Annotated in this window: 105 protein-coding genes and 1 tRNA gene (2 of these 106 running past the window's edge); 69 read left to right on the forward strand and 37 right to left on the reverse strand. The window is 69.0% G+C overall.

What is annotated here, in order from left to right; translation table 11 throughout:
• From AR539_RS02850 to AR539_RS02890, 9 genes are all read left to right on the forward strand, one after another.
• Positions 1 to 1,286, forward strand: partial view of a TrkH family potassium uptake protein gene (locus AR539_RS02850; RefSeq protein ID WP_082699166.1) — the 3' portion only. 106 nt of this gene lie to the left of the window's left edge; the window shows 1,286 of its 1,392 coding nt (coding positions 107-1,392); its start codon lies beyond the left edge, outside the window; the stop codon is at positions 1,284 to 1,286.
• Positions 1,279 to 1,974, forward strand: coding sequence for a potassium channel family protein (locus AR539_RS02855; RefSeq protein WP_197410537.1), 696 nt, complete (start codon positions 1,279 to 1,281; stop codon positions 1,972 to 1,974). Before AR539_RS02850 ends, AR539_RS02855 begins: the two co-directional genes overlap by 8 nt.
• Before the next feature lie 78 nt (positions 1,975 to 2,052).
• Positions 2,053 to 3,402, forward strand: a complete 1,350-nt coding sequence (gene nhaA / locus AR539_RS02860) for a Na+/H+ antiporter NhaA (RefSeq protein ID WP_066432381.1) — start codon at positions 2,053 to 2,055, stop codon at positions 3,400 to 3,402.
• Positions 3,403 to 3,512: 110 nt separating this feature from the next.
• Positions 3,513 to 4,901: an MBL fold metallo-hydrolase gene (locus AR539_RS02865; protein WP_066433069.1), complete on the forward strand. Its 1,389-nt coding sequence runs from the start codon at positions 3,513 to 3,515 to the stop codon at positions 4,899 to 4,901.
• Positions 4,902 to 4,958: 57 nt separating this feature from the next.
• A complete protein-coding gene (locus tag AR539_RS02870) occupies positions 4,959 to 5,882 on the forward strand; it encodes a carbohydrate kinase family protein (RefSeq protein ID WP_066433070.1) in 924 nt (307 codons plus the stop codon).
• Between the two features lie 8 nt (positions 5,883 to 5,890).
• Positions 5,891 to 6,409, forward strand: coding sequence for a YbhB/YbcL family Raf kinase inhibitor-like protein (locus AR539_RS02875; RefSeq protein ID WP_066432383.1), 519 nt, complete (start codon positions 5,891 to 5,893; stop codon positions 6,407 to 6,409).
• Between the two features lie 140 nt (positions 6,410 to 6,549).
• A complete protein-coding gene (locus AR539_RS02880) occupies positions 6,550 to 7,368 on the forward strand; it encodes an HAD family hydrolase (RefSeq protein WP_066432384.1) in 819 nt (272 codons plus the stop codon).
• A gap of 115 nt (positions 7,369 to 7,483) precedes the next feature.
• Complete coding sequence (locus AR539_RS02885; protein WP_066432385.1) at positions 7,484 to 7,732, forward strand: hypothetical protein; 249 nt, start codon at positions 7,484 to 7,486, stop codon at positions 7,730 to 7,732.
• 55 nt (positions 7,733 to 7,787) lie between these two features.
• The gene (locus AR539_RS02890) at positions 7,788 to 8,618 is read left to right on the forward strand and encodes a glycerophosphodiester phosphodiesterase (protein WP_066432387.1); all 831 of its coding nucleotides are present in this window, start codon (positions 7,788 to 7,790) and stop codon (positions 8,616 to 8,618) included.
• 52 nt (positions 8,619 to 8,670) lie between these two features.
• Here the strand turns inward: AR539_RS02890 and AR539_RS02895 are convergent, their stop codons facing one another.
• Positions 8,671 to 9,591, reverse strand: coding sequence for an NAD(P)H-hydrate dehydratase (locus tag AR539_RS02895; RefSeq protein ID WP_197410538.1), 921 nt, complete (start codon positions 9,589 to 9,591; stop codon positions 8,671 to 8,673).
• Entirely contained in the window at positions 9,575 to 10,306 is a 732-nt protein-coding gene (locus AR539_RS02900) for a histidine phosphatase family protein (RefSeq protein ID WP_066433073.1), read from the reverse strand. The genes AR539_RS02895 and AR539_RS02900 overlap by 17 nt, the downstream gene beginning before the upstream one ends.
• A gap of 125 nt (positions 10,307 to 10,431) precedes the next feature.
• On the opposite strand from AR539_RS02900, the gene AR539_RS02905 reads away from it, so the two are divergent.
• Positions 10,432 to 11,556 carry a glycerate kinase gene (locus tag AR539_RS02905; protein ID WP_066432391.1) on the forward strand — a complete coding sequence of 375 codons (1,125 nt, stop codon included), beginning with the start codon at positions 10,432 to 10,434 and terminating at the stop codon, positions 11,554 to 11,556.
• A 4-nt stretch (positions 11,557 to 11,560) separates the two neighbouring features.
• Here the strand turns inward: AR539_RS02905 and AR539_RS02910 are convergent, their stop codons facing one another.
• Both AR539_RS02910 and AR539_RS02915 read right to left on the reverse strand, forming a co-directional pair.
• Positions 11,561 to 12,259, reverse strand: coding sequence for a DUF6766 family protein (locus AR539_RS02910; protein ID WP_066432392.1), 699 nt, complete (start codon positions 12,257 to 12,259; stop codon positions 11,561 to 11,563).
• A 1-nt stretch (position 12,260) separates the two neighbouring features.
• On the reverse strand, positions 12,261 to 12,776 hold the full coding sequence (locus tag AR539_RS02915) for a DUF6328 family protein (RefSeq protein ID WP_066433074.1): 516 nt from the start codon (positions 12,774 to 12,776) through the stop codon (positions 12,261 to 12,263).
• A gap of 230 nt (positions 12,777 to 13,006) precedes the next feature.
• Here AR539_RS02915 and AR539_RS02920 point away from each other — a divergent pair, with 230 nt between their 5' ends.
• A complete protein-coding gene (locus AR539_RS02920) occupies positions 13,007 to 13,906 on the forward strand; it encodes an SDR family oxidoreductase (protein WP_066432394.1) in 900 nt (299 codons plus the stop codon).
• Between the two features lie 70 nt (positions 13,907 to 13,976).
• Complete coding sequence (locus AR539_RS02925; protein WP_066432397.1) at positions 13,977 to 14,495, forward strand: hypothetical protein; 519 nt, start codon at positions 13,977 to 13,979, stop codon at positions 14,493 to 14,495.
• A 135-nt stretch (positions 14,496 to 14,630) separates the two neighbouring features.
• On the opposite strand, the gene AR539_RS02930 is transcribed toward AR539_RS02925, so the two are convergent.
• Positions 14,631 to 15,968, reverse strand: a complete 1,338-nt coding sequence (locus tag AR539_RS02930; RefSeq protein WP_066432399.1) for a uracil-xanthine permease family protein — start codon at positions 15,966 to 15,968, stop codon at positions 14,631 to 14,633.
• 233 nt (positions 15,969 to 16,201) lie between these two features.
• Here AR539_RS02930 and AR539_RS02935 point away from each other — a divergent pair, with 233 nt between their 5' ends.
• Both AR539_RS02935 and AR539_RS02940 read left to right on the forward strand, forming a co-directional pair.
• On the forward strand, positions 16,202 to 16,807 hold the full coding sequence (locus AR539_RS02935) for a malonic semialdehyde reductase (RefSeq protein WP_066432401.1): 606 nt from the start codon (positions 16,202 to 16,204) through the stop codon (positions 16,805 to 16,807).
• A gap of 307 nt (positions 16,808 to 17,114) precedes the next feature.
• Entirely contained in the window at positions 17,115 to 18,278 is a 1,164-nt protein-coding gene (locus AR539_RS02940) for a GGDEF domain-containing protein (protein ID WP_066432402.1), read from the forward strand.
• Between the two features lie 7 nt (positions 18,279 to 18,285).
• Here AR539_RS02940 and pgm read toward each other — a convergent pair whose 3' ends face one another.
• Positions 18,286 to 19,947, reverse strand: a complete 1,662-nt coding sequence (gene pgm / locus AR539_RS02945) for a phosphoglucomutase (alpha-D-glucose-1,6-bisphosphate-dependent) (protein WP_066433076.1) — start codon at positions 19,945 to 19,947, stop codon at positions 18,286 to 18,288.
• A 125-nt stretch (positions 19,948 to 20,072) separates the two neighbouring features.
• On the opposite strand from pgm, the gene AR539_RS02950 reads away from it, so the two are divergent.
• Positions 20,073 to 20,696 carry a DUF4190 domain-containing protein gene (locus AR539_RS02950; protein WP_066432403.1) on the forward strand — a complete coding sequence of 208 codons (624 nt, stop codon included), beginning with the start codon at positions 20,073 to 20,075 and terminating at the stop codon, positions 20,694 to 20,696.
• On the opposite strand, the gene AR539_RS02955 is transcribed toward AR539_RS02950, so the two are convergent.
• The 4 genes from AR539_RS02955 to AR539_RS02970 all read right to left on the reverse strand — a co-directional run bounded on the left by AR539_RS02955 (position 20,693) and on the right by AR539_RS02970 (position 25,875).
• Positions 20,693 to 21,559, reverse strand: a complete 867-nt coding sequence (locus AR539_RS02955) for a phosphotransferase (protein ID WP_157360908.1) — start codon at positions 21,557 to 21,559, stop codon at positions 20,693 to 20,695. The genes AR539_RS02950 and AR539_RS02955 overlap by 4 nt on opposite strands.
• A 4-nt stretch (positions 21,560 to 21,563) precedes the next feature.
• On the reverse strand, positions 21,564 to 23,033 hold the full coding sequence (locus AR539_RS02960; protein WP_066432404.1) for a peptide MFS transporter: 1,470 nt from the start codon (positions 23,031 to 23,033) through the stop codon (positions 21,564 to 21,566).
• Positions 23,034 to 23,210: 177 nt separating this feature from the next.
• Positions 23,211 to 24,323: an alcohol dehydrogenase catalytic domain-containing protein gene (locus tag AR539_RS02965; RefSeq protein WP_066432407.1), complete on the reverse strand. Its 1,113-nt coding sequence runs from the start codon at positions 24,321 to 24,323 to the stop codon at positions 23,211 to 23,213.
• Positions 24,324 to 24,438: 115 nt separating this feature from the next.
• The gene (locus AR539_RS02970; protein ID WP_066432409.1) at positions 24,439 to 25,875 is read right to left on the reverse strand and encodes an amidase; all 1,437 of its coding nucleotides are present in this window, start codon (positions 25,873 to 25,875) and stop codon (positions 24,439 to 24,441) included.
• A gap of 360 nt (positions 25,876 to 26,235) precedes the next feature.
• Here AR539_RS02970 and AR539_RS02975 point away from each other — a divergent pair, with 360 nt between their 5' ends.
• From AR539_RS02975 to AR539_RS02985, 3 genes are all read left to right on the forward strand, one after another.
• Positions 26,236 to 26,562 carry a rhodanese-like domain-containing protein gene (locus AR539_RS02975; protein WP_066432410.1) on the forward strand — a complete coding sequence of 109 codons (327 nt, stop codon included), beginning with the start codon at positions 26,236 to 26,238 and terminating at the stop codon, positions 26,560 to 26,562.
• Between the two features lie 18 nt (positions 26,563 to 26,580).
• Positions 26,581 to 27,561: a prephenate dehydratase gene (gene pheA / locus AR539_RS02980; RefSeq protein ID WP_066432414.1), complete on the forward strand. Its 981-nt coding sequence runs from the start codon at positions 26,581 to 26,583 to the stop codon at positions 27,559 to 27,561.
• Between the two features lie 92 nt (positions 27,562 to 27,653).
• Positions 27,654 to 27,914 carry a hypothetical protein gene (locus AR539_RS02985; protein WP_066432416.1) on the forward strand — a complete coding sequence of 87 codons (261 nt, stop codon included), beginning with the start codon at positions 27,654 to 27,656 and terminating at the stop codon, positions 27,912 to 27,914.
• Here AR539_RS02985 and AR539_RS02990 read toward each other — a convergent pair.
• Positions 27,911 to 28,975, reverse strand: a complete 1,065-nt coding sequence (locus AR539_RS02990; RefSeq protein WP_066432418.1) for a diacylglycerol/lipid kinase family protein — start codon at positions 28,973 to 28,975, stop codon at positions 27,911 to 27,913. The genes AR539_RS02985 and AR539_RS02990 overlap by 4 nt on opposite strands.
• Before the next feature lie 89 nt (positions 28,976 to 29,064).
• Here AR539_RS02990 and serS point away from each other — a divergent pair, with 89 nt between their 5' ends.
• Together serS and AR539_RS03000 are read left to right on the forward strand one after the other, a co-directional pair.
• On the forward strand, positions 29,065 to 30,345 hold the full coding sequence (gene serS / locus AR539_RS02995; RefSeq protein WP_066432420.1) for a serine--tRNA ligase: 1,281 nt from the start codon (positions 29,065 to 29,067) through the stop codon (positions 30,343 to 30,345).
• Positions 30,346 to 30,442: 97 nt separating this feature from the next.
• Positions 30,443 to 31,345 (forward strand): HAD family hydrolase, encoded by a 903-nt coding sequence (locus AR539_RS03000; protein ID WP_066432422.1) that lies wholly within the window; start codon positions 30,443 to 30,445, stop codon positions 31,343 to 31,345.
• A 31-nt stretch (positions 31,346 to 31,376) separates the two neighbouring features.
• Here the strand turns inward: AR539_RS03000 and AR539_RS03005 are convergent, their stop codons facing one another.
• Positions 31,377 to 31,976 carry a MarR family transcriptional regulator gene (locus AR539_RS03005; RefSeq protein WP_066432424.1) on the reverse strand — a complete coding sequence of 200 codons (600 nt, stop codon included), beginning with the start codon at positions 31,974 to 31,976 and terminating at the stop codon, positions 31,377 to 31,379.
• A gap of 228 nt (positions 31,977 to 32,204) precedes the next feature.
• Between AR539_RS03005 and AR539_RS03010 the strand changes: the two genes are divergently transcribed.
• On the forward strand, positions 32,205 to 34,649 hold the full coding sequence (locus AR539_RS03010; protein WP_066432426.1) for a phosphoketolase family protein: 2,445 nt from the start codon (positions 32,205 to 32,207) through the stop codon (positions 34,647 to 34,649).
• Between the two features lie 17 nt (positions 34,650 to 34,666).
• Here the strand turns inward: AR539_RS03010 and AR539_RS03015 are convergent, their stop codons facing one another.
• The 3 genes from AR539_RS03015 to AR539_RS03025 form a co-directional block, all read right to left on the reverse strand.
• A complete protein-coding gene (locus AR539_RS03015) occupies positions 34,667 to 35,419 on the reverse strand; it encodes a DUF429 domain-containing protein (protein ID WP_066432428.1) in 753 nt (250 codons plus the stop codon).
• 3 nt (positions 35,420 to 35,422) lie between these two features.
• Positions 35,423 to 36,748, reverse strand: a complete 1,326-nt coding sequence (locus AR539_RS03020; protein WP_066432433.1) for a carboxylesterase family protein — start codon at positions 36,746 to 36,748, stop codon at positions 35,423 to 35,425.
• A 189-nt stretch (positions 36,749 to 36,937) separates the two neighbouring features.
• On the reverse strand, positions 36,938 to 37,426 hold the full coding sequence (locus AR539_RS03025) for an inorganic diphosphatase (protein ID WP_066432436.1): 489 nt from the start codon (positions 37,424 to 37,426) through the stop codon (positions 36,938 to 36,940).
• A gap of 153 nt (positions 37,427 to 37,579) precedes the next feature.
• Here AR539_RS03025 and dacB point away from each other — a divergent pair, with 153 nt between their 5' ends.
• The 15 genes from dacB to AR539_RS03100 all read left to right on the forward strand — a co-directional run bounded on the left by dacB (position 37,580) and on the right by AR539_RS03100 (position 53,063).
• On the forward strand, positions 37,580 to 39,109 hold the full coding sequence (gene dacB, locus AR539_RS03030; protein ID WP_066432438.1) for a D-alanyl-D-alanine carboxypeptidase/D-alanyl-D-alanine endopeptidase: 1,530 nt from the start codon (positions 37,580 to 37,582) through the stop codon (positions 39,107 to 39,109).
• A gap of 99 nt (positions 39,110 to 39,208) precedes the next feature.
• Positions 39,209 to 40,327, forward strand: a complete 1,119-nt coding sequence (locus tag AR539_RS03035; RefSeq protein ID WP_066432440.1) for a zinc-dependent metalloprotease — start codon at positions 39,209 to 39,211, stop codon at positions 40,325 to 40,327.
• Positions 40,328 to 40,419: 92 nt separating this feature from the next.
• A complete protein-coding gene (tilS, locus tag AR539_RS03040) occupies positions 40,420 to 41,457 on the forward strand; it encodes a tRNA lysidine(34) synthetase TilS (protein WP_197410558.1) in 1,038 nt (345 codons plus the stop codon).
• Between the two features lie 29 nt (positions 41,458 to 41,486).
• On the forward strand, positions 41,487 to 42,038 hold the full coding sequence (hpt, locus tag AR539_RS03045) for a hypoxanthine phosphoribosyltransferase (protein WP_066432441.1): 552 nt from the start codon (positions 41,487 to 41,489) through the stop codon (positions 42,036 to 42,038).
• Between the two features lie 241 nt (positions 42,039 to 42,279).
• The gene (gene ftsH, locus AR539_RS03050) at positions 42,280 to 44,346 is read left to right on the forward strand and encodes an ATP-dependent zinc metalloprotease FtsH (RefSeq protein ID WP_066432442.1); all 2,067 of its coding nucleotides are present in this window, start codon (positions 42,280 to 42,282) and stop codon (positions 44,344 to 44,346) included.
• A 57-nt stretch (positions 44,347 to 44,403) separates the two neighbouring features.
• The gene (gene folE / locus AR539_RS03055; RefSeq protein ID WP_066433082.1) at positions 44,404 to 45,000 is read left to right on the forward strand and encodes a GTP cyclohydrolase I FolE; all 597 of its coding nucleotides are present in this window, start codon (positions 44,404 to 44,406) and stop codon (positions 44,998 to 45,000) included.
• 11 nt (positions 45,001 to 45,011) lie between these two features.
• Positions 45,012 to 45,935: a dihydropteroate synthase gene (folP, locus tag AR539_RS03060; RefSeq protein WP_066432443.1), complete on the forward strand. Its 924-nt coding sequence runs from the start codon at positions 45,012 to 45,014 to the stop codon at positions 45,933 to 45,935.
• Between the two features lie 13 nt (positions 45,936 to 45,948).
• Complete coding sequence (gene folB, locus AR539_RS03065; RefSeq protein ID WP_066432445.1) at positions 45,949 to 46,317, forward strand: dihydroneopterin aldolase; 369 nt, start codon at positions 45,949 to 45,951, stop codon at positions 46,315 to 46,317.
• On the forward strand, positions 46,314 to 46,841 hold the full coding sequence (gene folK / locus AR539_RS03070) for a 2-amino-4-hydroxy-6-hydroxymethyldihydropteridine diphosphokinase (RefSeq protein WP_066432448.1): 528 nt from the start codon (positions 46,314 to 46,316) through the stop codon (positions 46,839 to 46,841). The genes folB and folK overlap by 4 nt, the downstream gene beginning before the upstream one ends.
• Positions 46,841 to 47,362, forward strand: coding sequence for a DUF3180 domain-containing protein (locus AR539_RS03075; RefSeq protein WP_066432451.1), 522 nt, complete (start codon positions 46,841 to 46,843; stop codon positions 47,360 to 47,362). Before folK ends, AR539_RS03075 begins: the two co-directional genes overlap by 1 nt.
• Entirely contained in the window at positions 47,343 to 47,855 is a 513-nt protein-coding gene (locus AR539_RS03080) for a PH domain-containing protein (protein WP_066432454.1), read from the forward strand. The genes AR539_RS03075 and AR539_RS03080 overlap by 20 nt, the downstream gene beginning before the upstream one ends.
• 37 nt (positions 47,856 to 47,892) lie before the next feature.
• The gene (locus tag AR539_RS03085) at positions 47,893 to 49,569 is read left to right on the forward strand and encodes a PH domain-containing protein (protein ID WP_066432456.1); all 1,677 of its coding nucleotides are present in this window, start codon (positions 47,893 to 47,895) and stop codon (positions 49,567 to 49,569) included.
• Positions 49,562 to 50,470, forward strand: coding sequence for a Rossmann-like and DUF2520 domain-containing protein (locus AR539_RS03090; protein ID WP_066432458.1), 909 nt, complete (start codon positions 49,562 to 49,564; stop codon positions 50,468 to 50,470). The genes AR539_RS03085 and AR539_RS03090 overlap by 8 nt, the downstream gene beginning before the upstream one ends.
• A 14-nt stretch (positions 50,471 to 50,484) precedes the next feature.
• On the forward strand, positions 50,485 to 51,384 hold the full coding sequence (panC, locus tag AR539_RS03095; RefSeq protein ID WP_066432460.1) for a pantoate--beta-alanine ligase: 900 nt from the start codon (positions 50,485 to 50,487) through the stop codon (positions 51,382 to 51,384).
• A 191-nt stretch (positions 51,385 to 51,575) separates the two neighbouring features.
• Positions 51,576 to 53,063 carry an MDR family MFS transporter gene (locus AR539_RS03100; RefSeq protein ID WP_066432461.1) on the forward strand — a complete coding sequence of 496 codons (1,488 nt, stop codon included), beginning with the start codon at positions 51,576 to 51,578 and terminating at the stop codon, positions 53,061 to 53,063.
• Positions 53,064 to 53,164: 101 nt separating this feature from the next.
• Here AR539_RS03100 and AR539_RS03105 read toward each other — a convergent pair whose 3' ends face one another.
• The 3 genes from AR539_RS03105 to AR539_RS03115 all read right to left on the reverse strand — a co-directional run bounded on the left by AR539_RS03105 (position 53,165) and on the right by AR539_RS03115 (position 55,528).
• Entirely contained in the window at positions 53,165 to 53,998 is an 834-nt protein-coding gene (locus AR539_RS03105) for an alpha/beta fold hydrolase (protein WP_066432462.1), read from the reverse strand.
• A gap of 61 nt (positions 53,999 to 54,059) precedes the next feature.
• Entirely contained in the window at positions 54,060 to 54,686 is a 627-nt protein-coding gene (locus tag AR539_RS03110) for a thymidine kinase (protein WP_066432466.1), read from the reverse strand.
• A gap of 47 nt (positions 54,687 to 54,733) precedes the next feature.
• The gene (locus tag AR539_RS03115) at positions 54,734 to 55,528 is read right to left on the reverse strand and encodes an alpha/beta fold hydrolase (protein WP_231728468.1); all 795 of its coding nucleotides are present in this window, start codon (positions 55,526 to 55,528) and stop codon (positions 54,734 to 54,736) included.
• Positions 55,529 to 55,789: 261 nt separating this feature from the next.
• Between AR539_RS03115 and lysS the strand changes: the two genes are divergently transcribed.
• The 9 genes from lysS to dhaM all read left to right on the forward strand — a co-directional run bounded on the left by lysS (position 55,790) and on the right by dhaM (position 66,532).
• On the forward strand, positions 55,790 to 57,322 hold the full coding sequence (lysS, locus tag AR539_RS03120; protein ID WP_066433085.1) for a lysine--tRNA ligase: 1,533 nt from the start codon (positions 55,790 to 55,792) through the stop codon (positions 57,320 to 57,322).
• 2 nt (positions 57,323 to 57,324) lie between these two features.
• Positions 57,325 to 57,513: a hypothetical protein gene (locus tag AR539_RS03125; RefSeq protein ID WP_066432467.1), complete on the forward strand. Its 189-nt coding sequence runs from the start codon at positions 57,325 to 57,327 to the stop codon at positions 57,511 to 57,513.
• Between the two features lie 138 nt (positions 57,514 to 57,651).
• Complete coding sequence (locus AR539_RS03130; RefSeq protein ID WP_066432468.1) at positions 57,652 to 57,978, forward strand: histone-like nucleoid-structuring protein Lsr2; 327 nt, start codon at positions 57,652 to 57,654, stop codon at positions 57,976 to 57,978.
• Positions 57,979 to 58,282: 304 nt separating this feature from the next.
• Entirely contained in the window at positions 58,283 to 60,775 is a 2,493-nt protein-coding gene (locus AR539_RS03135; protein WP_066432469.1) for an ATP-dependent Clp protease ATP-binding subunit, read from the forward strand.
• Between the two features lie 138 nt (positions 60,776 to 60,913).
• On the forward strand, positions 60,914 to 63,073 hold the full coding sequence (locus tag AR539_RS03140; RefSeq protein ID WP_197410539.1) for a S9 family peptidase: 2,160 nt from the start codon (positions 60,914 to 60,916) through the stop codon (positions 63,071 to 63,073).
• Positions 63,074 to 63,233: 160 nt separating this feature from the next.
• Complete coding sequence (locus AR539_RS03145) at positions 63,234 to 63,743, forward strand: amino-acid N-acetyltransferase (protein WP_066432473.1); 510 nt, start codon at positions 63,234 to 63,236, stop codon at positions 63,741 to 63,743.
• 487 nt (positions 63,744 to 64,230) lie between these two features.
• The gene (dhaK, locus tag AR539_RS03150; protein WP_066432475.1) at positions 64,231 to 65,232 is read left to right on the forward strand and encodes a dihydroxyacetone kinase subunit DhaK; all 1,002 of its coding nucleotides are present in this window, start codon (positions 64,231 to 64,233) and stop codon (positions 65,230 to 65,232) included.
• 2 nt (positions 65,233 to 65,234) lie between these two features.
• The gene (gene dhaL, locus AR539_RS03155; protein ID WP_066432477.1) at positions 65,235 to 65,861 is read left to right on the forward strand and encodes a dihydroxyacetone kinase subunit DhaL; all 627 of its coding nucleotides are present in this window, start codon (positions 65,235 to 65,237) and stop codon (positions 65,859 to 65,861) included.
• Positions 65,858 to 66,532, forward strand: coding sequence for a dihydroxyacetone kinase phosphoryl donor subunit DhaM (gene dhaM, locus AR539_RS03160; protein WP_066432479.1), 675 nt, complete (start codon positions 65,858 to 65,860; stop codon positions 66,530 to 66,532). The genes dhaL and dhaM overlap by 4 nt, the downstream gene beginning before the upstream one ends.
• Before the next feature lie 27 nt (positions 66,533 to 66,559).
• Here the strand turns inward: dhaM and AR539_RS03165 are convergent, their stop codons facing one another.
• On the reverse strand, positions 66,560 to 67,396 hold the full coding sequence (locus tag AR539_RS03165; RefSeq protein ID WP_331457463.1) for an A/G-specific adenine glycosylase: 837 nt from the start codon (positions 67,394 to 67,396) through the stop codon (positions 66,560 to 66,562).
• A gap of 258 nt (positions 67,397 to 67,654) precedes the next feature.
• Here AR539_RS03165 and AR539_RS03170 point away from each other — a divergent pair, with 258 nt between their 5' ends.
• Positions 67,655 to 68,428, forward strand: coding sequence for a hypothetical protein (locus AR539_RS03170; protein WP_331457464.1), 774 nt, complete (start codon positions 67,655 to 67,657; stop codon positions 68,426 to 68,428).
• Positions 68,429 to 68,450: 22 nt separating this feature from the next.
• Here the strand turns inward: AR539_RS03170 and disA are convergent, their stop codons facing one another.
• Positions 68,451 to 69,527: a DNA integrity scanning diadenylate cyclase DisA gene (gene disA / locus AR539_RS03175; protein ID WP_066432483.1), complete on the reverse strand. Its 1,077-nt coding sequence runs from the start codon at positions 69,525 to 69,527 to the stop codon at positions 68,451 to 68,453.
• A 466-nt stretch (positions 69,528 to 69,993) separates the two neighbouring features.
• Complete coding sequence (locus AR539_RS03180) at positions 69,994 to 70,917, reverse strand: IS110 family transposase (protein WP_066432484.1); 924 nt, start codon at positions 70,915 to 70,917, stop codon at positions 69,994 to 69,996.
• A 424-nt stretch (positions 70,918 to 71,341) separates the two neighbouring features.
• Between AR539_RS03180 and AR539_RS03185 the strand changes: the two genes are divergently transcribed.
• Positions 71,342 to 72,331 (forward strand): IS481 family transposase, encoded by a 990-nt coding sequence (locus AR539_RS03185; RefSeq protein WP_066432485.1) that lies wholly within the window; start codon positions 71,342 to 71,344, stop codon positions 72,329 to 72,331.
• Between the two features lie 492 nt (positions 72,332 to 72,823).
• Here AR539_RS03185 and AR539_RS03190 read toward each other — a convergent pair whose 3' ends face one another.
• Positions 72,824 to 74,521 carry an HNH endonuclease signature motif containing protein gene (locus AR539_RS03190; protein ID WP_082699167.1) on the reverse strand — a complete coding sequence of 566 codons (1,698 nt, stop codon included), beginning with the start codon at positions 74,519 to 74,521 and terminating at the stop codon, positions 72,824 to 72,826.
• A 281-nt stretch (positions 74,522 to 74,802) separates the two neighbouring features.
• Here AR539_RS03190 and AR539_RS03195 point away from each other — a divergent pair, with 281 nt between their 5' ends.
• Both AR539_RS03195 and AR539_RS19790 read left to right on the forward strand, forming a co-directional pair.
• Entirely contained in the window at positions 74,803 to 76,416 is a 1,614-nt protein-coding gene (locus AR539_RS03195; protein WP_066432487.1) for a peptide chain release factor 3, read from the forward strand.
• A gap of 193 nt (positions 76,417 to 76,609) precedes the next feature.
• The gene (locus AR539_RS19790; protein WP_066432488.1) at positions 76,610 to 77,965 is read left to right on the forward strand and encodes a protein kinase domain-containing protein; all 1,356 of its coding nucleotides are present in this window, start codon (positions 76,610 to 76,612) and stop codon (positions 77,963 to 77,965) included.
• 51 nt (positions 77,966 to 78,016) lie between these two features.
• On the opposite strand, the gene AR539_RS03205 is transcribed toward AR539_RS19790, so the two are convergent.
• Positions 78,017 to 79,219, reverse strand: a complete 1,203-nt coding sequence (locus tag AR539_RS03205) for a PucR family transcriptional regulator (RefSeq protein WP_066432490.1) — start codon at positions 79,217 to 79,219, stop codon at positions 78,017 to 78,019.
• Positions 79,220 to 79,318: 99 nt separating this feature from the next.
• Between AR539_RS03205 and AR539_RS03210 the strand changes: the two genes are divergently transcribed.
• On the forward strand, positions 79,319 to 80,380 hold the full coding sequence (locus tag AR539_RS03210) for a ferredoxin reductase (RefSeq protein ID WP_066432493.1): 1,062 nt from the start codon (positions 79,319 to 79,321) through the stop codon (positions 80,378 to 80,380).
• 13 nt (positions 80,381 to 80,393) lie between these two features.
• On the forward strand, positions 80,394 to 81,575 hold the full coding sequence (locus AR539_RS03215; RefSeq protein WP_066432494.1) for a fatty acid desaturase family protein: 1,182 nt from the start codon (positions 80,394 to 80,396) through the stop codon (positions 81,573 to 81,575).
• A gap of 79 nt (positions 81,576 to 81,654) precedes the next feature.
• Here the strand turns inward: AR539_RS03215 and AR539_RS03220 are convergent, their stop codons facing one another.
• The 5 genes from AR539_RS03220 to AR539_RS03240 form a co-directional block, all read right to left on the reverse strand.
• Positions 81,655 to 82,290: a class I SAM-dependent methyltransferase gene (locus AR539_RS03220; protein WP_066432495.1), complete on the reverse strand. Its 636-nt coding sequence runs from the start codon at positions 82,288 to 82,290 to the stop codon at positions 81,655 to 81,657.
• Positions 82,291 to 82,305: 15 nt separating this feature from the next.
• Positions 82,306 to 84,372, reverse strand: coding sequence for a copper-translocating P-type ATPase (locus tag AR539_RS03225; protein ID WP_066432496.1), 2,067 nt, complete (start codon positions 84,370 to 84,372; stop codon positions 82,306 to 82,308).
• Positions 84,373 to 84,460: 88 nt separating this feature from the next.
• A complete protein-coding gene (locus AR539_RS03230; protein WP_066432500.1) occupies positions 84,461 to 85,954 on the reverse strand; it encodes a multicopper oxidase family protein in 1,494 nt (497 codons plus the stop codon).
• On the reverse strand, positions 85,954 to 86,262 hold the full coding sequence (locus AR539_RS03235) for a hypothetical protein (RefSeq protein WP_066432501.1): 309 nt from the start codon (positions 86,260 to 86,262) through the stop codon (positions 85,954 to 85,956). Before AR539_RS03235 ends, AR539_RS03230 begins: the two co-directional genes overlap by 1 nt.
• A 124-nt stretch (positions 86,263 to 86,386) precedes the next feature.
• Positions 86,387 to 86,926 (reverse strand): TspO/MBR family protein, encoded by a 540-nt coding sequence (locus tag AR539_RS03240; protein ID WP_331457466.1) that lies wholly within the window; start codon positions 86,924 to 86,926, stop codon positions 86,387 to 86,389.
• A 162-nt stretch (positions 86,927 to 87,088) separates the two neighbouring features.
• Here AR539_RS03240 and AR539_RS03245 point away from each other — a divergent pair, with 162 nt between their 5' ends.
• The gene (locus AR539_RS03245; RefSeq protein ID WP_157360909.1) at positions 87,089 to 87,763 is read left to right on the forward strand and encodes a DedA family protein; all 675 of its coding nucleotides are present in this window, start codon (positions 87,089 to 87,091) and stop codon (positions 87,761 to 87,763) included.
• On the opposite strand, the gene radA is transcribed toward AR539_RS03245, so the two are convergent.
• Together radA and AR539_RS03255 are read right to left on the reverse strand one after the other, a co-directional pair.
• Positions 87,756 to 89,129 carry a DNA repair protein RadA gene (radA, locus tag AR539_RS03250; RefSeq protein ID WP_066432504.1) on the reverse strand — a complete coding sequence of 458 codons (1,374 nt, stop codon included), beginning with the start codon at positions 89,127 to 89,129 and terminating at the stop codon, positions 87,756 to 87,758. The two genes, AR539_RS03245 and radA, sit on opposite strands and share 8 nt — an antisense overlap.
• Positions 89,130 to 89,184: 55 nt before the next feature.
• Positions 89,185 to 90,312, reverse strand: a complete 1,128-nt coding sequence (locus AR539_RS03255) for an FUSC family protein (RefSeq protein WP_066432506.1) — start codon at positions 90,310 to 90,312, stop codon at positions 89,185 to 89,187.
• Between the two features lie 251 nt (positions 90,313 to 90,563).
• On the opposite strand from AR539_RS03255, the gene pstS reads away from it, so the two are divergent.
• From pstS to pstB, 4 genes are all read left to right on the forward strand, one after another.
• Positions 90,564 to 91,679 carry a phosphate ABC transporter substrate-binding protein PstS gene (gene pstS / locus AR539_RS03260; protein WP_066432508.1) on the forward strand — a complete coding sequence of 372 codons (1,116 nt, stop codon included), beginning with the start codon at positions 90,564 to 90,566 and terminating at the stop codon, positions 91,677 to 91,679.
• Positions 91,680 to 91,828: 149 nt separating this feature from the next.
• A complete protein-coding gene (gene pstC / locus AR539_RS03265; RefSeq protein WP_066432510.1) occupies positions 91,829 to 92,761 on the forward strand; it encodes a phosphate ABC transporter permease subunit PstC in 933 nt (310 codons plus the stop codon).
• Positions 92,762 to 93,871, forward strand: coding sequence for a phosphate ABC transporter permease PstA (gene pstA, locus AR539_RS03270; protein ID WP_066432511.1), 1,110 nt, complete (start codon positions 92,762 to 92,764; stop codon positions 93,869 to 93,871).
• A gap of 51 nt (positions 93,872 to 93,922) precedes the next feature.
• Positions 93,923 to 94,702 carry a phosphate ABC transporter ATP-binding protein PstB gene (gene pstB / locus AR539_RS03275; protein ID WP_066432512.1) on the forward strand — a complete coding sequence of 260 codons (780 nt, stop codon included), beginning with the start codon at positions 93,923 to 93,925 and terminating at the stop codon, positions 94,700 to 94,702.
• A gap of 38 nt (positions 94,703 to 94,740) precedes the next feature.
• Here the strand turns inward: pstB and AR539_RS03280 are convergent, their stop codons facing one another.
• Together AR539_RS03280 and AR539_RS03285 are read right to left on the reverse strand one after the other, a co-directional pair.
• Positions 94,741 to 95,757, reverse strand: coding sequence for an inorganic phosphate transporter (locus AR539_RS03280; RefSeq protein WP_066432514.1), 1,017 nt, complete (start codon positions 95,755 to 95,757; stop codon positions 94,741 to 94,743).
• A 1-nt stretch (position 95,758) separates the two neighbouring features.
• On the reverse strand, positions 95,759 to 96,376 hold the full coding sequence (locus AR539_RS03285; RefSeq protein WP_066432516.1) for a DUF47 domain-containing protein: 618 nt from the start codon (positions 96,374 to 96,376) through the stop codon (positions 95,759 to 95,761).
• Positions 96,377 to 96,566: 190 nt separating this feature from the next.
• Between AR539_RS03285 and arsA the strand changes: the two genes are divergently transcribed.
• On the forward strand, positions 96,567 to 98,330 hold the full coding sequence (arsA, locus tag AR539_RS03290) for an arsenical pump-driving ATPase (protein ID WP_066432518.1): 1,764 nt from the start codon (positions 96,567 to 96,569) through the stop codon (positions 98,328 to 98,330).
• Positions 98,331 to 98,348: 18 nt separating this feature from the next.
• On the opposite strand, the gene AR539_RS03295 is transcribed toward arsA, so the two are convergent.
• Positions 98,349 to 98,699 carry an ArsR/SmtB family transcription factor gene (locus AR539_RS03295; protein ID WP_066432519.1) on the reverse strand — a complete coding sequence of 117 codons (351 nt, stop codon included), beginning with the start codon at positions 98,697 to 98,699 and terminating at the stop codon, positions 98,349 to 98,351.
• Between the two features lie 96 nt (positions 98,700 to 98,795).
• Between AR539_RS03295 and arsB the strand changes: the two genes are divergently transcribed.
• The 7 genes from arsB (at position 98,796) to AR539_RS19630 (ending at position 104,570) form a co-directional block, all read left to right on the forward strand.
• Positions 98,796 to 99,893 carry an ACR3 family arsenite efflux transporter gene (gene arsB, locus AR539_RS03300; RefSeq protein WP_066432521.1) on the forward strand — a complete coding sequence of 366 codons (1,098 nt, stop codon included), beginning with the start codon at positions 98,796 to 98,798 and terminating at the stop codon, positions 99,891 to 99,893.
• Positions 99,894 to 99,917: 24 nt separating this feature from the next.
• Entirely contained in the window at positions 99,918 to 100,340 is a 423-nt protein-coding gene (locus tag AR539_RS03305; protein ID WP_066432522.1) for an arsenate reductase ArsC, read from the forward strand.
• Positions 100,341 to 100,359: 19 nt separating this feature from the next.
• Positions 100,360 to 101,337 (forward strand): thioredoxin-disulfide reductase, encoded by a 978-nt coding sequence (gene trxB, locus AR539_RS03310; protein ID WP_066432523.1) that lies wholly within the window; start codon positions 100,360 to 100,362, stop codon positions 101,335 to 101,337.
• Positions 101,338 to 101,424: 87 nt separating this feature from the next.
• Positions 101,425 to 102,810: an FAD-dependent oxidoreductase gene (locus AR539_RS03315; RefSeq protein WP_066432525.1), complete on the forward strand. Its 1,386-nt coding sequence runs from the start codon at positions 101,425 to 101,427 to the stop codon at positions 102,808 to 102,810.
• A 122-nt stretch (positions 102,811 to 102,932) separates the two neighbouring features.
• Positions 102,933 to 103,355 carry an arsenate-mycothiol transferase ArsC gene (locus AR539_RS03320; protein ID WP_066432527.1) on the forward strand — a complete coding sequence of 141 codons (423 nt, stop codon included), beginning with the start codon at positions 102,933 to 102,935 and terminating at the stop codon, positions 103,353 to 103,355.
• Between the two features lie 2 nt (positions 103,356 to 103,357).
• A complete protein-coding gene (locus AR539_RS19625; protein ID WP_231728469.1) occupies positions 103,358 to 103,975 on the forward strand; it encodes an MFS transporter in 618 nt (205 codons plus the stop codon).
• Complete coding sequence (locus AR539_RS19630) at positions 103,887 to 104,570, forward strand: MFS transporter (RefSeq protein ID WP_231728470.1); 684 nt, start codon at positions 103,887 to 103,889, stop codon at positions 104,568 to 104,570. Before AR539_RS19625 ends, AR539_RS19630 begins: the two co-directional genes overlap by 89 nt.
• A 245-nt stretch (positions 104,571 to 104,815) precedes the next feature.
• Here the strand turns inward: AR539_RS19630 and AR539_RS03330 are convergent, their stop codons facing one another.
• On the reverse strand, positions 104,816 to 105,472 hold the full coding sequence (locus AR539_RS03330; RefSeq protein WP_066432529.1) for a hypothetical protein: 657 nt from the start codon (positions 105,470 to 105,472) through the stop codon (positions 104,816 to 104,818).
• Positions 105,473 to 105,686: 214 nt separating this feature from the next.
• Here AR539_RS03330 and AR539_RS03335 point away from each other — a divergent pair.
• The 4 genes from AR539_RS03335 (at position 105,687) to AR539_RS03350 (ending at position 107,624) form a co-directional block, all read left to right on the forward strand.
• A tRNA-Lys gene (locus tag AR539_RS03335) sits at positions 105,687 to 105,759 on the forward strand.
• 126 nt (positions 105,760 to 105,885) lie between these two features.
• Entirely contained in the window at positions 105,886 to 106,389 is a 504-nt protein-coding gene (locus AR539_RS03340) for a MarR family winged helix-turn-helix transcriptional regulator (protein WP_066432531.1), read from the forward strand.
• 73 nt (positions 106,390 to 106,462) lie between these two features.
• Positions 106,463 to 106,720, forward strand: coding sequence for a hypothetical protein (locus AR539_RS03345; RefSeq protein ID WP_157360910.1), 258 nt, complete (start codon positions 106,463 to 106,465; stop codon positions 106,718 to 106,720).
• A gap of 4 nt (positions 106,721 to 106,724) precedes the next feature.
• Complete coding sequence (locus AR539_RS03350) at positions 106,725 to 107,624, forward strand: serine/threonine-protein kinase (RefSeq protein WP_231728471.1); 900 nt, start codon at positions 106,725 to 106,727, stop codon at positions 107,622 to 107,624.
• A gap of 16 nt (positions 107,625 to 107,640) precedes the next feature.
• On the opposite strand, the gene AR539_RS03355 is transcribed toward AR539_RS03350, so the two are convergent.
• On the reverse strand, positions 107,641 to 108,825 hold the full coding sequence (locus tag AR539_RS03355; protein WP_066432533.1) for a GGDEF domain-containing protein: 1,185 nt from the start codon (positions 108,823 to 108,825) through the stop codon (positions 107,641 to 107,643).
• 174 nt (positions 108,826 to 108,999) lie between these two features.
• Here AR539_RS03355 and AR539_RS03360 point away from each other — a divergent pair, with 174 nt between their 5' ends.
• Positions 109,000 to 110,019, forward strand: coding sequence for a PHP domain-containing protein (locus AR539_RS03360; protein WP_066432534.1), 1,020 nt, complete (start codon positions 109,000 to 109,002; stop codon positions 110,017 to 110,019).
• Between the two features lie 112 nt (positions 110,020 to 110,131).
• Here the strand turns inward: AR539_RS03360 and AR539_RS03365 are convergent, their stop codons facing one another.
• Positions 110,132 to 113,092 carry an alpha-amylase family glycosyl hydrolase gene (locus AR539_RS03365; protein WP_082699191.1) on the reverse strand — a complete coding sequence of 987 codons (2,961 nt, stop codon included), beginning with the start codon at positions 113,090 to 113,092 and terminating at the stop codon, positions 110,132 to 110,134.
• Between the two features lie 381 nt (positions 113,093 to 113,473).
• Positions 113,474 to 114,427, reverse strand: the 3' portion of a protein-coding gene (locus AR539_RS03370) for a lactonase family protein (RefSeq protein ID WP_197410540.1). It continues 120 nt past the right edge of the window; only the last 954 of its 1,074 coding nucleotides appear in the window; its start codon lies off the right edge, out of view; it ends in the stop codon at positions 113,474 to 113,476.

Below are 114,427 nucleotides of genomic sequence, written 5' to 3' on the forward strand. Positions count from 1 at the left end.
TTGCTGCCGCCGTCGCGGCCGGCACCGGGCTGCTGCTGCTCCCCGTGGCGAAAGCCGGCGGGGGCGGGGCCAGCCTGCTGGAGGCGCTCTTCACCGCCACGTCCGCCGTCTGCGTGACGGGCCTGATCACCGTGGACACCCCTGTGTTCTGGAGCGGCTTCGGCCAGGTGGTCATCCTGGTCCTCATCCAGATCGGCGGCTTCGGCGTGATGTCCTTCGGCACGCTGCTGGGGGTCCTGACCGCGCGCCGGCTGGGCCTGAAATCCCGGATCTCCGCCGCCGCCGAGACCAAAAGCAGCGGCTTCGGCGACGTCCGCCGCGTGCTGGTCGGTGTCCTGCGAATCAGCGCGGCCGTGGAAGCGTCCCTGGCGCTGATCCTCACCATCCGCTTCATGGCCGGCTACGGCTATCCGCTGGGAGAGGCGGTGTGGCACGGGGTGTTCCACTCCATCTCGTCCTTCAACAACGCCGGCTTCGCCCTCTATTCGGACAACCTCATGGGCTTCGTCGGGGATCCGTGGATCTGCCTGCCGATTGCTGCCGCCGTGATCATCGGCGGGCTCGGGTTCCCGGTCCTGTTCGAACTGGGGCGGCAGTACCGCCGCCCCATCCACTGGAGCATGAACACGAAGCTTGTCCTCGTCGGCTCGGGCGCCCTCCTGGCCGGCGGCACCGTGTTCCTCACCGCCGTCGAATGGACCAACAAGGCCACCCTGGGCGGACTCCACCCGGCCGAGCGGCTGCTCGCCGGGTTCTTCCAGTCCGTCATCACCCGCACCGCGGGCTTCAACAGCATCGACATCGCCCAGATGCACCCGGTGTCGTGGCTCGGCATGGACATCCTGATGTTCATCGGCGGCGGCCCGGCCGGCACCGCCGGCGGCCTGAAAATCACCACCTTCGCCGTGCTGTTCTTCATCCTCAGCACCGAACTGCAGGGCGGAACGGCCGTGAACGTCTTCGGCAAGCGGCTTTCCCGCGCAGTCCACCGCCAGGCCATCACCGTAGTGCTCCTGGCGATCGCCCTGGTCATCGGATCCACGATGTTCCTGATGCTCATCACCGACTTCGGGCAGGAACGGATCCTGTTCGAAGTCATCTCGGCCTTCGCCACGGTGGGACTCTCCACCGGGATTACGGCCGGCATGCCCCCGGCGGGACAGCTGGTGCTGATCATGCTGATGTTCGTGGGGAGGCTGGGCCCGGTCACGCTGGGCGCGGCCCTGGCCCTGCGTGAACGACCCCTGCTTTACGAATACCCCAAGGAAAGGCCCCTCATTGGCTAGGAACATCTTCTCGTCCCACTCCGCCGGCGCCGGTGACAAGGCGTCCTCCGTGGTGGTCATCGGGCTGGGCCGCTTCGGGGGCTCACTGGCCCTGGAGCTGGAGGCGCAGGGCACAGAGGTGCTCGGCATCGACGCCAGCGAGGACATCGTCCAGTCATACAACGGGCGCCTCACCCACGTGGTGCGGGCCGACTCCACCAAGGAAGAGGCGCTGCGCCAGCTCTCGGTGCACGAGTTCGACCGGGCCGTGGTGGGGATCGGCTCGGACATCGAAGCCAGCATCCTGACCACATCCCGGATTCTGAAATTCCAGCGGCCCCAGATCTGGGCGAAGGCCATCAGCGAACCGCACGCGGAGATCCTGGGCCAGCTCGGCGTCGAGCACGTCATCCGGCCCGAACACGACATGGGCAGGCGCGTGGCGCACCTGGTCCTGGGCTCGATCCTCGACTACGTGGAGTTCGAGGACGACTTCGTGATGGTCCGCACCAGCCCGCCCGCCGCCGCCCGCGACCGGCCGCTCGGCGTGCTGGGGCTCCGGGACAAGTTCGGCATCACCATCGTGGCCGTCAAACGGCCCGGCGGCGTCTGGGGCCACACGACGGCCCAGACGGTGCTCTACGACGACGACCAGATCATCGTCCAGGGCAGCAAAACCAAGGCCGAGCGGTTCAGCACCATGGCATAACCCACTAGACTGGAGGGCAGGTGCGCCGGGAAGTCTGGTCGGCATGGATCTGTCGACCCAACTTTTAGGAATTCCCGTATGAGCACCACACCACCCCCCGCCAAGCCCCGGCTGACCATCTTCGGCCGCGGGAGCTACGCCGAGTCCCTGCGGATCGGCGAGATCCTCCGCAAAGAAACCGTGGGCGGCGCGCTCCTGGTGGCCGCCGCCGTGATCGCCCTGATCTGGGCCAACTCCCCGGCCTCCGAGAGCTACTTCGCGCTGCGCGACTTCAAGTTCGGCTACGAACCCTGGCACCTCGAACTGAGCCTGGGCGCCTGGGCTGCCGACGGGCTGCTGGCAATCTTCTTCTTCCTGGTGGGCCTTGAACTCAAACGCGAATTCGTCGCCGGAGACCTGCGGCAGCTGAACAAGTCCATTGTCCCGGTCGCCGCGGCCGCGGGCGGCGTCCTCGTCCCGGCCGTGATCTACACGATCGTCAACCTCACCAGCCCGGAGACCCTGCGCGGCTGGGCGATCCCCACCGCCACCGACATCGCCTTCGCCGTGGCCGTGCTGGCCATCATCGGCTCGCACCTGCCCAGCGCCCTGCGGATCTTCCTGCTCACCCTGGCCGTGGTGGACGACCTGATCGCCATCACCATCATCGCCGTCTTCTACACCAGCGACCTCCAGGTGGTCCCGCTGCTGCTGGCCCTGATTCCGCTGGCCCTCTACGCCTTCCTGGCGCACCGGTACCGCCGCTTCTTCGGGATGAAGGCGGCAGCCGCCTGGTTCATCCTGCTCCCCATCGGCGCGGTCACGTGGGCACTGGTCCACGCCTCCGGCATCCACGCCACGGTGGCAGGCGTGCTCCTCGGCTTCGCCGTCCCGGTGCTGCGCTCCCAGGCCAGCGGCGGCCCCGAGGCCGGCCCGGGCCTCGCGGAAATCTTCGAGCACCGGTTCCGCCCCATCTCCGCCGGCATCGCCGTCCCGATCTTTGCGTTCTTCTCTGCCGGCGTGGCGGTAGGCGGCTGGGACGGTCTGGTCTCGGCCCTGACCGACCCCGTGGCCGTGGGCATCATCCTGGCGCTGGTCCTCGGCAAGCCGATCGGCATCATGGGCACCACCTGGCTGCTCACCAAGCTCTCCAAGGCCCGGCTGGACACCAGCTTCAAGTGGATCGACGTCTTTGGCGTGTCCCTGCTGGCCGGCATCGGCTTCACCGTCTCGCTCCTGGTGGCCGAGCTGAGCTTCGGCCTCGGCAGCCCCCACGACGACCATGCCAAGGTGGGCATCCTGACGGCCTCCGTGCTGGCGGCCCTGCTGGCGACGGTGGTGCTGAAGACCAGGAACCGGCAGTACCGGAAGGTTGAGGAAGCGGAGGCCGTCGACGCCGACATGGACGGGATCCCGGACGTCTACCAGCAGGACGGCCCCGCCCGGTAGCAGCACCCCTTGCGCTCATACCCCAGGGGGTTTGATCATGGAGAGTGCGCGGCCGGACGGCCCCGCCGCGAGCCATGCCCAGCCCACCTCGGACCAGCCAGGAGCGCATGATGGACGTCGTTGTCATTGAGACCACCCAACTCGGGGACCGGAGTTACCTGGTCCATGACGGCTCCGTGGCGCTGGTCATCGACCCGCAGCGGGACACCGACCGGGTGGACGCGGCGGCCCGCGAGGCCGGGGTGAGAATCACGCATGTGGCCGAGACCCACATCCACAACGACTACCTCACCGGCGGGCTCGAGCTCGCGCGGACGCACGGCGCCAGCTACCTGGTGAACGCGGCGGACCCGGTGAAGTTCGAGCGGCAGCCGATCAGGGACGGGGAAACCGTCCGCGTCGGTGCGCTGACGGTCAAAGCCGTCGCCACCCCCGGGCACACCCACACCCACCTGTCCTTCATCGTGGACGACGGAGGGCAGCAGGCCGTGTTCTCCGGTGGAAGCCTGCTCTACGGCTCGGTGGGCCGCACGGACCTCGTCGGCGCGGGGGACACACTTGGCCTGACCCATGACCAGTACTCCTCGGTGCGCCGGCTCGCCGGGGAGGCCGAGCCTGGTGCCGCCCTGTTCCCGACCCACGGGTTCGGTTCCTTCTGCTCCTCCGGCCCGGCCAGCGGTGCCGGGTCCTCGACCATCGGGGAACAGCTGGCCAGCAACCACGCCCTGACGGACCCGGACGAGGACCACTTCGTCCGGGAGCTGATCGCCAACCTCACGGCGTACCCTTCCTACTACGCGCACATGGGTGTCACCAACACGGCCGGCCCCGGCCCGGCGGACCTTGCCGTGCCGGAATCGCTCGACGCCGACGAACTCGCCCGCCGGCTTGAAGCGGGCGAGTGGGTGGTGGACCTGCGCCGCCGTGTGGCCTTCGCCAGCAGCCATCTCCGGGGCAGCGCCAGCTTCGAATACGGCACCAACTTCAGCACCTACCTGGGCTGGATCCTGCCCTGGGGCGAGCAACTGACCCTAGTGGGATCCCGCGACGACGTCGAACGCGCCATCCGGGATCTGTCCCGGATCGGCATCGATGCCCCGGACGCCGCCCTCGGCACGGACCCGCACTCCCTGGCGCCCCGTGCCGCCCTCGCCTCCTATCCCCGGGTGGGCTGGGACGGGGTCCTGGCCGGCCGGGATCCGCAGGACACCGTCGTGGACGTGCGGCGCGCCGATGAGTACGCCGCCTCAAGAGTGGCCGGCGCCGTCAACGTGCCCGTCCACGAACTGCTCCAGCGCCTGGCCGATCTCCCCGCCGGGAAACTGTGGGTGCACTGCACCACCGGCTACCGGGCCGGCATCGCGGCGAGCCTGCTGCAGCGCGCAGGACGCGACGTGGTCCACATCGACGCGAAATTCGACGACGCCGGTGCCGCAGGCATCCCGGTGGACAGAATTCCGGTGGACAGCACCCCGGCCCCGGCGGCGCCGGACGCCTGAACGTCCGCGGACCGAAACACTGCGGCACCTGCCCTGGTTCTCTGGCAGAGTATGAGCATGCTCACAGTTATTGGCGAAGGCCTGGTTGATGTGGTCCAGCGATCCTCCGGCATCCAGGCCCACGTCGGCGGAAGCCCCCTCAACGTTGCCGTGGGACTGGCCCGCCTGGACCATCCGGTGCAGTTCATCGGCCGGTACGGCCGCGACGCCTACGGCGACTCGGTGGCCGCCCACCTGAAGTCCAGTTCCGTGCTGCTCCCGCTGGCGCCGGACAGTCTCCCGACGTCCGTCGCCACCGCCCTGATCGACGACGACGGCGCCGCCAGCTACACGTTCGAGCTCGCCTGGGAGCTTCCCGGCCTCGCGGACCGGCTGCCGTTCATGCTGCAGGCGACCACGCTGCTGCACACCGGCTCCATTGCCACCATGCTGGCTCCCGGGGCCGCCGAGGTGCTCTCCGCCGTCGAGCATGCCCATCCTTCGGCAACCATCAGCTTCGACCCCAACTGCCGGCCCAGCATCATCTCCGACGTGGACTACGCCCGGCAGCAGACGGAGAAGTTCGTGGCGCTGGCGGACGTGGTGAAGGCCTCGGACGAGGACCTCGAGTGGCTGTACCCCGGTGAGGACCCGCTGGATTCGGCCCGGCGCTGGCTGACCCTCGGCGGTTCGGAAGGCCCCGCCATGGTGGTGGTCACCCGCGGCGCCGAAGGGCCCTGGGGCGTCAATGCCGCCGGCGAGGCGCACGTCCCGGCGCCGTCCGTGAAGGTAGCGGACACCGTGGGCGCGGGGGATTCCTTCATGGCGGCCCTGCTGTCCGGCATCGTGGACCTGGGCCTTGACGGCGCGCAGAACCGCAAGGACCTGAGGGAACTCTCCGCCGAAAGCCTCCGGGAACTCCTGGACCGCGCCGCACGGGCCGCCGCCGTCACCGTGTCCCGGGCCGGCGCCAACCCGCCAACCCGGGCGGAACTGAACTGAAAGGCGCCATGGCACATCACCAGCAAGACCCTGCCCCGTCCTTCCACGTCAGCAGTGCGTCATTCCTGGACGGACAGACCCTCCCGCCGGCCCAGCGCGGCGCCTCCACCGGCGCCGGCGCCAAGGACGAGTCGCCGCAGCTGAGCTGGAGCGGCGCACCGGCCGGTACGCAGGGCTACGCCGTCACCATGTTCGACCCCGACGCCCCGGGCCGCGGCGGCTTCTGGCACTGGGCCGTGCTGGACCTCCCCGCGGCCACCACCTCCCTGCCCGCCGGGGCAGGCTCGCGCCAGGGCGGGCACCTTCCGCCCGGGGCGTTCCAGCTGAAGAACGACGGCGGCAGCACCGGATACATGGGGGCCGCCCCGCCCAGGGGCCACGGGCCGCACCGGTACATCGTCACGGTCCACGCCCTCGACGTCGCGCACTCCGGGCTCGGCGCCGGCACCCACCCCTCAGCGCTGGAGTCGAAACTCGGCCCGCACACGCTGGCCCGGGCAACCCTGACCGGACTCTACGAGCGCTGACCCCGCGCTGACCCCAGCCCGCCGAATCCGCCGGAAGCCTGCGGGGTCGACGTAACGTTCCGGCGTCCAGGCACGTTTCCGTCGAGTTCGACGCCGGACCCCGGCCAATCCGGCGCCCCGCCGCCCCGTAGACTTGCGGTATGCGGCTGGTAGCAAGTGACATTGACGGAACGATCCTCGGCCACGACGGAGAAATCAGTGACCGGACCGTCCGGGCGTTCCACGCGTGCCGGGAGGCCGGCGTCGAACTGGTCTTCGTCACGGGGCGCCCGCCGCGCTGGCTCCACCCGCTGCAGGACCGGCTGGGACACGCCGGAACCGTGATCTGCTCCAACGGCGCGGTGGTCTGGGATCTCGAGGTGGACCGCCTGGTGTCGGCCCGCGGCCTGGAGCTCGACGCCGTGTTCGAAACGCGCCGCATCATCCAGCGGCTGCGGCCCTCCGCCGTCTTTGCCGCCGAGACCCTGGGCGGCTTCCACCTCGAACCGGGATTCCTTAACTCCGGCAGCAGCGCGCTGCTCGCAGAGGTCACCCCCGCGCCGCTGCACAACACCCTGACCGACGAAGACACCGTGGTGAAGCTGATGGCCATTGTCCGCGAGGGCACGGCCGACGAGTTCCTGGCCGAGGTGACCCCGGCGGTGGCCCATCTGGCCGCGGCGACGCATTCGGCGCCGAACATGGCCCTGCTGGAACTGTCCCTGCCGGGTGTGAACAAGGCCGTGACCCTCGCCGAGTACGCGGCGTCCCTCGGCATCGGCGCCGCGGACGTGGTGGCCTTTGGGGACATGCCCAACGACATCGAGATGCTGCGCTGGGCCGGCGACGGCTACGCGATGGCCAGCGGGCATCCCGAAGCCATCCTCGCCGCCGGGCAGCAGGCGCCGCACTTCGACGAGGACGGCGTCGCCCAAATCCTCGAGGCGAAGCTTGCAGCCCTGGGCGTCCGGCTGCGCTGAGCCGGTCCCTCCGGCCCCGCGGTCACCGGACTCCCAGCTTCCGGTCAACTGGCGTTCACCTTGGCGACTTACGGTGGAATCTCACGACGGATCAGCTCAGTGACGGTGGGACATCATGGCCAGGTACCGCATGAAGAACATAGACGATATGCCCCTGCGCCCGGCGGCGCCCGACGCGCACTGGAAGAGCCTCCAGCAGGGTGACCGGGTCAGCGTCCGCCTGGCACCCGGCTACGAAACCGACGGGCGGGTGGACGCCGTGACGGCGGACCACACCGCCGTGTGGGTGGACCTCGACGGCGGCCGCGGCCGCACGCTGCTGCACTGCAGCGACGGCGTGGAGATCCGCCCGCAAACGAACTGAGCTGGCCCGCAGGCGGGGGCCGTACAGCCCCGCAGGGCTCCGCTAGGCTTCAGGAGTGAGCACCCCGCACCCGTTCTTCGCCTCCGGCCCCGCCGCCGGGAACGGCCCGGACCTGCCCGTGGCCATGGCCCACCGCGGCTTCTCCCGGGACGGCCTGGAGAACTCCATGGCGGCGTTCCGCGCCGCCGTCGAGCTGGGGTTCCGGCACCTGGAGACGGACGTGCATACCACCGCCGACGGCGTCCTGCTGCTGTTCCACGACGAAACCCTGGACCGGGTGACGGACGGCAGCGGCAGGATCTCGGACCTCCCGGCGGAGGTCGTGGCCCGGGCACGGATCGGCGGCGCGGAACCCATCCCGCTGTTCGAGGAGTTGGCCACGGCGTTCCCGGACGTCCGGCTCAACCTCGACGTCAAGGACTGGAACTCGGTGGATACCCTGGCGGCGGCGATCGAACGCTACGGCCTCCATGATCGGGTGCTGATTGCCAGCTTCTCCGACCGCCGGCGGCGTGCCGTCCTCCGGCAGCTGAGCCGCCCCGCCGCGGCGTCGGCCGGAATCGTGTCCAACGCCCTCTTCGTCCTGCTGGGCCCCGTGCTTCCCGCACCCCTGCTGGGCCTGGCCGTGGGGCGGGCGCTGCGTGGCGTGCACGCCCTGCAGGTCCCGGTCAGCTACGGCGCCGTGACGGTGGTGACCCCCGGCTTCGTCCGGCGCGCACACCGGCACGGGCTCCAGGTGCACGTCTGGACCATCAACGAGCCTGCGGAGATACACCGGTTGCTGGACCTCGGGGTGGACGGGATCGTCACCGACCGCGCGGACCTGTTGAAGGAAGTTCTCGAGGCGCGCGGCGACTGGCGCGGCGGACCGGCGCGCAGCGGCTGAGCGGCCCCGGCTGACCGGGCAGAGGCCCGGCAGAGACCCGGCGCAGGCCCGGTCAGGAACCGAGTTCCATCATCAGCGGAGGCAGTTCCTCCGTGAGTTCGCGGGCCAGGTAGCCCAGGCTGCCCAGCCGGCTCGCCAGCCGGTCCCCGGCGCTCGCATGCAGATGCGTGCCCCAGCAGGCCGCCTGCGCATCCGTGGTTCCCCGCGCCCGCAGCCCGGCGATGGTCCCGGAGAGCACATCGCCCGAGCCGGAGGTGCCCAGCCCGCCGTGCCCGGTGGTGATCTCCCACAGCGACGCGCCGGAACCGGCGCCCCCGGCCGGCTGCGCGATCACCCCCTGGCAGGTCACCACGGCGCCGTACTTCTCCGCCAGTTCGGGAATGTCCCGGTCCAGCCGATCTGCGTCGCGCCCCAGCAGGATGCCTGCCTCGGTGACGTTCGGGGTCAGGATCAGCCGGCCCCGCCAGGGGTCCAGCTCGCCGGCCAAGTCGGGCAGGCTGCCCAGGGCGAACGCGTCGAGGATCACGGCCGGCCCCTTGGTCCCCGACGTCGCGAGCAGTCCGCGGAGCAACGCGGTGGCCTGGTCCTTGTCATCCAGGCCCGGCCCGATCAGCACGGCGTCAGCCGAGCCGGCCGCGGAGGCGGCGGCCTCGGCGGCGGCCGTCCCCTCCACGGAGCCGGTCGAGGTTTCCGGCAAGGCCAGCACGCCTGCCTCGGGCAACGCAACCGCCAGGTGCACGGCGGCCGATTCCGCGACGGCGAGGGTGAGCCGCCCGGCGCCGGAGCGCAGCGCGGCCACCCCGGCCAGCAGCGCGGCGCCCGGCGTCATCCGCGCCCCGCCGACCACCAGCACGGAACCGCGGTCGTCTTTGCCGGAGCCGCCGCCGGGCAGCGGCCACGCCCGCAGCAAGGTGGGGGTCACTGGCTCAGGGGCCGGGCCGGTCCCGGCGCCCGCGTCACGTCGGGTGGACATTGGCATCCCCTGCATGTTCGGTCACGGGAACCCCTTCGCTCATCAGGTGATCGGCCATGTTGAAGCTCTCCAGCGTCCACGGTCCGGTGCCGTCCGGCCGGACGAAGCGGCTCACGGAGGCGTTGAGGATGGCGGTTGAGGCGGCGATGTCCAGCAGCTCGGGCTCCGTCAGCCCCTCCAGAATGTAGCGGATCAGCAGGATGACGGCGTCGTGGCAGACCAGGAGCACCCGCTGCCCGGGGTGCAGGCGGTCCAGGTCTGCGATCAGGGACCGCAGCCGGAGGACGACGTCGGCCCATGATTCGCCGCCGGGCGGCCGGTAGTAGAACTTGCCCAGCCAGCGCCGCCGCTCCGCTTCCTGCGGCAGCCTGGCCTCCACACCGGCCGAGGTGAGCATGTCCAGGATGCCGAGCTCGCGGTCGCGCAGCCGCTCGTCGAGCGTCACCGGGGTGTTCCAGCCTCCGGTGTGGACGGCCAGCTCCGCGGTCTGCCGCGCCCGCAGGTACGGGGAGGACCAGACGGCGGCCCGCCCGTCCTCCGGGAACCCGGCGAACAGCCGGCCCAGCGCCAGCGCCTGCTCGCGGCCGGTGTCCGAGAGTTCGACGTCGGCGTCGCGGGCCGGGACGCTGATGACGTGCGCGCCGGACTGGTGCGCCAGCGTGGCGGCCACGTTGCCCTGGCTCTCGCCGTGCCGGACCAGCAGGAGTTCGGCCATGCCGGGCTGGCCGGGCTGGCGAGGCACATGCCCGCGGATTTTTCCGTTTTCGTTCACTGATGCCCCCTGGGTGCAGGTCGCTTTGTGTGGCTGCCACGATACTCCCGGACTGGCAGGATAGGGGGATGCGCATCCTGATCGCCCCGGACAAGTTCAAAGGCTCCCTCACCGCCGCCGAGGCGGCCGCCGCCATCGCTGAGGGCGCCCTGCGCGTCTACCCGGACGCCGAGGCCATCCAGTTTCCCGTGGCCGACGGCGGCGAGGGAACCCTGGAGGCGGCCGTCGCGGCCGGGTATGAGGAACGGCTGAACGCCGTCGTGGGACCCATCCTGGCGCCGGTGGGCGCGGCCTGGGCCATCCGGAAGGACGCGTTCGGCGGGGCCACCGCCGTCATCGAAACCGCGCAGGCCTCCGGGCTGGCGCACATGGAACCCACCCCGGCCAACGCCCTGCGCGCCCACAGTTACGGCTGCGGCCAGCTGATCGCCGCCGCCCTCGACGCCGGCGCCACGGAAATCGTGCTGGGCCTGGGCGGCTCGGCCATGAGCGACGGCGGCAGCGGCGCCCTGCGCGCGCTGGGCCTCAAGCCGCTGGACGCCGCCGGAAACGTGGTGCCGCTCGGCGGCGGGTCGCTCGCGGACGTCGTACGCGTCGACGCCGGCGGCCTCGACCCGCGGCTGGGCGCGGTTACGTTCCGGATCGCCGTGGACGTGCAGAACCCGCTGGTGGGGCCCGACGGTGCCGCCCACGTGTTTGGCCCGCAGAAGGGTGCCGACGGGGATGCCGTGGAACTGCTCGACGCCGGGCTCCGCAACTGGGCCTCGATACTGCGCGAATCCACCGGCCGGGACGTCAACATCCCGGGCGCCGGCCAGGCCGGCGGCTTCCCGGCGTCGTTCCTGGCGTTCAGCAACGCCGCACTGGAAGGCGGCTTCGAGCTGGTGGCCGGACTCACCGGACTGGCGGACAAGCTGGCGCAGGCTGATCTGGTGATCACCGGTGAGGGCTCGCTGGATTCGCAGTCGCTGACCGGCAAAGCGCCGATTGCGCTCGCCGACGCCGCCATGCGCCTCGGCATTCCGGTCCTGGTGGTGGCGGGACGGATCCTGGTCACCCCGGAGGACCTCGCCAAGCACGGTGTGGTGGCCGCCGCCCAGCTGCTCGACGTGGCCGGAAGCCCGGACGACGCCGTCGCCAACGCCGCGAAGTACCTCACCTGGGCCACCAGGTCGGTGCTCGAGGGCGCCTGAGCGCTCAGGCGCCCGTCTCGTAGTGCGGCTCCGCGACCGGCTTGGACTCCGGGGAGCCGCGCTCGCGCAGGTACACCGACGCGCCCACCAGCACGGCGACCGCCAGGAACTCGCTCTGCCAGTTCTGGAAGGACTCGAACCAGAAGCGGCTGGTGGCCAGGTACTCGAGGACGGTTACGGGTGCCTCCCCGTGGCTCTGCTGCTCACTGCTGTACTCGTCCGCCCCGCCCACGGCGTGGAGGGTGAAGGACGCCAGGAACAGCAGGAAGAACATAACAGACAGGGAATGTTCATACAGCTTCAGGACCCAGCCGCCGCGCCGCACGGGCCACGGGGTGGCCGCTTTCACCTTCGCGTTCCGGGGGTCCTCATCCTGCGGGGCCGCCCGGTCCACCGGTTTGGACTCGGACGATCCTTTCTGGAACAGGAAGACCGTCAGGATGACGTACATGCCCATCTGCAGGAACTCGGACTCCCAGTTCTCAAACGTGGCCTCCAGGAATGCGCCGGTGCCGAGGTAGCCCAGCGGCGTCACGGCCGGTTCGCCGTGGGCCAGCTGGTCGGCGCTGTAGTCCGCCGCCCCGCTGAGGATCATGCCGCCGAAGAACACCACAAACAGTCCGATGTTGGCCAGCAGCAGGCCGTGGTCCTTCACCCAGCTCCGCCCGGCCCGTGTGTTCCCGGTGCCGCGCCGGTCCGTCATCTCAGGCCCCTTCCGCGTGCCGGCGGAGGCGGCTGGGTACGTAGACCAGCAGGACCAGCAGCACCGCCATCAGCGCCGCTCCGGCCACCAGCCCGGCCGTCCGGCCCGCGGTGACATCAAAAACCAGCGCCGAGGTGCCCACGCTGAGCAGCCCGACGCCGGCAAGGGCCACCTTGGCGATCCGGTCGGCGCTGGACACCAGGGCCGCCCGGAGGTGCAGCCGGAACAGACGCCGGTGCACGCTCACGGGGAGCAGGATCAGGGCGGTGGTGAGGGCCGCCAGCGCCACGTTGGCCAGGTACAGGGTGGTCTGGTAATCGTCCAGCGTCTCAAACCTGGACTGGAAGGGCAGCGTCAGGAGGAAACCCGCCAGGATCTGCACCCCGGTCTGCAGCACCCGGAGCTCCTGCAGCAGTTCCATCCAGTTGCGGTCGAGTTTCTCGATGGCGGACTCATTGCGCCCGCCCGGCCCGGAACCTTGCGTGCTGCCCGCGGGGGACTGGTTCGGATTGGACACCGGCTCTGGCTCGGACACTTCGCCTCCACATCGCTGAGGATCTGCCTGCGGCGGCAGTTAACTCTCAACCTAGGCTTGAGCATTACGGAATTCAAGCCGGTACTAAGCGTGCTGATCATTTTGCGGGTAGGGTGGAAAATGTTTACTTCGCGGGCAGCGTCGCAGCTGCGGGCCATTGCCCGCTTCCGGCGCCGCCGCCCTTGGAAACCGACACGTTGGGTAGGTGGACTATGAGCGATTCAGACAAACAGCAGGACCAGCCGCGCGACCCCCGGAGCGGTTACTACTCCGGGTCGTTCCCGGAGCAGGTGCAGGAACAGCCGGGCCTCACCGCGCCCATGGACCCCCAGCCGGACCATGGCGAGGAGAGCTACGAAGGCAGCGGTGCGCTGACCGGTAAGGCCGCGCTGATCACCGGCGGGGACTCCGGAATCGGTAAAGCGGTGGCCATCGCGTTCGCCCGCGAGGGGGCCGACGTCGCCATCTCCTATCTGCCGGAAGAGGAAGCCGACGCCCAGGACACCGCCGCGTGGATCCGGAAAGCCGGACGCAGGGCGCTGCTGATCGCCGGGGACGGGCGCAACGAGGACTTCGCGACCAGGATCGTGGACGACGCGCTCGCCGAATTCGGCCGTCTCGACGTCGTGGTGCTGAACGCGGCGTACCAGAAGAACCGCGACAGCTTTGAGTCGCTTCCCACCGAGGAGTTCGACCGGGTCTTCCAGACCAACCTGTACTCGCTGATCTGGACCGCCCGGGCGGCGGTGCCGCACCTGAAGGCGGGTGCGTCGATCATCACGACGGCGTCGATCCAGGCGTTCAACCCCTCGCCGCAGCTGATCGATTACGCCATGACCAAGGCTGCGCAGGTCGCCTTCACCAAGGCCCTGGCCCAGCAGCTCGGCCCCAAGGGAATCCGCGTCAACGCCGTGGCCCCGGGACCCATCTGGACGCCGCTGATCCCGGCGACCGAGTGGCCGGACAAGCTGCCGTCGTTCGGCCAGGACACCCCGCTGCAGCGGGCCGGACAGCCGGCGGAACTCGCGCCGGCGTACGTGCTCCTGGCCTCCGACCACGGCTCCTACATCTCCGGCGCCGTCCTGCCGGTCACCGGCGGCAAAGGCCTCTGACGCCAGTTCCGCCGTATCCGGCAGACCGAGAAAACCACGCAGTTCACGTTTCCACCACGGGAGGAACAGCATGACCGAGGAAAAGCAGCAGGAACCGATCGAGGAAGTCGGCGGCTACGGAACGCCGACGGCGGAGCAGGAGCTCCCCGGGGCAGACACCAAAAAGTTCGCCCAGCCCCGCGAGGAAGAAGCGTTTGACGCCGCGGGCCTCAGCCAGGACAGCCCGGACGGCGAGACCTACCCCGCCGGCGTCCCGGACCTGAGCCAGTTCGGCGCCGAAGACCAGGACAGTGCAGGAGAACCCGGGGCAGGACGCTTCGGAGGAACGGAGGAACAGATGAGTTCGGAAAACGCGAGCACCACACCCGGCTACGACGCGGATGCCACGGAGAATTCCGAGGCGGCCGTGCCGTCCGCGGACGCGGAGATGGATGCGGCCAATACCGAAGAGCCCGACGCCGGACGGCCGTTCTCCTCGGAGCCCGGCCAGGATGCGGCCGGCCTCCCGGACGGATCCGGAACTGACCTGCCCGAATCGAAGTCGGCCAAGGACGACGGCGACGACGAGGAAACCTTCGACGCCGGCTAAAACTGCCCGCTGAAGCCTTAACCCGCGTAAGCGGCGCAGCAAAGGCCGGGGCCCGTTCACCATGAGGTGTCCGGGCCCCGGCCTTCGTCTGTTGCCGGCGGGGGCGGATATGGCCTGCCCGCCCCTGGGTGCAGCCTAGGGTCGCTTCTTCCCCGGACGTTTCACGGCGGCGGTGGCTGCGGCCACAACGCCTTCCGTTTCCGGCTCGGCCACCGTGCCGCGGACCTTCGCGATCGCCGTCATGCCGTGGTAGATCACCAGGGCCGCGGCAGAGCCGAGGGCGATGCCGGTGAACACCAGTTCGCCGATGGTCCAGGTGTAGTCGGCGATGCCCACGATCAGGGCGACGGCCGCCGTGGTCAGGTTGATCGGGTTGGAGAAGTTCACCTTGTTCTGCACCCAGATCTTGACGCCCAGGACACCGATCATGCCGTAGAGCATGGTGGCCGCGCCGCCCAGCACGCCGGCGGGGACGGTGGCGATGAGTTCACCGAACTTGGGCGAGAAGCTCAGCGCGACGGCGAAAACACCGGCAACCCAGTAGGCCGCCGTCGAATAGACCTTGGTGGCGGCCATGACGCCGATGTTCTCCGCGTAGGTGGTGGTGCCGGAGCCGCCGCCCATGCCGGCCAGCACGGTGGCCGCGCCGTCGGCCATCAGCGCCCGTCCGGAGACGCCGTCGAGGTTCTGGCCGGTCATGGCGGACACAGACTTCACGTGGCCGATGTTCTCCGCCACGAGGACCAGGACCACGGGCACAAACAGGCCGACGACGCCGATGTGGAATTCGGGAGTCTGAAAGAACGGCAGCCCCACCCAGGCCGCCGCGTCCATCTTGGCGAAGTCCACCTCGCCGCGGATCATCGCCACGAGGTAGCCCACCACCACGCCCACCAGGATGCTCAGCCGGCCCAGGATGCCGCGGAAGAAGACGCTGACCACAATGATGGTGGCCAAGGTGATGAGCGCCGTGATCGGGGCTGCGTCGAAGTTGTTCTTGGCTGCCGGGGCGAGGTTGAGGCCGATCAGGCCCACAATGGCTCCCGTGACGATCGGCGGCATCAGCCGGTTGATCCAGCCGGCGCCGAACTTCTGCACCACGGCGCCGATGACCGCGAGCCCGACGCCGGCCAGCACCACGCCGCCGAGCGCACCGGCGACGCCGTACTGCTGCTGCGAGGCCATGATCGGGGCGATGAAGGCGAAGCTGGACCCGAGGTAGCTCGGCACCTGGCCCTTGGTGATGACCAGGAACAGCAGGGTGCCGATGCCCGAGAAGAACAGGGTGGTGGCCGGCGGCATGCCCGTGATGATCGGGACCAGGAAGGTGGCGCCGAACATGGCGACAACGTGCTGCATCCCGACGCCGATGGTCAGCGGCCAGGCAAGGCGCTCATCCGGCTTCACGACCTCACCGGGGCGGATGGACTTGCCGTTGCCGTGGATCTTCCATTTGGTGCCGAGCATGCTCATTGCAGCGAGCCTTTCAAGAATGTGTGGCGGGACCGGGAAGGAATCTTCCGGGTGCAACTTTACCGCGCCGGTGTTTCCGGCATGCTTCGCCGGAGGCGGCTGCCGCGCCCGCCGGGGCCACTGTGCGGGACGTCACGGGGCGATCCGGGAAGCACTGGCGTGTAGTTGAAGTTGCAACTATAGACAGCAACCAGAGGCCGCCGCCCGGCGGGCACCCAGCGAAAGAGGCACTTGTGACCATCGCCCATGACGAAGCAGTAATCGACGCCGCCGCAGTGGACGCCATCTTTGCCGAGGCCCGCACTGCCAACACCTTCACCGGCGAAGTCACCGACGAGCAGGCCCGGGCCATCTACGAACTCACCAAGTTCGGCCCCACCGCCTTCAACTCCCAGCCCCTGCGCGTCACCTACGTCCGGTCCGAGGAAGCCCGCGCCACGCTGGTGGGAGCCCTCGCCAACGGCAACCGCGCCAAGACCGAATCCGCGCCGCTGGTCGCCATCCTCAGCTACGACACGTCCTGGCAGGACCAGTGGGACACCTTCCTGCCCGGCTACAACGCGCCCAAGGCCATGTACGACGCCGCCCCGGAGCTCGCCGCCGCCACCGGCAACAACAACGCCCACCTGCAGGCCGGCTACTTCATCCTCGCCGTCCGGTCCCTCGGCTTCTCCGCCGGGCCCATGACGGGAGCGGACTTCTCCGCGATCGACAACGCGTTCTTCCCCGACGGCGGCCAGAAGAGCTTCCTGGTGGTCAACATCGGCCGGCCCGCAGCCGACGCGTGGGGCGCGGCTAAGCCGAAGTTCGCCTACGAGGATGTCGTCCGCACGGTCTGACGTACCAGGTGCCTCCGGCACTGGGATGACGCGGAGGTGCCTCCGGCACCATGGGGGACAGGCCGGAGGCACTCGGGACGCAATTCTGCGGTTGAGCGCTAGGCCGCATCCGGGGCCGGTTCCAGTTTAGTCCGCCTTGCCCCCGGAACACAGGGGCGCAGGGCCCTTTCGCGGCGCCGGCGCGGCCCGCCCGCGTCATGTCCGAGACCGAGGTCACACTTGGCCGCCGCGGGGTGCCATACTAGGGTCACCTGCGGCGCGAAGTCGGCGCAAATCGGGCTATTGCGAGCGGACCGGGGGGCCCTACATGATGCTTGACACCGCGACCTTGCGCGTCGCCTTGGCGGTGGTCGACCTGACGCTGCTGCTTTTGTTCTACTTCATCACCTTCCGCCGGACGCGTTCGGCCTACAGCGGCTGGTGGTGCCTGGCCCTGCTGCTGTTCCTCGCCGGCAATGCCGCCTACCTGCTGGACGGCACACCCCACCAGATCTGGTCCAACCCGCTCGGGAACGTGCTCCTGGTGGCGGGAGCCGCCGGCATCTGGGCGGGAGCCCGGTCGTTGCGGACCACGGTGCCCAGGCTTTGGTACCTCGCCGCCGGGCCCGCCGTCACGGGCGTGGCCTCGATGCTGGACCAGCCGGCCACCAATGTCTGGTCGGGCGGGCCCGCTTATCTGGGATTCATGTGCCTGCTGATCGGCCTCGGCTGCCGCGAGCTGTTCCTGCTGGACCGGCAATTTTCGCGCGTGCACCTCACCCTGGCCGTGGGCTCCGGCGTCCTGGCCGCCTTCTATCTGGGCCGCTTCGCCGCGTTTGTCCTGGACGGCCCGGACGGCGCCGTGTTCCAAACCCTCTTCGGATCCGTACCCATGACCATCTGTTCGGCGGTGATCATGGTGGTGGCGTCCTTTACCATGGCGGAGCTGAGCTATGAACAACAGACCCAGGACCTGCGCGCCCGCGCCACTGTGGACGGGCTCACCGGGCTCCTGAACCGGACCGCGTTCCTGGACCTCGCCGAGAATGAACTGCGCCGCCTCAACCGGGCCAGGACTTCGGCGTCGCTCATCCTGGCCGACCTGGACCACTTCAAGGGCATTAACGACGAGTACGGTCACTCGGCCGGGGACACCGCGTTGCAGGCCTTCGCGGACGCCTGCACGTCCACGGTCCGCTCCACCGACCTCGTGGGGCGCTACGGCGGAGAGGAGTTCATCATGCTCCTGCCGGGCGTCACGCCGGAACGGGCCGGGGAAATCGCCGCGGACATCAGCGCCAGGCTGCAGGCCTCGACGTCGGCCGTGATCCCGCGGCTCCCCACCTCCAGCTACGGGATCGCGAACACCGCGCCGGGCCGCGTGGACCTTGACGCGCTGATTGCCGCCGCGGACGCTGCCCTCTACCGGGCCAAGACCCTGGGCCGGAACCGGTCCGTGCTCGCCGGGAGCGTCGAGGCGGGACCGGCCTGAGCGGGCCCTAGGAGATGACGCCGTCCACCAGCGCCTTCGCCTCGGCCTGGACCTGCTTGAGGTGCTCTGCCCCCTTGAAGGACTCGGCGTAGATCTTGTAGACGTCTTCCGTGCCGGATGGCCTGGCCGCGAACCACGCGTTCTCGGTGACCACCTTGAGGCCGCCGATGGCAGCCCCGTTGCCCGGCGCTTCCGTCAGTTTGGCCGTGATGGTCTCACCCGCGAGCTCGGTGGCGGTGACGTCGGAGGACGAGAGCTTCCCCAGGGCAGCCTTCTGCTCCCGGGTGGCCGCCGCGTCGATCCGCGCGTACACCGGGTCGCCGAACTGGTCCGTGAGGCCCTTGTACAGCTGCGACGGCGACTTGCCGGTGACCGCCGTGATCTCGGATGCCAGCAGGGCCAGGAGGATGCCGTCCTTGTCGGTGGTCCAGACGCTGCCGTCCTTCTTATTGAAGGAGGCGCCGGCGGATTCCTCGCCGCCAAAGGCGCCTTCGCCGGAGAGCAGCCCCGGAACGAACCACTTGAAGCCCACCGGCACCTCGACCAGTTTCCGGCCCAGGCTTTCGGCGACGCGGTCGATGATCGAGGAGGACACCAGAGTCTTCCCGATCACGGACTGCGGGTTCCACCCGGTGCGGTGGCGGTAGAGGTAGTCGATCGCGACGGCGAGGTAGTGGTTCGGGTTCATCAGCCCGCCGTCCGGGGTCACAATGCCGTGCCGGTCCGCGTCGGCGTCGTTGCCGGTCGCGATGTCGAAGGGGGTGGACCCGTCCGGCCCCACAGCCATCCGCTGGATCAGCGAGGCCATTGCCGACGGCGAGGAGCAGTCCATGCGGATCTTCTCGTCCCAGTCCAGTGTCATAAACGCCCACTGCGGATCGACCGTGGGGTTGACCACCGTGAGGTTCAGGTGGTGGCGTTCGGCGATTTCGCCCCAGTAGTCCACCGACGCCCCGCCCATCGGGTCGGCGCCGATCCGGACCCCGGCCTCGCGGATGGCGTTGAGGTCCAGGACGGAGGGCAAATCGTCCACGTAGCTGCTCAGGAAGTCGAACTTGCCGGTGGTGTCGGCGCCGAGGGCGTCGGCAATGGGGATCCGTTTGACCCCGCGCAGCCCGTTCTCAAGGAGTTCGTTGGCACGGTTCGCGATCCAGCCGGTGGCGTCCGAGTCGGCGGGCCCGCCGTGCGGCGGGTTGTACTTGAAGCCGCCGTCGCCGGGCGGGTTGTGGCTCGGCGTCACCACGATGCCGTCCGCCTGCGGTGCCCCGGCGGGGGAGTTGTTGTTGTGCGTCAGGATCGCGTGGCTCAGTGACGGGGTGGGGGTGTAGCCGTGGCGGGCGTCGATCAGCACGTTGATGCCGTTGGCGGCGAGCACTTCCAGGGCCGAGTTCTGGGCCGGTTCGCTGAGGGCATGGGTGTCTTTGGCGAGGTACAGGGGACCCGTGATGCCCTGGCCTGCCCGGTACTCCACGATCGCCTGGGTGATGGCGAGGATGTGGGGTTCGTTGAAGGAGGCTTTCAGGCTGGAACCCCGGTGCCCGGACGTGCCGAAGACAACCCGCTGCCCGGGGTCGCCCAGATCAGGGGAAACGTCGTAGTACGCATCCAGAAGCGCAGTGAGGTCAACAAGGTCTTGGGGTTGGGCAACAGTGCCCGCGCGGCTAGCCATGGCACCAGCATGCCAGACGGGCGCGGAACCGGACATGATTACGCTCCCTGTGACGTAAGAAATGTCCTCCTCGGCGAACCGCCGCGGAGGTAGGCTGGAGCCAGCGACTTCACGAGGGGAAAACCATGACTGACCAGCCGAAACCGGATAAAGACGAGGCCCCGGAGGGCTACCGGCCGCCGTCGTACAGCCCGTCGCCGGAATCGGACGTTCCGCCGACGTCGCGGTTCGATCAGCCGGGCTACGGGCAGCAGCAGCCCTACGGGGCCCAGGGCCAGCCGGAGAGCCAGTACGGCCAGGGCGCCGCAGGCTACAGCCAGCCCACCGAACCGTTCGGCACGCCCTCGCAATATGGCCAGCAACAGTACGGGCAGCAGCCCTATAGTCAGCAGCCGTACGGCCAGCAGCCGTACGGTGCGCCCGCGCAGTATGGCCAGTCCAGCGGGCCGTTCAACACCTACGGGCAGCCGTCGTATTACGGGGTTCCGCCGGAGCCCAAAGGCCTGAGCATCGCCAGCATGTGCTGCGGCATCGCCGCGTTCGTGGGTCTGGGGTTCTTCCTGCTGCCGCAGCTGGCCGCGGTCATCTTGGGCCACATGGCCCTGAAGCGCGAGCCGGCGGGCCGGGGCATGGCCATTGCCGGACTGGTGATGGGCTACGCGGGGATTGCGCTGGCCATCCTGGTGTTCGTGCTCATCGCGGTGGGCCTGGCCGTCGGCAGCTCCACCTACCGGATGTACGGGGCCTAGGGCCTTCCTTCGGCCGTGAGCGCGGCCACGATCGCCCCGGCGTTGGCCGCCAGCCAGTCGCCGCGGCGGCGGATCATGCCGCCCACGCCGTCGTCCCACATCCGCGCCCAGCCGCCGCCAAGGGCCCGGGCGTTGTGCTGCATCCGCTCGTAGCTCACCGCCGCCGCCTCGACCCCGAAGACCGGCAGCCGCCGTCGTTCGTCCTCATCCCAGCCGTAGGCGTCGGCGAAGATTCGGAGCCGCCGGAACGGGTCCGCCCCCTCCCAGCCGGCCCAGGCGTCGGCCGGGTCCCGGAGCGGCACCCAGTGCATCGCAGTGTTGAAGGAATCCTTGAACGCCGTGGTGGGCCCGGCCAGGTCGAAGTCCACCAGCCCGGCGGCACGGCCGTCCCGGACCACCACGTTCTGCGGTGTCACGTCCAGGTGGCAGACGAGCCCTGCGGCATCCGCCGCTTTCTGCCGGCCCGGCCGGGGCGGGAACGGGTGGGCGGCCGGCACGAAGCCGGCCGACGCCGTGTGCAGGCGGCGGAGCAGCTGCGCCACGGAGACCAGCAGCTCCTCCGACTGTGCCCACGCTTCCGGGACGGGACCTGCGCACCGTCCGGGCAGGAAGGTCAGGACATCCCGCCCCTCCGGGTCCCTGCCCAGGAACCGCGGGGCGGCGTCGAACCCGGCGTCCTCCAGCCAGTCGAGGAACGCGGCAACCGCCAGGGACTGCGGCTGGTGCGGGCGGCGGATGGTTCCGCCCACCCGCACCACACCGTCGGTGACATCGCCCGCCGGCATGAGTTCGACGTCGGACGCCTCGCCGGGGGCGGGGACGTACCGCCGGGACTCAACCGGCGTGCGGTGCCTGGAGCTCATCGGCTCAGCGTACGCCGCCCATGAGCTTCTTGATCGCCGGCGAGGCCGCGGCCAGGCCAACGGCCAGCAGCATGGCCGTGCCGCCGATGCCGATGAAGTACGGCAGCTCGTCCTCCGGGTTGTACAGGCCCGAAAGCATGCCGGCCAGCGTGGTGCCCAGCGACACCGACAGGAAGAACAGCGCCACCATCTGGGTGCGGAAGGCCTCCGGCGCCAGCTTGGTGGTCACGGACAGGCCGATGGGGGACAGGAACAGTTCCGCGAGCGTGAACAGGAACAGGATGCCCACCAGTGCCAGCAGCGGGGTCTTGCCCTCGCCGGCCAGCGGGATGAACGCGAGGAAGGCCAGGCCCATCACAAAGAGGCCGATCGAGAACTTCAGCGCGGAACCGGGCTGTTTGCGGCCCAGGCGGGTCCAGAGGGCAGCCATGACGCCGGCGAAGATGATGATGAACACCGGGTTGATGGACTGGACCCAGGCGGCCGGCATTTCCCAGCCGAACAGATTGCGGTCCAGCTTCTCCTCCGAGTACACGGCGATGAAGGTGAACTGCTGCTGGAACAGGGCCCAGAACGCGGCCGATGCGACGTACAGCGGGATGAACGCGCCCACGCGGCGGCGTTCGGTGCCGTTGACCTTCTTGCTGCTGAAGATCAGGGCGAAGTAGAGTACGGACGCACCGATCGCTGCGTAGGCCATGGACATGGCCAGGTTGTCGGCGTTCACGATGCCGGTGGCCAGCAGGACGGCGATCACGGCGGCGATGGCGCCGAAGCGCAGGCCGTACTTGGTGCGCTCGTCGGCGGGCAGCGGGTTGTGCACCCGGTGCGCCTCTTCCGGCAGGTTCTTGCGGCCCAGTGCGTAGATGACCAGGCCCACGCCCATGCCGACGGCGGCGGCGCCGAAGCCCCAGTGGAAGCCCTGGCTTTCCTGCAGCCAGCCGGTGACCAGCGGGCCGATCAGGGCGCCGGCATTAATGCCCATGTAGAAGATGGAGAATCCGGCGTCGCGCCGTTCGTCCTTCTCCCGGTAGAGGCTGCCCACCAGGGCTGTGGCGTTGGCCTTCAGGCCGCCGGAGCCGATGCCCACCAGCACCAGGCCGGTGACCAGGCCGGGGATGCCGGGGATCAGGGCGAGGCCGATGTGCCCGGCCATGATCAGGATGGCGGAGCCGAACAGCACCTTTTCCGAACCCAGGAGCCGGTCCGCGAGCCAGGCGCCCAGGATGGTGGAGAGGTAGACCCCGCCGCCGTATGCGCCGACCAGGCCGGCGGCCAGGGCCTTATTGATCCCGAGGCCGCCTTCAGCGGCCGTGAAGTACATGTAGTACAGCAGGATGCCCTGCATGCCGTAGAAGGAGAAGCGCTCCCACATCTCTACGGAGAAGAGGCTGGCCAGCATCTTTGGGTGGCCGAAAAAGGACGTATCGCCCGGCGTTGTAGCGGGGGGATTGGATAAATGAGTTGTGCTCATTTACTTAATGCTGACAGTGTGACGCGGGGTTGTCACATTCGTGGAGCCTCGGGGCAAGTCAATCGCCGGGTGTTTCGCCTTGATGTCCCGCACGTTGCTCTGGCGGATAACGCGGCTATCCGGGCGGAATGGCTGCGATATCTGCCAGAGCAACGGGGGCGGGTGCGGGCGGGGGAGCTACCCGGCGTCGAACATGATGACCTGGCGCACGGCCTTCCCGTCGGCCAGCTGGTCCATGGCGTGGTTGATGTCCGCCAGGGCGATCCGCGAGGAGATCAGCTCCTCGACCGGCAGTTTGCCCTCCCGCCACAGCTGGGCGTACTTGGGGATGTCCCGGGACGGCACCGCGGAGCCAAGGTAGCTGCCGACGACGGTCCGGGCTTCGGCGGTGACGGTCAGCGGGGAGATCTGGGCGCGGGCGTCCGGGTGCGGCAGACCCGCAGTGACGGTGGTGCCGCCCGCCGCGGTGGCGGCGAAGGCCGTCTCGAAGGCCCGCGGGTTCCCGGCGCACTCGATCACGTACCTGGCCTTGATGCCCTCCGCGAGGACCTCCTGCGGGGTGTAGGTTTCGTGGGCGCCCAGGCGGCGGGCGTGCTCCAGCTTGTCGGCGAGGGTGTCCACGGCCACGATCCGGGACACGCCCTGCGAGATCGCCGTGATCAGCGCGGCCATGCCCACGCCGCCGAGTCCCACGATCATGATGCTGTCCTGCGGCCGGGGCCGGGCCGCGTTCAGGACGGCGCCGCCTCCGGTGAGGACGGCGCAGCCCAGGACGGCGGCGATGTCCGCCGGGATGTCGTCGTCCACCGCGACGGCCGAGGCGCGGTCCACCACGGCGTGCGTGGCGAAGCCGGAGACGCCCAGGTGATGGAAGATCTTCTCGCCGCCGCGGTCCAGGTGCATCGATCCGTGCAGGAGGGTGCCCTCGTTGTTGCTTTTCGAGCCCGTGGTGCAGGGGAGCCGGCCGTCTTCGGCGCAGTTCTCGCACTGCTCGCAGCGCGGCAGGAACGACATCACCACGCGTTGGCCCGGCGCCAGGTCCGTCACTCCGGAACCCACCTCGACCACGCGCCCTGCCGCCTCGTGGCCCAGCAGCATCGGCACCGGCCGCACCCGGTTGCCGTCGACCACGCTCAGGTCCGAGTGGCAGATCCCGGCCGCCTCGATCCTGACCAGGACCTCGGTGGGGCCGGGGCCTTCCAGGTCCAGTTCGGAGACGGTGATGGGCCGGGAGTCCGCGAACGGGCGGGGGCGGCCGATTTCCTCAAGTACTGCACCGGTGATCTTCATCGATCCCTCTCGTGTGGTGTCCAGGCTGGTCATGTTCGTGGCGCTGTTCAGCTAAACCGTATCGGCACCGGGCGGTGAATTCATGCTCCGGGGCCTGCCCGCGCCGGACGGCGGGTCAGCAGCCCAGCTGCGCGGCCAGCTGGAGCAGGAGGGCCTCGGACCCCATCGGCCCGATCAGCTGCACACCCATCGGCAGCCCGGCGCCCGCGGCCCCGCCGGTCCAGTGCACCGGAATGCTGATCGCCGGCAGCCCGCACACGTTCACCATGGAGGACCAGGGCGCGTACTCGCACTGCTTGCGGTAGTCGCCGTCGGCGTCCCCGGTCCATTCGGCGGCCGGCCAGTACCCGTCGCCGTGGGCGGCGCCGGTGAACCAGCCCACCGGGCGGGGGGTCTGGGCCAGCGCCGGCATCAGCATCACGTCCCAGGCGGCGTACTGGGTGATGGTGTCCCGCCGGAACTGGCACAGGAAGCCGAGGGCCTCGGCGAGTTTCGCGGGCCCGCGCTGCTGGGCGCGGCGCCGGAACGTCCGTGTCAGCGGGGTGAGGAGCGCCTCGCGCTGCGGGGCGATCCGGGCCTCCCCGACGGCGGCGGTCCAGGCCGTGGTGAAGGCCGCCGGGTAGCGGTTGTCGTAGCGGACGGCGGCTTCCGAGATCTGGTGGCCGGCAGCCTCCAGCCGGCGGACCGCTTCGGCGAGGGCGTCCAGGGCCTCGGTGGCCGGGGTGAAGGGGAAGATCGTCTGCCAGGGACTGTCCAGGCTCACCCCGATGCGGAGCCGGGGCGGGTCCTGCGCGGCGAGGTCCAGGTAACCGGCGGCCGGCCCGGAAGCCCCCGGAGGGCGGGGCACCATGGCGTCCAGCAGGAGCGCCGCGTCCCCAGCGGAGCGGGCCAGCGGACCGGAGACCACCAGCCCGGCGGGGTCGCCGGTGCTTTCACCTGCCGGCACCAGCCCGCGCCCGGGTTTCAGGCCCACCAGTCCGCAGGCCGCTGCCGGGATGCGGACCGATCCGCCGCCGTCGGATCCCGGCGCGAAGGGCACCAGTCCGGCGGCCACGGCTGCGGCGCTGCCGCCGGAGGAGCCTCCCGAGCTGCGGCTAGGGGCGTGCGGGTTCCGGGAGGGCGGCGCGATCCGGTTCTCGCTGTACGCGGTCAGGCCAAACTCCGGAACCTGGGTCTTGCCCAGCGAGATGACCCCGGCGGTCTTGAGCACGGTGACCAGCGCCCCGTCGGTTAAAGCGGGTTTGTGCTCCAGGGCGGCGCTGCCGTGGGTGGTCACGACGCCGGCGACGTCCGTCAGGTCCTTGAACGCCACCGGCATCCCGTGCAGCGGCGCCAGGGGTGTCCCGTCCCGGGCGCTCCGGGCGTGGGCCTGGTCCGCTGCGGCCGCGTCCTGCAGGGCCTGCTCGGCGGTAACGGTGATGAAGGTGCCGAGGTGCCGGTTTTCGGCGTCGATGCGGTCCAGGTAATGCTGCGTGGCCTGCCGCGCGGACACGGCGCCCGAGTGCAGCGCATCCCGCAGCTCGACGGCGGTCAGCTCATGGATCTCAGCCACGGGACCGCAGCTCCCCGGTTTGACCGGGCCAGGCCCTCCCCGCGGGGGGACATGTCCAGTGGTGGGGCGTGCGGGTGCGCATAGTGGCATTGTGTCCGGTGGCGGGCGCAGGCGGAGGGCATGTCCCGCGGGCGGGGGCGTGGTGCTCCGGGGGACATGTCCAGTGCTGGGGCGCGCGGGTGCGCAGAGTGGCATTGTGTCCGGTGGCGGGCGCAGGCGGAGGGCATGTCCCGCGGTGCGGGGCTGCTGCGGGTCTCCTTTGCGCCATCCCAGAAGCGTAACCTGCTGCCGGGGAGGGCTCCGGCAGCGGCGGCTGGCGATACGCTGGAGGCAGACCATGCATTCTGCGGAAGGACGACCATGAGCGATTTCGATACCGTGACCGTGTCCGACATCCCCGACGGGGCCAGGATCCTCGACGTCCGCGAGGACTACGAATGGGCCGCCGGGCACGCCGCCGGAGCGCTGCATATTCCCCTGGACCAGCTCCCGGCCCGGCTGGACGAGCTGGACCCGGACGAGGACGTCTACGTCATCTGCCGCACCGGCGGCCGTTCGTTCCGCGCCGCCCAGTGGCTTTCCGGGCAGGGGTACTCCGCCCTGAACGTGGCCGGCGGCATGGACCAGTGGCTGGAAACCGGAATGCCGCTGGTGTCCGACAACGGACTCAAGCCCGTCATCCTGTAGTTGAAGAAAGAAGCGCCGATGTCCGCACTGCCTGTCACCTACACCTTCCTCGGGCCTGCGGGCACCTTTACCGAGGCGGCCCTGATGCAGGTTCCCGACGCGGCGGACGCCGTGCGGATCCCGTCGTCGAACGTCAACACGGCGCTGGACAAGGTCCGGGACGGCTCGGCGGATGCCGCGATGGTCCCGATCGAGAATTCCGTGGAGGGCGGCGTCACTGCCACCCTGGACGCCATCGCCACAGGACAGGAACTGCGCATCCTGCGCGAGGCCCTGGTGCCCATCAGCTTCGTCCTGGTGGCCCGGCCCGGGACCCGGATTGAGGACATCCGCAGGATCTCGACGCACAGCCACGCCTGGGCGCAGTGCCGGCTCTGGGCCGACAAAAATATTCCGGATGCGGAATACATCCCCGGATCGTCCACTGCCGCCGCGGCCATGGGGCTGCTGGAGGGCGACGTGCACTACGACGCGGCCATCTGCGCCCCGATCGTTGCGGCGGAGCAGCCGGGACTCACGGTGCTGGCGGAGAACATCGGCGACAACCCAGGGGCGGTGACCCGCTTTGTGCTCGTTGGCCGGCCCGGCTCGCTGCCGGAACCCACCGGCGCCGATAAGACCACGGTGGTGGTCCCGCTGCCGGAGGACCGACCCGGCGCCCTGATGGAGATCCTCGACCAGTTCGCCACGCGCGGGGTGAACCTCAGCCGGATCGAGTCCCGGCCCACCGGGCAGTACCTGGGCCACTATTTCTTCAGCATCGACGCCGACGGCCACGTGGCCGACGCGAGGGTGGCGGATGCCCTGGCAGGACTCCACCGGATCAGCCCGGCCACCCGCTTCCTGGGCTCCTACGGCCGGGCCGACGGCCACCGGACGGTGGTGGAACCGCACACCTCGGACCAGGCATTCCGCGCCGCCCATGCATGGGTCAAAGACATACTGTCCGGGGCATCCGTGGTGCCGGAATATACGTCCGGGGCTTCGCCCACAGCGTAGACAAATGCCACATCAGGCACTTCCGCCCCTATGAAACTGTGCGTATGCTTGCCTGATCCATATTGGGGAAGTCCTCTACGAGGGAGCAGGTCATGGCAGGCACCAGCCTTGAAAATGACGGCCAGGGAATGATTGTCAATCCCAAGCCGACCGCTGACAACCAGGACTGGGACGGCGACGACGCCGACCGTGCGGACCGGCTGCGCTTCGAAGAGGAGCAGGCGATGATCCGCGAGCAGTCCGAGGCGCGCGCCGCCAAGGCCGCCGCTGACGCGAAGAAATCCGCTGAGGAAAAGACAGCAGCCGACAAGGACGCCGCGAAGCCGGACGCCCCGGAAGAAGCAAGCGCCTAGTCCTCCCCCGAACCGTCCTTGACCCGGATGAGAAGTGAGCCGGGGGCAATCTGCACGGTGACCTTGGTGGCCTCGCCGGACGGATCGCCGTCCACCTGTGTAGCCATTGGTTCCGCGCAGCGGAGGGTGATCTTGCCGGAGCGGTAATACGTCATCACCGGCAGGTTCCTCTTGTGCTTGAGCACAATCTTCCAGTACATCGCCAGCCAGCCGATGGCGCTGCGCGGGCTCATGACCACCACGTCGAGCATCCCGTCGTCAATCATGGCCTGGGGGATGAAGTCGATCCCGCCGGGGATCAGCCCGCAGTTCGCGAACAGCACGCTGCGGATCTTCCGGGTCTGCTCCGGCTGGTCATCCAGCGAGATGGAGACCTTCTTGCGGCGGCCCGGGAGGTGCCGCACACCCGCCTCGGTGTACGCCAGCCAGCCCACGGCCTTCTTCAGCCCGTCGTTGGTGTCGCCCACCACCTCGGCATCCATGCCGATGCCGGCAATGACCAGGAACGTGTGCACGGCCGACTCGTTGGTGCGGGAGTTCTCCACGGTCATCGTGGCCGTATCGATAAAGCGCTGGTGCCCGAAGAGCGCCGTCTGGACGCTTCCGTGCAGGTCGCCCACGTCGAGGTGGATATTGCGGGCCAGGAGGTTTCCGGTGCCCAGCGGGATCAGGCCCATAGCGGTGTCCGTGCCGGCCAGGACGTCCGCCACCACACGCACCGTGCCGTCGCCGCCGCCCACCACGACGACGTCGGCGCCGTACTCGACGGCGGCCCGCGCCTGCCCGAATCCGGGGTCCTCGGCGGTGGTGTCGAAAAAGCGCGGCGGCACCCAGCCGGCCGCGGCGCACGCATTCTCGATGAGGATGCGGGCCTCGGCGGACCGGGCCTTGATGGGGTTCATCACCACGGCCACCTTTTGCTGGCCCAGCTCCGGGCTGTGGGTTTCCTCCCAGGCGGCGCTCCGTGTGTGCTTGGCCTTGAGCCGGCGCACTCCCCACCAGCTGGAGACGGCAAACGCCAGGACTCCGGCGATGATGAGGTAGAGCAGCCAGTCGCGCATTGTGCTCCAACACTATCCCGCCGGTGGCCGCGGGCCGGATTGCCCGGGGATTGCCCTGTAATGGTGGCCGGATTGGATAGTCTAGTTCCGTGATCGACGTAAAAGACCTCAGCGAAAATCCGGACAAGTTCCGGGCCAGCCAGCGCGCCCGCGGCGCCGATGAGTCCGTGGTGGACGCGATCATCGCCGCAGACTCGGCCCGCCGTGCTGCCCTGATCCGCTTTGAGAACCTGCGGGCCGAGCAGAACGCGTTCGGCAAGAAGGTGGCGCAGGCCAAGGGCGAGGAGAAGCAGGCCCTGCTGGCCGAGGTCAAGGTCCTCGCCGGCGAGGTAAAGGCCGCCTCCGCCGAGGCCGACGTCGCACAGGCCGCCCAGGAGGAACTGCTGCGCGGCATCCCCAACCTCATTGAGGACGGCGTCCCCGAAGGCGGCGAAGACGATTACATCGTGGTCAAGACCGTGGGCACCCCCCGGGAATTCCCCGACTTCGAGCCCAAGGACCACCTGGAGATCGGCGAGCTGATCGGCGCCATCGACATGGAGCGTGGCGCCAAGGTGTCCGGGTCTCGGTTCTACTTCCTGCGCGGCGTGGGGGCCCGGCTGGAAATGGCCCTCCTGCAGATGGCCATGGAGCAGGCCATCGGCGCCGGGTTCGTCCCCATGATCACCCCCACGCTGGTGCGCCCGGAAACCATGCAGGGCACCGGTTTCGACGTCAAGCACGACGCCGAGATCTACCGCCTCGCCGAGGACGACCTCTACCTTGTGGGCACGTCCGAGGTGGCCCTCGCCGGCTACCACGCCGACGAGATCCTGGACCTGTCCGCCGGGCCGATCCGGTACGCCGGACAGAGCTCCTGCTACCGCAGGGAGGCCGGTTCACACGGCAAGGACACCCGCGGCATCATCCGCGTCCACCAGTTCAACAAGGTGGAGATGTTCATCTACACCACCGTTGAGGAGGCCGCTGCCGAGCACGCCCGGCTGCTGGCCTGGGAAGAGGAGATGCTGGCCAAGTGCGAGCTGCCCTACCGGGTGATCGACACCGCCGCCGGCGACCTCGGCAACTCCGCCGCCCGGAAGTTCGACTGCGAGGCCTGGGTCCCGACGCAGGGCGCCTACCGCGAGCTGACCTCCACGTCCAACTGCACCACCTTCCAGGCACGCCGGCTGAACATCCGCGAGCGTGTGCTCGGCGAGGACGGGGCTCCCAAGGGAACCCGCGCCGTCGCCACGCTGAACGGCACCCTGGCCACCACCCGCTGGATCGTGGCCATCCTGGAGCACCACCAGAACCCGGACGGCTCCGTCAACATCCCGGCGGCCCTGCAGAAGTACCTCGGCGGGATGACGGTCTTCCCCGTCCTCTAAGCCGCCGCCGGCCCGTCGGCAACTGTTCACGCCGGGTTCACGGCGTGCTGTGGCCTGGATCCTAGCGGCTGTCGGAGGTGTCTGCTCTACTTGTGGGATGACAACAATGACTGAATCCTCAGTCGCCGGCAACGATGACCGGCGCGAGAACAACCAGAAGAACCAGAACAACATCGAGAACAATCAGAAAACTGCAACGGCCGCAGCGCACAAGCTGATGGTCGCGCTTGACGTCGACGGCACCCTCGTGGACCACGACGGCCACATGTCCGTGCCCGTCCGCGAAGCCGCCCAGGACGTCGTCGCCGCCGGGCACCACGTCACCATCGCCACCGGCCGCTCCCTCAACGCCACGCTGCCCATCATCGAGCACATCGGCATCGAGAACGGCTACGCGGTGTGCTCGAACGGCGGCGTCACGCTGCGGCTGGATTCCAGCCTCAGCGACGGCTACGAGATCCTGCACAAGGCCACGTTCGATCCCGGCCCCGTGCTGCGCGCCCTGCGCCGCAGGCTGCCCACGGCCAAGTACGCCCTTGAGGACGCGGACGGAAACTTCCTGTCCACCGAGCGCTTCCAGGACGCCAGCTTCGGGGTGGAGGCGATCGGCGTCGACTTCCAGACCATGCTGGAAGCCACCGCGGTCCGGGTGGTGGTCTTCAGCGCCGAGAACACGCCGGAGGACTTCAACGCCGCGATCCACCACATCGGGCTTTCCGGCGTGACCTACTCGGTGGGCTGGACGGCCTGGCTGGACATCGCCGCGGAGGGCGTCACCAAGGCCAGCGCACTGGAGCACCTCCGGGGGCGGCTGAGCATCGAGACGCACCGCACGGTGGCCGTCGGCGACGGCCGCAACGACATCGAGATGCTCACGTGGGCCGCCCGCGGCGTGGCCATGGGCCAGGCGCCCGAGGAAGTGATCGCCGCCGCGGACGAGGTCACGCACTCCGTGTTCGACGACGGCGCCGCGCACGTGCTGCGCAGCCTCCTGCTGTAGCAGCCCGCTTCGGCGGGGCCCGGTACCGGGGTCAGCGCACGTCGAGGATCAGGCCGAGCAGCCTGGCCGCGGCGGGACGCGCCGCGTGTTCCTCGTTCCACTGCGCGCGGGCCACGGCCTTGCTGACCGCCTGCGTGGTGATGCCGAGCTCCTCGGCCACGGCTTTCTGCTGCCCGCGGACCCCCGGGGTCATCAGGTCCAGGACCCGCCATTCCGCCGGGCTCCGGTCATGGACGATGTGCCCCAGCAGCCGCAGCACGGCTTCGGACTCCGCAGCAAGGTCGGCCAGCGGGCCCTCCACGGCCACCGGGATCCGGTCCTTGCCGTTGCGCAGCCGGTCCACGGCCCGGCGGGCATAAACCAGCCCGTGTCCGGAGGCGTCCTTGATCTGGTTCGGCAGGGGCTCGTTGACGGGCCCGACGCCGATGCCCACGTACCAGCTGCCCGTGCGCAGGGCCACCATCGCCGCGTCGACGGCCTGGTGCGGAAAGTCCACAATGCCCTGGACTTCGTCCTCCACCGAACGGTCGAAGTCGAGGCGCGCCGGGATGTGCCGCAGGTCCCTGAGGAGCTGCGGCACGCGGTCGCCGTCGCGCCGGCTGTCGGTCTGGTTAATGGTCAGCGTGAACATTCTGGCACCACACTACCCGGTGGTACTTTCGTGGCAAATGTCCCTGCTCCGCCCCGTCACATGCCCGGCGCCGGCCATCGGAACGCCGGCAAAACCCCGGAAGAACGCCGGTAAAGCACCGCGTGGATCTGCTCCCGGGCCTGCCGTGTCGGGGTTGCCCCGGCTGCCCGAAGATGGTGCGATGGACGCTGCGCCGCCAACGGAGGCCCTAGTGAAACGAGGACTGCAGTGAGTAGTGACGCACATGGTGCCCGGCCCGCTGAGGCTGAACTGGACCTCGTGGACCGCTGGTGGCGGGCCGCGAACTACCTGTCCGTAGGGCAGATCTACCTGAGGTCCAATCCGCTGCTGCGCGAACCCCTGGACGCCGGCCACACCAAGTCGAGGCTGCTGGGCCACTGGGGCACCACGCCCGGACTGAACTTCGTCTACGCCCACCTGAACCGGGTGATCCGCCGCGACAGCCAGGAGATGCTGTTCATTGCCGGTCCCGGCCACGGCGGCCCCGCCGTCGTGGCGAACGCCTGGCTGGAGGGCACCTACTCAGAGGTCTACAGCAACGTCGGCGACGACGAACAGGGCCTGGCTGAGCTCTTCCGCCAGTTCTCCTACCCCGGCGGGATCCCCAGCCACGCGGCCCCGGAAACCCCGGGCTCCATCAGCGAGGGCGGGGAGCTGGGCTATTCCCTGGCGCACGCCTACGGCTCCGTCTTCGACAACCCGGACCTGGTCACCGCCGTCGTGATCGGCGACGGCGAGGCTGAAACCGGGCCGCTGGCGGCAAGCTGGCACTCCCACAACTTCCTGGACCCGGTGAACGACGGCGCCGTGCTGCCCATCCTGCACCTGAACGGCTACAAGATCGCCAACCCCACGGTCCTGGCCCGCATGCCCGAGGCCCAGCTGGAGCAGCTTCTGCGCGGCTACGGCCACGAGCCGCACTTTGTGACCGTGGCGGACCCGGACGACACGGAGTCCGCGCACCGCGATTTCGCTGCCGTCCTGGACCGCTGCCTTACCGAAATCCGGGCCATCCAGGCGGCCCGCCGCAGCGGGGACGCACCGGGCGACGCCCACGAAACCGGCGCGGCCGCCGGGGATGCTCCCGCCGCGCGCTGGCCGGTGATCGTGCTGCGCTCGCCGAAGGGCTGGACCGGGCCCCGGATGGTGGACGGGCTCCAGGTCGAGGGGACGTGGCGGAGCCACCAGGTGCCCCTGTCCGGGGTGCGCACCAACCCGGAACACCTGGCGCAGCTGGGGGAGTGGCTCGAATCGTACCGGCCCGGCGAGCTCTTCGACAACGCCGGCCGGCTCCGCCCCGACGTCGCGGCGAACGCGCCCCAGGGCACGCTTCGGATGAGCGCCACCCCGTACGCCAACGGCGGCGTCCTGCTGCGCGACCTCAAGCTGCCGGAGTACGCGGACCACGCCGTCCCGGTGGCGCAGCCCGGCGTCGAACGGGTCAGCGCCATGGTGACGCTGGGCTCTTGGCTGCGGGACGTCATCAGCCTGAACCCCGAGACGTTCCGGCTGTTCGGCCCGGACGAGACGGCCTCCAACCGGCTGCAGGACGTCTACGAGGTCACGGACAAGGTGTGGCAGTACCGCATCGAAGAACTCGACGAGCACCTGGCCCGCGCCGGACGCGTCATGGAAGTCCTCAGCGAACACCTGTGCCAGGGCTGGCTGGAGGGGTACCTGCTCACCGGCCGGCACGGCGTCTTCAGCTGCTACGAGGCGTTCATCCACATCGTCGACTCCATGTTCAACCAGCACGCCAAGTGGCTCAAGGTGCACCGCGAACTGGCCTGGCGGCAGCCGGTGGCCTCGCTCAACTACCTGCTGTCCTCCCACGTCTGGCAGCAGGACCACAACGGCTTCTCCCACCAGGACCCCGGGTTCATCGACCATGCCGTGAACAAAAAGGCCGAGGTCATCCGGGTCTACCTGCCCCCGGACGCGAACACCCTGCTGTCCGTGATGGAGCACTGCCTCGCGTCACGGGACTACGTGAACATCGTGGTCAGCGGCAAGCAGCCCTCGCCCACCTGGCTCGGGCCCGCCGAGGCCGCGCACCACTGCCAGCGCGGGCTCGGGATCTGGGAGTTCGCCGGGTCCGAAGTTCCCGGCGAGGAACCCGACGTCGTGCTGGCCTGCGCCGGTGACGTGCCCACCGTGGAGACGGTGGCCGCGGCGGAACTGCTGAAGGCCGGTGCCCCGGGCCTGAAGATCCGCGTGGTCAACGTGGTGGACCTGATGCGGCTCCAGGACGCCAGCGAGCACCCGCACGGCCTGACCTCCCGGGATTTCGACGGGATTTTCACCGCGGACAAGCCCATCATCTTCGCATACCACGGCTATCCGTCCCTGATCCACCGGCTGGCGTACCGGCGGACCAACCAGGAGGGGCTGCACGTCCGCGGCTACAAGGAAGAGGGCACCACCACCACAGCGTTCGACATGGCCATGCTCAACGGGATTGACCGCTTCCAGCTCGCCATTGACGCGATCGACCGCGTGCCCGGCCTGGCGGAGAAGCATTCGCTGCTGCGGCAGGCGCTGCAGGACAGCCGGATCAGGGCCCACAACCACACCCGGGACCACGGCGAGGATGCGGAGGACATCAGCGGCTGGACCCTTGGCGAGGTTCCGGGCCAGGGTCTGCCCCGGTAGCCGGACCGCCGGCCGGGTTACTGTCGGAGCCCGTCCAGCCCGGCGGCGGGCAGATGGATCCAGCCCTCGGTCCGGGCCGGGCCGGCGTGGGCGGGATCCGGGCGGAGGGTCGCGCCGAGGGCCACGGCCCGAGCGGTGAGCGAGGCGATCAGCGCGTCGAACATGTCGTCGGAGCCCGCCAGCAGGTCCTCATGGCCGGCCAGGTCCAGCCAGGGGGCCGCCTGCTGCAGTGCGCCGACCAGTTCGCCCAGCCGCTGCGCCTCGGTCCCGCCGCGGCCCTTGTAGCCGCGGGCCAGCAGGCCCCAGGACTTCAGGGACGCCGCCGGGTAGACCTCCGCCAGCCGGCCGCTGCCGTCCCTGGCCTGGGCCCCGAACTCCGCGGCGACCTTGGCCTGGATGACGGCACACCGCATGGCCGGGTGGGCCAGCCGGTCGGCCGAGACGCTCAGCGGAATCAGGCCGGTCCTGGCCGTGACGAACCGGTCGGTGTCGCGGTAGGCGAGCAGCCGCCGGCCCTCGATGCCGTCGTAGCCCAGCACGGGGCCCGCGTCCCCGGTGAGGTGCCCGGCGATGAAGGGCAGGAACGCGTCCGGCCAGCCCACGGGGCAGTCGATCCCGGTCATCTCGCAGGTGCCGAAAAGGCGCACGATCTCCGCGTCGTCGACGCCGAGGTCCAGGTGCGTGAGGCGGGCGCCGCCGTCGGCCCATTCGACGACGGCGGCCGCGGTCTTCTTTGTCGCCGCGGCCAGGTCCACCCCCAGGGTCCGCATGGTTCAGACCGCGCGGTAGCGGAGGGCGCTGGGGATCCCGTCGTCGTGATCCAGCCCCTCGCCGGACGCGAAGCGGGCCCACAGGGCGCGCAACGCCTTGCCGGGGACATTGACGTCCTCCCAGCTTGCCCCCTCCAGCAGCCCCGCCCCGGACCAGGTCTGCTCGTCACCGAACAGCAGCGGCAGGTCCACGGTGTGCGCGGCGCCGTAGACGTTGCCGGGCGCCGCCCAGGAGAGCACGTAGCTGTAGGCCGTGCCGCCGGCCCGGGCGTGCCGCCGCGCGAATTTCCGGGCGGCCCTGCCGTACACGGCCTCGGTCACGGCCCAGTTGATGGCTTTGACGGCGGCTTCCCCGGCCACCGGGACCCGGGTCAGGCGGCCCACGACGCGGTTCCGCGGCAGGAACAGCCGGGCCTCCTCCGTGGTGTGCCCGATCAGGACCTCGATCTCCGGGGCCGTGGCGTTCCAGGCGTCCTCGATGCCGGATTCCGGCGGCAGCGGGGCGTGCCCGTACTGGGTGCCGAACGGCATGGCCGCGACCAGCCCGTACTTCCGGGCCACGCGCGAGACGTGCTCCTCGATCTCCACGACCTCCATCGCCGGGGTGTCCTCGGTGACGTGTTCCGCGGCGATGCCCATCGCGGTGCTCATCTTTTCCCGGCCCCGCGTGATGCCGAGCGGCGCGCTCTGGATGATGGCGCGCTGGAACAGGGCGGGGGCCTCGGGGAACGCCATGAGGTGCGCGACGGCGTCGCCCCCGGCGGACTGCCCGAAGGCCGTGACGCGGCCCGGGTCGCCGCCGAAGGCGCCGATGTTCCGCTGGACCCAGCGGAACGCCTCGAGCTGGTCCAGGAGCCCGAGGTTCGCGGGCCGGCCGGTGCCGGTCGCGAGGTAGCCGAACAGGCCCAGCCGGTACGTCACGGAGACCACAATCACGCGGTTTTCGGCCACCAGGGCGCGGGGGTCGAAGATGGCGAGGTCGCCGGAGCCGGACGTGTAGGACCCGCCGTGGAGCCACACCATCACCGGGACCTGCTCGCCCGCGCGCAGGTCCTCCGGCAGGGTGACCGAGAGCCGCTGGCAGTCTTCGCTGCCCGGAAGCTCCCCGTAGCGGGTGCCCAGGATGTCATCCAGGAACGGCACCGGGCCCTGGGGGCATGCCGGCGCCAGGGACGTTGCCGGGAAGGGGTCCGTCCAGTCGGGGGCGGCCGACGGCGGCCGGAACCGCGCCGCCGTCGCGTACGGGATGCCGGTGGCCCGGACCACGTTGCCGTCCCGCCATCCGGTCACCGGTCCGCAGGGAGGATCAAAGGCAGGGGCGGAGTTCATGGACCAACGATTTCACAGATTCCTGACACACCACTGGGAGCAGCCGGCGCCCCATCCCCACCGCACCGCCGCCGTCGGGCAGTATCTGGGGCAGCAGGCGGTGGCGCAAACACAAACGCGGGGCCACTTCGCGCCCATGTCCGCGGGGCGGATGGGCGGAAAGTGACCCCGCGTTGGAGGTGTGGAACGTTAGTGCGTGTGCGGAACGTAGCGCTTGATGGAGGCTTCGAGCTCGGCCTCGGCGGCGGCGCGGTCGCCCCAGCCCTCGGCCTTGACCCACTTGCCCGGCTCCAGGTCCTTGTAACGGGTGAAGAAGTGCTCGATTTCCTTGATCAGGAATTCGCTGACGTCGCTGATCTCATTGATGTGGTCGAAGCGCGCGTCGGCCGGAACACACAGCACCTTGGCGTCTCCGCCGCCGTCGTCGGTCATGTTGAACACGCCGATGGGGCGGGATTCGACGATGACGCCGGGGTGCAGGTCGAAGTCCTGCAGCAGCACCAGGGCGTCCAGCGGATCGCCGTCCTCACCCAGGGTGTTCTCGAAGAAACCGTAGTGCGTCGGGTACTGCATGGAGGTGAACAGGACGCGGTCCAGGCGGACGCGGCCCGTTTCGTGGTCGACTTCGTACTTGACGCGGGATCCCTTAGGGATCTCGATGGTCACGTCGTGCTTCATGGACTGCTCCTTGACGAATTCAGGGGGTTCGCGGCACCCGTGACATCCACCAAAAGGAGGGCCGGGGCCGCCGACTACTATTGAGGATATAGCGAGAGGCCCTGGTTTCAGGAACTAGTGGGGACATTTCAGGACTAAAGGACCAGCAGCAGCATGAAACGCAGAACCAGCCGCGCAGGCACGGAACCGGCCGCCGGGCCGCTGCGGCGGAGCCTCCCGCTGCTGCTCCAGACCCTGCTGGTCGCCGCGCTCGCCCTTCCCGCAGGTTTTGCCGTGGCACCTGCCTTCCTGGGACCCCGGACCCCCGCCAGCGCGGCACAGACCGTCCCGCCCTGGCACCAGGTCCCCGGCGCCCTTACCCCGTACGGGACCGGCGGCGACGGGACAGGCGACGGCGTCGAACCGCTCTCCGCCACCGCCCCGGTCCCCGTCCCGGCCACCCTCGCGGCCCGGCTGGACGAGACCCTGAAGACCGACGGCGCCGGCAGCTTCACCGGCGTCGTGCAGGACGCCGCCACCGGGGAGGTCCTTTTCGACCGTTCCGGCGACGCGGCCCGGGTCCCCGCCTCCAACATGAAACTGCTCACGGCGGCAGCGGCGCTGAGCACCTTGGGCCCGGAACACCGCTTCAGCACCAGTGCCGTGGCCGGCGCCGCCCCCGGTTCCGTGGTCCTCACCGGCGGCGGCGACGTGCTGCTGGGCGCCGGCGAATCCGTCCCCGGTGCGGTCTTGGGCCATGCCGGGCTGGCCAGCCTGGCGCAGGCCACCATCCGCGCCCTGCAGGACGACGGCGTCTCCGTCCCCGTGACGGTCCTGCTGGATGACTCCCTCTTCACCGGCCCCGCCCTGAACCCGGCCTGGAGCCTTGAAGACGTCGCCGCCGGCGAGATGGCACCGCTGTTCCCGCTCGCCCTGAATTCGGCCCGCTACGATCCCGCCCAGACCACCGGGCCCCGCCCGCAGGACGCCGCGATGACCGCCGCCGAGGCGTTCTCGGCCCAGCTCGCGGCGGCCGCCGCCACGGCCGGACTGACGGTGGCGCCGGGCGTCACGCGGGTTCCCGCCGAAACGGCCGGCGCCGGAACGGAGACAGGCGCCCCGCGGGTCCTGGCCGAGGTCCAGTCCGCCACCGTCGGCCAGCAGGTGGACCTGATGCTGCGCACCTCCGACAACTACCTCACGGAAGTGATCGGCCGCCTCGCCGCCGTCGCGGACGGCAAGCCCGGCAGCAACGACGGCGCAATCGCGGTGGTGCGGCAGCAACTCCAGGCGCTGGGAATTGTTGACCTGGAGATCCCGTCCGCCACGATGCGCACGGCCGACGTGTCCGGGCTGGCGCTGGCCAACCAGGTCTCCGCCCGGCAGCTCGCCGACGTGGTGCGGGCCATCACCTCGGGCCCGGACACCCGGCTGCGGGCCGCACTGCCGGGATTCCCGGTGGCCGGGCTGACCGGAACCCTGGGGGACCGCTACCTCGACGCGGCCTCAGCCCGCGGCGCGGGACTGGTCCGGGCCAAGACCGGCACCCTGAACACCGTGATTTCCCTCAGCGGCTACGTAGTGGACGCCGACGGCCGGCTCCTGGTGTTTTCCTTTATTGGCAACGGCCTGACCCCGAGTGCGGCGAACAAGGCCGCGCTGGACCGCACCGCCTCCGTCCTCGCCGCCTGCGGCTGCCGCTGACGGGACCAGCGGGCGTGGCCGGTGGCGCTAGGCCTGCCGGCGTTCGCCGCCCGGCGAATTTAAGGCGCAATGCCGGGCCGCTGTGATCTGATGGGACCTATGGAGCCCTCAGCCCGCGAGACATCAGCCCAAGCCCAAGCCCTCATCAACTGGGAGCTCGCAGCTTCCACCGCCGCGCGCCTTACGCCGGCCGGGCCCACCCTGGGCGCGGCAGAGATCGGCGCCGCCGTGGACAACCTGCGGCTCATGGCGGACATTTCCGTCCCGCACGTTCACGACATCACCGGGCTGGAAGCCGCCCGCGACCTGCGGGACTCCTCGGTCCTGGTGGTGGACCGCGCCTCCTGGTCCAAGGCCAACACCCAGAGCTTCGCCGTGATGCTCCAGCCGGCCATGGAGAAAATGCTGGAGGGCCGCCGCGGCACCGTGAACCCCGGCGCGGCCAGCGTCAGCGGCGCCATCACGGGCAGCCAGCTCGGCGCAATCCTGGCGTTCCTCTCCAGCAAGGTCCTGGGCCAGTACGATCCCTTCTCCGCGCTCGCCGAGAACTCCACCGCCCCCGCCGCCGGGCGCCTGCTGCTCGTGGCGCCGAACATCATCTCCGTGGAACGTGAAATCAACGTCGAACCCGAAGACTTCCGGCTCTGGGTCTGCCTGCACGAGCAGACCCACAGGGTCCAGTTCGCCGCAGCGCCCTGGCTGCGGCACCACATGCTGGACGAGATCGAAAACCTCAGCGGACAGCTCCTCGGCAACGTCGACTCCCTCATGGAGCGGGCCTCCGCCGCCGCGAAATCCCTGAGGGACCGCACCGGCTCCGGCGCCGCGCCCAGCCGCGGCGCCATCATCGACCTCCTGCAGAACCCCGAGGAAAAGGCGGCCATCTCGCGGCTCACCGCCCTGATGAGCCTGCTCGAGGGGCACGCCAACGTGGTGATGGACGCCGTCGACGCCAGCATCGTCCCGTCCGTCAAGACCATCCGGCAGCGCTTCAACTCCCGCGCCAAGGACCGCGGCGTGGTTGAGAAGTTCATCCGCAACCTGCTCGGGCTGGACGCCAAGATGCGCCAGTACAGCGACGGCTCCAAGTTTGTCCGCGAAGTGGTGGACGTGGCCGGCATGGAGGGCTTCAACAAGGTCTGGGAGTCCGCGGACCACCTGCCGAGCGAGGCCGAGATCCACAACTCCAAACTCTGGCTTGAACGGATGGGGCACTAGCTCCCGTGACGTCTTCCCCCGCCTCCAGCGGACAGTCCAGCGGACGACGCCGGCCCGGCAGGCTGGCACCCGTCGTTGGCACTGCGCGCAAGATGCTGCAGGACGCGCTGGCCGGAGCCGGCTATCCGGAGCGGGTCCTGGTGGCCTGCAGCGGCGGTCCCGACTCGCTGGCGCTCGCCGCCGTCGCCGCCTACTTCGCCCGCCGCGGGCACGTGGACGGCCGGCCCGTCTCCGTGGGCGCCGTGGTGGTGGACCACCAGCTCCAGCCCGGCTCCGCCGAGGTCGCCGCCGCCACCGCCGTCACTCTGCAGGAACTCGGGCTCTCGCCCGTGCAGGTCCGCACGGTGGACGTTGCCGCCACGGGGATGGGCCCGGAAGCGGCAGCCCGGGACGCCCGGCACGCCGCCCTGGAAGCCGCCGCCGACGACACCGGCGCCGGCGCCATCCTGCTCGGCCACACCCTGGACGACCAGGCCGAACAGGTGCTGCTGGGGCTGGCCCGCGGCTCGGGTACCCGCTCCCTGGCCGGAATGCGGCCCGTCCGGGGCCGCCTGCTGCGTCCGTTCCTGGGCCTGCGGCGAGCCGACACCCTGGCCATCTGCGACGCCGAGGACCTGGTTCCCTGGCACGACCCCAGCAACACCGATCCCTCATTTGCGCGGTCCCGCACCCGGGTGGAGGTGCTGCCCATGCTGGAAGAAAAACTGGGCCCCGGCGTTGCCGAGTCCCTGGCCCGCACCGCCGCCATCCTGCAACTGGACGCCGACTACCTCGACGATGTGGCGAACCGCACCTACCTTTCGCTGCGGGACCAGGACGGCGACGCCGTCAGCCTTCCGGAGGAAGCCTTGCGGGACCTGGCGCCGGCCGTGAGGTTCCGTGTCATCGCCAAGGCCGCGGCCGCGGTCGGAGGCCAGCAGCCCAGCTACCAGCGCCTGCTGGCGGCGGAAGCACTGCTCCGCCGGCAGGGGTCGGCCGGTCCCGTGGAACTCCCCGGCGGGGTCAGCGCCTACCGGATCCCGCTCGCGCAGCTCTTCGCCGAGGGGCAGTCCGGCGCCGACGGGGTTCCCCGTGAAGCGGCCCGCTGTGGGAAGCTAGTATTCCGGCCTCAAAAACCGTCCAACATATAGTTGCCCCCGCATCTACACAGGAGTTATTGGTGGATTCAAACGACGTCCAGGCAGATCTCAAGCACGTTCTGTACACCAAGGAGCAGATCCAGTCACGGATCACCGAACTAGCCGCGGAGATCGACAAGGACTACGAAGGCCGCGACCTGCTGATCGTCGGCGTGCTCAAGGGCGCTGTTATGGTCATGGCCGACCTCGCCCGTGCGCTGCACAGCCACGTGTCCATGGACTGGATGGCCGTCTCGTCCTACGGCTCCGGTACGCAGTCCTCCGGCGTGGTCCGCATCCTCAAGGACCTCGACACCGACCTCATGGGCAAGGATGTGCTGATCGTCGAGGACATTATCGACTCCGGCCTGACCCTGTCCTGGCTCAAGACCAACCTCGAATCCCGCGGCACCGCGTCGGTGGAAATCTGCACCGCGTTCCGCAAGCCCACGGCCGCGAAGGTCCAGATCGACGTCAAGTACGTCGGCTACGACATCCCCAACGAGTTCGTGGTGGGCTACGGCCTGGACTACGCCGAGAAGTACCGCAACCTGGACTTCGTCGGCACCCTGGCGCCGCACGTCTACGAGTAACCGGCCGCCGATCCCGGCAGAACAGCGCCCGGCAAACAGCCCAAGGCAGGACCGGCCCGGGCGGGGCGGGCCCCGGCCTGCCCAGCCGGCCCCGGCGCGCTACGCCCTCAGGGAACTTTTGCGCTACATCGTGCGTGACTTTACTGCGACGGTGTATAGCTAGAACCTGACGCAGCACCACACGCGCGCAGATCGGTCGCCGTGCAGCACTACCAGGAGGGACGGGGCCTGCCCCGAACAGATGAAAGCTAAGAGTTTCTTCAAGGGCCCGGGCATCTGGATTGTCGTTGTCATCGGCATGCTCCTGCTGGCCTTTGCCACCCTCACCCCGGGCGGCTCGACCCGGATCGACACCGACAAGGGTCTCGCGCTGCTGACCGACGGCGGCAAGGTTGAACAGGCCAAGATCTTCGATGCGGAAAACCGCGTGGACCTGGTCCTGAAGGAAAACCTGCAGGTTGACGGCCAGGACAAGGGCAAGAACATCCAGTTCTACTACGTCAACGCCCGCGCCGACGATGTGGTCAAGGCCGTCACCGACTCCCGGCCGCCCAGCGGCTACACCGACCAGCCGGTCGAGAACAACTGGTTCGCCGGGCTGTTCTCCCTCCTGATCCCGGTCCTCCTCCTGGGTGTCCTCTTCTGGTTCCTGCTCTCCCGGATGCAGGGCGGCGGCTCCAAGGTCATGCAGTTCGGCAAGTCCAAGGCCAAGATGGTCAGCAAGGACATGCCGCAGGTCACGTTCAGCGACGTCGCCGGCGCGGACGAGGCCGTCGAGGAACTCGAAGAAATCAAGGAATTCCTCCAGGAACCCGCTAAGTTCCAGGCCGTCGGGGCCAAGATCCCCAAGGGTGTGCTGCTGTACGGCCCTCCCGGCACCGGCAAGACCCTCCTGGCCCGCGCCGTGGCCGGCGAAGCCGGCGTCCCCTTCTTCTCCATCTCCGGTTCCGACTTCGTGGAAATGTTCGTCGGCGTCGGCGCCTCCCGCGTCCGCGACCTGTTCGAGCAGGCCAAGGCCAACTCGCCCGCCATCATCTTCGTCGACGAGATCGACGCCGTCGGCCGCCACCGCGGCGCCGGCATCGGCGGCGGCAACGACGAACGCGAGCAGACCCTCAACCAGCTGCTGGTTGAAATGGACGGCTTCGACGTCAAGACCAACGTCATCCTGATCGCCGCCACCAACCGTCCCGACGTCCTCGACCCCGCGCTGCTGCGCCCGGGCCGCTTCGACCGGCAGATCGGCGTCGAGGCCCCCGACCTGATCGGCCGCGACCAGATCCTCAAGGTCCATGCCAAGGGCAAGCCGATGGCCCCCGACGTCGACCTGAAGGCCGTGGCGAAGAAGACCCCCGGCTACACCGGTGCGGACCTCGCCAACGTCCTCAACGAGGCCGCCCTCCTGACCGCGCGCTCCAACGCGAACCTGATCGACGACCGCGCGCTCGACGAAGCCATTGACCGCGTCATGGCCGGGCCGCAGAAGCGCAGCCGCGTCATGAAGGAACACGAACGCAAAGTCACCGCCTACCACGAGGGCGGACACGCCCTGGTGGCCGCGGCGCTGCGCAACTCGGCACCGGTCACCAAGATCACCATCCTGCCCCGCGGCCGCGCCCTGGGCTACACCATGGTGGTCCCGGAGAACGACAAGTACTCCGTCACCCGCAACGAACTGCTCGACCAGATGGCCTACGCCATGGGCGGGCGCGTCGCCGAGGAACTGGTATTCCATGACCCGTCCACCGGTGCGTCCAACGACATCGAAAAGGCCACCGGGATCGCGCGCAAGATGGTCACCGAGTTCGGCATGAGCGAACGGGTCGGCGCCGTCCGGCTCGGCCAGGGCGGCGGGGAGCCGTTCCTGGGCCGCGACGCCGGCCACGAGCGGAACTACTCCGACCAGATCGCCTACATCGTCGACGAGGAAGTGCGCCGTCTCATCGAGGGCGCCCACGACGAGGCCTACGCGATCCTGACCGAAAACCGCGACGTCCTGGACCAGCTGGCCCTTGAGCTGCTGGAACGCGAAACGCTGAACCAGGCGGAGATCGCGCAGGTCTTCACCAACATCCGCAAGCGCGATTTCCGCGAGATCTGGCTCTCCAAGGAGACCCGCCCCATCCAGAACGTGGGTCCGGTGGAATCGCGCCAGGAGAAGGCCGAACGCGAAGCGCAGGAAGAAGCCAAGGAAGCACGCCTCGAAGAGCCGCTGGACACGTTCCCGCCGCACGCGCAGGGCGTTCCCGGGCAGGAGCCGTTCCAGGGCGGTGTAACCGATCTCGGGCCTGACGGCCATCCCGGCTAGGCTTCTTTCGTGACTTCTTTCTTCAATGACGACGACGACGCTCCCGCCGGCCAGGCCCTGACGGCGGGAGGGCCGGTCCCCGGCGCCACCCCCGTGGACCAGGCCCGGATCGAGGCCGCCGTCCGCGAGATCCTGCTGGCCATCGGCGAGGACCCGGACCGCGGCGGCCTCCTGGACACCCCCAAGCGGGTGGCCAAGGCGTACACCGAGATGTTCGCCGGCCTCCACCACGACCCCGCCGAAATCCTCGCCACCACCTTCGACCTGGACCACGAGGAACTGGTCCTGGTCAAGGACATCCCGTTCTACTCCACCTGCGAGCACCACCTGGTGCCGTTCCACGGGATGGCCCACGTTGGCTACATTCCCTCGCACGACGGCAAGGTCACCGGGCTGAGCAAACTGGCACGGCTGGTGGACATGTTCGCCCGCCGGCCCCAGGTGCAGGAACGCCTCACCACCCAGATCGTCGAAGCCCTCGTCACCCACCTCCAGCCGCGCGGCGCAATTGTCGTCGTCGAATGCGAACACCTCTGCATGTCCATGCGCGGCATCCGCAAGCCCGGCGCCAAGACCGTCACCAGCGCGGTCCGCGGGCAACTCCATGACCCGGCCACCCGCGCCGAAGCCATGAGCCTCATCATCGGAAGGTAAGAACACAGACTATGGACTCCCTCGCCGCCGCCCCGGGCACCGGACCCGCGACCTCGCCCCTGCCCGTGCTGCGCAAGGCACGCCCGGCCGCCAAGTTCGCCGATCTCCCCACGGACCGCACGCTGGTCATGGGGATCCTCAACGTCACCCCGGACTCCTTCAGCGACGGCGGCCAGCATGCCACGGCGGACACGGCCATCGCCGCCGGCCTGCGGATGTTCTACGCCGGAGCGGACATTATCGACGTCGGCGGCGAATCCACCCGCCCGGGCGCGGCGGAAGTCAGCGTCGAGGAAGAGCAGCGGCGGGTCCTGCCGGTCATCGAGGCGCTGGTGAAGGCCGGCGCCCTGGTCAGCATCGACACGACGCACGCCGCCACCGCCGCTGCGGCCCTGGACGCCGGCGCCGCGATCATCAACGACGTCTCCGGACTGACCATCGAACCGGAAATGGCCGAACTCGTGGCCCGCAGCAAGGCCCCCTACATCCTCACGCACCGCCGCGGCAACGCCAGCACCATGGACTCCCTGGCCGAGTACGGGAACGTCGCGGACGAGGTGGCCGCCGAACTCGCCGGTGTCCGCGACAAGCTCTACGCCGCCGGCGCCGCCCCGGAACAGATCATCGTGGACCCGGGCCTGGGCTTCTCCAAGAACGAGGAGCACAACTGGGAGCTCCTTCGGCGCCTCGACGTGCTCCAGGCCATGGGCCACAGGGTGCTGGTGGCCGCCTCCCGCAAACGCTTCCTCGGCAGCCTCCTGACCGTGGCGGGCAAGGCCGCGCCGCCCGCCGAACGTGACGCGGCCACCGCCGCCGTGACCGCCATCAGCGCCTCCCAAGGCGTCTGGGCGGTCCGCGTGCACGACGTCGGGTCCAGCCTTGATGCCGTCAAGGTCGCCGCCCGCATGGCTCCAGCCGCCGCCGGCCACAGCTGAACCGCCCCCGCCCATGGACCAGATCACGCTGAGCGGCGTCACCGCCGTCGGCCATCACGGAGTATTCGATTTCGAACGGCGCAACGGTCAGCCGTTCGTCGTCGACGCCGTCCTGCACCTGGACTTCAGCCGCGCCGCCGCCTCCGACGACGTGCTGGACACCGCGCACTACGGTGAAGTGGCCGAATGCATCCGCGGCTGGATCACGGGGGAGCCGCTGAACCTGATTGAAGCACTGGCCGTGCGGATCGCCGAGGACGTGCTGCAGAAATTTCCCGTCGCCGCCGTGGACATCACCGTGCACAAACCAAAGGCCCCCATCGAGGTCGAGTTCGGCGACGTCTCCGTCAGCGTCCGCCGGGCCCGGCAGGGACAGTCATGAACTACACCCGGTCCATCCTGGCCCTCGGCAGCAACCTGGGGGAGCGCAGCGACACGCTCTCCGCGGCCGTCGCGGACCTCGTCGACCCGCCCGAGGTCCGCCTCCTGGCGATCTCGCCGATTGTGCACACCAAAGCCGTCGGCGGCCCGGCCGGCCAGCCCGACTTCCTCAACATGGTGATCGCCGTCGAGACCTCGCTGACGCCCCGTGAACTGCTGGCGCACTGCCACGCCGTGGAGCAGAAGCACCTCCGGGTCCGCGAGGTGCACTGGGGGCCGCGCACCCTCGACGTCGACATCATCACCTACGGGGACGTGGCCAGCTCCGACCCGGAACTGACCCTTCCCCACCCGCGGGCAGCCCAGCGGGCGTTCGTCCTGTACCCGTGGTCGCTGATCGACCCCGCCGCCGAGCTGGACGGTGAGCGCGTCGGCGACCTCGCCGCCCGGGCGGACGACTTTGCCGATCTGGTCCCCTTTGACGGGTTCGAGAACCTCCACGGCGTGGCCGAGGCGGCGGAATGATGAAGCTGACCAGCCCCTGGGTGCTGCTGGCGATCAGCGGGGCCGTCGGGGTGCTCGGCTGGCTCGCCGCCGTGCTGGCTACCCGCTACAGCCTCAACACCCCGGTGCTGCCGCTCAACGGGCTCATCACGATGGGCATCATCGTGGTGCTCACGCTCATCCTGGGTCTCAGGGTGCGCCGCTGGCGCAACGGCGACAAGAAGAAAATGCTCAACCCCATCCTTGCGGCCTGGACCCTGGTCCTCGCCCAGGCCTGCGCCTACACGGGCAGCGTGCTGCTCGGTTGGCACGCCGGGATCTTCCTTGACCAGCTGCAGCTTTGGAACCTGCGCAGCGACCAGACCCTCGCCTGGACGGCCCTGGCCATGGCCGGCGGCGGCCTGGTGATGGTGGGCGTCGGCCTGATGGTGGAGCGGTTCTGCCGGATACCCCCCGAGGACGGCGACGGCGAGGCGGCCCCGGGGCGGCCGGAGCCACGCAAGCCCAAGTCGGAAGGCGAGTATGCGTACCGAGGCGATTGATCCTCCGGGCATCACGTGGCTGCGCGTCTCACCCAAGTACGTCACGGTGCGGGTGGTGGGCTGGGCGGTGGCCACCGTGCTGGTCGTGGCGCTGCTGTGCCTGCCGCTGATCCTGGTCCTGGGCGGCTGGTGGAAGTCCTACCCGCTCTGGCTGGCCGTGGCCCTTCCGGCCGCCATGCTGGTCCTGTCCCTGTGGCGGCTGGTGCTCATTCCCCGCCAGGTGCGGGCCATCGGCTACGCCGAGCGGGAGGACGATCTGCTCATCCGCCGCGGCATCTTCTTCCAGCGCACGCTGGTGGTCCCGTACGGCCGCATGCAGTATGTGGACATCGGCGCCGGGCCGGTGGAACGCGGCCTGGGGCTGTGCACCCTGAAACTGCACACGGCCTCCGCCGGGACCAACGCGGAAATCCCGGGCCTGCCCGCCGCGGAAGGGGCCCGGCTCAGGGAGCAGCTCTCCGCCCGCGGCGAAGCCCGGCTGGCCGGACTGTGACGGATGCGCCGTGAGGCCGTCCAGTGAAGGCGTTCCGGTGAGCCCGGATGCCGTCCCGGAGGCAGCGCCCGGGCCCGTTCCGGGAGCCCCCGACGCCGCGTGGCTGCGCGTGCACCCCGCCTCGCCGTTCGTGCGCGGCTGGGTGGCGTTGGCCGCCATTGCCTTCTTTTTCTTCCGGGACACGTTCGAGCGCGTGCTCGCCGGCGGGCCCCTGGTCGACGAGCAGCTTGCCGGCCGGGCGCCGTGGCTGGTGCTGGGCGGCGGCGCGGTGCTGCTGCTCACCGTCCTCGGCTACGTCCTGAGCTGGTACTTCACCCGTTACCAGGTGGCAGACGGCTACGTCCGGCTGAACACGGGCTTCCTCTTCAGGCAGCAGCGTCAGGCCCGGCTGGACCGCGTGCAGGCCATTGACATTGTGCAGCCGCTGCTGGCCAGGATCTTCGGGCTGGCTGAGCTGAAGTTCGAGGTGGCCGACGCCGGGGAGTCGGCCGTGCGGCTCTCCTACCTCCGCATGGAGGAGGCCCGCCGGCTCCGGGCGGCGATCCTTGCCAGCGCCGCCGGGCTGGTCCCGGACCCCGAACGCGCCGGGGAGGCGCCTCCCGAGGCGCCCGAGCACGCCGTCCTGACAGTCCCGCCGCGGCGCCTCATCGGGTCCCTGGTGCTGAGCGAACAAAGCCTGGTCCTTGTCCTCGGCGGCGCGGTCTCCGTGGCACTGTCCGCCCTGACCGAGAACCGCAGCTTCTACCTCTTCCTGATCCCGGCCGTGCTGGGCATCGCGGCCGGCTACTGGAACTCCATCAACCGCGGCTACAACTTCACCGCCGCCATTTCCCCGGACGGCATCCGGCTGCGCTACGGGCTGCTCGACACACAGGCCCAGACCCTCCCGCCGGGCCGGATCCAGGCGCTGCGCATCAGCCAGCCGCCCCTCTGGCGTGCTTTCGGCTGGTACCGCATCCAGGTCAACGTGGCGGGCTACGGCGCGGCCGGAAGCGACGGCGAGGGCAGCTCCCGCACCACGCTCCTGCCGGTGGGGACCTTCCCCGACGTGCTCACCATGCTCTCCCTGGTCCTGCCCGATCCCGGCACCCCGGACCCGGTGGCCACCTTCCGCGCAGGCATCAGCGGCCTTGCCGGCCCGGCCGCGGCACCGGGACTTCGGGCGGCGCGAATCCCCGAGGCGGACGACGGCGGATTCGTCACCACCCCGCGGCGTGCCCGGCTCCTTGCCCCGCTGGGCTGGCGGCGCAACGGCTTCACCGCCACAGGCACCGCCCTGCTGATCCGCTCGGGCCGGTGGTGGCGCCACCTGGTGGTGGTTCCGCACCAGCGCACCCAGTCCATGGCTTTGGAGCAGGGGCCCCTGGCACGGCGCTTCCGCGTGGCGGACTTGGTGCTGCACACCACCGCCGGGCCGGTCACCCCGCGGCTGGTCCAAGCCGGGCTGGACGAAGGCCGTGCGCTGCTGGACGCGCAGGCGGCCCGGGCCCGCGCCGCGCGCAAACGCCAGACCAGCGAACACTGGCTGGCCCAGGTCCGGACGCTGGCCGCGGACCCCGGGTCCCCGGCGTTCCCCGCACCCCCGGCTGAGCCGGCCCGCCCCGAAGCACCCGTCCACCCCGAAGCACCCATCCATCCCGAAGCAATGGCCCGCCCCGAAACACCGGTCCATCCCGAAACACCCGACAGGCAGGAAAACCGCCCCCATGGCTAAACCAGGACGACTCGGCATCGGAATCGTCGGCGCAGGCAAAGTCGGCGCCGTCCTGGGGGCGGCGCTGCGCGGCGCGGAGCACGCCATCATCGGAGTTTCCGCGGTGTCGGACGCAAGCCGCGAACGCGCGGAGGCCCTGCTGCCCGGCGTCCCGGTCCTCGACGTGCAGGACATCGTCGAGCGCGCCGAACTGGTGCTCCTCGCCGTCCCCGACGATGCCCTCGGCCCGCTGGTCGAGGGGCTGGCGAAGCTGGGCGCCTGGCAGCCCGGACAGCTTGTGGCCCACACGTCCGGCCGCTTCGGCGTCGGAATCCTGCACCCCGCGCGCGCCGCGGGCGCCGTTCCGCTGGCCCTGCACCCGGCCATGACCTTCACCGGCATGAGCCTGGACCTCACCCGGCTGCTGGACTGCACCTTTGGCGTCACCGCCGACGCCGCGATGCTGCCCATCGCGCAGGCGCTGGTCGTGGAGATGGGGGCGGAGCCGGTGGTCATCGCCGAGGCGGACCGCACGCTCTACCACGCGGCCCTTGCCCACGGCTCCAACCACCTCGTCACCCTGGTGGCGCAGGCGTCGCAGCTGCTCCGGGAGGTGGGCGTCGAGGCCCCCGAACGTATGCTGGGCCCGCTGCTGCGCGCCACCCTGGAGAACGCCCTCGCCTCGGGTGAATCGGCCCTGACCGGCCCGGTGGCCCGCGGCGACATCGGCACCGTGGCCGCGCACGCCGAGTCGCTGCGGGAACAGGACGGCGGCTCCCGCGGCGATATTCTGGAGGCCTACCTGGCCATGGCCCGGGCCACGGCCCACCGGGCGGAACACCGCGGACTGCTCAAGCCCGAGCAGCTCAAGGACATCGAGCGGGCGCTCGAGGGCCCGGACCACAACTCCCCGCAACCTTAAGGAAGGCCCTGACTTTGGCGATCCAACTCGTGACCACCGCGGCCCGGCTCCGGACCGAAAGCGCCCGGCTGCTCAAAGAGAAGGGCGGCTCCTCCCAGGCCCTGGTGCCCACCATGGGCGCCCTGCATGAGGGGCATGCCGAACTCGCGCGCACCGCCGTCGGGCAGAACGACGTGGTGGTGGCCAGCATCTTCGTGAACCCCCTGCAGTTCGGCGAGGCCGTGGACCTGGAGCGCTACCCCCGCACGCTGGAGGCTGATCTGGCGCTGCTGGATGCGGCAGGGGTGGACCTGGTGTTCGCCCCGGACGTGGACGAGGTCTACCCGGGCGGGGAACCCCGGGTCCGGATCAGCGCCGGGCCGATGGCGGACAAGTGGGAGGGCGCGTCCCGGCCCGGACACTTCGACGGCGCCCTGACCGTGGTGGCCAAGTTGCTGCACTACGGGATGCCCGGCGCGGCCGCAGGCACCGGAGTGCCGGCGTACCGGGCGTACTTCGGCCAGAAGGATGCCCAGCAGCTGGCCCTCGTCCAGCGCATGGTGGCGGACCTGAACTTCCCGGTGGAGATTGTTCCGGTGCCCACCGTGCGTTCCGCGGACGGACTGGCGCTGTCCAGCCGTAACCGGTTCCTCTCCGCGGAGCAACGCGAGGCGGCGCTGGTCCTCTCGCGGGCGCTCCGGCTCATCGAGGAACGGGCCAACGCCCGGCAGCCGCTGGACCTCGATTCCGCCCGGGCGCTGGTCGAGTCCCAGCCGCTGGTGGACCTGGACTACTTCGAGGTGGTGGATCCCCGCACCCTTGAACCGCTCGCGGAGAACTGCCGCGAGACACCCTTCCGCGGCGAAGCCCTGGCGCTCATTGCGGCCAGGGTCGGCCCGGTGCGGCTGATCGACAACGTCCCGCTGGACTCCTGACCCCGGGGTAACCGCCCCCTTCAAGCAACGCGGGGTCACCTACGGCCCATAAAGAGGCCCTCCATGGACCGTAGCTGACCCCGCGTTGTTTTCCAGCGGAGGGAATTACCGCGGCGCCTCGCTGGTTGGCACCTGTTGTGTAGCGACGACGCTCGCCGTCCCCACTTCAAAAACTCCCCGAGGGAACCCCTATGTCTACAGACGTCTCTTCAAAGTCCCCCGGCGATCCCGCCCAGGCCGGGTCTGCCCAGGCCGCCGCCGGGGCGGCCGCGCCGCCGGCGAAGATGTCCCGGGAGTCGGTCACGGTCATCGCCACCCTGCTGGTGGCCACGTTCGTGGTGATCCTGAACGAAACCATCATGAACGTTGCGCTGCAGCGGCTGATGGTGGACCTCGGCGTCACGGCGCCCACCGTGCAGTGGCTGTCCACCGGATTCATGCTCACCATGGCGGTGGTGATCCCGACGACGGGCTTCATCCTGCAGCGGCTGACCACCCGCGCTGTCTTTATGCTGGCCATGGGCCTGTTCTCCGGCGGCACGCTGCTCGCGGCGCTGGCCCCGGGCTTCGAGGTCCTCCTCCTCGCCCGGATCGTCCAGGCCGGCGGCACGGCCATCATGCTGCCTCTGCTGATGACCACCATTCTGACGCTGGTCCCCGTGACCCGGCGCGGCTTTGTGATGGGCAACGTGAGCATCGCCATCTCGGTGGCGCCGGCCATGGGCCCCACTGTGTCCGGGCTGATCCTTGAGCACTTCTCCTGGCGCTTCCTGTTCGTTTTTGTCCTGCCCATCGCGGCGGCCGCCTTCGCCATCGGCGCCCGGTACCTGACCAACATCGGCGAAAAGGAAAAAACCCGGCTCGACGCCCTGTCCGTGGTGCTGACCGTTCCGGCGTTCGGCGGCATTGTCTACGGCCTGAGCCAGATCGGCGAGGGCGAGGGCGGCCCCGGTGCTCCCGCGGTGGCGGCCCTGGCCGTCGGCGCGATTTCCATGGTGGCGTTTGTCCTGCGCCAGCTGCGGCTGCAGAAGTCCGAGGCACCCCTGCTGGACCTGCGGGCCTTCACGTACCGGATGTTCACGGTCTCCGTCCTCCTCCTGGTGGTGGCCATGATCGCCCTGTTCGGCACCGTGATCCTCCTGCCGCTGTACCTTCAGGAGATCCGCGGCCTGACGTCCCTGGAGACGGGCCTGACCCTGCTCCCCGGCGGCCTCGCGATGGGGCTGCTGGGCCCCTTCATCGGGCGCCTTTTCGACAAGGTGGGCCCCCTTCCGCTGACGGTCACCGGCTCAGCCATGCTGGCGCTGGCCCTGTTCCAGTTCTCCCGGCTGGACGAGAGCACCCCCGTCGCCTGGATCGTCACGCTGCACGTGGGCCTCAGCCTGGGCCTGGCCCTGATCTTCACCCCGGCGTTCACCACCGGGCTGAACCCGCTGCCGCCGCACCTGTATTCGCACGGCTCCGCCATCATGAGCACGCTGCAGCAGGTGGCCGGCGCCGCCGGCACGGCGCTGCTCGTCTCGATCTACGCGGCCGTGGCCGCAGGCTCGGGAATGGTCGCGGGGATGCACGCCGCGTTCCTCACGGCCTCCGTCATCGCCGTCGCGGCCATCGTGCTGGCATCCCTGATGCGCAAAACAGCCGCGGTGGAGCAGCCGGCCGGTCCCGCACCCCACTGAGCATTAAACAAAACAACGAAACAAAGCAACGCGGGGTCAGTTGGCGCCCATCCCGGACCTCCGGATGGGCGGTAACTGACCCCGCGTTGTTTGCGGGGCGGCTAGCTGGCGAAGAACTCGCTGAGGGCGGAGATGAGCTTGTCCGGCGCCTTGTTGACGCCGTCGTGCCCCATGCCCGGCAGGATGGTGTAGCTCGAGCCGGAGAGCACCTCGTGGATCTGGGCGCAGGCCACGCCGAAGTAGGCCGGGCTCTTCTCGCCGACAATGATCAGCGTCTCCAGCGGCAGTTCCAGGAACGGCTCGGCCGGCATGTCGGCGGCGATAATCGCCTTGATTTCCCGGACGCCGGTGGTCATCAGCTCGCGCATCTGCTTGCCCAGCGGGGTGCCGGCGGACAGCTTGTTCGCCAGGGTCAGCATGGACAGCGGCATGCGGGACAGGGCGCTGCCCGTTTCCAGGCCCCGGAGCAGGACGGCGAGGGCGCGGTCGTCGTCCCCGGCCGCCGTCGCCTTCTCATAGTCCGTGGTCCAGTCCGCGGTGACGCTGTGGTTCACGGAGACGGCGGGGTCGTATACGGCCAGGCGCTCCACCGGGAGGGTGCGGGCGGCGTGCAGCGCCACGGCGCCGCCGAAGCTGTGCCCGAAAACGTCCGTGCTGGACGTGTGCTTCATGACCGCGTCCAGGTCCTTGATGTCCACGTCCAGGGTGTAGTCCTCCGGCTGCGGGGACGAGGAGCCGCGGCCGCGCCGGTTGAACGTGTGCACCGGGCGCCCCAGGGACGCGCTGAGTTTCTGGGCGAACCGGGTGTAGTCGGCGGCGGTCACCATGGAGGCCGCAACGACGACGACGCCGGAGCCCGCCGAGGCCAGCTCGGCACCCGTGCTGAAAAGCTCTATCGTTCCACCGTCGGGGGTTCTGATGTTCTCGCGGGTCATGCCCCGAGCCTAGCCGAGGCGGCAGCTACGGCGTAGTAGGAATCCGGGCGCCCGTGGGCGGTCAGCCGCCCAGCCGCCCGCCGGAGACCTCGAGGTAGCAGGAGCCGCACAGCGACTCGTACCAGACGTCCTGGCCGTCGATGGCGACCTGGTCGCCGTCGAACACCACCGCGTCGCCCGACCGGCGGGTGTTGAAGATGGCCTTGCGGCCGCAGCGGCAGATGGTCTTGAGCTCTTCGAGGGTGTGCGCGATCTCCAGCAGCCGCATCGAACCGGGGAACGCCCGGGTGCGGAAATCCGTGCGGATGCCGTAGGCCAGCACCGGAACGTTGTCCAGCACGGCGATCCGGAACAGGTCGTCCACCTGGGCCGGCTCAAGGAACTGCGCCTCATCCACCAGCAGGCACGCCACTGGCTGGGTGTCGACGTGTTCCAGCAGGGCATCGGGGTCATCCCCATGGGCCTGGGCCGTGAACAGGTCCCGGGCGGAGGCCCCCGCCGGGATCAGGAAATCCACCGAACGGGTCATGCCCAGGCGTGACACGACGTCCGCGTCGCCCTTGGTGTCCACGTCCGGCTTGGCCAGCAAGACCCGCTGGCCGCGTTCCTCATAGTTGAAGGCGGCCTGCAGGAGGCCCGTCGACTTGCCGGAGTTCATCGCGCCGTAGCGGAAGTAGAGCTTGGCCAAGGGGGTCCTTTCGAAAGGGTCGCCCACCGATTGTAAAGGCGCGCCCTTCAGCGGCCCAGCTTCAGCCGGTGCCTGCGCGCCGGGAGCGGGCGCAGGGTCCCTTCCCCGGCGAGGAGGAACCGGGCTGCGGCCCGGGGCAGCCGGATCCCGGGCCGGAGCGGGCTCTCGTGGAGCTGCCCCGGGAGGACCGCGAACTCGATGGACGGGACAGCGGCGGCGAGCTGCCGGCCGGTTTCGGCGAAGTGCTCGGGACTCCACCCGCCGCTCAGCATCAGCGTGGGGGTGGTCACGGACGCAAAGTCGGCGAGGTCGGCGTCGGCGTCCAGCACGGCCCGCATCTCCGCGACGGCGGTGGGCAGCAGCTCACGCATTTCGGCGCCGACGCTGGTGCGCGCCGAGACGATGCTGAGCATCCGCAGCGCGCCCAGCGGAAGTTTGGACACGGGCCCGGCCGTCTCAAGGCCCTGGACCAGGTGCGCCCAGGCCTCATCGAGCTGGCCCGCGGCCACCGAACGCTCCAGCTCGGGCCGCCAGCGCCGGGTGAGGTTGCCGGAGAGGGACACGGCCGCGTCGTAGGTCACCATCCGGCGGATCGGCACCGTCCGGGCCGCCTGCAGGGCCACAAAGCCGCCATAACTGTGGGCCACCACGTCGGTCGACCCTGTTTCCCGCAGCACGGCGGCGAGGTCACTGACCTCCGCGGCCGCCGAATAGCCGGCCGGCTGCGGGGAGGACCCGGCCCGTCCGCGCCGGTTGTAGCAGTGCACCGGGCGGTTCAGGAGGCGGCTGATCTTCCGCGCAAACGGGCGGTACAGCGCGTCGGTGACCAGGGTTCCATGCACGACGCGATCCCGGGCGCCTCCGCTGCCCGCGCCCGGGGCGGGGACTGTGGCGGTGCAGTGTCACGGGCAGGGCCGGCCGCCGGGCCAGCAGCAGGGCGGAAGGAGTGCAGCTCCAGGTGCCCCTCGCCGTCGTCGGTGCTGATGGTCCGCGTCTCCACAGCCTTGAGTCTATTCCGCCGCGCCAGGTTCCTGGTGCCGGGTTCGTGGGAGTCAGGGCGGGCGGGACCTGCCCCGGGGGAATCCCCGGTAAACTTGGGGATTGTGACTTCCCAAAACACCTCCGCCCCGCACACCGCCGCCGACTCCCACGACGCCAGCGAACAGACGCGCATCCGCATGGAAAAGCGCGCCAAGCTGATCGAGCGCGGCGTCGAGGCGTATCCGGTGGGTGTTGAACGCACACACTCCCTCAGCGAAATCCGCGAAAAGTACGCGCACCTGCAGGCTGACGAAACCACCGGCGCCGTCGTCGGCGTGACCGGCCGCATCGTCTTCATCCGCAACACCGGCAAGCTGTGCTTCGCCACCCTCCAGGAGGGCGGTGTCGACGGCAAGGCCGTCCGGCTCCAGGTCATGCTCAGCCTGGCCAACGTCGGCGAGGAAGCGCTCGCCGACTGGAAGGCTTTGGTGGACCTGGGCGACCACGTCTTCATCAAGGGCGAGGTCATCTCCTCCCGCCGCGGTGAACTGTCCGTCATGGCCGAGTCCTGGTCCATGGCGTCCAAGGCGCTGCGGCCGCTGCCGGTGCTGCATGCCGGGCTCAATGAGGAGACCCGCGTCCGCCAGCGCTACGTGGACCTGATCGTCCGCGACGAAGCCCGCGAAATGGTGTACACCCGCGCCGCCATCACACGGTCCATCCGCGAGACCCTGCACCGCCAGGGCTACGTGGAGGTGGAGACCCCCATGCTGCAGCTGGTCCACGGCGGCGCCACGGCCCGCCCCTTCGAGACGCACATGAACGCGTTTGACCAGAAGATGACCCTGCGGATCGCCACCGAGCTGTACCTCAAGCGCACCGTCGTCGGCGGCATCGACCGTGTCTACGACATGGGCCGCGTTTTCCGCAATGAGGGCGTGGACTCCACGCACAGCCCGGAATTCACCACCCTGGAAAGCTATGAGGCCTGGGCCGACCAGTTCGTGATGGCCGACCGGATCAAGGAGATCATCCTCGACGCTGCGGACGCAGCCGGCGTGGGCCGCGTGCTGCAGACCGAAGCCGGGGAGATCAACCTCGACGGCGACTGGGCCTGGATGGCGGTTTACCCGGGCCTGTCCGACTTTGTGGGCCAGGAAGTCACACCGGACACCCCCGCCGAGGAGCTGCTGGCGCTGGCCGCCAAGCACGAGGTGAAGGTGGACGCCGGCTGGGACGCCGAGAAGCTTGCGGTGGAACTCTTCGGCGAGCTCGTGGAGCCGACCCTGCTGAACCCCACCTTCGTCTACGACTACCCGCCCTCCGCGCAGCCGCTGGCGCGCCAGCACCGCGAGGACGGCCGGCTGATCGAGGCCTGGGACCTGATCATTGGCGGTATGGAGCGGGGCACGGCGTTCTCCGAACTTATTGACCCGGTGATCCAGCGTGAGCGGCTCACCGAGCAGTCCCGGCGCTCCGCCGCGGGCGACGTCGAGGCCATGCAGCTGGACGAGGACTTCCTCCGTGCCCTCGAATACGGCGCCCCGCCCATGGGCGGGATCGGCTTGGGCATCGACCGGCTGGTCATGCTGTTCACCGGCGCCGGCATCCGCGAAACCATCCTCTTCCCGCTGCTGAAGCCCGAGGGGCACTGACCATGGAGTACATCGCGGTATTGCTGCCCTCCGTCGTGGTGGGCCTGATCTTCTGGTTCGCCATGAAATCGATATTCAACGCCGACAAATCGGAGCGCCAGGCCGAGGCGCGCGCCCAGGCGGAAGCCGAAGGAAATGCCCCCGCGGCGGAAACTCCCCGCCGCGACGGCCATTCCAACGGCCAGAACTAATAGCGGACTATTCCGCCTTGGGTTTTCCTTTGGAAACTCTTTTTCGCTTTGACTCGTTGCCATAAAGCAGAGGATACTTTTAACCAGATACATCCTGCTTTTCCCAAAAAACTCATCCATTTGGAAAGAGAGTCTTTAATGGCACAGAAAGTAAAAATCATCCTCGTCGATGATCTGGATGGGGGAACCGCGGACGAGACCGTCCGGTTCGGCCTTGACGGCGTCAGCTACGAAATCGACCTGTCATCGGGGAACGCAGCGGAACTCCGCTCCGCCGTCGAGCGTTTTGTCGCCCACGCGCGCAAGACGTCCAGCGGCCGCGCGACGCGCACCAAGATTTCCTCCGGCCGGAATCAGGACTCCGCCCAGATCCGGCAGTGGGCCCGCGATAACGGGTACGCAGTAAACAGCCGCGGCCGCATTCAGGCCGAAATTCAGGAAGCCTACCAAAAGGCCAATTCCTAGCCTGCGCGCCAGGAGTGCCGCGTCCGGGACGCGGCCCCCGAACGCAATGACACTCAATGCCCCCGCTGCCCGGCGGGGGCATTGTCATGGGCGCCTGGAGTGTTTCCGGCGGCCGCCCGCCGGGATGCCGCCCGGGGTTCCAGCGGTCCGTATCCGGACACCGCCGCCGGGCCGCCGCACGCGCGGCCGGGACGCTGACGGAACGCCCGCAAGGGGTGCCGGTTTCCCCTGTGGCGAACAAGCCCCAAATCTGGAACCCGGCCACGTAGCATTCAAAGTACGTCGTAGCTAGGAGTGTGGCGAAATGTTTGAGCGATTTACGGACCGTGCCCGTCGCGTAGTTGTGCTTGCCCAAGAAGAGGCACGCATGCTGAACCACAATTACATTGGTACCGAACACATCCTCTTGGGTCTGATCCATGAAGGTGAAGGTGTTGCGGCCAAAGCCCTTGAGTCCTTGAGCATTTCGCTCGACGGCGTCCGCGAACAGGTGCAGGAGATCATCGGCCAGGGCCAGCAGGCCCCGTCCGGGCACATCCCCTTCACCCCGCGCGCCAAGAAGGTTCTGGAGCTCTCGCTCCGCGAGGCCCTGCAGCTGGGACACAACTACATCGGCACGGAGCACATCCTGCTCGGCCTCATCCGCGAGGGTGAAGGTGTAGCCGCCCAGGTACTGGTCAAGCTCGGCGCTGACCTCAACCGTGTCCGCCAGCAGGTCATCCAGCTGCTTTCGGGCTACCAGGGCAAGGAAACTTCCGGAGCAGGCGTGGGCGCCGGCCAGGCCGAAGGCACTCCTGCCGGTTCCGTCGTCCTGGACCAGTTCGGCCGCAACCTGACCCAGGCCGCGCGCGAGAACAAGCTGGACCCCGTCATCGGACGCGAATCCGAGATGGAACGCGTCATGCAGGTCCTGTCCCGCCGCACCAAGAACAACCCCGTGCTGATCGGCGAGCCCGGCGTTGGCAAGACCGCCGTCGTCGAAGGCCTCGCCCAGGCGATTGTCCGCGGCGACGTTCCGGAAACCATCAAGGACAAGCAGCTGTACACGCTGGACCTCGGGTCCCTCGTGGCAGGCTCCCGCTACCGCGGTGACTTCGAAGAGCGCCTCAAGAAAGTCCTCAAGGAGATCCGCACCCGCGGCGACATCATCCTGTTCATCGATGAGATCCACACCCTGGTGGGTGCCGGTGCCGCCGAAGGTGCAATCGACGCCGCGTCGATCCTGAAGCCCATGCTGGCCCGCGGCGAGCTCCAGACCATTGGCGCCACCACGCTGGACGAGTACCGCAAGCACATCGAGAAGGATGCTGCCCTGGAACGCCGTTTCCAGCCGATCCAGGTCAAGGAGCCCTCCGTCGCCCACGCGATTGAGATCCTCAAGGGCCTCCGCGACCGGTACGAGGCGCACCACCGCGTCACCATCACCGACGGCGCCCTCGCCTCGGCGGCCAGCCTCTCCGAACGCTACATCTCGGACCGCTTCCTGCCGGACAAGGCGATCGACCTGATCGATGAGGCCGGCGCACGGCTGCGCATCCGCCGGATGACCGCCCCGCCGGAGCTCAAGGTCATGGACGAGAAGATCGCCGCCATGAAGCTGGAGAAGGAATCCGCGATTGACGCGCAGGACTTCGAAGGTGCCGCCTCGCTGCGCGACAAGGAGCAGAAGCTCATTGCCGAGCGTGCCGAGAAGGAACGCCAGTGGAAGACCGGCGGCATGGACGACATCTCCGAGGTTGACGAGGACCTGATCGCCGAAGTGTTGGCGAACTCCACCGGCATCCCGGTCTTCAAGCTGACCGAGGAAGAATCCTCGCGCCTGCTGAAGATGGAAGACGAGCTGCACAAGCGCGTCGTCGGCCAGGACGAGGCCATCAAGTCCCTGTCCCAGGCGATCCGCCGCACCCGTGCCGGCCTGAAGGACCCCAAGCGTCCGGGCGGTTCGTTCATCTTCGCGGGCCCCACCGGCGTCGGCAAGACCGAACTCGCCAAGGCGCTGGCCGAATTCCTCTTCGGTGAGGAAGACGCCCTGATCACCCTGGACATGTCCGAGTATTCGGAGAAGCACACGGTGTCGCGGCTCTTCGGTGCCCCTCCGGGCTACGTGGGCTACGAGGAAGGCGGGCAGCTGACCGAGAAGGTCCGCCGCCGTCCGTTCTCCGTGGTCCTGTTCGACGAAGTGGAGAAGGCGCACGCCGACCTCTTCAACTCGCTGCTGCAGATCCTGGAAGACGGCCGACTGACCGACTCCCAGGGCCGCGTGGTGGACTTCAAGAACACCGTGATCATCATGACCACCAACCTCGGCACCCGGGACATCTCCAAGAGTGTTGCCACCGGCTTCCAGTCCGGCACGGACACGCAGACCGGCTACAACCGGATGCGGGCCCGCGTCACGGAGGAGCTCAAGCAGCACTTCCGCCCCGAGTTCCTGAACCGTGTTGACGACGTTGTGGTCTTCCCGCAGCTGACCCAGGACGAGATCATCGAGATCGTGGACATGTTCGTGGCCCGCCTGGAGAAGCGCCTCAAGGACAAGGACATGGGCATCGAGCTCACGCCCGCGGCCAAGGTTCTCCTGGCGACCCGCGGCTACGACCCCGCCATGGGTGCCCGGCCGCTGCGCCGGACCATCCAGCGCGAGATCGAGGACCAGCTCTCCGAGAAGATCCTCTTCGGCGAACTCCACGCCGGCGACATTGTTGTGGTGGATGTGGACGGCGAAGGCGACGACGCCAAGTTCACCTTCGCCGGCAACGCGAAGCCGCGCATCCCGGAGATCGCCCCGAGCGTCTAAGTTCTGCCGCAAGGCCCCGTCTTCCCGGAAGGGAAGGCGGGGCCTTTGCTGTGCGGCCGCCGCCAACAGTGTGAAAGCAGTGTTTCACTGTCGGTGAAATCGGTGTGATCCACTGCACAGGAGGTGTTGAATCGGTGCATGTCTTCCACCGATTCAGAGACCTTGAGCGAAAACCCAGAAACACCCTTCCACGACCTGGACCACTACCTCGCCATCCCGCGTGTCAGCGGCCTGGCGCTGAGTCCCGACGGCAGGCGGCTGGTCACCACGGTGGCCACCCTCAACGCCAAAGGCACCGAGTACGGCACCGCCCTGTGGGAGCTGGACCCGGAAGGGCACAAACAGGCCCGGCGGATTACCCGCAGCGCGAAAGGCGAGGCGGGTGCTTTGTTCGCCGCCAACGGCGACCTGTACTTCACCTCCGCCCGCCCCGACCCGGAAACCTCCGACGCGGACCCCGTGAACGCGTTGTGGATGCTGCCCGCGGACGGCGGCGAGGCACGCGTGGTGCTCACCCGCGCCGGCGGAGTCAGCGGGCTCCTGGCCGCCAAGGACACCGGCGCCCTCTTCGTCAACGCCTCGGTGCTGGCGGGATCGACGGACGAGGACAGCGACGAGGAACGCCGCAAGGCGCGCAAGGACAACAAAGTCGCCGCCATCCTGCACAGCGGCTACCCCGTCCGCTACTGGGACGCTGACCTGGGCCCCGCCCAGCCGAGGCTCTTCGCCGTCGAGCCGGGACCGGAGCCGGAACCCGGCAAGCCCGCAACCGTGGACGCCGCGGCGCCGCTCGCGCTCCGCAACCTCACGCCCGACGCCGGCAGCGGGCTCCGCGACGCGGACGCCGTGGTCAGCCCGGACGGGGCCACCATCTACACCAGCTTCAGCAAGCCGCTGGCCCGCGCCGATTCCCGGTCCGTCCTGGTCGCGATCGACGTCGCCACCGGCACCCGCAGGGTCCTGCTGGACACCGACGGCATGAGCTACTTCCCCGGCCCCGTCAGCCCGGACAACCGGACCCTGGTGGTTATGAGCGAGAGCGACACCGCCCCGGCGGCCGCACCGCAGGTCAAGCTGCACCTGCTGGACGTGTCCGGTAACGTGCCCGCCAGCGGCTCCGCCCTGACGCCCCTCGCGCACGACTGGGACCGCTGGCCGCGGCCTGCCGCGTGGCTCCCGGACGGCTCGGCCGTGCTGGTCACCGCCGACGAGGACGGCGCCTCCCCGGTCTTCCGGATCAGCGTGGGCGCAGACGCGGCAACCGGCGCAGACGGGGCAACCGGCGCAGACGGGGGAACCGGGCAGGTGGTCCGGCTGACCCCGGACGCCGCCGCCTACACCGACGTGGTGGTCGCCCCGGACGGAAAAACCGCCTACGCGCTGCGCAGCTCCTACGAGTTCCCAGCCGAAGCGGTGCGGATCGACCTCGCCGGCGGCGGCGTGGTCCGGCTCCCCGCCCCCGCAGAGCGTCCCCGCTACCAGGGCTCACTGGAGCGGGTGGAGACGGCGGCGGCCGACGGGACCCGCGTGCCGGCCTACCTGGCACTGCCCGAAGGTGCCTCCGCAGGAAACCCGGCACCGCTGCTGCTCTGGATCCACGGCGGCCCCTTGGGCTCGTGGAACGCCTGGACGTGGCGCTGGAACCCGTGGCTGCTGGTGGCCCGCGGCTACGCCGTGCTGCTGCCGGACCCGGCACTGTCCACCGGCTACGGCCAGCACCACATCCAGCGCGGCTGGGGCGAATGGGGCAAAGCCCCCTTCACAGACCTTATGGCCATCACCGACGCCGTGGTGCAGCGGCCGGACATCGACGAGACCCGCACGGCTGCCATGGGCGGCTCGTTCGGCGGCTACATGGCCAACTGGGTGGCCGGCCAGACCGGCCGGTTCAAGGCAATCGTCACCCACGCCAGCCTGTGGGCCCTGGACCAGTTCGGCCCCACCACGGACGCCGCGCAGTACTGGCTCAAGGAAATGACGGCGGACATGGCGCTGGCGAACTCCCCGCACCTGCACGTGGAGAACATCAGCACCCCCATGCTCGTCATCCACGGCGACAAGGACTACCGCGTGCCGATCGGCGAGGGCCTGCGCCTCTGGTACGAACTCCTATCCAAGTCGCAGCTGGCCGCGGACGAAAACGGTGAGACCGAGCACCGCTTCCTCTACTTCCCGGACGAGAACCACTGGATCCTGCAGCCCCAGCACGCCAAGGTCTGGTACGGCGTCGTGGAGCACTTCCTCGCCAGGAACCTGCTCGACAAGGACCTGCCGGTCCCGGCGGAACTGGGTCTCTAGGTTCGCCTTCGGCTCGGAGGCTGGGACATTTACCGCGTGCTCGCTCGTTCCTCGCTTAGACGCACGCTACGTAAATGTCCCAGCCTCCTCCGCCTTGTGCGTCAGTCACCCCGCCCAATCCTCATTCGGAGGGACGACCGGCCCCCACTAGGATTGGGCTGTGACTGAGACAATCCGCATCCGCCCCGCCCGCACCAGCGACGTCGGGGCGATCAAAACCCTGGTGGCGCCCCTGGCCGACCAGCGGATTCTCATGGCCAAGGAAACAGTGGCCTACTACGAAAGCCTGCAGGAGTTCCGGATCGCCGAGTCACCCGAGGGTGAAGTGATCGGCTGCGGAGCGCTGCACGTTATGTGGGAGGACCTCGCCGAAGTGCGCACGCTCGCGGCGTCGGACGCCTGGCGCGGGAAGGGCGTGGGCCACCTGCTGGTGGAGCGGCTGTTGGAGGAAGCCCGCGCCCTGGGCGTCTCCCGCGTGTTCTGCCTGACGTTTGAGGTGGACTTTTTCAAGAAGCACGGGTTTGAGGTCATGGCCGACCAGACCGCCGTCGACCCTGTGGTCTATTCGGAACTCCTTCGCTCCCATGACGAAGGCGTGGCCGAATTCCTGGACCTGGCCCGGGTCAAACCCAACACCCTCGGCAATACCCGGATGATCAAGGTCCTCTGAGGGGTGCCCCTGATAGGGCAACCCGGGCCTTCCCATCAATAAACTTGATGGATAAACTGGCTCCGGTCCAGGGGGTGGACCGCCCAACGTCCGGAGGCAAGAAATTGCACGATCACGCGATTTTTCCAGATTTCTCTGCATTCCAAATGACCGTTGCAGCACCGGCTGCTGGCACCCGGGTGCCCGGTGACCGGATAGAACCGCCGGCAGGCCCGGCGCCGGTCCATCAGCCCCATCCGGGCCCGGGGGCCGGAACCAGCCCGGGCCGCCTCGACGCCCCGCCGTTCTCCTGGCTGGGCAGCGACGCCTGGCCGAGCTTCCCGCCGGGCGGATAAACACGCTGAGGGGCGCCGGACCAGGGGTCGATGGCGGTCCGAGGGAACCCCAAGTTCGGCGTGAGAGGTTGGAAAACCGGAGCCTACCGCTGGCAGGGCCCCGGTAGTAGGGTCTAAGCAAGCAGCCAGGACACCATCCAGGGAGCACAGCCATGAAGAAACTCATCAATGATCCCCGCGCCGTGGTCGACGAGTCAGTGGAGGGTTTCGGGCTTGCCCATGCCGACCTCGTGACCGTCTCTGCGGACCCCGCCTACATCGTGCGCAAAGACGCGCCGGTGGCCGGGAAGGTCGGGCTCGTCTCCGGCGGCGGCAGCGGCCACGAGCCGCTGCACGGCGGCTACGTCGGTATGGGAATGCTCGACGCCGCGGTGCCGGGCGCTGTCTTCACCTCGCCCACGCCGGACCAGATCCTTCCGGCCACCCTCGCCGTCAACTCAGGCGCCGGCGTCGTACATATCGTGAAGAACTACACCGGCGACGTGCTCAACTTCGAGACCGCCGCGGAGCTTGCCCAGGCCGAAGGCGTGGAGGTCCGCACCGTGCTGGTCAACGACGACGTCGCCGTGGAGGATTCGCTGTACACCGCCGGGCGCCGGGGCGTCGGCGGAACGGTTCTGGTGGAGAAGATCGCCGGCGCCGCCGCCGAACGCGGGGACAGCCTGGACGCCGTGGCCGCCGTCGGCGACCGGGTCAACCAGAACGTGCGCAGCATGGGCGTCGCGCTGACGGCCTGCACCGTCCCGCACGCCGGGGCGCCAAGCTTTGTCCTTGAGGAAAACGAAATTGAGATCGGGATCGGCATCCACGGCGAGCCCGGCCGGCACCGCATTGCCATGGAGAACGCGGACGGCATCACCGACCGCCTGCTGGAGCCGGTGGTCAGTGACCTGGGCCTGGCCTCCGGGGACAAGGTGCTCCTGTTCGTCAACGGCATGGGCGGCACCCCGCAGAGCGAGCTCTACATCGTTTACCGCCGGGCGGCGCAGCAGCTGGCCGGGAAGGGCATCACCGTGGCGCGCTCGCTGGTGGGCAACTACATCACCTCCCTCGAAATGCAGGGCTGCTCCATCACCGTCCTGCGCCTCGATGATGAGATGACGGCGCTCTGGGATGCGCCGGTCCACACCCCGGCCCTCCGCTGGGGCGTCTGACCGTGGGGCTGGATGTCCAGTGGGCACTGCGGTGGCTGGCTCTCTCCGCCGAGGCCATGGCGGAGCACCGCGAAGAGCTCATCGAACTGGACCGGCCGATCGGCGACTCGGACCACGGCGAGAACATGGACCGCGGCTTCAAGGCCGTGATGGTCAAGATTGCGGAGGCGCCGCCGGAGACGGCGGGCGCGGCGCTCAAAATGACCGCGATGACCCTGATGTCCAAGGTCGGCGGGGCCGCCGGCCCGCTCTACGGCACCGCGTTCCTCAGGGCTGCCACGGCGCTGGGCGACGCGGATGACATCGACGCCGCCACCCTCGCCGCGGCGTTCCAGGCCGCCAGGGACGGCATTGTGGCCCGCGGCAAGGCGGAATCCGGCGACAAAACGATGGTTGACGCCTGGACGCCGGCCGTCGACGCGGCTGTTGCCGCCGCCGGGAACAGCGATGTGCACAAGGTCCTGGCCGCCGCCGCGGAGGCTGCGGAGGCCGGTGCTGTTTCCACGGACCCCATGCTCGCCCGAAAGGGACGCGCCAGTTATCTGGGGGAGCGGAGCATCGGCCACCGGGATCCCGGTGCGGTGTCCACTGCGCTGATCCTGCGGGCCGCCGTCGGGGCAGCCGGATGACGGTCAAGCTCGTCGTCGTCTCCCATAGTGAAAAAATCGCCGACGGCGCCGTCGAGCTGGCGGCCCAGATGGCCCCCGACGTCCTGATCCTCGCGGCGGGCGGCACCGACGACGGCCGGATCGGCACCAGCCTCGAGCGGGTCATGGCGGCGCTGGAACAGGCGGGGGACGCCAACGCGGACGGCACCGTGGTCCTGACGGACCTGGGGTCGGCCGTGATGACGGCCGAATCCGCCGTGGAATTCCTGGCGGACCCCGCCTCCGTGCTGCTCGCCGATGCGCCCCTCATCGAAGGGCTGGTTGCGGCGGCCGTGGCCGCCCAGACCGGTGCGGACGCCGCGGCCGTCAAGGAAGCGGCGGAGGCTGTTTACCGGCCGCCGGCCGCGCCCGCCCACCCGCACGGGCACCTGGCCGCGGAGGCCACGGGGGACTTCGAGCTCGTCAACCAGGCCGGCATGCACGCCCGCCCGGCAGCGAAAATCGCCGGCGGGCTGTCCGGGATGGACGCCGAGGTGACCATCAACGGCGCCGACGGCGCGTCGATGACGGAGCTGATGATGCTCGGCGCAGTCAAGGGCACGGTGCTGCACGTTGAGGCGAGCGGCCCGGACGCCGCAAAGGCTGTGGACTATTTGCGCGGACTGATCACGGGGGGCTTCGGCGAACCGTAGGCCCGCACCCGCCCCAAAGCGGCAGGATCAGGCGGGAAGCCGGAACCCTGCGGGGTGCAGCTCCGCCAGCCCGTCGCCCAGCAGGCCCGCCAACGCCCGCTCCAGCTGTTCCGGAGCGGGGTTGAGCCGGTGCAGGGCGGCCAGCGGAATGCCGATCCCGGCCGGTTCGAAGCCAAGGTCCGTTGCCGGCTGCCGGAACAGCTCCGCGGCCACCGGCGACTCGGCCTCCCGGAGCACCGCCATGACGGCACCGCGCACCTGGCGGTCCGTGCCGTGCCAGGACTGCCCCTTCGGCGTGTACGTGGGCGGCGGCTCGCCGGCTGCCAGCCAGGCGCAGGAGGCGCTGACCGGGCATTCCCGGCACTTCGGCGATCGCGCCGTGCAGACCAGGGCGCCGAGTTCCATGACGGCGGCGTTCCACCGGACCGACGGGCCGGGCCCGGCAGGCAGCGACTCCGCGGCCAGGCGCATCTCCGCAGCCGTCAGCGCCGGCGACGGGAGGGCGGCGCCGGAGAACAGGCGTGCGTGCACCCGGCGGATATTGGTGTCCACCACCGTTTCCCGGCGTCCGAAGGCGAAGGCGGCGACAGCGGCCGCGGTGTAGCTCCCCACTCCCGGCAGCTCCAGCAGTTCCGCGTACGTTCCGGGGACGTTCCCGCCGTGGTCCGCGCAGATGGCGCCGGCGGCCGCGTGCAGCCGGAGCGCGCGCCGGGGATACCCCAGCCGGCCCCAGGCGCGGACGGCCTCACCGGCGGGCTCCCGGGCCAGGTCGGACGGCTCCGGCCAGCGCCGCAGCCACTCCTCCCAGACGGGCTGGACGCGCACCACCGGTGTCTGCTGCAGCATGACCTCGCTCACCAGCACGCCCCACGGCGTGCAGTCGGCATCCCGCCACGGGAGATCGCGGGCGTTCGCGGCAAACCAGTCGGCCAGGGCCTCGTGGATGGCGGGCAGCGGCAGGGGAGCGGGCTGGTCCGCCGGGCGGCGCGCGGCAGCGGCGGGGGAAGGGGAAGCGGGGGCAACGGCGGGAGCTTTGATGGATTCAGCCTAATAGATGAGGGCCACAGTCCGCCTGCGGCGTGGGAGGGCCGCATACCCGGCCCGGTTCTCTAGCCTAGAAGGATGGGCACGCATGAGAATTCAGGATCCCGCGGGTCGAGGGCATCCGGCAGCGGGTCCGCCGCAGGCCGCAGCCCCTCCGGCCCGTCGGCAGGCAAGCCCCCGCGCAAGCCGGCGCCCCAGCCTGCCCGCAAGCCGGCCCGCAAACCTTTCCGGAAGCCGGTGAGCCCCGTCTACCGCCGCCGCCGGCTGTTCGTGGGCGCCGCCCTGCTCCTGGTCATCGCCGTAGCCATCGGCGGATTCGCCGCCGTCTCCAGCGTCCTCAACGGCGGCCAGTCCGGCTCGGGCGGGGTAACGTCACCCGCCGGGCAGGAATCGGGACCCGCCGTCGGCCCGCAACCCACAGCATCCCCTTCGGCCACCCCGTCGGCCACGCCGGAGGGCAACGGCTGCGAGCGGAACCTCGTGACCGTGACCGCAGCGACGGACAAGACTGTCTATGCGGCCGGTGAGAATCCCCTCCTCACGCTGAAGGTGACCAACGGCAACCGGGTCCCGTGCGAGATCAATATGGGGACGTCGCAGATGGAATTCCTGGTCACCAGCGGCTCGGACCGGATCTTTTCCTCCACGGACTGCCAGGCGGACGCCACCGACCTGGTAAAGACCATCGCACCGGGCCAGAGTGAAACCGCAAACTTCCCGTGGCAGCGCAACCGCACGGTCCAGGGCTGCACCCCGATCGACGCCAAGCCCGGGGCGGGCGGGGCGTACTACGTGTTCACCGCACGGCTGGCGGACAAGACCAGCCCCAAGGCCGTCTTCCAGCTCGACTGACCGGCAATTAACTGACAGGGAATCAGAGGAAGCGGTCCAGCAGGCTTGCCTCGGCCATCCGGCTCAGGCCCTCCCGGACCGTCCTGGCGCGCTGGTCGCCGATGCCGTCGACCGTCATGAGGTCATCGATCGTGGCGGCCATTAGGAACTGGAGCCCGCCGAAGTGGTCCACCAGGCGGTCGGCGACGGCCTTCGGCACCGCCTTCAGGCCGGAAAGCAGCCGGTAGCCGCGCGGCTGGACCACAGCGTCCAGGTTGGCCTCGCCCCCGGCGAAGCCGACGATCCCTGCGATCTTGCCGAGGTCGATAAGCTCCGTGGGGCCGAGGTTCACCAGTGCTTTCACTGCACGGTCAATGTCCTCGGCGGAAGCATCCGGGCCGGAGTAGTCGCGGATGATCACGTCGCTGCCGGGGCCCCGGCCGACGGTCAGCTCGTCGAGCTGGAGGGAAAGCAGCCGGCCGTCCTCGCCGAGCTCCAGCACATACTGCGAGATTTCCTCGGAAATCCGCCGGACCATCTCCTGGCGCTGCAGGGTCACGGCTACATCGCGGACCGTCACCATGGCCTCGATTTCCAGCGCGGACAGGGAACTGGTCACCTGGTCGAGGCGGGAGCGGTAGCGTTCCAGGGTGGCCAGGGCCTGGTTGGCGCGGGCCAGGACCTTCTCCGAGCCCTCCAGGACGTGCCGCAGCCCGTTCACGTAGAGGGCGATGATCTGCATGGACTGGCTGACCGAAATCACCGGGACGCCGGTCTGGATGGCCACCCGCTCGGCCGTGCGGTGCCGGGTGCCGGATTCCTGGGTTTCGATGCTGGAGTCGGGCACCAGCTGGACGGCCGCGCGCAGGATGTTGCTCGCGTCCTTGTCGCAGATGATGGCGCCGTCCATTTTGGCCAGTTCGCGCAGCCGGGTGGGAGAGAAATCGATCCCGATCTCGAAGCCGCCGGAGCAGATGGATTCGATGGTCCGGTCCATGCCCAGCACGATCAGCGCGCCCGTCCGCCCGCGGAGGATGCGCTCCAGGCCGTCGCGGAGGGCGGTACCCGGTGCCACCCGGCCCAGAGTCGCCTTGAGTGCGTCTTCAGGGCTCCGAGCCATAGACATTCCCTTCAAAGGTGCGGGCATCAGCCTGCAAGTGCACCGGTTGCCAGTGGTCTTCCGGTGTTTTACCCGTGTTTTACCAGTGGTGCCGGCAGGATCAAAAGTACTCGGTTCCCCGCTCTCACCATAGTAGAGGTAAAGCAGGCCAACTTCCGCACGGACAAGCCCCAAAGTGGCCCACTGCGACGTTCCACCGGACGCTTCCGGACTGCTCCCGCGGGGCCGTTCCCAAACCGCACTTTTGCCCCCATGATTCCGCCGGCCCGGCCCGGCCCGGCCCGGCCCGGCCCGGCCCGGCCCGGCCCGGCCCGGTCCGGTACGGCTGCAACCGTGCGCTGCGGGTAGTCGAAGGCCCGGGTCAGACCCTGACGCTGCCGGCGCAGGCTCATGGCCGCGAAAAGACAACTGATCCCGGCGGTCCTGACGCCGAATTATGAATCCGGGTTGAATGGACACAGCCTAATCACGCTGCGGTGTTGTGGTGTTGGGGGTGGAAGTAGTGGTTGCGGCGGGGTGTTTGGTGGGGGTCGATGTGGGGTGGCGGTTTGCGGGCGTAAGTGTTGCCGGCTTTGGTGATGGGTCCTTGGTGGCGGGATTGGCCGGAGGAGTTCTCGCTGGGGACCAGCCCGAGGTAGGAGCCGATCGATGAACCGGTGAAGCGGGTCCAGTCCCCGATTTCCGCCGCGAGACCGAACGCGGTCGTGATGCGGATGCCACGCAGGCACATCAATGCCTCAATCACGGAGGTGTAGCGGCAGGCCGCGGCCGTGGCGGCGACCTGCCTATCGATCCTCTTAAGGTGTCCGGCGAGGAGTTCAGCCTGCTCGACGTCGGTCTCGTAGGTGAATTGCAGTGCCGGTTCGGTGAAGCGTTGGCGGTGCAGCCAGAGGCCGTGTTCCTTTGTCCACCTGGTCTCGTTGGGGTAGCGGATGCCGTGGCGCAGCAGGATGGCGTTCACGTGCTGGCGGGCGTGCGCGAGGTCCTTGGCCGTGCCCGAGCGGAGCCTGGACAGGTCCCTGAGGGCCTCTTCCTCCGGGTCCGGGATCCGAACCTCGGTGACTGAACCGACCGCGAGCATTTCGGCCAGCGCCCGGGCGTCACGCCGGTCGGTCTTGATCCGGTCCCCGGGTGCGCGGAGCAGTTTCGAGGACGCCGCGATCACGCAGTCGATTCCCGCGGCCCGCAGGTACCGGGCCAGGACGAACCCGGTGGGGCCGGATTCGTAGACGACCTTGACCGGCGCCTCTAACCGGCGAATCCACTCCAGCACCATGGCCGGGTCAGCGCCCATGGTGTGCTTGTTGATTTCTCCGGTGTCCGGGTTCAGCGCGTGGCCTACGACGTTGACCGCGTGAACATCCAGACCAATGAAAGTATGCTCAAACATAGCCGGGACCTCCCAAACTTCGCATGTGGCACTACCATTGCATCCCCAAGAAGCCGCAAGGCCAAGGGATCCGTCAATGGCAACCCACGGACCCTGTGAAACAGAAGGCCCCGGCCTCTTGCCGTCATCTCGCCCCGTCCGGGACACAGGACATCACCGCCGGGATCAAGGCCCGCAGCGCCGCCCACGCAGACGGGCCACCGAATAGACCAAAGCCGGCGCTGCAGGGACCGCCCGGCGATAATGGCCGGTCCCGAACGCGGCAGGGCCCTGACCCCTCACGTCATATCGTCTAGCTGTACTGCCCAGGGACGTTGGTTCGGTGAATGTGATGACTCGCTGGAGTCGTTGACCTAAAGGTGAGGACCTCCGGTTGCACAGTGGAGTTGCTTAGACAACCGCTGAGGCGACCAGGAGGTCCTCAATGTCCCACGCTAATGCTGCATTGACTCCACGCCAACGTTTACGCGTTGCGCGTTTGATCGTTGACCACGGCTGGCCGGTTACGCGGGCTGCCGAACAGTTCAACTGTTCCTGGCCGACGGCCAAACGATGGGCTGCCCGCTACGCCGCGATGGGTGAGGCCGGCATGGCGGATAGATCCTCGCGCCCTCACCGGGTGACGAACCGGACGCCGCAGCAGCTCGTGCGCAAGGTCGTGCACTTACGCTGGAAGCAACGGCTGGGGCCGGTCGCGATCGGAGCGAAGCTGGCCATGCCGGCATCGACCGTTCACGCCGTCCTGGTCCGGTGCCGGCTGAACCGCCTACATCATGTGGACAAGCGCACCGGGGAAGTCATCCGCCGCTACGAGCATGAGATTCCCGGAGCGATGATCCACGTCGATGTGAAGAAACTCGGCAACATCCCGAACGGGGGCGGCTGGCGCTACGTCGGCAAGCAACTGGGCCACCGGAACCGTGCAACGACACCAGCCAGAACGGGCAGCCGCAGCCACCCGGTCATCGGCACGGCCTACGTCCACACGGTCATCGACGACCACTCCCGGGTCGCCTATGCAGAGATCCACGGCGACGAAACAGCGGCCACCGCAGTCGGAGTGCTGAGGCGTGCAGTGTCCTGGTTTGCCGCCCGCGGCGTCACCGTCGAGCGGGTTCTCTCCGACAACGGATCGGCCTACAAATCCCACCTCTGGCGTGACACCTGCCGCGAGCTGGACATCAAGGCAAAGAAGACCCGGCCCTATCGCCCGCAGACCAACGGAAAGATCGAACGCTTCCACCGAACCCTCGCCGACGGGTGGGCATTCAAGCGCTTCTACGCCTCGGAATCAGCCCGCAGAAACGCCCTTCCGGCATGGCTTCACCACTACAATCACCACAGGCCCCACACCGCAATCGGAGGCCACCCGCCCATCAGCCGCTTAACCAACCTGCCTGGGCAGTACAGCTAGCTGTTGATACGGGTTCTCGGCTCGAGCCGCTAGGGATCCCTGCCGGCTGCCGGCTTGCGTATAGTGCAGGTTTTCGGCTGAGCCTTGTGGGTGGAGCTGGTTATCCGGCTGCTGGTTCGGGTTCTTGGCTGGACTCTCCTGGTGGTCCGTCGCCTGTTGATGCGGTTCTCGACTGACCCTCGGGGGCGGATCCGGCAAGCCGGCCACTGGTTCAGGTTCCCGACTGGACTGTCCCGAGCCGCTCATTCCGCCCGGTTGTTGACGCTGTTCCCCGCTGCGCCTCGCCCGCGAGACATGCTGCTTGCCCTCTGATGCGGTTCATCGCTGCCCCCTTGGCGGTTCCTACCCGCGGGCTTCTGGTGCGGTTTTCAGCTGGCCCCGAATGATCTGCGCCTCCGAGCAAATTTCTGCTAGTCATCCGGGGGCAGACTCCACCCGTGAAGTCTGCCCCCGCGGAGATGAACCAACCGGACTGGCTGGACACGGCCTTGTTCAGGCTGCGGTGCCGAGATCTACGGGGTGGAAGTAGTGGTTGCGGCGGGGTTTTTGGTGGGGGTCGATGTGGGGTGGCGGGATGAACCAGGGGATGCCGGTGTGGAGTTGGATGGTCCATTGTTCTTTGTGGATCAGGTGGTGGTGGCGTGAGCAGAGCATGACGCCGTTGTCGGTGCCGGTGGTGCCGCCGCGGGACCAGTAGGTGATGTGGTGGGCCTCGCACCAGGTGGCGGGGATGGTGCAGCCGGGGAACGCGCAGCCGAGGTCGCGGGCGGTAAGGGCTTTGCGGATGTGGGGCGGGAAGATCCGGGAGGTGCGGCCGATGTCGAGGATCCGGCCGGTTCCGCCGAGAAGGACCGGGATGATGTCAGCGTCGCAGGCGATTTTCCGGACCGTGGAGGCGGTCACGGGGCCAGTGAACAGCATGGTCCCGGTGTTCCCGGTGTTCCCGAGGCTTTCGAGGCGGGCGAGGAGGTCCCGGTAGTCGATGGTGACCATGACCTGGGGCCGGAGCCCGCCGGTCGCGGGCAGCCCGCCGGCGGCCAGCCCGGCTTTGCAGCCGCCGACGAGGCCGTCGAGGCGTTTCTGCGGCTGGGTGCGGAGGTCGAGCGGGACACCGTCACCGGCACCCCCGTCCGCGGCATCGGCTCCCGTGCCGGTGGCGCGGGGGTTGGTGCCGGTGTTCATGACGGTCAGGAGCTGTTCGAACTGTTCGGGAGTTGCGAAGATCTCCAGATGGTGCAGGCCGTGGCGGGGTTTGCGGATGAAGGCGCCTTGGAGTTGGCGGAGGAGTTCCTCGGACGGTTCGGCCCCGTCCTGATCGAGCGCATCAACCCATTTCCGCGCCACCCGGGCCAGGAAATCCGCATCGTCCTCCACCGCGACCCGGGTCAGGGCGTGCTCCATCCGGTCCGCGGCCTCCGGAGAGCACGTATGCCGGACCCGGTCCAGGGCCAGGGTGATGATGGTCGCGGACCGGGAGCCGACCTCCCCGGCCGCGACGGCGGCACCGAGTTCCCCGCGCACCGCAGGCAACACTTCACCCGTGAAGCCCTGCCGCGGCAACAGACTCTCGGACAGGGCCAGCCGGCGGCGGGCCTCCGCGGCGCTGATCCGCAACCGCGCCCGCAAGAACTCTGTGGTGTTCCGATACCCGTCATCCACCACCGCAGCCGCAGCCTCATCGTCCGCGGACATGGAAGCCCCAGCAACGGTCCCGGCGTCGGACCCGGACTTCGCGGGCAAATCACCGGAACCCTCTACCGCTGACGGGGTCCCATAGCCCGAATCATCACGCCAGCCGGCCGGCGCACCGGGTGCAGCATCCGTCATCGCGGGCGTCGTCCGGCTACCCGGATCGTCGCGCCAGCCCGTGGTCCACGAGGTATTGGCCTTCGCTGCGGCGGCCTGCTTCCTGGTCCGCTCCACGGCCCCGGCCGCGGCGATCTGCAAATGCTCGATGTGCCGCGACGCCTCCTCCACCCGCCCGGCGACATCCGACGCCTCCCGGAACCCCCACGACGCGGAATCCCCTGCCGCCCGCGACCCCGCATCCCGCAGGAGCTCCAAGGCCGCATCCACCGCCTCCGCGACGCTCAAGCGGCCCGCACCGGAGTCCCCGGCCGGAAGGTCACTCCGGCCTGCGTCTTCAACGGTGTTGAAATCAATGGTGATGAAATCCTGGGAGGCTTTCATGGAACCATTCCATCAAGGACCACTGACATTCTTTGCGGTCCCGCGAAACATCCCAGAACACCGGGGCGGCTACTCGCACGGCCAGCGAAATCCGCGCCGGCGCCGCTGTCCACGCCGCTGTCCACGCCGGAGGTCCTGCCCGGAGCGCGCCCCAGCCCGCGCTTCGCAGCGCCGGCACGGGCTGCGATAAACTTGGAGTCTGTGGGTCCACCGGCCGCCCGGCGCCCCACCCCGGCCCTTCACCCCACCAACCACTCCAATGCAGCAGCGAAAGTAGCCCCGTGTCTCAAGAAGTCCTTAGCCCCGCCCGAGTCCAGGAGATTCACAAGCAGGCGGCCCGGCGTCGGACTTTCGCGGTCATTTCGCACCCCGACGCCGGCAAGTCCACCCTGACCGAGGCGCTCGCGCTGCACGCGAAGGTGATCGGCACCGCCGGCGCCTCCAGCGGCAAGGCCAACCGCAAGGAAACGGTCTCGGACTGGATGCAGATGGAGAAGGACCGCGGCATCTCGATCAGCTCCGCGGCCCTGCAGTTCGCCTACCGGGACACGGTCATCAACCTGCTGGACACCCCCGGCCACGCCGACTTCTCCGAGGACACCTACCGGGTGCTGGCCGCCGTCGACTGTGCCGTGATGCTGGTCGACGCCGCCAAGGGCCTGGAAACCCAGACCATGAAGCTCTTCGAGGTCTGCAAACAGCGCAACCTGCCCATCATCACCGTGATCAACAAGTGGGACCGCCCGGGCCTCGACGCGCTGGCCCTCATGGACGAGATCACCGAACGCACCGGCCTCCAACCGATGCCGCTGACCTGGGCTGTTGGCATTTCCGGCGACTTCCGCGGCGTCTGGGACCTGCGCAACGACCGGTTCGCCCAGTTCAAGCGCAACAACGCCGGCGCCAACATTGCCCTCACCGAGTACTTCACCCCGGAGGAAGCCGCGGCCAGCCAGGGCGACGACTGGTCAAACGCCGTGGACGAGGCCGGGCTGGTCATCGAGTCCAACCTGGCGTTCGACGTCGACGCCTTCCACGCCGGCAAAGCCACTCCCATCCTCTTCAGCTCCGCCGCATTGAACTTCGGGGTGAAGGAAATCCTGGACGCCCTGGTGGACTTCGCGCCGCCCGCCGCCCCGCGGCCCGACGTCGACGGTGACCCGCGGCCCGTCGACGCGCCCTTCGCCGGGTTCGTATTCAAGGTCCAGGCCGGTATGAACAAGGCGCACCGGGACCATGTCGCCTTCATCCGGGTCTGCTCCGGCGTCTTCGAGCGCGGCATGGTGGTCACCCAGTCCCGGACCGGAAAGTCGTTCGCCACCAAATACGCCCAGCAGGTCTTCGGCCGGGAACGCGAGGTCATTGACGAGGCCTTCCCCGGCGACGTCGTGGGCCTGGTGAACGCCTCCTCGCTGCGGGTGGGCGACAGCCTGTTCCTGGAACAGCCGGTGGAATTCCCCGCCATCCCGCTGTTCGCCCCGGAGCACTTCCAGGTGGCGCGCTCCAAGGACCCCAGCCGCTTCAAGCAATTCCGCCGCGGCATCGAGCAACTGGAGCACGAGGGTGTTATCCAGGTCCTCCGCTCGGACGTCCGCGGCGACCAGGCCCCGGTGCTGGCCGCCGTCGGGCCCATGCAGTTCGAAGTGGTGGAAGACCGGATGGCGCACGATTTCAGTGCGCCGATGCGGCTGGAACGTCTGCCCTACTCCATCGCCAGGATCTCGACGGCGGAAGCCATGCCTGCGCTGGCCAATGTGCCTGGCGCCGAGGTGCTGCTGCGGTCCGACGGCGAGTACCTGGCCCTGTTCAACGACGTCTGGGCCCTGCGCCGGATCGAGAAGAACCACCCGGACCTGACCCTGCTGCCGATCGGCACGCACAACCCCGCCAAGTAACGGCCGGGCTCCCGCCCGGCCGGGGGAGCCGGCCGGGGAAACGAACTTCCTGAATCCGCTTTCCGCGGTACCATAAGTAGCCTTGCTACTTTGGGGGCGCCGGCCGACTGTGCCGGCTTGAAGGACTGATCTGTCCGATTCCACGTGCGGACCCGTAACAAGGGAACAAGACAACTCGTTGACGACGACACCTATGGAATCCGGCTTTCTGCTCAGCGGACGGTACCGGATCGGAGCTTCCATTGGCAGGGGAAGCCAATCAACGGTTTACAGCGCCTACGACGAGCTGCTGCAGCGCGACGTGGCGGTCAAACTCTTCCGCAGTGACGCCGGCGATCTCGACCACACCCGGCGGCAGGGCCAGGAAGTGCGGATTCTCGCCGGAATGAGCCACCACGCCCTGGTGACGCTGTTCGACGCCGGGGCCGACCTCAGCGATCCCGAGTCGCGGCGGACTTACCTCGTGATGGAACTCGTGCGCGGGCAGGACCTGCGCCACCGGGCCGTCCAAGGCCCGCTGTCCGCAGCGCACATGGCCCATATCGGCTATGACCTCGCTGACGGGCTCTCCTACATCCACCACCACGGGATTGTGCACCGCGACATCAAACCGGCGAACATCCTGCTGGTGGACTACAGCAGCGACGACCGGCGCCCCCGGGCCAAGCTCACCGACTTCGGCGTCGCGGCCATTATGGGACACAACCGCTCGGACGACGACGGCGGCACATCGGGGACGCCCGCCTACCTGAGTCCGGAGCAGGCCAGCGGCGGACCTGCCGGCCCGGCCAGCGACATCTACTCGCTCGGGCTGGTGCTGCTCGAAGGACTGACCGGAAAGATGGCCTACCCGGGCGCACCGATCCAGTCGGCAGTCGCGCGGCTGCTGCACGATCCCCAGATCCCGGAGGAGCTGGCACCCATGTGGGTGGCGCTGCTGTCCTCCATGCTGTCCCGCGACCCGGCCGCCCGGCCGCAGGCGCGGGAGGTGTCCCTCGCCCTGCGCCAGGAAGTCATCAACGGCGCCGGCCGCCACCGGCAGCACCCTGCGGCGCCGGCCGACGAAGCAGGCCGGATGCGCGCCGTCGAGCGCTACCGGATCCTCGACACCCCCGCAGACGGCGCCTTCGACCGGATCGCGGCGCTCGCCGCCCGCGTCTTCTCGGTGCCGGTTGCGATCGTCAGCGTGGTGGACCACGACCGGATCTGGTTCAAGGCCCACCACGGCACGGACGTTGCCCAGATCGGCAGGGATCCGGGACTCTGCGCCTCGGCGATCCTGCAGGACGGGCCCTGGATTATCGAGGACGCCGCGCGGGACGCGCGGACGCTCGCCAACCCGCTCGTGGCCGGCGAGTTCGGACTGCAGTTCTATGCCGGGGTACCGCTGCGCACCCCGGACGGCCACAACCTCGGCACGTTCTGCATCCTGGACCGGGAGCCGCGGGAATTCAGCCCGGAGGACACTAAGACGCTCGAGGACCTGGCCGCCATTGTCATGAACGACCTGGAGATGCGCCTGCAGAGCCGCCAGGCAATCGCCAGCTGAGTCCGCCGCCGCGGTCCGCTTAACGCTTACTCTGTTTAACGCCTGCTCTGTTCAACGCTTTCCAGCGTGGAGGGCCAGTTCCAGCTCGAACCGCGCCCTGGGATCCTCCAGGGCGTCGCCGAACAACTCCCGCAGCTGCGTGGCCCGGTAACCCACTGTCTGCGGGTGGATCCCGAGCTCCGCGGCCACCGGCGCGCGCTGGCCCCAGTGGCGCAGCCAGGACAGCAGCGTCTCCGCCAGGCGTTCCCGCTGGGCCGGACGCAGGCCTTCCAGGGGTGCCAGCCGGCGGTTGGCCAGTTCGGTGATGGCGGACGGTTCCGAGCCCAGGACCACCTCGGCCAGGTGCTCGTCGGCCCAGACGGGCGGATCGTCCGGGCCTTCGCGGGGTGGCAGCACCGAGGCCGCGAGCACCGCCAGGCGCAGCGAATCAGGAACCTTCTCCCAGCCTCCGGCCGGGCCCACGGCGGCCCCGCGGCCGCGCAGCGCCTTATCCAGGTCCGCCCGCGCGGACTTGGTCTTCCGGGCCGGGACCAGGGCCACAACGTCGGTTTCGCGTTCGATGACCAGCGTGCCCGGCCCCAGCCGGAGCCGCAGCCCCGCGGACCGGTCCACCGGCAGCGTCACCACCGCCATGCGCTGCGGCAGGGACCAGTCCGCCATCGCCGCCTTCTGCCGCAGGGCCGCTTCGTCCGCCTGGCCGCGCAGGAGCAGGTCCAGCAGTTCGGTGCGGCGGCGGTCCACCGCGCCGGCGCGTTCGGACTGTTCAAAGGCATACGCCTCGGCGCTCACGGCGGACAGTTCGTCGATGTAGGCCAGGATGGATTCGCCCAGATCCACCACCACGCTTTGTCCCAGATGGTGCTCCACTGAGACCCTGGACATCTCGCGGAACGTCACCCGGGCGCCCATCCGGTAGGCGCTCAGCAGCGCATCCATGCTGCGGCCCTGGCGGAATTCGCCGCTACCGAGTCCCGCCACGAGCTGCCGGCTCTCCTCGGAAAGCGCCGGCAGCCGGGTGGCCGGCAGCTGCAGGAAGCGGTCCAGGGCGGCTGCCACGCCGCGGCGCAGCCCCCGCCCAAAACGGCCTTCGATGGGCCTGGCATAGGCCGGCACCAGCTGCGGGACGGCGTCGATGATGGCCTCGACGATCCCGGGCATCATCGGCCGGAGCACGTCGCTGACCTCACGGGGGAGGGCCAGCCACGGGGGATCGTAGGCGGGGGAGTCCGGGGTGCTGCTCGGGGTGGCGTTCATGGGCTGGTTCCAAAAAGTTGTTGTTGGGCGATAGTTTCTTCTACTCGATCGTATGCCCTGAGTGAAGAACTATGACCCCCACTGACATAAGATTAATGAATGATCCGGCTCCGTAAGCTGGCGCGCGCCGCATCTCTACTGACCACCCCCCTAGCTCCAGAAGACATTCTGTCGCTGTTCAACCCTGTGTTTTCTGCCCGCCAGCTGCGCGGCGTAGTGACTCGGGTGGTTCCAGAAACGGCCGATTCCGCCACCATCTTTTTCCGTCCCGGCCGCGGCTGGCAAGCACACCTTGCCGGCCAGTGGGCCCGTATTGGCGTCGAGCTCGACGGCGTCCGCCACTGGCGGTCGTACTCGCTCAGCGCCCCCGCCGGGAAGGACCCGGCCATCACTGTCAGTGACATGGGTGCCGTCTCCGGAACCCTGGTGCGCAACACCAAACCCGGCGATGTGCTTTTCCTGGCGCCCCCGCAGGGCGATTTTGTCCTCCCGGAGCATCCGCGTCCCCTGCTGATGCTGACTGCCGGCAGCGGCATCACCCCCGTCATGTCGATGATCCGTACGCTGGTCCCGCACCGCCCGGATTCCGACGTCGTCCTGATCCACACGGCCCGGACCCCCGCGGACGCCATTTTCCGCGAGGAACTGGCCGAGCTGGCGGACCAGTTTCCCAACTTCCGCGTGATCCACTGGTTCACCGGCGAACGCGGGCGGCTGGACTTCAGTACGGTGGCCGGGCTGGAACAGCTCTGCCCGGACTGGCGCCAGCGCGCCGCCTACGCCTGTGGGCCCGAAAGCTTCCTGGACGACGCCGAGGCGCTCTGGGAGAAGGAGACCGCAGACGCGGAGCCATCGCTCACCATTGAACGCTTCAGCACCAAGCTCGCCGGCGGGGAAGGGCACGACGGCGGCCTGGTCACGTTCGAGGCCTCGGACCGCGAAGTGGAAGCCGACGGCGACACCCCGCTTCTCGACGTCGGCGAAGACGCCGGCATCCTGATGCCCAGCGGCTGCCGCATGGGCATCTGCCACAGCTGCCTTATCCCCCTCCGGGCTGGCCAGGTCCGTGACCTGCGCACGGACGAAGTCCACGGCGAGCCCGGCCAATTAATCCAGACGTGCGTTTCGGCAGCCGCCGGACCCGTGAACCTCGACCTCTGAGGAGTACCACCGCATGACGATTGTTTCCGACAAGCCTGAAGTTTCCGAAGAAACACCCCAGGTGCCCGCTGCCGTGAAGACGCGGCGCGGTGCCCTGGCCGAGACCGGCAGCCCCGCCGTCCGGCCGCCGGCCGCCGCGCACCTCTCCGACGAGCAGGTCGCGGAGCTGGGCCGTGAACTGGACGCCATCAAGGACGGTGTCCTCGCCAAGCGCGGCTCAGCCGACGCCGACTACATCCGCCGGATGATCAAGATCCAGCGCGGATTGGAAATTTCGGGCCGTGCCGCGCTGCTGGTCAGCAAGAACAAGGCCGCCTGGGCCACCGGCACCACGTTGCTCAGCCTCGCCAAGATCCTGGAAAACATGGAGCTGGGGCACAACATCCTGCACGGCCAGTGGGACTGGATGCGCGACCCGGACATCCACTCCACCACCTGGGAGTGGGACTTCGTGACCCCGGCGCGCTCCTGGCAGCACACCCACAACGATCTGCACCACCGCTGGACGAACGTCGTCGGCAAGGACAACGACGTCGGATACAACCTGCTGCGGATGGATCCCCAGCAGGAGTGGAAGCCGTTCAACCTGGGCAACCCGCTCTACAACGCCCTCCTGGCCCCGGTCTTCGAGTGGGGCATCGCGATCTACGACCTTGAACTCACCGAGTTCAGGGAGGGAAAGAAGTCCAAGGAAGCCCTCGTCAAGGACCTCAAGGCCCTCGGCAAGAAGGCCCTCACGCAGTTCACCAAGGACTACGCCGCCACTCCCGCCGTCGCCATGCTGACCGGCTCCGGCAAGCAGGCGCTCTACGGAACGCTGACCGCCAACGCGATCCGCAACGTGTGGGCGCACGCCGTGATCTTCTGCGGCCACTTCCCCGAGGGCACGGACACCTTCACCGAGGAAATGGTGGAAGGCGAGACCCGCGGCGACTGGTACGTCCGGCAGATGATCGGCTCTGCAAACATCTCCGGCTCCAAGTTCATGCACCTGATGACCGGCAACCTGTCGCACCAGATCGAGCACCACCTCTTCCCGGACATCCCGTCCAACCGCTACGCCGAGGTGGCTCCCAAGGTGCAGGAAATCTGCAAGCGCTACGGCCTGCCGTACACCACCGGTCCCATGTGGAAGCAGGTCGGCTCCACCTGGGCCAAGGTCTTCAAGCTGGCGCTCCCGCCGAAGAAGGCCTAGCAGCCGCCTGCCCGCGATAAAAAAAGGGGCGCCCGCCAGTGCGGCGGGCGCCCCTTTTGCGTGCCGGGACCCGGCCCGGTCAGCTTTTGCAGGCGGTGCCCAGGACGTGGGCCAGCCGCGGGTTGCCGGGGAGGGCCGAAAAGCCGAAACGCTCCAGGGCCTGCACGGTGAGTCCGGCCTGGGCGATCACGGAGGCGGTGTCGCGGTTCGGGTGGCACCCGCCGGCCATCCGGCTCCAGAGCGGGGCGATCAGGTCCTCGGCGGCCCCGAGGAACCGGTGTTCCGAACGGACGTGCTCGTAGAACAGCAGCTGTCCGCCCGGCCGCAGCACCCGCACCACTTCCTTCAGGACGGCGCGCTGGTCCGCCACACTGCACAGCACCAGGCTGGACACCACCACGTCCACCGAGGCGTCCGCCACGGGCAGCGCCTCCGCCGCTCCGTCTTCCACCGTGACGGGTACCGCCGCTTTGGCTGCGGCGGCCCGCGCCAGTTCGCGGAGCGTGGGGTCCGGTTCGAGGGCCAGGACCTCCGTCACCGCGGCAGGGTAGAGCGGAAACGTGGCCCCGTAGCCTGCCCCGATTTCCACGACGGCGCCGTGCGCCGATTCCAGGAGGCGCCGCCGGTGGGCGGTGGCGCCGCGGGCATCCATCTGCGGCCCCACGCGTGCGAAGGATTTCCCGAAGGATGAATTGCGCTGGCTGTTCTCCGGCACGGCGTTTCCTTCCGGTCAGGCGACCGCAGCCGGGTTGAGCTTCAGGCGCCGCAGCAGCTGGGCGTTGAGGGCCACAACGATCGTCGAGGCGGACATCAGCACGGCTCCGGCGGCGGGGGACAGGACGATTCCGGCGAAGGCCAGGACCCCGGCGGCCAGCGGCACCGCAATGACGTTGTAGCCGGTGGCCCACACGAGGTTCTGCCACATCTTCCGGTAGCTCGCCCGGGACAGGTCCACCATGGACAGGACAGCCCGGGGGTCGTCCCCGGCCAGGACCACGCCGGCGGACTCCATGGCGACGTCGGTCCCGCCGCCGATCGCGATCCCCACCTCGGCCCGGGCCAGCGCGGGGGAGTCGTTGACGCCGTCACCCACCATGGCCACGCTGAGTCCGCGGGCCTGGAGCTCGGCCACCTTCTTGTCCTTGTCCGCGGGAAGGACCTCGGCGAAGACCTCGTCGATCTTCAGGTCCTCCGCCACCGCCTGGGCCACCTGCCCGGCGTCGCCCGTGACCATGGCGACCTTGACGCCGCGGTGCTGCAGGGCTTCGACAGCCTGGCGGGACTCCGGCCGGACCGCGTCCTCAAGGCTTACGGCACCCAGGACGGTGGTGCCGTCCACCACGTGGAGCACCGCCGCGCCCCGGCTCCGCCAGGCCGCCGTTGCCGCGGCCAGGTCCGCAGGCTCCTCGACGCCCAGCTCCCGGAGCAGGGCCGGGCCGCCCACCTGGACCGTCCGGCCGCCAACCGTGGCGCGGACGCCGCGGCCGGTCAGGGATGTGAACCCGGCCGCCTGCGGGATCTGCAGCCCCTGCTGCCGGGCGGCTGCCACAATCGCGCGGGCCACTGGGTGTTCGCTGTCCGATTCCACCGCGGCGGCCAGGGCCAGCAGCCCGTCCCGGCCGCCACCGTCGACGGCGGCAACATCCTTGAGTTCGGGCTGGCCCTTGGTCAGGGTCCCCGTCTTGTCGAAGAGCACGACGTCGATGGTCCGCATGCGTTCAAGGGCCATCCGGTCCTTGATCAGCACACCGGCCCGGGCCGCCCGCTCGGTGGAGATCGCGATGACCAGGGGGATGGCCAGGCCAAGGGCATGCGGGCAGGCGATCACCAGCACCGTCACGGTGCGCTCAACGGCGTCGGACACGCTGCCCAGCAGCGTCCAGGCGATGAATGTGATGACGCCGGTTCCGGCGGCGAAGTAGAAGAGGAAGGCGGCGGCGCGGTCGGCGAGGGCCTGGGCCCGCGAGGAGGAGGCCTGGGCTTCGGCCACCAGCCGCTGGATCCCGGCGAGGGCGGTGTCCTCGCCAATGGCCGTGACCTGGACACGGACGCTGTTGTCCGTGGCGACTGTTCCCGCGACGACGGGGTCGCCGGTTGAGCGCAGGACGGTCTTGGACTCGCCCGTGATCATGGACTCGTCGAATTCTGCCTGCCCCTCGATCACTGTCCCGTCCGCCGGCATCCGGGCTCCGGAGCGCACCAGGATCGTGTCGCCGGTCCTGAGGGCGGACACCGGAACAGTCTCCGTCCCGGATTCGGTGATGCGTTCCGCCTCGTCCGGGAGCAGGGCGGCGAGGGCGTCCAGGGCGCCCTGGGCCGAGCCGAGCGCGCGCATTTCAAGCCAGTGGCCCAGCAGCATGATGACCACCAGCAGGGCCAGTTCCCACCAGAAATCCAGGTCAAAACCGCCGATTCCCAAAGTGGTGGCCCACGAGGCGATGAACGCAACCGTGATGGCCATGGCGATCAGGAGCATCATTCCCGGTTTCCGGGTCTTGAGCTCATTGAGGCCGCCCTTGAGGAACGGCTGGCCGCCATAGAAGAAGATGACCGTTCCCAGCACCGGGGGAATCCACTGCGAGCCGGGGAACACCGGCGGCATGTAGCCCAGCAGGTCTCCGAACATAGGGCTGAAGTACACCACCGGGACGGCCAGTGCCAGGGACAGCCAGAACCTGTTCTTGAACATCGCCACGCTGTGCCCGGCGTGCTGGCCGTGGCTGTGGACGATGTGCTCGTCGTCCGGGGCGGCGGGCTGCGGGCTCTCGACCGCGTGGCTGCTGTGCGAGTGATCCATGATGCGCGCTCCTAAGGAGATTCATCGTTTGCTGAAGATGCGCCCACCATACCCCTGGGGGGTATCAATAGCAAGTGGTTCCGGATCGTCAGCGGACCTCGATCACGCCCATCATGCCCAGGTCCTCGTGGTCCAGGATGTGGCAGTGGTAGACCGAGCGGCCGGCGAAGTCGCGGAACGCGATCCTGACGGTGACGCGGCCGTTGGCCCGTAGGTTCACCACGTCCCGCACCACCACGGATCCCGGCGCCCGTCCGTTGTCGTCAATGAGCTGCATCGGCCACACGTGCAGGTGGAAAGGATGGTCCATGGGGCTGGTGTTGACCAGGGTCCACTCCTCGACGGTCCCGGACGCCACAGTGGTATCCGTGCGGGCCTCGTCGTAACCGCGTCCGTTGATGGTGAACTGCATCATGGGGCCCATGCCGCCGCCCCGTCCGCCGGGGCCGCCGCCCATGGACAGGACCAGCTGCCGGCGGGCGGCGACGGTTGCAGTGCGCAGGTCCTCCGGGGGCGGCCGGGACGCCACGGCAGCGGCCGTGGCCGCGGCTTCGCCGTCCGCCCGGAGCGTCGCGAGGGCAACCGGCCCGCCGGCCTGGGGCCGCCCCCGCCCCATCATTGCCGGCATTGCCCCGCGGTCGTAGGGGAGGGCCTGCAGGACTGCTTCACCCGCGGCGGCGGTGACCAGCAGGTCCGCGCGGTTCCCCGGCGCCAGCAGAAGTTCGTCCACGGGCTCCGGATCCGCTGACCGGCCGGAGTCCATGCCCAGCAGCTGCATTTGCTGGCCGTCCAGCCGGAGCCGCAGGAAGCGCGCCACGCAGGCGTTGACGATCCGCCACCGCTCACGGTCGCCGGGACGGGCGGTGAGGGTGGGGTTGCTCTGCCCGTTGAGGAGGAGCAGTTCACCTTCCCGGCCCGCCATGCGCTCCATCAGGGACACTCCGGCGATGTTCCCGGAGCCGTCCAGGGTGGTGTCCGAGACCAGCAGCACCCGCTCAGTGCTGACCGGGACGGATTCGGCATCTTCGACGATGATCGCGCCGTAAAGCCCGGCAAAGATCTGCCCCGCCACCATGCCGTGGTGGTGCGGGTGGTACCAGTACACGCCCGGCGGGTGGTCCGCGGGCAGCCGGTAGCGGTAGTCGAAGCCTTGCCCCGGCAGGACGGCCACAAAAGGATTGTCGGCGTTGCCTTGCGGGGATACGTGCAGGCCGTGGACGTGGAGGTTGGTCGGTTCGCCGAGGTTGTTGATGAGCCTGATGCTGAGCTCATCGCCGGGCCGCAGGCGGAGGGTTGGGCCCGGGAGGGTGCCGTTGTAGCAGAGCGCGCCGGCCTGCCGGCCGCCCAGCTCCACCCGTCCGGGGGCTGCCTCCAGGGTCAATTCCAGCCGGCCGTCGGCACTGCGGACTTCCGCGGGGCTGCGGAAGTCCGGGGAGCTGGCCGGCCCCGCAGGCTGCCCCGGCCCGGCGCCTTGCGGCGGACCGGACGCGAGGGACCACCACAACCCGGCGCCGCCGGCCACGGTGGCCGTTGCGCCGAGGCCGCCCAGGAGCAGGGCATTGCGGCGGCTGATCGGCCGCATCAGGGCTCCTCGCCGAGCACTTTCACGTTCTCGCGGTATTGCTCCGCGGTGAGTTCGCCCCTCGCGAAGCGTTCATCCAGGATCAGGCGCGCCTGGCTCTTGCCGCCGGGAAATCCGGCGCCGCCCGGGGGAGGCCCCGGCTGGCCGTAGGGCGGGGCGCCGTAGGACCCGTAGTGCTCGGGCCGGCCGCGGTTGGTTCCCCCCGAAAAGAGGCGGACCGCCAGCAGCACCAGCACCGCGATCCCCACCAGCAGCAGAAAACCCCAGAGCCACATCCAGCCAAAGCCGTTGCCGTAGTAGCCCATCATGGCCAGTTCCCTTCACCCGTGTGGTCTGTGGAAACCATGATCCGCCGGTACCGCGGGGCGGTCTAGGGTCATTGGTCGCGGGTCGGTGAGGCCGGCCGGCCCGGAGGCAAGGGCGGCCGGCGCATCAGTTATTGACGGCAGCAAACAGGTTCAGGCTCGCGGAGAACACCAGCCAGGAAACGTAGGGCAGCATCAGAAGCCCTGCAGTCCTGCTGATCGGCCCGAAGTGGAGGACAGCCAGGGTTGCCGTCACGGCGTGGGCGCCGAGCACAGCAAGGGCCAGCCAGAGCGCCGCGGTTCCCAGCATCGGGTACAGGCCGAAGAACATCAGCGGCCACGCCAGGTTCAGCAGCAGGAGAGCGCCGTATACCGTGAGCGCGGACCTGCGCGGGAAGTCCCGCTGCCGCCACACCAACCACACGGCCACGGCCACGGCCGCGTATAGCACCAGCCACACCAAGCTGAACATCCACCCGGGCGGTGTCCACGGTGCCTTGTCGGCCAAGGCGTACCACGTGCCATTCAGCCGGATCGGCAGGGAGCTCAGCAGCGACACCAGCCAGGAGACCGCCACGAAGGCAAGCAATGCCATGCTCTGGCGCCGCCAGGGCCGATCGCCCAGCAGCGCGGGGAGCGGCGGGACTTCTTCAACGTTGGCCAGCACTGACTTACTGTGAACAATCAAGGGCCAGTACGTCAAACCGGCGCCACGCAGGGGGGTGCTGAGCGTGCCTTTGCCGCCCACGAAGTTCGGGGACGAACTGTGGCCCCGGGTCGTTGTGGCAGGTGGAGCCCCCCGACCCACCTGCCCGAAGGATTTCAAGTCATGACCATGCCTCTGCTGATGCCCGCAGCCTCCGCTACCGAGGATCTGGGCGGCATCGTCGGGTTCGCGGCCAAAGCGATCGACGCCCTGGGGGAGTGGGGTGTGGGGCTGTTCACCCTCGTGGAGACAATCTTCCCCCCGATCCCCAGCGAAGTCATCCTGCCGCTGGCCGGCTACCTGGCCCGGCAGGGGGACATGAATCTGGCGCTCGTCTTCTTTACCAGCACGCTGGGAGCCTATCTGGGTGCGCTGCTGCTGTACTGGCTGGGCGCGCGGCTGGGGCTGGAACGTTCCATCCGCTGGTTGTCCAAAGTGCCCCTGATGGAACGGGAAGACTTCGAGAAGGCAGCGAGGTGGTTTGAGCGCCACGGTAAGCCTGCGATCTTCTTCGGCAGGCTGATCCCCGGCGTGCGAAGCCTCATCAGCCTGCCTGCGGGTGCGGAAAAGATGAACCTGCTCAGCTTCAGCATTTTCACCCTCTGCGGCAGCGGTCTCTGGAACGGGCTGCTGCTGGGATTCGGCGCTCTGCTCGGAACCCAGTACAAGGTCATCGAGCAGTATTCCCGGTACCTCAACTACGCCGTCTATGCCGCGGTGGCGGTGCTGGCGGTGTGGGTCATCGCCAGGGCTGTCCGGCGTCGTAAATCAGCGCGCGCCACTTCCAGCCTCAACTGATCAGCAGCCCCAGCGCTTCGGCCAGGTGCCCGACCTCCCGCACCGAAAAGCCGGCGGGCACCGGTCCCGTGCCGTTGGGGCTCGCCGGCACCACGGCGTGGGTGAAGCCCAGGCGGTGGGCCTCCTGGATCCGCTGGTTGATGCCGGGCACCGGGCGGACTTCCCCGGCCAGGCCCACTTCGCCGAAGGCGATGAGCCGCTGCGGGAGGGGCTTCTTGGACTTTGCCGAGGCCACTGCCAGCGCCACGGCCAGGTCGGTGGCGGGCTCGCTGAGCTTCACGCCGCCCACGGTTGCCACGTAGGAATCGTCCTTGTTCAGCAGGCAGCCGGCCCGTTGCTGCAGGACGGCCAGCAGCATGGCCACCCGGGAACTGTCCAGCCCGCTGGTGGCCCGGCGCGGCTGGGAACTGGCGCTTTCGGCCAGCAGCGCCTGCACCTCGGCCAGCAGCGGCCGGCGGCCTTCCAGGGTCACCGTGATGCAGGTTCCGGAGACGGGCTCCTTGGTCCGGGACACGAACAGCCCGCTCGGATCGGCCAGGCCCACGATCCCGTCCTCGTTCAGGTCGAAGCAGCCGACGTCGTCCGTGGGGCCGTACCGGTTCTTAACCGCCCGCAGCAGCCGCAGCCGGGAGTGGCGCTCGCCCTCGAACTGGCACACCACGTCCACGAGGTGCTCCAGGAGCCGGGGCCCGGCGATGGAGCCGTCCTTGGTCACATGGCCCACCAACAGGGTGGTCATATTGCGGCGTTTGGCCGCGGCGATAAGGGATGCCGTCACCTCACGGACCTGCGAGACGCCGCCGGCGCTGCCTTCGACGTCGGCGCTGCTCAGCGTCTGCACGGAGTCCACGATCAGCAGGCGCGGCTCGAGCTCCTCCACCTGGCCCAGGGCCTGGCCCAGGTCCGTTTCGGCGGAGAGGTACAGGGACTCGGCGACGGCGTCGATCCGGTCCGCGCGCATCTTGACCTGCGCGGCGGACTCCTCGCCCGTGATGTAAAGGACGTCCTGCGCGGTGCGGGCAAACTTGGCCGCGACGTCCAGCAGCAGGGTCGACTTGCCGACGCCGGGTTCGCCGGCCAGCAGGATCACGGCGCCGGGAACCAGCCCGCCGCCGAGCACCCGGTCCAGTTCGTCCACGCCGGTGGGCAGGAATGCCGCGGTGGTCGCGTCCACCTCGGCGATCCGGCGGGCCGGCTCCAGCACGGTGGTGGCCGCCGTCGTACGGGCGACGGTGCCGCCGGTCTCCTCCACGCTGCCCCAGGCCTGGCACTCGCCGCAGCGGCCCACCCACTTGGCCGTGGTCCAGCCGCATTCCGCGCATTTATAGCCCGGCGCCTTTGCGGCCCGGGAAGTCTTGGTAGCCATTGCTCCACACTATCCGCGCCGTACGACACCACACGCCAGCAGGGCGGCGGCGCAGCTACAGCGGCGGCAGAATGTCCCGCGCCTCGCGGGAATCCACACCCGCGGCCTCGAGCAGGTCCACCATCAGCGGGCGGAACAGCATCACCACCGTCTCGCCCTCCAGCCGCTGCACGTCCAGCAGCCGCGGGTGCAGCCGGCCGGCAATTTCCCGCAGGTCGGCCCGGGCCGTCCGCAGGTGGGCGCGCCGGACGCCGTCGTGCACTTCCGCCAGTCCCAGGGACAGTTCCTCCACGGCGTCGGCAGTGTCCTGCAGGACGTCGGCGATGTTCTGGGTGGCCTCGTCCGAGAGCGCCGCATGGTTGATGGCGCTGGTCAGCCGGCGGGCGAAGACGCGGCTGTTGCGCAGCGCCAGGTCGATGTAGTCCAGCGACTGCTCCATCTGGTCCAGCTCCTCCCGGTGCCGGCGGTAGGCGGGCGCCAGCGTGGCCACCTCCCCGGAGGCCCGGAGGGACTGCCGCATGGCGTCGACCAGCGGCTGGCAGTTCCGCCCCCGGATCAGCGCGTGCCACGCCTGGGTCGAGTCGCTGTAGCTGAGCGCGGAGGCGCATTCGCGGAGAACCTCGGCGAGCTCGTGCAGGAGCTTCTTGACGTCGTTGCGGGGTTCCCGGCGCGGGTCCTTCGGGATCAGGATGGTCACCAGCAGGGCGAACACCCCGCCCACGATCGCGTCGATGCTGCGAGTGAACGGCCCCCCGGCCGGGGCCGGCAGCAGCACCACGAGGAGGGACTGCAGGCCCAGCTGGGTGGTGAAGATGGTGCCGCTGTCCAGGAACCGGGCCAGCAGGATCGAGAACAGCAGGACGACGGCGGCCTGCCAGATTCCGGCGCCCAGCCAGTGCAGCAGCAGGTCGCCGACCACAATCCCGATGGTGCAGCCCAGCGCCACCTCGATGACGCGGCGCAGCCGGGGGTCACGGGAAAAGCCCAGCGAAATGAGGGACGACGTGGCGGCGAACAGCGGACCGCTGTGGCCCAACACGTATTCGGCGAACGCATAGGCGCCCACGGCGCAGGCGGTCATCTGGAGGGCCGGCACCAGTGAGTTCCGGCTGCGGACCAAGCCGGTGCGGACCCGGCCGCGGAGGAACCGGGCGCTTGCTGAGAGTCCAGGGGCGGGGGCCATGCGCTCCAGTCTATTTGCTGGCACGCCCTGTCCCGGCTGCGCCACAACGCCTACGGACGTGACGCAGCCAACGCAAGGGGGAACCGGCGGTTGTAAGCCAATGTCCCGGCGTCGTTAACCCTTCGTTCACCTTGGTCGGCCATTCTCTTCACCTGGGGCACCTACCTTCAGTAAAGGTACAAACCGTACGCATCCCTGCCCGGTCTTCTCCGGCCCGGCACGCAGAGAAATCCCTGGAAGGGGTACATCTAGTGAAGGCACTCCGCTTCGGCCGCCACGCGGCAACCGCTGTCATCGCAGCCGGCGCTCTCGCGCTTACCGCCTGTGGTTCCGACAACGCAACGGGCACCGCCCCCGCCCCCGCAGCCTCCGGCCCGTCGGTCACCGGCACGCTGACCGGCATCGGCTCCTCCGCTCAGGGTGCAGCCATGGACGCGTGGAAGACCAGCTTCGCCGCGGCCAACCAGGGCGCCACCGTGCAGTACTCGCCCGACGGCTCCGGCGCAGGCCGCAAGGCGCTCCTCGACGGATCCGCCCAGTTCGGCGGCTCCGACGCATACCTCAAGGACGAGGAGTACGCCTCCTCCACCGCCCAGTGCGGTCCCGACGGCGCCCTCGCCATCCCGGTCTACATCTCCCCGATCGCCGTGGCCTTCAACCTGCCCGACGTCAAGGAACTGAACCTCGACGCCGCCACCGTCGCCAAGATCTTCCGCGGCGAAATCGCCACCTGGAACGATCCGGCCATCGCCGCGCTGAACCCCGACGCCACCCTGCCTGACCTCAAGGTCACCCCGGTAAACCGCTCGGACGACTCCGGCACCACTACCAACTTCACCGAGTACCTGGCCGCCGCGGCTCCGGAAGCCTGGACCGACAAGGCCTCCGGCGTCTGGCCGGCGTCCCTGCAGGGCGAGAACGCCAAGGGCACCTCCGGTGTGGTCAAGACCGTCACCGACACCCCCGGCGCCGTCACCTACGCCGACGACTCCGCTGTGAGCGGCAAGCTGGGCGTTGCCCAGATCAAGGTCGGCGAGACCTTCACCAAGATCTCCGCCGAAGCCGCCGCCAAGGCCGTCGACGCCGGCAAGCCGGTGGAAGGCCGCAACGCCAACGACCTCTCCATCAAGCTGGACCGCACCACCACCATCGAGGGCGCGTACCCGATCGTGCTCGTGTCCTTCCACATTGTCTGCTCCAGCTACGACAAGCAGGAGACCGTGGACCTGGTCAAGGCCTTCGAGAACTACGTGGTGTCCGAGGCCGGCCAGCAGGCAGCTGCTGACGCCGCCAAGTCCGCCCCGCTCTCCAAGGAGCTGCAGGACAAGGCCGCGAAGTCCATCGAGTCCATCAAGGTCAAGTCCTAGGGATGTCCTTGCGCCACCAGGCTTAGTGGAAACACCAGCCTGATCCAGGTTCCCTGTTCCGGTTCGACGGTCACCGGCCGTCGTCACGGGGCAGGGAACCTGGGCGTTTGTCCGAAGTACCAGAAGATTCAAAGCCGAAGGATCATGAAGTGACCACCACCTCCCTGACCTCGTCCCGGGGCGCAGGCCGCGCCGGAGACAAAGTCTTTTCCGGAGCCACCTTGGCTGCGGGGTGCCTCATCCTGGCCGTGCTCTTCGGAGTGGCGCTCTTCCTCGTTGTCCAGGCGTTTCCCGCCCTCACGGCCTCCCCGGACCTGATCAAGGGCGGCGAAGGCTTCTTCGCGTACATCTGGCCGATCGTGATCGGCACGCTGATCGCGGCCACCATCGCCCTGGTGATCGCCACCCCGATTGCGATCGGCGTCGCGATGTTCATCTCGCACTTCGCCCCGCGCCAGCTCGCCTCGGGGCTGGGCTACGTGGTGGACCTGCTGGCCGCCATCCCTTCCGTGGTCTACGGCGCCTGGGGTGCCGCGTTCCTCGCCAAGGAAATCTCGCCGGCGTACAACTGGCTGGCCAGCAACATGGGCTGGCTGCCCATCTTCCAGGGCCCGGCCTCCGCCACCGGCAAGACCATCCTGACCGCGGGAATCGTGCTCGCCGTCATGATCCTGCCCATCATCACGTCCCTGACCCGCGAAATCTTCCTGCAGACCCCCAAGCTGCACGAGGAAGCCTCCCTGGCGCTCGGCGCCACGCGGTGGGAAATGATCAAAATGGCCGTGCTGCCGTTCGCCCGTCCCGGAATCATCAGCGCCGTTATGCTGGGCCTGGGCCGCGCGCTGGGCGAGACCATGGCCGTGGCGCTGGTGCTGTCCTCCGGCGCCCTCACCGCCAGCCTGATCCAGACCGGCAACCAGACCATCGCCGCCGAAATTGCGCTGAACTTCCCCGAGGCCAGCGGGCTTCAGGTCAGCACCCTCATCGCAGCAGGCCTGGTCCTGTTTGTCATCACCCTCGGCGTGAACATGATTGCCCGGTGGATCATCGGCCGGCACAAAGAATTCTCGGGAGCCAACTAAATGACTGCCACCATGACCCCCGTCAAGAAGCGCTCGGCCCTCACCAAGGGCCAGCTGCCCAAGTGGGCGCCCTACGTTGTCCTGGGCCTTGCCCTCATCCTCTCCGCCGCCATCATGGCCCTGATCGGCTTCAACGCCTTCGGCTGGGGGATTCTCACCGCCATCCTGTTCACGGCCGGACTGGTCGGCTGGAGCGCCGCTGCCGAAGGCGGCCGCAAGGCCAAGGACAAACTGGCCACCTGCCTGGTGGTGGGTTCGTTCCTGGTGGCGCTGCTGCCGCTGATCTCCGTCATCTGGACAGTGCTGGTGAACGGGCTTCCCGGCCTCACCGACCCCGGCTTCCTCAGCACGTCGATGAACGGCGTCACCGGCGCCTTCGACAACAAGACCGTCGAGGAAGGCGCGCCGGTGGTCGGCGGCATCTACCACGCCCTGATCGGCACCCTGCTGATCACCGCCGTCGCGACCGTCATTTCGGTGCCTGTGGGCCTGCTGACCGCCATCTACCTGGTGGAGTACGGCAACGACCGCCCGCTGGCCCGCTCCATCACGTTCTTCGTTGACGTGATGACCGGCATCCCGTCGATTGTGGCCGGCCTGTTCGCGGCGGCGTTCTTCTTCGCCGTCGTAGGCCCGGGCACCAAGACCGGTGCCGTCGCCGCCGTCGCGCTGTCCGTCCTGATGATCCCCGTGGTGGTCCGCTCCAGCGAGGAAATGCTGAAGATCGTCCCCAACGAACTCCGCGAGGCCGCCTACGCCCTGGGCGTCCGCAAATGGCGGACCATCCTTAAGGTGGTCATCCCGACGGCGATCTCCGGCATCGCCTCGGGCGTCACCCTGGCCATCGCCCGCGTGATCGGCGAGACCGCCCCGATCCTGGTCACCGCCGGCTTCGCGACGTCAATCAACTACAACGTGTTCAGCGGCTGGATGGCCTCGCTGCCGACCTTCATCTACACCCAGATCCTCAACCCGACGTCGCCGTCCAACCCGGACCCGTCGTCCATGCGCGCCTGGGGCGCGGCCCTGGTCCTCATCATCCTGGTGATGCTGCTGAACCTGATCGCCCGCCTCATCGCCCGCATGTTCGCCCCCAAGACCGGCCGCTAGCCCGCCGCCGGCAACTCCCCAGCCCGTATCTCCAGCAAGTGAAGGAACAGCATGTCTAAGCGCATCGACGTCAAGGACCTGAACGTCTACTACGGCAAATTCCTGGCCGTGGAGGACGTCAACATCAACATCGACGCCAAGTCCGTCACCGCGTTCATCGGTCCCTCGGGCTGCGGCAAGTCCACGTTCCTGCGGACCCTGAACCGCATGCACGAGGTCATTCCCGGCGCCCGCGTGGAAGGCGAGGTGCTGCTCGACGGCGACAACCTGTACGGTCCCGGCGTGGACCCGGTGACGGTCCGCTCGCAGATCGGCATGGTGTTCCAGCGCCCCAACCCGTTCCCCACCATGTCCATCCGCGACAACGTGCTGGCCGGCGTGAAGCTCAACAACCAGAAGATCTCCAAGGGCGAGGCGGACGCCCTCGTGGAGCGTTCCCTGCGGGGCGCCAACCTGTGGAACGAGGTCAAGGACCGCCTGGCGAAGCCCGGTTCCGGCCTGTCCGGCGGCCAGCAGCAGCGGCTCTGCATCGCCCGGGCCATCGCCGTGGAGCCGCAGGTGATCCTGATGGACGAGCCCTGCTCCGCCCTGGACCCCATCTCCACGCTGGCCATCGAGGACCTCATCAATGAGCTCAAGGACCAGTACACCGTGGTGATCGTGACGCACAATATGCAGCAGGCCGCCCGCGTCTCGGAGAAGACCGCGTTCTTCAACATCGCCGGGACCGGCAAGCCCGGCAAGCTCATCGAGTACGGCGACACGCACACCATCTTCAGCAACCCCACCGAGAAGGCCACCGAGGACTACGTCTCCGGCCGCTTCGGATAAATCCCGGCCGCGGCGGGCCGCGGCCCGCCGGCGCGGCCCTAGGGCTGTGTCAGCGGTGACAGCGCCAGGGCCAGCACGAACGCCGCTGCCGCGGTGGCGAGCGGGGTGGCCACCCAGAACGCCAGCACCCGGATCACCACCCGCCTGTTGGTGGTGGGGAACCGCTGGTTGGACCCGGAGCCCAGCACGGCCGAGGTGACCGTGTGCGTGGTGGAGAGCGGCAGGTGCAGCCCGATCGCGCCCACCAGCAGCATGGCCGAGCTGAGCAGCTGCGCCACCGAGCCGCGCAGTGGGTCCGTCCGGATCAGCCGGTAGCCGATGGTGTAGGAGATGCGCCAGCCCCCGGCCAGGGTTCCGGCGGTCAGCAGGATCGCGGTGAACAGGGCCACCCAGACCGGCATCTCTCCGCCGCCGGACAGCCCCGAGGCCAGGAGCGCCAGAATCAGCACCGCGCTGGTGCGCTGCCCGTCCTGCAGGCCGTGGGCGAACGCCACGGCGCCCGCAGCGACGCTCTGGGCGCCGCGGGAGCGGCCGTTGACCACGTTCGGCGGTGTGTACCGGGCTGCCCAGATCGCGGGCCAGACCAGCAGGTAGGCGCCCGCGAAGGCAAGCACCGGCGAAAGCAGCAGCGGCAGCACCACCTGAACCAGCAGGGACGTGTCCACGCCGCCCACGGCGTTCCCGCCGACGGCGACGCTGGCGACGCCCGCGCCGGCCAGCCCGCCCACCAGCGCGTGGGTCGAGGACGACGGAATGCCCCGCCACCACGTGTAGAGCCCCCACAGCACGGCGCTGACCAGGCCCGCCACCAGGATGGCCAGCCCGTTCTCCCCGCTGGGGAGCTGCACCCACGTCCGGCTGACGGCGAGGGCCAGGGCGGCGCTGAGCCCGGCGCCGATGAAGTTGAAGAAACCGGCCAGCAGCACCGCAACGGTGGGTGTGAGGGCGCGGGTCCGCACGGCCAGCGCCACCGACGCCGAGGCGTCCCGGAAGCCGTTCAGGAAGGCGAATGCCCCGGCGAAGACCACCGCCAGGGCAAACAGGACTTGTGCCACGTCAGGATTCCTTGACGATGATGCTGCCCACCTGCGTTGCGACGCGGCGCATGTCCCGGGTGACGCCCACCAGCTGTTCCGCGATGTCCCGGGTCCGCGCGTACCGCGTCGGCTTCATCTCATTGAGCATGTCCGCCACCCAGATCCGGTGGGACCGTTCCGCACGCTTGGCGAGGCGGAGGACCTCGATCCAGTAGTCCTCGAGCTCGTCCAGATTTTCCAGCTTGCGCATGGCGTCGACGGTGAGCTCCGCCTGCCGGCTGATGATCTCCAGCTGGTCGGCGGCGCGCTTGGGCAGCCGGTCCAGCTTGTAGAGCGACACCAGCTCCGCAGCGGCGTCGAGCTTTTCCATCGCCTCGTTGAGGAACCGGGAGAGTGCGTACATGTCCTCGCGGGGCAGCGGGCTGACGAACGTGGTCCGCATGTGCGTCAGCAGGGCGAAATGCAGTTCTGTGCACTTGGCCTCGTGGTTGTGCATGTCCTCCACCAGCCGCTCGTTCTCACTGGCCGGGGCACCCAGGATCTCCGAGAGGGTGCCCGTGGCGAGCACAATCTGGCGCGCCAGTTGGGCGAGGAGGTTCAGCCCGGCGGGCTCCTGGGGGAAAAGGCGCAGCTTCACGTGGGGTTACCGGTCTTCGGGAGGAGGGCCTGGGGTGGTATCTGCGGGGCGTGGTGCGTAGCGATCACCCGCGCATGGGAATTACTTTACCGCCCGCCCGGAAAACGCCGGGAAACCGCGGAAAAGGTCCGTTGGTATGTGACGGCGGGCGGCCCTGTTCTGCATCGACAATGGTCGATATGCTGGCGGAATGAAATTCCTCGAAAACGTTCCGCGGTTCGTGTTCTTCACGGGCAAGGGTGGCGTGGGCAAAACGTCTGTCGCCTGCGCGACATCCCTGGCCCTGGCAGAGGCGGGCAAGCGCGTGCTTCTGGTCAGCACGGACCCGGCATCCAATGTGGGGCAGGTCTTCGGCGTGACTATCGGGAATACCGTGACTGCCATCCCGGACGTGCCGGGTCTCTCTGCCTTGGAAATCGATCCCGAGCAAGCCGTAGAAGCCTACCGGGAGCGGATCATGGCGCCCGTCCGCGGACTGCTTCCGGAGGCGGAGCTGGCGGGAATCGCTGAGAGTCTCTCCGGTTCCTGCACCACCGAGATCGCCTCCTTCGACGAGTTCACCAACCTGCTCGCCGACGACGGCTCCTACGGCGAATATGACCACATCGTTTTCGATACCGCCCCTACGGGCCACACGATCCGGCTGCTGCAGCTGCCAGGCTCCTGGACCGACTTCCTCGAGGCCGGCAAGGGAGACCCCTCCTGCCTGGGCCCGCTTTCCGGGCTGGAGAAGCACAAGCAGGTATACGCCCGGGCGGTCCAGGCACTTACGGACCCGGCCCGGACCCGGCTTGTCCTGGTCAGCCGCCCGCAGACATCTTCGCTGAGCGAAATCGAGCGGACCTACCTCGAGCTGAACCAGATCGGGATCGGCGGAGGATATGTCGTCATCAACGGCGTCCTGCCGGAAGCCGGGGGCGACGAGGACCTGGCGCGCGCTTTGCGGGCGAGGGAGGCTGCCGCCATCGCGGCCATGCCAGGGGTGATCGCCGGTCTTCCCCGCGATGTCCTGGACCTGAAGCCGGGCAACATGGTCGGCATTCCGGCGCTTAAATCGCTGTTCGCCGCCACTTCTGACGCCGATATTCCGGCTGACGCCGCGCTGGTGCCGGAGCTTGAGGACGCCCCGCTGGCTGCCCTGGTAAACGAAGTGGAAGTCCAGGGCCACGGCCTCGTGATGTGCATGGGCAAGGGCGGGGTCGGGAAAACCACAGTCGCTGCCGCCGTCGCCGTCGCTTTGGCCAAACGCGGGCATGTGGTCCACCTCACCACAACAGATCCTGCAGCCCACCTCACCGAAACACTCCAGGGTTCGACGCCGGGCTTGAAGGTTTCCCGGATCGATCCGGAAGCGGCCATCCAGGAGTACCGAAGCCATGTGATGGAGACCAAGGGCCGGAGCCTGGACGATGAAGGGCGGGCCGCGCTGGCGGAGGACCTGTTGTCTCCGTGTACGGACGAGGTGGCTGTGTTCCGGCAGTTCTCGAAGGTGGTCCAGGAGTCCCGCCGGCACTTCGTGGTGATCGACACGGCACCCACCGGCCACACCCTGCTGCTCCTGGACGCCACCGGCTCATACCACCGGGAGATTGCCCGCCAGGTCGGCGACACGATGGGATTCGTGACGCCCCTGATGCGGCTTCAGGACCCGGCGCAGACCAGGGTCGTCCTGGTCACGCTGGCCGAAACGACGCCTGTGCTGGAAGCCGAAGAGTTGCAGCGTGACCTGGAAAGGGCCGGAATCCACCCGTGGGCCTGGGTGATCAATAACTCGATCGCTTCTGCACACCCGCAGACGCCCTTTCTCCGCGCCCGCGCCGCTAGCGAAATCGAACAAATTACGAAGGTGCGCACCCTGGCGGACCGGGTGGCCCTCATTCCGCTGCTGCCCGAGGAGCCCATCGGCGAAGAGAAGTTGTCGGCCCTGACCGCTCTGAGCTCTTTGATTGTCTGACGCTTATCCCGGTCGGGACTACAGGGACGTCAGGAGGCCGGCCGTCTTCTCGATGGCGCCGGGAACCAGGGAGTAGTACGCCCAGGTGCCGCGCTTCTCGCGGTGGAGCAGGCCGGCGTCGACCAGAATCTTCAGGTGGTGGGACACTGTGGGCTGCCCCAGGTCCAGGGGCTCGGTGAGGTCGCACACGCAGGACTCACCGGAGGCATCCGCTTTGACGATCGACAGCAGGCGCAATCTGTTGGGATCAGACAGGGCCTTGAATACCAGGGCTTTCTGCTGGGCCTCCTCGGCGCTGAGGACAGGCTGACCGGACGGTGCGCAGCAGGCCTGGTCGAGGGCCGGCTCAACAGTTTGCAGAGAATTCATACGTCTATTATCCATAGAGATTGACATCTGTCGATATAGTCGAGAATACTTCATATCGACAAGCATCAATCTAAAGCCGAGCAGCGCAGGAGTTCCGTGAGTATCCAGACCGATCCATCGCCCACCCTGAGGGGCGAGGCTGCCGTCGTCGGCAAACTCTCCACCCTGGACCGTTTCCTGCCGGTATGGATTATCGCCGCCATGGCTTTGGGCCTGCTCCTGGGCAGTTTCATTCCGGGCCTGAACACTGCCCTCGAGGCGGTCAAGATCGGCGAAGTCTCGCTGCCAATCGCCATAGGGCTGCTGGTGATGATGTATCCGGTGCTGGCCAAGGTCCGCTACGACCAGGCGCACCGCATGGTGGGGGACCGCAAGCTGATGGTCACCTCGCTGGTCCTGAACTGGGTCCTTGCGCCGGCGTTCATGTTTGCCCTGGCCTGGATCTTCATCCCGGACCTGCCTGAATACCGCACGGGCCTGATTATCGTGGGCCTGGCCCGCTGCATCGCCATGGTGATGATCTGGAACGACCTCGCTTGCGGTGACCGTGAAGCGGCAGCTGTGCTGGTGGCCATCAACTCCGTTTTCCAGGTCATCGCGTTCGGAGCGCTCGGCTGGTTCTACCTGCAGCTCCTGCCATCCTGGCTGGGCCTGCCCACCACCAGCGCAGACTTCTCCTTTTGGGCGATCACCGCCTCGGTACTGATATTCCTGGGCATCCCCCTGCTGGCGGGATTCCTCACCCGCACCATTGGCGAGAAGGCCAAAGGCCGAGACTGGTACGAAGGCACGTTCCTGCCGAAGCTCGGTCCGTGGGCGCTCTACGGCCTGCTCTTCACCATCACCCTGCTCTTCGCCCTGCAGGGCGGCACCATCACCTCCCGGCCGCTCGACGTCGTCCGGATCGCCCTGCCGCTGCTGGTCTACTTCCTCGTGGTCTTCGGCGCCGGGATGCTGATCGGCAAGTGGCTTGACCTCGGCTACGCCAAGACCACCACCTTGGCCTTCACGGCCGCCGGCAACAACTTTGAGCTTGCCATTGCCGTGGCGATCGGCACCTTCGGCGTTACATCCGGGCAGGCGCTAGCTGGCGTCGTCGGGCCCTTGATCGAAGTCCCCGTCCTTGTTGCACTGGTTTACGTGGCCCTCTGGGCGCGAAAACGCTACTTCACGTCCAACACTCATTCCGTCTGACCCCACACACTCCAGGAGAGCACCATGAACCACGAAACCGCCAGGAAGCCGTCCGTCCTGTTCGTCTGCGTCCACAACGCCGGACGCTCCCAGATGGCCGCCGCCTTCCTCACCACCCTCTCCAACGGCGCCATCGAGGTCCGCTCCGCCGGATCCGCGCCCGCGGACAAGGTCAACCCCGCCGCCGTCGAAGCCATGGCCGAACTCGGCATCGACATGTCCGCGGAGATCCCGAAGGTCCTCACCACCGAAGCCGTCAAGGAATCCGACGTCGTGATCACCATGGGCTGCGGCGACACCTGCCCCATCTTCCCGGGCAAACGCTACGAGGACTGGGAACTCGAAGACCCGGCAGGCCAGGGAGTCGAGTCGGTCCGCCCGATCCGCGACGAGATCAAGACCCGCATCGAAGGCCTCATCGCCTCCCTCACCCCCGCCGCCAAGTAACCGGAACCAGGAGCCTTTCGTGAGCACCCAGCAGCTGATCATCATCGGATCCGGCCCTGCCGGCTACACCGCGGCGATCTACGCCGCCCGCGCCGGGCTGGCCCCGCTCGTCATCGCCGGGGCCGTCACCGCGGGAGGAGCCCTGATGAACACCACCGAGGTGGAAAACTTCCCCGGCTTCCCGGCCGGCGTCCAGGGCCCGGAACTGATGGACGGGCTCCAGCAGCAGGCCGAGAAATTCGGCGCGCAGGTGGTGTTCGACGACGTCACCGAAGTCACGCTCACCGGGCACCTCAAGCGCGTGGTCACGGGAGCCGGGGAGACCCACGAGGCACCCGCCGTCATTCTGGCCACCGGCTCCGCCTACAAGGAGCTCGGCCTGCCGGAGGAAAAGAAGTTCAGCGGCCACGGACTCTCCTGGTGCGCCACGTGCGACGGCTTCTTCTTCCGCGACCAGGACATCATCGTCGTCGGCGGCGGCGACTCGGCCATGGAGGAGGCGATGTTCCTGACCCGGTTCGGCAAGACCGTGACCGTCGTCGTGCGCAAGAACGAGCTGCGGGCCTCCCGGATCATGGCCCAGCGCGCCAAGGACAACCCCAAGATCCGTTTCGCCTGGAACTCGGCAGTGATCGCGATCCACGGCGAGTCCAAGGTCACCGGCGTCACCCTGACCGACACCGTTACCGGTGAGACCCGTGAACAGGCCGCCACCGGCATCTTCGTAGCGATCGGTCACGTCCCGCGGACCGAGCTGCTCACCGGGCAGGTGGACCTCGACGCCGAGGGCTACATCAAGGTCGATTCCCCGACCACCGTCACCAACCTCTCGGGCGTCTTCGCCTGCGGGGATGCCGTAGACCACCGTTACCGCCAGGCCATCACCGCCGCAGGGACCGGCTGCTCCGCCGCCCTCGATGTCGAACGCTACCTCGCGGCCCTGGACGACGCGGACAGCATCGCGACCGCCCTGGTCGAGGAACCCACCCACGCCTGAACTATGGCTCCGCCGCCTGCCGATCCCACGAGGACCGGCAGGCCCCCAGAAAAACCGACCACCCCACCGGATGAAACAGAGGACACCATGGCTGCAACCAACACCCTGCCCGTAGCTGTCATCGGAGCCGGGCCCATCGGCCTCGCCGCGGCGGCACACCTGCTCGAACGCGGCCTGGAGCCGCTGATCCTCGAGGCTGGCCCGGCCCCGGCCGCCGCGATCGAACAGTGGCGCCACATCCGGCTGTTCTCCCCCTGGCAGTACAACACCGACGCCGCCGCGGCACGCCTGCTCGTCGCGACCGGCTGGGAATCACCCGAGCCGTCCGCGCTGCCCACCGGCGGCGACCTGATCGACCGGTACCTCACCCCGCTCGCATCGCTTCCCGAGATCGCGTCCCGACTGCACACCGGGGCCCGCGTTATCGCCGTAACCCGCCTCGGGATGGACAAGACCCACAGCCGGAACCGCGACACGACCCCGTTCGTGGTCCGTGTCGAGCACGCCGACGGCGAAGTCCGCGACTACCAGGCCGCCGCCGTCATCGACGCGTCCGGGACCTGGTCCACCCGCAACCCGCTCGGCACCTCCGGCCTGCCCGCCGCTGGCGAAGCCGCCGCGTCGGCACACATTGCATCGCCCCTGCCGGACGTCCTGGGACGTGACCGGGCAGCCTTCGCCGGCCGTACCGCCGTCGTCATCGGCGCGGGCCATTCCGCAGCCAACACCCTGATCAACCTCGCCGAACTGGCAGCCCAGGTTCCCGGAACGAAGATCGTCTGGGCGATCCGCGGAGCCTCGGCGGCCAAGGTCTACGGCGGTGGCGACGCCGACGGTCTCGCCGCCCGCGGCCAGCTCGGCAGCAGGCTCCGCGCCCTTGTGGAGGACGGCACGGTGGAACTGCACACCGGTTTGGGGATCGCGGCCCTCGTTACCGCCGGCGGCGCCGTCACGCTGACCTCCACTGACGGCCGCACCCTGGGTGCCGACATCGTGGTTCCGGCTACCGGGTTCCGTCCGAACCTGGACATGCTCCGGGAACTCCGGCTGGAACTGGACCCCGGCGTGGAAGCACCCCGCGAGCTCGGCCCGCTGATTGACCCCGAGTTCCACTCCTGCGGCACCGTCGAACCGCACGGCGCGAAGATGCTGGCCCACCCGGAGCAGGACTTCTACATCGTCGGGATGAAGTCCTACGGCCGGGCTCCGACCTTCCTGCTGGCCACCGGCTACGAACAGGTCCGCTCCGTCGCCGCGGCCCTCGCCGGAGACCGGGAAGCCGCCGACACCGTCCAGCTCGAACTCCCCGAAACGGGCGTCTGCTCCTCCGACATCGGCACCAGCTGCGACGTCCCGGCCCCGGCCACCGCGGGATTCGTGGCCGAAACCTCCGGCGGCTGCTGCGGCACGCAAGAGCCCGTCCTGGTCGGATTTCCTACCGGGTTGGCCCACGGCCGCTCCGGCGGGAACTGAGCACGTCGGCGCCCCCGCCGCCGAACCACCTGGCAGACCGGTTGCCGGCGTGCGGGTCAAGGCACTGGCCGCATCGCTGCGCACCACCACCCCCCCCACACAGATCCGGAGGAATCGAACCCATGACCGAGAGTACGAGGACGCCAAGCGTCCTGTTCGTCTGCAGCAAGAACGGGGGAAAGTCCCAGCTGGCCGCCGGACTGATGAACCAGCTCGCGAACGGGACCGTCACCGTCCATTCCGCCGGGACCAAGCCCGGTACATCGTTGAACCCCCAGGCCGTGGAGTCCCTGGCCGAACTCGGCATCGACATCACCGGCGAACATCCCAAGGCCGTCACCGACGATGTCCTGAATGAGGTCGACGTCGTCATCGTCCTCGGCAACGAGGCAAAAGTCGACGCCCGCGACGGTAAGCGGATTGAGGTCTGGGACACGGACGAGCCCTCCGAACGCGGCATCGAAGGCATGGACCGTATGCGCCTGGTCCGGGACGACATCAAGGCCCGGGTCGAGGCATTGTATGCGGAGCTCGACGGGGACTGACCGTGTCCGCATCCGCTCCCACTCGAATCCTCGCAGCGGAGGGTGCGCCGCGCGGCGGCCTCGCCGCGCTGTGCATCACCCAGACCACGGGGTGGGGCGTGCTCTACTACGCGTTGATCGCGGCGGTCGGGCCCATCACGGAGGACACCGGCTGGGACCCGGTCCTGGTGACGGGCGCCTTTTCCGTTGGCCTGCTGGTCTCTGCGGTGGCGGGCATCTTCGTGGGCAGGGTCCTCGACACGACGGGGCCGCGCACTCTGATGATCGGCGGCTCCCTGGCGGGGGTGCTGGCCCTGACCGGAGTGGCGATGGCCCCAAACCTGCCCGTCTTCTTTGCGGCCTGGATGCTGGCCGGCACGGCGCAAGCTGCGGTGCTCTACCAGCCGGCCTTCACCGTGGTCAGTCGGTGGTACGGGCCCGCCCGCATCCGGCCGCTGACCGTCTTGACCCTCGTCGCCGGATTCGCCTCCACCATCTTTGCCCCCGTGACCGCAGCCCTCTGCGGCTGGCTCGGATGGAGGGTCACGTTTTTTGGTCCTCGCGGCACTGTTCGGCCTGATTGCCGTGCCGTTGCATGCCCGCTTCCTCAACAGCTCGTGGAGCCGGATCCCGCACAATGAGCCGGCGGCCGCGGCCCGGGAGCGTGTCCGCGCCACCCGCCGCAGCCCGGAGTTCCTGGGCCTGCAGGCCCTTATGGTCCTGCTCTGCCTCGGCCTCTACACAGTGACGCTGAACGTCATTCCGCTGCTGATCGAAAAAGGCGCCGACTACGCCACCGCCGCGCTTGGGCTGGCTCTGGTGGGCGCAGGCCAGGTCGGCGGCAGGCTGTTGTTCGGCTCTCTCCCAACCGGGACCCGGCTGGCGGTCATCACCGGGACCGGGGCCACCGCCGTCCTAATGCTGGCTGCCGTGCCCGGACCGGCGCCGGTATTGATCGCCGCGGGGGTGCTGGCCGGCGCCGTCCGGGGCTGCCAGACCCTGCTGCAGGCCACCATCGTGGGAGACCAGTGGGGAAGCCGGGACCTGGGCGCCCTCCAGGGAGTTTTTGCGGCCCCGCTGACAGCCACCACTGCCATCGCCCCGGCCGCAGGTCCGCTGCTGGCCGCGTGGCTCGGCACCTACACCGCAATGGCGTACGCGATGGCAGCCGCCGCCGGAACCGCGGCAATCGTCGCCGCCGCCCGCTTCACGACGCGCCCGCAGCATTCACTCTGATGTCCAATGGGGAACGGCCCGGCCGTTGGATCGTGCTCCGCCAATGAGGGCATGAAAATGGTGCCGAACCGGATACGCCTCTCGGCGGTAGGCCGCTCTAGGCGGCTAAATGTTGAAGCCCGGGGGTTTCGCGGTTCGGCACCGCCTTTAGTTTTCTACGTGCCCGGGGACAAGTCAACATTGACAGCCCGGGGGAGGCATGCGTGCCGGACGCCCGGCGCAGGTACCGGCCGCAGGCAACAGCGTCAGTCCAGTTCGCCCAGGCGCCACGCGTTGGCGGCGTGCTCAAGGTCCTCGGCGGTCTTGACCAGAAGGTGCGAATTGCGGGTGAGTTTGCTCGCGTGGACCTCGTTTCCGTGCTCGGCGCCGTCGGCCAGGGTAGCCTGGCCGAGCGCCACCACGCGGCAGAACGCGGCGGAGCGTTCCAGCGCGACGTCGAACTCGCCGTCGAACGCGCCTGACAGGATGGCGTCCGCCATGGACTTCATTTCGTCCGCTCCCGGCGGCTCTGCGGCGCCGGCGACGACGTGCGAGACCTGGGCGGTGTCCTTGCCGGCCTTGAAGTACACGGAGATCCGCTCCGGGTCCTGGATGGTGGCCGCGCGGATGGCGTACAGCCGCCAGAGTGCGCCCGGGAGGGAGCGGGCCGGGCTCTCGGCCCACATTTCGGCGATGGCATCCAGCCCCTGTTCGTCGGCGAGCTTGACCAGGCGTTTGGTCACCACGGGATCGTCGCTGTCCCGGCCGCGGCGCACCAGGGCCTGGGCGGCGAGATGGGCGGCCTCGGAGATGCGGGCCGGATCGGCGCCGCCCGCGAAGGGCTCAAAGTCGGCGGGGGCGAAGGGCTTCGGCTTGTGGTGCCGGGGCGGTCCGGGGGTGCTGGATCCTGCTTGCTCGCTCATGCCCCCACGCTACTCCAGTGCTGTCGGGGAATCGAGCGTGCGGAGCAGGGCCGCCGGGCGCTGCTCCCGGCGCTCGTCCAGCGTCCGACGGCGGGGTCCCCGCCCCTGCCCAAAACAGGCCGGGGTCTGAGGTACAGTGTTAACGTCCAGAAATGGACTGGGCTGATCAGCCTTGGAACAGCGGACTTGTCCGCAGCTCCGGGGCCTTTGGCTGGGGCCTTTAGCTCAGTTGGTAGAGCATCGGACTTTTAATCCGTGGGTCGTGGGTTCGAGCCCCACAGGGCCCACTCTTTTAGCGAAGAGTGACAAAACCCCGGCATCCTGAGGACAGGATGCCGGGGTTTTTTGTCGTCCCGCGCACGCCTAAGCAAAAACCATGATTATCTAGTAATCAGTTGGGCTAGGATTGCCGGATGAACTCGCACAGCCCCTCCGGCTCCGGTTACTGGTATGAACCTGACGACAGGGTCGACCCGCCCGGGGCGGTGCTTCAGGCCCTTCGCGAGTACCGCAACGCGGAGGTCGCCCGGCGCCGGTCCACCAGGGACTCCATGGGTATGGGGGAAACGGACCTCCTGGCGCTGCGGTACCTGCTGCGCGCCCAGTCCGCGGGCGAACAGGTAGGGCCCAAGGACCTAAGCCGCGTCCTGGGCATCACCACCGCCTCCACCACCTCGCTGATCGACCGGCTGGTGGGCAGCGGGCATGTGCGCCGCGAGCCGCACCCCACCGACCGGCGCTCGCTGGTGATCGTCCCCACGGGCGCTACCGACACAGAGGTCCGGGCCACGCTGGGGGGTATGCACCAGCGGATGATGGCCGTGGCGGAGGAGCTCACCCACGAAGAAGCGCGGACTGTGATCAAGTTCCTGCGGCGGATGAGTGAGGCCCTTGCCGAGCCGCCGGAACTCCACTGAAGACGCAACTTTACTGAAGCCGGGCCGCCCGGCAACTAGCTAGTTTGCCTAGTTATATGTATGCTTACGAACTATGTCTGAGATTCGTATTTCCGGCGGCGTGGCCGAGATGGCGCACACTGCCGCTCCCACCGCACAGTCCCTGGCCGCACCGAGCCACTGCGGGACGCCGATGGAGTGGAAGGCCCCGGCCTCGGCCACCATGTCCGTGTACTCCTTCACCCCGGCTGACGCTGCGGAAGAGTTGCCGCCGGTCTGGCGCTGCGGCTGCGGGTTCCAGCTGGACGGGATTGTGCACACGTCCGGCATCCTGTCCGAGCTCAGCCGGTGACCCCGTGACCCCGCCCCCGGCCGCGGCGCTGGCGGAACGCCCCGCTGCTGCCGCCACCAACCTGGCCGCCACCGGGCTCGATGCCAAGGTGCTGTCCCTTCCGGACGCCCCCGCGGGACGCTTCCTGGTCCATGAACTTTTGGGCCGCGGCGCCACCGCCACGGTGTTCCGCGGAACCGACCTGCTGGACAACCGCCCCGTCGCCATCAAGGTGGCCGAGGGCCCCGAGGAGCGTCAAACGCAACGGATCCACGCCGAGGCTCGCGTCCTGGCATCCCTGGATCACCCCGCAATTGTCACCTTCATTGCCGAAGGTGTGGTTCCGGACGGTGACCCGTGGGCAGGACGCCCGTTCCTCGTCGAGGAATACGTCTACGGCGGAAGCCTCGCCGAGCGGATCCGCCGCGGCCCCTCCGGCGGCGCCGAAGTGGCGCGCTGGGCCGCCGCAGCACTGCCCGGGCTGGAGCACGTCCACTCGCGTGGGCTCGTCCACCGGGACATCAAACCCGCCAACATCCTCCTCAGCGAGCTGCGGCGCTCAGCGGTGCGGATCGCCGACTTCGGCATCGCCACCCCCGCCGGCGCCGAGCTGGAGCCGGGCGATTCCTCCGGCACGGTGCACTACATGAGCCCGGAGCAGGCCGCCGGCGGACCTCCCGGCCAGCCCAGCGACATTTATGCCTTGGGTCTCGTCCTTCTCGAATGCCTCACCGGAACCAAGGCGTTTCCCGGAACCCTCGTGGAGTCCCTGGTGGCGCGGACCCTGCGCAACCCGGAAATTCCGGCCGGCTTGGGCGCCGGCTGGGTTGCGCTGCTGACGGACATGACGGCGATGGACCCCGCCGCCAGGCCCTCCGCCGCTGCGGCGGCAGCGCGGGCCGCAAAGCTAACCACAGCGCCCTGAACGTCATGCCCTGAACCTACCGTCGCTGGTCCGCGGACTCCCTGCCGGCGGCGGGGGACCCGATGACCGCCCGGTTCCGGCCGGCCGCCTTCGCCTCATAAAGTGCCCGGTCCGCCTCCCGGAGGAGCCGCTGCAGCCCCGCGGCCCGGTCGCGTGAATCCACCACGCCAAAACTCGCCGTCGGGGCGCCCGCGCCCCCTGGCAGGACGGCGTACTCGGCCAGGGCCGCGTTGATCCGGTCCGCGATCCGGACGCCCTCCTCCGCGGCGGCGCCCTCCAGCAGCAGGGAAAACTCCTCGCCGCCGTACCGGCCCACCAGGTCCCCGCTTCGCGCCACCGAGCGGCAGGCATCGGCGAAAGCCCGGATGACGCCGTCGCCCGCGTCATGGCCGAACCGGTCATTGATCTCCTTGAAGCGGTCCAGGTCTGCCATCACCACCGCGGTACTGACCCCGGCCTCGGCGTTGGCCCTGAGCCGGCGGTGGGCCTGGTGCATAAATTCCCCGCGGTTCAGCAGTCCGGTGAGCCCGTCACGGGAGGCCAGCTCCTGCAGATCCTCGGTGCGGCGGGCATAGTTCAGCGAGGTGATGCTGGAGGAGACCACCACCAGCAGGACGATGGCCATCAGCAAGGTCACGCCGGTGCCGAACAGGACCTGGAACAGCGGATCCGCCGGCCCCAGCAGCGCCAGCCCGGCCATCCTGCTCAGGTAATAGGCGGCGCAGAACGCCGTCGCGACGGCGAGGGACCGGACCAGGTGCCAGGAGTGTGCGCGCTCGCGCCACAGTTCCACGGACGCGAGGCCCACCGCCGTTCCCATCAGGGCCAGCAGGGCAATGTTGCCGATCCGGGCGTGCTCCGTGTAGCGGACCGCCGCGTCAATGGCGTTGGCGGCGATAGCCGGGATTCCCAGCAGCCAGGGCCGCACCCGCCGTCCGGCCACCGATCGGGTGCCGGCCCAGACGCATCCTGAGCCCAGCACCATGACCCCGTTTCCCGCACTCCCGGACCAGCCGACGTCCTGCACCTCGGCCAGGAAGTAGAACACGGCGGCGAAGAAGAACGAGGCGACGGCGACGCACCACCAGCCGGCAAAAGGCGCCCGGCTCTTGCGGTAGGTGTCGAAGTAGAAGAGGACCAGCATGGTCAGCGTCGTCACGGCGAAAACCACCATGAGCGTTGACCGGTCGAGCAGCACCATATGTTGACGATTCCCAGCTGCCGTCCCGGCCTCCCCATGGACCCTCGGCGTAGTTCCCCGCCGGATCAACCCCCGGCGGGACAAGTCTCTCAGAACGGGACCCCCGCCGCCCGCAGCGGCGCGGCAGGAGCGTCCCCGGCGCCCGCTGCGCGGAAGGGGGTGCAAGATAGTGCCATGGAAGCCGTCGACGCCCTCAACGAGATTGCCTTCTGGCTCGAACGCGAGCTCGCGCCCACGTTCAAGGTCCAGGCGTTCCGCAAAGCCGCCGGGATCATCGCCGGCCTCGACGCGGAGGAACTGGCGGCCCGGGCTGCCGACGGGCGGCTGAAGCGGACCAAGGGGATCGGCGACCGGACGTTTCAGGTCATCCGGGAAGCGCTCGACGGCGGGGTGCCGGAGTACCTGGCCGGGCTGCGGACCCGGGGCGCCGGGCCCCTGGTGCCGGGCGGCCATGAACTGCATGCCGCGCTGCGCGGTGACCTGCACAGCCACAGCGACTGGTCCGACGGCGGATCCCCGGTCCAGGCCATGGCGGACGCAGCCCGGCTGCTGGGCCGCGAGTACCTTGCGCTGACCGACCACTCACCGAACCTCAAGATCGCCAACGGGCTGAGCGCCGAACGGCTCGCGGAGCAACTCGACATCGTTGCGGAGATCAACGCCGACGGCGGGGGCTTCCGGCTGCTGACAGGCATCGAGGCCGACATCCTGGAGGACGGCACGGTGGACCAGGCCCCGGAGATGCTGGACCGGCTGGATATCGTCGTGGCCAGCGTGCATTCGAAGCTCCGGTCCGACAAGCGCACCATGACCCGGCGGATGCTCGGTGCCATCGCGGATCCGCACACCAACGTGCTCGGCCACTGCACCGGCCGGCTGATCCAGGGCGGCCGGGGGACGCGGCCGGCGTCGGAGTTCGACGCCGGTGCGGTGTTCGCGGCCTGCGCTGAAAACAACGTCGCCGTCGAGATCAATTCCCGGCCCGAACGCCAGGACCCGCCGGGGGAGCTCATCAAGCTGGCCCTCGACGCGGGCTGCCTCTTCAGCATCGACAGCGATGCCCACGCCCCGGGCCAGCTGGATTTCCTGCAGTACGGTGCCGAGCGCGCCGAGCGTAACGGTGTGCCCGCGGAACGGATCGTCACCACCTGGCCCCTGGACCGCCTGCTGGAGTGGGCCGGGTCGAGGCGCTGACGCCCGGCCCGCCGCACGGGACATGCCCTCCCGCGAACTCCAGGACCGGACATAGTGCTGCCATGTCCGGTCCTGGGCACGGGGAATGGGCATGTCCCGCGGGCAGGGGTGCTCAGCCGGCGGTGATGAGGTGGCTGAAGTGGTCGTACCGGAAGGTGATCTGCCCGCCGTCGTGCGTAACGCTGACGTTGCCGCCGCCGGGAGCGCCCCCGGCCCCGTAGTTCTCGGACCAGCCGCGGTTGAGGGCCGCCTTGAACCCGTAGCTGCCGGCGGGCACCGTGGTGGTCAGCTTCCAGACGAGGTCGGCGGGGTCCAGGACCAGCTGGGCCGCGTCACAGTCCGGCATCCAGTCGCCCGCGCACCCGAACTCCGAGTTCATGTCACCGGCGGCCGCGACGGCCCCCGGCTGCTGCGACGCGTACACGGCGCTCAGCAGGTGCGTGGTGTTGTCGTAGCGGAAGGTCACCGGGCCGCCGGGGTGCTCCAGCGTGATGTTGTTGCCGTTGAGCGCTCCGCCCGCGCCGTAGTTCTCGTCCCACGACCCGTTGAGGGCGGCCTTGAACTCGTAGCTTCCAGCGGGCAGGTCGGTGGTGAGGCGCCAGATCTTATCTGCCGGATCCAGGGTCATAAAGGCGGCCCGGCATTCCGGCTGCCAGTCGCCCGGGCAGCCCATCTCCGAGTTGAGGCTCCCGGCGACGGTGACCGACGAGGGCTGGGGAAGCTCCCCGGCCACCACGGCGCGGATGGCGCTGGCCACCTCGCCCACGCCCGGAACGTCCATCAGGGCCCGGTAACGCAGCGGGATGCCGTCTGCCAGGTCCAGTGAGGCCAGGTCATCCACAGCGGTGTAGGCGGGGGAGGAGCTGTCCCGGCCGACTTCGGCCCAGGCTTCGCCGTTGACGCTGCGCTCGAACCGCACGGTGTAGCCGGGCTTGTCCGGGCTGGCGGCTGCACTGAGTTCGACCTTGCCGTTGACGCTGCTGCCCTCCTTGGGGGACACCAGCGTCAGGACGGGCGCCGGTACGGTGCTGCTGCGGGGCTGGCTCACGGAGGTGTGCCCGCCGTTGTCCAGCACCATGGCACGGTACTCGACCGGGGCGCCGGCCTGCAGCGCGGAGACGTCGTGGAACACCTGGTACGGCGCGGTGTCGTCCGTGCCGATGGAGGCCCATGCGCCGCCGCCGGTGCGTGCCTGGAAGGTGACCTCGTAGAAGGAGCTGCCGTCGACGTCGGCTGCCACCCGGACGCGGCTGTTGTCCTCGGCTGAGGTTGCCGGTTCCTGCAGCGCCACGGCGGGGGCCGCCTTGGAGTGGGGGATCCGGCCGGCGGACTGGTAGACGACGGCGGACAGCGGCGGCACCGTGACCGTCAGCTTCCCGTCCGCCGCGGTCTTGACCTCGGCGCTCGCGTCGCCGTAGATCCGGCTGAACATGCGCTTGCCCACGTAGGTCGGCACGGCGGCGGTCTGCGGCTGTTCGCTGTTGTTGATGGAGACCACGTACTCGCGCTGGTCCTTGGCGTCGGTCCGGGAGAAGGCGTAGATGCCCGGGCCGTCGGAGGCGTAGCGGTTCTGGTGCGCGCCGTTCCGCAGGGCAGGGTGCTCTGTGGTCAGGGCGGCGAGCTCGCTGATCCCGCGGTAGAGGGGGTGGCCGGGGTTGAAGTTGTCCTCCGCGTGGGTGGCGGCGGTTCCGAGCAGATCATCGTCGAGGTAGTCCGGGACCTGGCTGGCGAACAGGGTCTGGCGCGCGTCCTGGTCACCTCCGGGTCCGGTGAAGCCCTGTTCGTCGCCGTAGTAGACCACCGGGTTGCCGCGGGAGAAGTACATCAGCTCATGGGCGAGCCGGTCGCGGGCCACGCGTTCGGCGTCGTCCGCGTCCGGGTTGTCCGCGGTGATGAAGCTGCCGATCCGGCCCATGTCGTGGTTGCCCAGGAAGGTGGGCAGCTCGTAGACGTTGGAGTCCGCGTCCGTGTACCAGTCGTCCCCGTCGAAGAAGGACGCCAGGTTCTGGGCGCCCTGGCCGCGCGAGGCGAAGTTGCGGGCGGCGTCCTGGAACGGGAAGTCCAGCACAGCCTGCATCTTGTTGCGGGTGGTGAACTGCGAGGTGAAGCTCTTGGAGGTGTCGAAGACCTCGCCGAACATAAAGAACTCGTCCTTGCCGTGCGCTTTGGCGTAGTCGAGGACCTGCGGGCCGAACTTCTGCCAGAACTCGTCATTGACGTGTTTCATGGTGTCGATCCGGAAGCCGTCCACGCCAAAGTCGCCGATCCACTTCGTGTAGACGTCGATCATTCCGTTGACCACCGTGGGGTGTTCGGTGAAGAGGTCGTCCAGGCCGAAGAAATCGCCGTAGAAGGAGTTTTCCCCTTCAAAGGTGGTGTCGCCGCGGTTGTGGTAGAGCGTGGGGTCGTTGAGCCAGGCGGGGACTTTGAGGTTCTCCTCCCCGGCCTCCAGCACCGGGGTGTAGGGGAAGGACGTCGCCGCGTCCAGCTCCGGGAAGTCCCCCGTGCCCGCGTAGTCGCGGTCATCGAACGGGTCCCCGGCGGCGGTCAGGTAGGGCGCGGCGTCCTTGGACTTGTAGGCGGCGCGGTTGCCTTCCTCGTACCCGATCACGTCGGCGGTGTGGTTGGTGATGATGTCGAAGTAAACCTTCATGCCGCGGGCGTGGGCCTCGTCGATGAGGGACTCGAGCTCATCGTTGGTGCCCAGGTGCGGATCGATCTGGGTAAAGTCGGTGACCCAGTAGCCGTGGTAGCCGGCGGACTTGTCCTCCGGCTGGACCGCTTTGTTCTTGAAGCTCGGGGTCAGCCAGATCGAGGTGGTGCCCAGGCCCTGGATGTAGTCGATCTTCTCCCGCAGGCCCTTGAGGTCCCCGCCGTTGAAGAAGCCCTTCTTGGTCGGGTCGAAGCCGGACACCATCGGGTCCGGGCCCAGGCCGCCGTCGTCGTTGGCGGTGCTGCCGTTGTTGAAGCGGTCCGCCATCACGAAGTAGAACCGTTCGTCCGTCACCGGGCCGCGGAGCGAATGGACGGCCGACGGATCGTCCGGGGCAGGGACGGCCTGGGCCGTCGGCATGGGGAGCACGACGGCGGCTGCCGCGGTAACGACCGCCGCCGCGGCGGCGGTTCCCGTGCGGAACAGGGCGGAACGCCACTGCCGGTGGCTGGGCGCGGGCTTTTTGGCCGCGCTGGTACTGCGGAGTAACACGATGGGGGACCTTCCGGTAAGCGACGTTGCCTCGACGAAGGACGGATGCGGGGAGACCGGCTACTGAGAGCCAAGTCACAACTGTAAGCGCTTGCACCGGGGTTTTTCCAGCGAGTGGCCATTTTTCCGCCTGGCCACGGGGCTGGCACCGCGGTCCGGCGGCCGGACATGCCCTCCGGCTGCGGACACGGCTGGACATGGTGCCGCTATGCGCAGTCCACGGCGCGAAGAATGGGCATGTCCCCCCGGTCAGGGCTGCGCGGCAGGAACCAGCGCCGTGGGGGAGGCCACCTCCACCCTGCCCAGGGCTTCCCCGGGTAGGCCGCTCTCCGGGTCCAGCGGGTAGGTCACCACATCCCCGGACCGCTCGTGCGCCACATGCAGCCGGCCGTCGCGGAGCAGGTGGTGCCGCGGCCAGTCGCCGCCGCTAAGGAAGTCGGCCACGGGCCGCACGGTGTCGCCGTCCACCTCAAGCACGCTGATCCGGTTGGAACCCCGCACCCCCACGTAGGCGTGCCTCCCGTCCTCGGACAGGGCAATCTCCGCGGCCGAGTCCCCGGCCGCCGCGCCCGCCCGGGTTGCCGGGAAGACCCCGGCCAGGCTGAATGCCCCGGACTCGGAGGAACGCCGCGCCACGGCAACCTCGATCGAGTATTCGGTCACCACCAGCACATCGCCGCCCGGGTGCTGGGCGAGGTGCCGGGGGCCGCTGTCCCGGGGGAGTGCCACTTCGTGGTCGAGCTGCAGGCCCTGGCCGGGCACGTAGTTCCAGATCCGCAGCAGGTCGTGGCCGAGGTCCGTGGTCATCACCCTGCCGTCGTCGAGCATCAGGCTGGTGTGGGCCCGGCTGGGCCGCCCCGCCTGCGTCGAGGCGGCCGCCGCGAACCGTGCCGAGATGCCGCCGTCGCCGTCCAGCTCGTACAGCAGTACCTGGCCGTCGCCCCAGCAGGCCACCACCAGGAAGCGGCCCTGCGGGTCGACGGCGACATGGCAGGCGGCATCGCCGGCCGGCCAGGCCGGGCCGGTGCGTTCCAGCCCAAAGCCGCCGCGCCGGCGGTACGCGGTGACCGTCCCGGCCGCCTCGCCCACGGCATAGACCATGCCAAGGACGGGGTGCGCGGCGAGGAACGACGGCGAGTCCGCCGCGGCGGCGACGCCCAGCCAGTCCAGTGTTCCGCCGGCGGCGGCACGCAGCGCCCCGAT

This window comes from Arthrobacter sp. EPSL27, assembly GCF_001512305.1.
Taxonomy (GTDB): domain Bacteria; phylum Actinomycetota; class Actinomycetes; order Actinomycetales; family Micrococcaceae; genus Arthrobacter.

Coding starts and splice junctions, on each gene's coding strand:
- nhaA (WP_066432381.1), top strand. CDS start 2,053: ATGAGCACCACACCACCCCCCGCCAAGCCCCGGCTGACCATCTTCGGC.
- AR539_RS02865 (WP_066433069.1), top strand. CDS start 3,513: ATGGACGTCGTTGTCATTGAGACCACCCAACTCGGGGACCGGAGTTAC.
- AR539_RS02870 (WP_066433070.1), top strand. CDS start 4,959: ATGCTCACAGTTATTGGCGAAGGCCTGGTTGATGTGGTCCAGCGATCC.
- AR539_RS02875 (WP_066432383.1), top strand. CDS start 5,891: ATGGCACATCACCAGCAAGACCCTGCCCCGTCCTTCCACGTCAGCAGT.
- AR539_RS02880 (WP_066432384.1), top strand. CDS start 6,550: ATGCGGCTGGTAGCAAGTGACATTGACGGAACGATCCTCGGCCACGAC.
- AR539_RS02885 (WP_066432385.1), top strand. CDS start 7,484: ATGGCCAGGTACCGCATGAAGAACATAGACGATATGCCCCTGCGCCCG.
- AR539_RS02895 (WP_197410538.1), bottom strand. CDS start 9,591: ATGTCCACCCGACGTGACGCGGGCGCCGGGACCGGCCCGGCCCCTGAG.
- AR539_RS02900 (WP_066433073.1), bottom strand. CDS start 10,306: ATGGCCGAACTCCTGCTGGTCCGGCACGGCGAGAGCCAGGGCAACGTG.
- AR539_RS02905 (WP_066432391.1), top strand. CDS start 10,432: ATGCGCATCCTGATCGCCCCGGACAAGTTCAAAGGCTCCCTCACCGCC.
- AR539_RS02910 (WP_066432392.1), bottom strand. CDS start 12,259: ATGACGGACCGGCGCGGCACCGGGAACACACGGGCCGGGCGGAGCTGG.
- AR539_RS02920 (WP_066432394.1), top strand. CDS start 13,007: ATGAGCGATTCAGACAAACAGCAGGACCAGCCGCGCGACCCCCGGAGC.
- AR539_RS02925 (WP_066432397.1), top strand. CDS start 13,977: ATGACCGAGGAAAAGCAGCAGGAACCGATCGAGGAAGTCGGCGGCTAC.
- AR539_RS02930 (WP_066432399.1), bottom strand. CDS start 15,968: ATGAGCATGCTCGGCACCAAATGGAAGATCCACGGCAACGGCAAGTCC.
- AR539_RS02940 (WP_066432402.1), top strand. CDS start 17,115: ATGATGCTTGACACCGCGACCTTGCGCGTCGCCTTGGCGGTGGTCGAC.
- pgm (WP_066433076.1), bottom strand. CDS start 19,947: ATGGCTAGCCGCGCGGGCACTGTTGCCCAACCCCAAGACCTTGTTGAC.
- AR539_RS02950 (WP_066432403.1), top strand. CDS start 20,073: ATGACTGACCAGCCGAAACCGGATAAAGACGAGGCCCCGGAGGGCTAC.
- AR539_RS02955 (WP_157360908.1), bottom strand. CDS start 21,559: ATGAGCTCCAGGCACCGCACGCCGGTTGAGTCCCGGCGGTACGTCCCC.
- AR539_RS02960 (WP_066432404.1), bottom strand. CDS start 23,033: ATGAGCACAACTCATTTATCCAATCCCCCCGCTACAACGCCGGGCGAT.
- AR539_RS02965 (WP_066432407.1), bottom strand. CDS start 24,323: ATGAAGATCACCGGTGCAGTACTTGAGGAAATCGGCCGCCCCCGCCCG.
- AR539_RS02975 (WP_066432410.1), top strand. CDS start 26,236: ATGAGCGATTTCGATACCGTGACCGTGTCCGACATCCCCGACGGGGCC.
- pheA (WP_066432414.1), top strand. CDS start 26,581: ATGTCCGCACTGCCTGTCACCTACACCTTCCTCGGGCCTGCGGGCACC.
- AR539_RS02985 (WP_066432416.1), top strand. CDS start 27,654: ATGGCAGGCACCAGCCTTGAAAATGACGGCCAGGGAATGATTGTCAAT.
- AR539_RS02990 (WP_066432418.1), bottom strand. CDS start 28,975: ATGCGCGACTGGCTGCTCTACCTCATCATCGCCGGAGTCCTGGCGTTT.
- AR539_RS03000 (WP_066432422.1), top strand. CDS start 30,443: ATGACAACAATGACTGAATCCTCAGTCGCCGGCAACGATGACCGGCGC.
- AR539_RS03005 (WP_066432424.1), bottom strand. CDS start 31,976: ATGTTCACGCTGACCATTAACCAGACCGACAGCCGGCGCGACGGCGAC.
- AR539_RS03015 (WP_066432428.1), bottom strand. CDS start 35,419: ATGCGGACCCTGGGGGTGGACCTGGCCGCGGCGACAAAGAAGACCGCG.
- AR539_RS03020 (WP_066432433.1), bottom strand. CDS start 36,748: ATGAACTCCGCCCCTGCCTTTGATCCTCCCTGCGGACCGGTGACCGGA.
- AR539_RS03025 (WP_066432436.1), bottom strand. CDS start 37,426: ATGAAGCACGACGTGACCATCGAGATCCCTAAGGGATCCCGCGTCAAG.
- dacB (WP_066432438.1), top strand. CDS start 37,580: ATGAAACGCAGAACCAGCCGCGCAGGCACGGAACCGGCCGCCGGGCCG.
- AR539_RS03035 (WP_066432440.1), top strand. CDS start 39,209: ATGGAGCCCTCAGCCCGCGAGACATCAGCCCAAGCCCAAGCCCTCATC.
- tilS (WP_197410558.1), top strand. CDS start 40,420: ATGCTGCAGGACGCGCTGGCCGGAGCCGGCTATCCGGAGCGGGTCCTG.
- ftsH (WP_066432442.1), top strand. CDS start 42,280: ATGAAAGCTAAGAGTTTCTTCAAGGGCCCGGGCATCTGGATTGTCGTT.
- folP (WP_066432443.1), top strand. CDS start 45,012: ATGGACTCCCTCGCCGCCGCCCCGGGCACCGGACCCGCGACCTCGCCC.
- folB (WP_066432445.1), top strand. CDS start 45,949: ATGGACCAGATCACGCTGAGCGGCGTCACCGCCGTCGGCCATCACGGA.
- folK (WP_066432448.1), top strand. CDS start 46,314: ATGAACTACACCCGGTCCATCCTGGCCCTCGGCAGCAACCTGGGGGAG.
- AR539_RS03075 (WP_066432451.1), top strand. CDS start 46,841: ATGAAGCTGACCAGCCCCTGGGTGCTGCTGGCGATCAGCGGGGCCGTC.
- AR539_RS03080 (WP_066432454.1), top strand. CDS start 47,343: ATGCGTACCGAGGCGATTGATCCTCCGGGCATCACGTGGCTGCGCGTC.
- AR539_RS03090 (WP_066432458.1), top strand. CDS start 49,562: ATGGCTAAACCAGGACGACTCGGCATCGGAATCGTCGGCGCAGGCAAA.
- AR539_RS03100 (WP_066432461.1), top strand. CDS start 51,576: ATGTCTACAGACGTCTCTTCAAAGTCCCCCGGCGATCCCGCCCAGGCC.
- AR539_RS03105 (WP_066432462.1), bottom strand. CDS start 53,998: ATGACCCGCGAGAACATCAGAACCCCCGACGGTGGAACGATAGAGCTT.
- AR539_RS03125 (WP_066432467.1), top strand. CDS start 57,325: ATGGAGTACATCGCGGTATTGCTGCCCTCCGTCGTGGTGGGCCTGATC.
- AR539_RS03130 (WP_066432468.1), top strand. CDS start 57,652: ATGGCACAGAAAGTAAAAATCATCCTCGTCGATGATCTGGATGGGGGA.
- AR539_RS03135 (WP_066432469.1), top strand. CDS start 58,283: ATGTTTGAGCGATTTACGGACCGTGCCCGTCGCGTAGTTGTGCTTGCC.
- AR539_RS03140 (WP_197410539.1), top strand. CDS start 60,914: ATGTCTTCCACCGATTCAGAGACCTTGAGCGAAAACCCAGAAACACCC.
- dhaK (WP_066432475.1), top strand. CDS start 64,231: ATGAAGAAACTCATCAATGATCCCCGCGCCGTGGTCGACGAGTCAGTG.
- dhaM (WP_066432479.1), top strand. CDS start 65,858: ATGACGGTCAAGCTCGTCGTCGTCTCCCATAGTGAAAAAATCGCCGAC.
- AR539_RS03170 (WP_331457464.1), top strand. CDS start 67,655: ATGGGCACGCATGAGAATTCAGGATCCCGCGGGTCGAGGGCATCCGGC.
- disA (WP_066432483.1), bottom strand. CDS start 69,527: ATGGCTCGGAGCCCTGAAGACGCACTCAAGGCGACTCTGGGCCGGGTG.
- AR539_RS03180 (WP_066432484.1), bottom strand. CDS start 70,917: ATGTTTGAGCATACTTTCATTGGTCTGGATGTTCACGCGGTCAACGTC.
- AR539_RS03185 (WP_066432485.1), top strand. CDS start 71,342: ATGTCCCACGCTAATGCTGCATTGACTCCACGCCAACGTTTACGCGTT.
- AR539_RS03190 (WP_082699167.1), bottom strand. CDS start 74,521: ATGAAAGCCTCCCAGGATTTCATCACCATTGATTTCAACACCGTTGAA.
- AR539_RS19790 (WP_066432488.1), top strand. CDS start 76,610: ATGGAATCCGGCTTTCTGCTCAGCGGACGGTACCGGATCGGAGCTTCC.
- AR539_RS03205 (WP_066432490.1), bottom strand. CDS start 79,219: ATGAACGCCACCCCGAGCAGCACCCCGGACTCCCCCGCCTACGATCCC.
- AR539_RS03210 (WP_066432493.1), top strand. CDS start 79,319: ATGATCCGGCTCCGTAAGCTGGCGCGCGCCGCATCTCTACTGACCACC.
- AR539_RS03215 (WP_066432494.1), top strand. CDS start 80,394: ATGACGATTGTTTCCGACAAGCCTGAAGTTTCCGAAGAAACACCCCAG.
- AR539_RS03225 (WP_066432496.1), bottom strand. CDS start 84,372: ATGGATCACTCGCACAGCAGCCACGCGGTCGAGAGCCCGCAGCCCGCC.
- AR539_RS03230 (WP_066432500.1), bottom strand. CDS start 85,954: ATGCGGCCGATCAGCCGCCGCAATGCCCTGCTCCTGGGCGGCCTCGGC.
- AR539_RS03235 (WP_066432501.1), bottom strand. CDS start 86,262: ATGATGGGCTACTACGGCAACGGCTTTGGCTGGATGTGGCTCTGGGGT.
- AR539_RS03245 (WP_157360909.1), top strand. CDS start 87,089: ATGACCATGCCTCTGCTGATGCCCGCAGCCTCCGCTACCGAGGATCTG.
- radA (WP_066432504.1), bottom strand. CDS start 89,129: ATGGCTACCAAGACTTCCCGGGCCGCAAAGGCGCCGGGCTATAAATGC.
- AR539_RS03255 (WP_066432506.1), bottom strand. CDS start 90,312: ATGGCCCCCGCCCCTGGACTCTCAGCAAGCGCCCGGTTCCTCCGCGGC.
- pstA (WP_066432511.1), top strand. CDS start 92,762: ATGACTGCCACCATGACCCCCGTCAAGAAGCGCTCGGCCCTCACCAAG.
- pstB (WP_066432512.1), top strand. CDS start 93,923: ATGTCTAAGCGCATCGACGTCAAGGACCTGAACGTCTACTACGGCAAA.
- arsA (WP_066432518.1), top strand. CDS start 96,567: ATGAAATTCCTCGAAAACGTTCCGCGGTTCGTGTTCTTCACGGGCAAG.
- AR539_RS03295 (WP_066432519.1), bottom strand. CDS start 98,699: ATGAATTCTCTGCAAACTGTTGAGCCGGCCCTCGACCAGGCCTGCTGC.
- AR539_RS03305 (WP_066432522.1), top strand. CDS start 99,918: ATGAACCACGAAACCGCCAGGAAGCCGTCCGTCCTGTTCGTCTGCGTC.
- AR539_RS03315 (WP_066432525.1), top strand. CDS start 101,425: ATGGCTGCAACCAACACCCTGCCCGTAGCTGTCATCGGAGCCGGGCCC.
- AR539_RS03320 (WP_066432527.1), top strand. CDS start 102,933: ATGACCGAGAGTACGAGGACGCCAAGCGTCCTGTTCGTCTGCAGCAAG.
- AR539_RS03330 (WP_066432529.1), bottom strand. CDS start 105,472: ATGAGCGAGCAAGCAGGATCCAGCACCCCCGGACCGCCCCGGCACCAC.
- AR539_RS03340 (WP_066432531.1), top strand. CDS start 105,886: ATGAACTCGCACAGCCCCTCCGGCTCCGGTTACTGGTATGAACCTGAC.
- AR539_RS03345 (WP_157360910.1), top strand. CDS start 106,463: ATGTCTGAGATTCGTATTTCCGGCGGCGTGGCCGAGATGGCGCACACT.
- AR539_RS03355 (WP_066432533.1), bottom strand. CDS start 108,825: ATGGTGCTGCTCGACCGGTCAACGCTCATGGTGGTTTTCGCCGTGACG.
- AR539_RS03360 (WP_066432534.1), top strand. CDS start 109,000: ATGGAAGCCGTCGACGCCCTCAACGAGATTGCCTTCTGGCTCGAACGC.
- AR539_RS03365 (WP_082699191.1), bottom strand. CDS start 113,092: ATGCCGACGGCCCAGGCCGTCCCTGCCCCGGACGATCCGTCGGCCGTC.